The following is a 110,884-nucleotide window of genomic DNA, read 5'->3' as shown; positions in this document are numbered from 1 at the left end:
CGCCGAGGGCGTCGAGGGCGGCGCGGATGGTGCGGCCGGAGAAGAGGACGTCGTCGACGAGGACGACGAGGCGGCCGTCGATGTCGTCACCGGGGATCTCGGTGCGGCCGATGGCGCGGGCCGGCTTCATCCGCAGGTCGTCGCGGTACATGGTGATGTCGAGGGAGCCGACCGGGATCTTCGTGCCGGTGATCTCTGCGAGCTTGGCGGCCAGCCGGCGGGCGAGGAACACGCCGCGGGTGGGGATGCCGAGGAGCACCACGTCGTCGGCGCCCTTGGCGCGTTCGACGATCTCGTGGGCGATGCGGGTCAGGACCCGCGCGATGTCCTGTGCTTCGAGGACGGGGCGCATGGGCCCGCTCTCGACCGCACCGGCGTTCAAAGCCTGAGCGTCCATGGGAAAAGGACCTCCTTCTCCGCCTCACGGGACGGACCTTAAAGGACGTCTGCAACGGTCCCCACGGTACCAGCGGTCCGGGCGGGCGCCGAACCGGGGGCAGGCGGGCCCCCGTCCGCGGGCCGGGGTGGGCATTCGGCTTGACGCACCCAAGTCACGCTGCGTAACCTCACAGTGAGTTACCAGCCGCGCGGCGAGCCGCTCGGAGTCAAGTAGCCACAGCGTCACAGCGTCCGGGAGCGTTATGTCCAGCGAATACGCCAAACAGCTCGGGGCCAAGCTCCGCGCCATCCGCACCCAGCAGGGCCTCTCCCTCCACGGTGTCGAGGAGAAGTCCCAGGGCCGGTGGAAGGCCGTGGTGGTCGGTTCGTACGAGCGCGGGGACCGCGCCGTGACCGTCCAGCGCCTCGCCGAGCTGGCGGACTTCTACGGGGTGCCGGTGCAGGAGCTGCTGCCGGGCACGACGCCCGGCGGGGCAGCCGAGCCGCCGCCGAAGCTGCGCCTGGACCTGGAGCGCCTTGCGGGCGTGCCCGCGGAGAAGGCCGGACCGCTCCAGCGCTACGCGGCGACGATCCAGAGCCAGCGCGGCGACTACAACGGCAAGGTGCTGTCGATCCGCCAGGACGACCTGCGCACCCTGGCCGTCATCTACGACCAGTCGCCCTCGGTCCTGACCGAGCAGCTGATCAGCTGGGGCGTGCTCGACGCGGACGCGCGCCGCGCCGTGGCGCACGAGGACGCGTAGCCCTCCGGTCCCCCGGGACCAGCAGAAACGTTACCGGTGCGGGCCGGGAGCCGGATTCCGGCTCCCGGCCCGCACCGGTTTCCCATGCGCCGGCGAAGGTCCGGAGAGCCGGAAGGGGCCCGCGGCGCCGGTGCGCTGCGGGCCCCTTCCGGCGTGCCGGGCGGCTGCCGGGGGCTACTCGCCCCGGCGCAGGCTCGGCTTCAGGTCCTTGAAGCGGGCGAGGAGCCCGTTGACGAAGGACGGCGACTCGTCCGTGGAGAACTCCTTGGCCAGCTGCACGGCCTCGTCGATGGCCACGGCGTCCGGGGTGTCGTCCACCCAGATCAGCTCGTACGCCCCGAGCCGCACGATGTTCCGGTCGACGACCGGCATGCGGTCGAGCTCCCAGTCCACGGCGTACGTGACGATGAGGTCGTCGATGCGCTTCACCTTGTCGGCGTAGCCCTCGACGAGGTCCATCGTGAAGGCGTTGACCGGAGGCTGCCGGTCGTCCGACCGCGCGTGGCGGACCCAGTCCGCGAGGACCTCCCGCACGGGCACCCCGCGCTGGTCGGCCTCGAACAGGATCTGGAAGGCGCGCTTGCGCGCGTTGCTGCGGGCAGCCACGGTTAGCCGTTCACCCGGCCGAGGTAGTCGCTGGTGCGGGTGTCGACCTTGACCTTCTCGCCCGTGGTGACGAACAGCGGGACCTGGATCTCGTGGCCGGTCTCCAGGCGGGCGGGCTTGGTGCCGCCGGTGGAGCGGTCGCCCTGGACGCCCGGGTCGGTGTGCTCGATGACCAGCTCGACGGCGGCCGGCAGCTCGACGTAGAGCACCTCGCCCTCGTGCTGGGCGACGGAGGCGGTGAAGCCCTCGACGAGGAAGTTGGCGGCGTCGCCGACGGCCTTGCGGTCGACGTGCAGCTGGTCGTAGGTCTGCATGTCCATGAAGACGAAGTAGTCGCCGTCCATGTACGAGAACTGCATGTCGCGGCGGTCGATGGTGGCCGTCTCGACCTTCACGCCCGCGTTGAAGGTCTTGTCGACGACCTTGCCGGACAGCACGTTCTTGAGCTTGGTGCGCACGAAGGCCGGGCCCTTGCCGGGCTTGACGTGCTGGAACTCGACGACGGACCAGAGCTGGTCACCGTCGAGCTTGAGCACCATGCCGTTCTTGAGGTCGTTCGTGGAAGCCACGGTTGCGGAATCTCCTGCACTGGAAGACCACGGGTGCGCACACGGCCCGCCGGACGGACCTACAGTGCGAGCAGCTCCTTGGTCGTAATGGTGAGTAGCTCGGGACCGCCGTCCGCCTCGGGGCGTACGACGAGCGTGTCATCGATCCGGACTCCGCCCCGGCCCGGGAGGTGGACCCCCGGTTCGACGGTGACCGGCACGCAAGCGTCCAGTTTACCCATTGCCGTAGGTGCAAGCTGCGGGTCCTCGTCGATTTCGAGGCCGACGCCGTGTCCGGTCGACGGAGCGACCGCTTCCGAATGGCCCGCGGAGTCCAGCAGGGAACGCGCCGCACGGTCCACGTCCCGGTACGCGGCCCCCGGAAGGAGCGCCTCGCGGCCGGCCCGCTGGGCGGCGAAGACGAGGTCGTACAGCTGGATCTGCCAGTCGGCGGGGCTGGTGCCGATGACGAAGGTCCGGCCGATCTCGCACCGGTAGCCGCGGTAGTTGGCGCCCAGGCAGACGGTCAGGAAGTCGCCCTCCTCCACCCGCCGGTCGGAGGGCCGGTGCCGGGCGCGGCCCGAGTGCGGCCCGGTGCCGACGGAGGTCGGGAAGGCCGGGCCGTCGGCCCCGTGGTCGACGAGGCGTCGCTCCAGCTCCAGGGCGAGGTGGCGCTCGGTACGCCCGACGAGGATCGACTCCAGCAGTTCGCCGAGGGCCTGGTCGGCGATCTCGGCGGCGATCCGCAGGCAGGCGATCTCCTCCTCGTCCTTGACCAGGCGCTGCTGTTCGACGGCGGTCCCGAGGTCGGTGAGCCGCAGCCGCGGCGCGACGGAGTGCAGCGCGCGGTGGCGGGCGACGGTGAGGTGGTGCTCCTCGACGGCGAGGCAGTCGGCACGGGCGGAGCCGGCCAGGTCCGCGGCGGCGACGGCCGCGTCCGCACCGGGCCCGGCCAGGACGGAGAGCCGCAGCCGCTCGTCGAGGCGGCCCTCGTCGAGCTCGCCGCTGGGCGGGCCCACCGTGAAGAGGCTGTCCTCGCCGCCGGGCCCCAGCAGCAGGACGGCACCGCGCGGGGCGCCCCCGGCGAGGTAGCGGACGTTCGCCGGACGCGTGATCAGTGCGGCGTCGTTCCCGGCGGCGGCACAGCGGTCGCGAAGCAGGCCCCGGCGGGCCGCGTACACGTCTGACATGTCTTCGAGCCTACGAGCGCCCGGCGCATCCGGCCCGGCGAGCGCCCCCGTCCGGTGCGGGGGCCCCGTGCGGTGCGGGGGACGTCAGGGGGAGGCGGCGGAGAGGGAGCGGGCCAGGGCCTCGTCCAGGGCGCGGGCGGTGGCTTCGACGTCGAGGTCGGAGTTGTCGATGATCGGCAGCCCGGATCCGTACCAGCCTGCCATCCGGCCGTGGATGCGGGCGACCTCCTCGTCGGAGAGCCTGCGGTTGCCGGAGCGCTGTGCGTTGCGCTCCAGGACGATCTCCAGGCCCGGCAGCAGCACCACAGGCAGCAGGTGGGGGCCGACGTGGCGCTTCCAGCCGCCGAGGCCGACGACGGGCCGGTCGGGGAAGACGGCGTCGTCGAGGATGCAGGAGATCCCGTTGGCCAGGAAGTTGCGGGCGGCGAAGCCGCAGGTGCGGCGGGCGAGGCGGTACTGGGCCTCGGAGTGGTCGTTCCAGCCGGCCTGGGGGTCGGCGAAGCCGGAGCAGACCCATTCGCGGACGTCGTCGAGGCTGATGTGCGCGGTGGGCACGGGGCGCCTGCCCGCCCAGTGCCGGGCCACGGTGGTCTTGCCGGCGCCGGCCGGGCCGATGAGGAGCACGGCGATCGTCGCCGTGCCGGTGCCGTTGCCGGCTCCGCTGCCGGCGGCCGGCGCGGCGGCGGCGGGCGGCAGCAGGATGTGCCCGGTGGCGTCGGGCCCGGCGGGCGGGCCGGGCTGCGGGCCTGGCGGGGGCATGTGCGGGGGCGGCGGGGAGCCCGGCCAGCCCTGGGCGGGCGCTATCGGCGGCTGCGGCGGCAGCGGCGGCTGGTGTCCCTGCGGACCCCAGCCGCCGCTGCCGCCCCCGACTCCCTGGTGCATTCCGCTGCCACTCCGTCTCGTTCCACCGACTGATGCGAGAACGTTATATGACTGCGGGCGCGGCGCCGCCCACCGGAGCCCGCCTCAGCGGTCGGCTTCCTCCGCGAGGGCGCGCAGGGCGAGCCGGTAGGAGCCGATGCCGAAGCCCGCCACGGTGCCGGTCGCGACCGCCGCGATCACCGAGGTGTGCCGGAACTCCTCGCGGGCGTACGGGTTCGAGATGTGCACCTCGATCAGCGGGGCGGTGCGCTGCGCAGCCGCGTCCCGCATGCCGTACGAGTAGTGCGTGAACGCCCCGGGGTTGATGACCACGGGGATCTTCCCGTCGGCGGCCTCGTGGAGCCAGCGGATCAGCTCCCCCTCGTCGTTGGTCTCGCGGACCTCGACGTCGAAGCCGAGCTCCGCGCCCAGCTCCCGGCACGTCTCGACGAGCCCGGCGTACGAGGTGGCCCCGTACACGTCGGGCTCGCGGGAGCCGAGCCGGCCGAGGTTGGGGCCGTTGAGCACCAGCACCCGGCGGCTCATGCCGAGACCTCGCCGTAGGCGGCGATCAGGTGGGCCGGGTCGGGGCCCTCCAGGACGGTCGGCTTGCCCAGCCCGTCGAGGACGATGAACCGCAGCAGGCTGCCGCGGGACTTCTTGTCGACCTGCATGGTCTGGAGCAGCTTGGGCCACTGGTCGCCGCGGTAGGTGAGCGGCAGGCCGACGGAGGCGAGGATCTCCTTGTGCCGGTCGGCGGTGGCGTCGTCGAGGCGTCCGGCGAGCCGGCCGAGCTCGGCGGCGAAGACCATGCCGACGGAGACGGCAGCGCCGTGGCGCCACTTGTAGCGCTCGTTCTTCTCGATGGCGTGGGCCAGGGTGTGGCCGTAGTTGAGAATCTCCCGCAGGCCCGACTCCTTGAGGTCGCTGGAGACGACGTCCGCCTTGACCTGGATGGAGCGGACGATGAGCTCCGCGGTGTGCGGGCCGTCCGGGGTGCGGGCGGCGGCCGGGTCGGCCTCGATCAGGTCGAGGATGGCGGGATCGGCGATGAACCCGGCCTTGATGACCTCGGCGAGGCCGCTGACGTAGTCGTTGACCGGCAGCGAGTCGAGGGCGGCCAGGTCGCACAGGACGCCCGCGGGCGGGTGGAAGGCGCCGACGAGGTTCTTGCCCTCGGCCGTGTTGATGCCGGTCTTGCCGCCGACGGCCGCGTCGACCATCGCGAGGACGGTGGTCGGCACGGCGATCCAGCGCACCCCGCGCAGCCAGGTGGCCGCGACGAAGCCCGCCAGGTCGGTGGTGGCGCCGCCGCCGACGCCGACGATGGCGTCGGTGCGGGTGAACCCGGACTGGCCGAGCGCCTTCCAGCAGTAGGCGGCGACCTCGGCGGTCTTGGCCTCCTCCGCGTTCGGCACCTGGATGGCGATGGCCTCGTAGCCCTGCTCGGCCAGGTCGTCGCGCAGCGCCTCGCCGGTGGAGGCGAGCGCCTCGGGGTGGATCACGGCGACCCGCTGGGCCCTGGTGCCGATCAGCCCGCCGAGCTCGCCGAGCAGCTGCCGGCCGACCAGCACGTCGTACGGGTCGTGGCCGGCGCTGCCGCCGACGTGGATCCGCGTCACCTGGTCTGTCATACGTCCTTCAACTCCAGTGCGTCGAGGACCGCCTGGGCGACCTCTTCGGGGGTGCGCGCGTCGGTGGCGACCTCGACGCGTGCGACTTCGGTGTACAGGGGGCGGCGGGCCTCCATCAGCTCGCGCCACTGCCGGCGCGGGTTGACGGCGAGCAGCGGGCGGGCGGCGCCGAGGCCGACCCGCCGGACGGCCTCCTCGACGTCCATCGACAGGTAGGCGACGGGCAGTCCGGCCAGCAGGGCGCGGGTGCCCGCGTCGAGGACGGCGCCGCCGCCGAGGGCGAGCACTCCGGTGTGCTCGGCGACGGCCGCGGCGACCGCCTGCCGTTCCAGCTCGCGGAAGTGCGGCTCGCCCTCGTCGACGAAGATGTCGGCGATCGCCCGGCCCTCGGCGGCGACGATGTCGGCGTCGGTGTCCCGGTAGGGGACGCCGAGCCGGTCGGCGAGGAGCCCGCCGACGGTGGACTTGCCGGAGCCCATGGGGCCGACGAGGACGACCAGGGGTCCGCCGGTCACCGGATGTGCAGGTTGTCGAGGTAGGACTGCACGTTGCGGCGGGTCTCGGCGACCGAGTCGCCGCCGAACTTCTCCACGACGGCGTCGGCGAGGACCAGGGCGACCATGGCCTCGGCCACGATGCCGGCCGCGGGGACGGCGCACACGTCGGAGCGCTGGTGGTGCGCGGCGGCCGCCTCGCCGGTGGCGACGTCGATGGTGGCCAGGGCGCGCGGGACGGTCGCGATGGGCTTCATCGCGGCGCGGACGCGGAGCAGCTCGCCGGTGGTCAGGCCGCCTTCGGTGCCGCCGGAGCGGCCGGAGGTCCGCTTGATGCCCTCGGGGGTGGCGACGATCTCGTCGTGCGCCTTGGAGCCGGGGACGCGGGCCAGGTCGAAGCCGTCGCCGACCTCGACGCCCTTGATGGCCTGAATGCCCATCAGCGCGGCCGCGAGGCGGGCGTCCAGGCGGCGGTCCCAGTGGACGTGCGAGCCGAGGCCGACGGGGACTCCGTAGGCGAGGACCTCGACGACGCCGCCGAGGGTGTCGCCGTCCTTGTGGGCCTGGTCGATCTCGGCGACCATCGCCTTCGAGGCGTCCGCGTCGAGGCAGCGCACCGGGTCGGCGTCCAGCTTCTCGACGTCGGCCGGGGTGGGGTAGACGCCGTACGGGGCCTTGGCGGCGGCGAGTTCGACGACGTGGCTGACGATCTCGATGCCGGCGGCCTCCTTCAGGAAGGAGCGGGCGACGGCGCCGAGGGCGACGCGGGCGGCGGTCTCACGGGCGCTGGCGCGCTCCAGGATCGGCCGGGCCTCGTCGAAGCCGTACTTCTGCATGCCGGCCAGGTCGGCGTGGCCCGGGCGGGGCCGGGTGAGCGGCGCGTTGCGGCCGGTCTCCTTCAGCTCCGAGGGGTCGACGGGGTCGGCCGACATGACCTTCTCCCACTTGGGCCACTCGGTGTTGCCCACCATGACGGCGACCGGGGAGCCCAGCGACAGGCCGTGGCGCACGCCGCCGAGGAAGGTGACCTCGTCCTGCTCGAACTTCATCCGCGCGCCGCGCCCGTACCCGAGCCGGCGCCGCGCCAGGTGGTCGGCGACCAGCTCCGTGGTCACCGGGACGCCGGCGGGAAGCCCCTCCAGCGTCGCCACCAGCGCCGGACCGTGCGATTCCCCGGCGGTCAGCCAACGCAACCTGCTCAACGATGCTCCTCATGCTCGCGCCTGGTACAGCGGCGGCGCGGCCGGGTGCGCGGCCCGGACCCGCCTTTACCCGATCCTCCCACGTCCGGGCCGGTGCACCGCCCCCCGGTCCAGCTGGCGGGACGGGCGGTCCACCCGGCCCACCCTGGCCGCAGCGCCCGGCGGGGGCAACACCGGGCGGCACAGTGCATCAGGTAGGGCGGGGTGCGGCGGCGCGGGACGTCAGTGGCGGGCCCGCAGGGCGGCCTCGCCGGCGGCCCGCATCGCGGCGAGCGGGCCGGGGGTGCGGCCGGTCATCTGCTCCACCTGGATGACGGCCTGGTGGACGAGGAGGTCGAGGCCGCCCAGGAGGCGGCCGCCGCGGGCCGACCAGGCGGCGGCGAGGGCGGTCGGCCAGGGGTCGTACAGGACGTCGAAGAGGGTGCCGGGCGCGTCGGGGACGTCGGCGGCGAGCCGGTCGGTGGCCCCGGCGGGCGTGGTGGCGATGACCAGGGGGGCGGTGAGGGCGCGGGAGGCGTCCGCCCAGTCGGCCGTGCGGACGGCGACGCCGAGCCGCTCGCCCCAGCGGAGCATCTCGTCGGCGCGGGCGCGGGAGCGGACGTAGGCGGTGACCTCGCCGGTGCATATCCGCCCGAGGGCGGCGAGCGCGGAGGAGGCGGTTGCTCCGGCGCCGAGGATCGCGGCGGTGTCGACCTTGTCGACACCGCGCTCGTGGAGGGCGGCGATGATCCCCGGGATGTCGGTGTTGTCGCCGAGGCGGCGGCCGTCCGCGGTCAGGACGACGGTGTTGACGGCCTCGACGGAGGCTGCGGTGTCGCTGATCGCGTCGAGCAGCGGGATGACCGCGCGCTTGAGCGGCATGGTCAGGGACAGCCCGGCCCACTCGGGGCCGAGGCCCGCCAGGAAGTCCGCGAGTGCGGCCTCGCCGAGGTCGAAGCGGTCGTACGACCAGTCGGCGAGGCCGAGCTCCCGGTAGGCGGCGCGGTGCAGCACCGGTGAGAGGGAGTGCTCGATGGGGGAACCCAGCACCGCGGCCCGTATGCGTGACATCTGCTACCTACCTACCCGCCCGACTTCTTCTTCTGGCGTTCGTTGAACTCCGCCACCAGTTTGTCGTGTTCCGCGAACGTCTTGGTGAAGGTGGTGGTGTTGCCGTCGATGGACACGAAGAACATCCAGCCGCCCTTGTCCGGGTCGAGCGCGGCGTTGACGGCCTCGTCGCCCGGGTTGCTGATGGGGCCGGGCGGGAGCCCGGCGTAGCGGTAGGTGTTGTACGGGTCGTCGATCCTCCGCGTCTCCTCGCGGCTGACGTTGATGTTGCTGGTGCCCTTGATGTAGTTGATCGTCGAGTCGAACTCGATCTTCTGGTTCGTTGCGGTGTTCGACGGCTTCAGGCGGTTGTAGATGACCTCGGACATCTTGCGGAAGTCGTCGTGCTTGTTGCCCTCGACCTGCACCAGGCTCGCGACGATGACGAGCTCGTACGGGTTCGCCAGGCCCAGCTCCTTGGCCTTGCCCTCCAGGCCGAGCGCCGCGTACTTGTCGTTCGCGTTCTTGACCATCTGCTTGAGCAGGGACTCGGGCGTGCTCTCCTTCGACAGGTCGTAGCGCGTCGGGTAGAGGAAGCCCTCCAGCGGGTCGCGCACCTTCCTGGTGCTCACGGCCCACGCGGGCAGGCCGAGGTTCTTCGCCTGCTGCTGCGCGATCTGGGCGGTGGTGCCCTCCGGCTTGCCGAGCTTCTTGTCGATCATCTTGTAGACGTCGACGGCGCGCTTGCCCTCGGGGATCGTGAGGACGTTGAGCTTGGAGGGGTCGACGAGGACCGCGATGGCGGACGCGCTCGACATCTTCTTCTGCAGCGTGTACGTCCCCGGCTGGATGCCGGTGCTCCGCTTGTCCGCGGTGGCGGCGTCGACGAAGGCCTGCGTGCTGGCGACGACGCCGGCCTCCTTGAGGATCGACCCCATCTGGGCGACGGTCGCGCCGTTCGGGATCTCGACCTCGACGCTCTCGCCGTTGCCGGAGCCCGCGTAGTCCTCTGCGCTGCCGAAGCGGGCCTTGAGGTAGCTGTAGCCGTAGTACCCGCCGCCGCCGACGACACCGGCGATGACGAGGGCCGCGACGAGGCAGGCGGCGCCGCTCCGCTTCGGCTTCCCCTTGCCCTTCCCCTTGGAACGGCCGGCGCGGCGTCCGCCGCCGGATCCGGCGTCGCGGTCGTTGTCGTCGCCGTCGCGGCCGCTGTCGGACAGGGCCGAGTCCTCGTCCGGCTCGTCGTCCTCCGGTTCCGCACCGGGTTCCGGATCGCGGCGGCCGGGGGGCTTCGGGGGCGGGTAGGCCTCCGGGGTGCCGTAGAGGTCCGGGGCCTCCCCCGGGTAGCCGCCGACCGGCTGCTGCGCGTAGGGGTCAGCGCCCGCGTACGGGTCCGGCGCCGGGTACGGGTCGGCCTGCGGGTAGCCGTCGGCCGCCGGGTAGCCCTCGGCGGCCCCCGGGTACTGCCCGGTGCCCGGGTAGGCCTGGGCGGCCTGCGGGGCTCCTGCGTAGCCGCCGGGGGCCGTGTCCCAGGCCTGCCCGCCGCCGTCGTAGGCGGGCTGCTGCACCGGCATCTGCTGGTGGGGCTGGGGCTGCTGCGGGTAGCCCTGCGTCTGCCCCGGGTACTGCTCCTGCTGGAGGTACTGCTGGTGCTGCGGCTCCTGTGGGTACTGGTGCTGCGGGACCCCGCCGAACGGCATCCGGCCCTGCTGGGCCTCGTGCCCGCTCCACCCGGAGTCCCCGTGGAGGGGGTCCTCCGGGTGCCACGGTTCGGGGCCAGAGCCCCGGCCATACTCAGTCATGGATCCCCTAGAGCCGCGAGACGGAGTACCCGGCAACGGCCGCCAGGCACCCGGTTCCGCCTCTGAAGTGGTGGGCGACGGCTGTTCGAATGCCGCCGCGTCTCGCGGAACGTTACCGTACCGCGATCAGACAACCACTTCGACGCACTCGCCGGGCGGATTACCCGATACCCGTTCGGTCTCAAGAGCGTTCTGAAGGATCACCACGGCGGCGGCCTGGTCGATCACCGACCGCCCCTTCCTGGCGTTCCGCCCGGAGGCCCGCAGCCCCTGGGCGGCGGTGACCGTCGTCATCCGCTCGTCCACGAGGCGGACGGGAACGGGCTTGACGCCCTTGGCCAGTTCGGCGGCGAAGGCGCGCACCTTGGCCGCGGCCGGCCCCTCCCGCCCGCTGAGCGAGCGGGGCAGGCCGACCACGACCTCCAGGGGTTCGTACTCCTCCACGAGCTGCCGCAGCCGCCGGTGGGCGAAGGGGATGTCCCGGCCGGGCACGGTTTCCACCGGTGTGGCCAGCACCCCGTCGGGGTCGCAGGTCGCGACCCCGATCCGGGCGTCCCCGACGTCGACGGCGAGACGGCGTCCGCGGCGCAGTGCCATCGTCAGACCGTCTCGACGACGAGGCGCTCGACCGCGGCGATGGCCTCCGGCACGGCGTCCGGGTTCTGGCCGCCGCCCTGGGCGACGTCGGGCTTGCCGCCACCGCCGCCGCCGAGGGTCTTGGCGGCCGTGCGGACCAGGTCGCCGGCCTTCAGGCCGCGCTCGCGGGCGGCCTCGTTGGTGGCGACCACGGTCAGCGGGCGGCCGCCCGCGACGGTGAACAGCGCGACGACGGCCGGGCGGTCGCCCTGGATGCGGCCGCGGACGTCGAGGACCAGCTTGCGCAGGTCGTCGGCGCCGGTGCCGTCCTGGACCTGCCCCACCACGAGCGCGACGCCGCGGATGTCCTGGGCGTTCTCCGCGAGGCCGGCGGCGGCCTGGAGGACCTTCTCCGCGCGGAACTTCTCGATCTCCTTCTCGGCGTCCTTCAGCTTGCCGAGCATGGAGGCGATCTTCTCCGGCAGCTCCTCGGGGCGGCCCTTGACCAGCTCCTGGAGCTGGGCGACGACCGTGTGCTCCTTGGCGAGGAAGTTGTACGCGTCCACGCCCACCAGCGCCTCGACGCGCCGCACGCCGGAGCCGATGGAGGACTCGCCGAGCAGCTTCACCAGGCCGAGCTGGGCGGTGTTGCCGACGTGCGTGCCGCCGCACAGCTCCTTGGAGAAGTCGCCGATGGTCACGACGCGGACCCGCTCGCCGTACTTCTCGCCGAACTCGGCGATGGCGCCCTGCTTCTTCGCCTCGTCGATGCTCATGATCTCGGCGGTGACGTCCAGCTCGCGCGAGAGCACGTCGTTGATCTTCTGCTCGACATCGGTGAGGACCGAGCCGGGAACGGCGTTCGGGGAGCCGAAGTCGAAGCGGAAGCGGCCCGGGCTGTTCTCCGAGCCGGCCTGCGCGGCCGTCGGGCCGAGGGCGTCGCGGAGCGCCTGGTGGGTCAGGTGGGTCGCCGAGTGGGCGCGGGCGATGGCCCGGCGGCGCCGGACGTCGATCGCCGCGTAGGCGGAGGCGCCGACGGTCACCTCGCCGACCTGGACGGAGCCCTTGTGGACGGAGACGCCGGGGACCGGCTGCTGGACGTCGCGGACCTCGATGACGGCGCCCGAGTCGAGCTTGATGCGGCCCTGGTCGGCGAGCTGGCCGCCGCCCTCGGCGTAGAAGGGGGTGCGGTCCAGGACGACCTCGACCTCGTCGCCCTCGGAGGCCGCCGGGGAGGACACGCCGTTGACGAGCAGGCCGACGATGGTGGCCTCGCCCTGGTTGGTGGCGTAGCCGGTGAACTCCGTGCCGCCCGCCGAGTCGGCGATCTCGCGGTAGGCGGCGACGTCCGCGTGGCCGGTCTTCTTGGCCTTCGCGTCGGCCTTGGCCTTGTCCTTCTGCTCCTGCATCAGGCGGCGGAAGCCGGGCTCGTCGACGGTCAGGCCCTGCTCGGCGGCGATCTCCAGGGTCAGGTCGATCGGGAAGCCCCACGTGTCGTGCAGCAGGAACGCCTTGTCGCCGGCCAGGACCGTGCCGCCGCCGGCCTTGGTCTCGGTGATGGCGCCTTCGAGGACGTTGGTGCCGGCGTTGAGGGTCTTCAGGAAGCGGGCCTCCTCGGCGAGCGCGACGGTCTCGATGCGCTGCCGGTCGGTGATCAGCTCCGGGTACTGCTGCCCCATCGTGTCGATGACGGTGTCCAGCAGCTCCTTGACGACCGGGCCCGTCGCACCCATGAGGCGCATGTTGCGGATGGCGCGGCGCATGATGCGGCGCAGCACGTAGCCGCGGCCCTCGTTGCCGGGGGTGACGCCGTCGCCGATGAGCATGACGGAGGTGCGCATGTGGTCGGCGACCACGCGCATCGAGACGTCGGTCTCCTGGGCGGCGCCGTAGCGGACCCCGGTCAGCTCCGTGGCCTTGTCCATGACGACGCGCAGGGTGTCGGTCTCGTACATGTTCCGCACGCCCTGGAGGATCATCGCCAGGCGTTCGAGGCCGAGACCGGTGTCGATGTTCTTCGACGGCAGGTCGCCGAGGATCGGGAAGTCCTCCTTGCCGTCGCCGGCGCCCCGCTCGTACTGCATGAAGACGAGGTTCCAGATCTCCACGTACCGCTCGTCGTTGACGGCGGGGCCGCCCTCGACGCCGAACTCGGGGCCGCGGTCGTAGTTGATCTCGGAGCAGGGGCCGCAGGGGCCGGGGACGCCCATGGACCAGAAGTTGTCCTTCTTGCCCAGGCGCTGGATGCGCTCGGCGGGGACGCCGACCACGTCGCGCCAGATCTGCTCGGCCTCGTCGTCGTCCTGGTAGACGGTGATCCAGAGCTTCTCCGGCTCCAGCCCGTAGCCGCCGTCCGCCACCGGGGTGGTCAGCAGCTCCCAGGCGAGCTTGATGGCGCCTTCCTTGAAGTAGTCGCCGAAGGAGAAGTTGCCGCACATCTGGAAGAACGTGCCGTGGCGGGTCGTCTTGCCGACCTCTTCGATGTCCGGGGTGCGGACGCACTTCTGCACGCTGGTGGCCCGCGGGGCCGGGGGCTTGGTCTCACCGAGGAAGTACGGCTTGAACGGGACCATGCCCGCGTTGACCAGCAGCAGAGTCGGGTCGTCCGCGATGAGCGACGCCGAAGGGACAACGGCGTGACCGCGCTCCTCGAAGAAGCTCAGCCAGCGGCGGCGGATTTCAGCCGACTCCATCAGTGGTCCTCATTCCGGTTGATGTGGGAGAAGTTCGGTCGGTGGATGGTGCGTTGCGGGTTCTCGATGGCCTGCAGCCGCCGCGGCCCGGGGAGGGCGGTGACGTTGTCGGGCCGGGCTGTGCCTTCTTCGGACCGGCACAACCCCAGTGCGTCGTTCAGCTCGTCCTCGCGCTGCGACATTCCCGCTTTGACGTCGAGGGCGAAGTGCTTGAGCCGGTGGCCGGCCTCGACGGCCTTGTCGGCGGCCTGCGCGGCGAGGCTCTCCGGCGTCAGCTGCTTCAGCCGGCGGTTGACCTTGGTGGTGGCCCACACGCCGGCGGCTGCGCCTGCGGTGAACCAGAAGGCTCGGCGGAACATCGGCTCTCTCAGCCCTTCTGCTTGCGGCGCCGCGCGGCCGGCACCGTGCGGCCAACGATCACGGTACGCCGTTCGGCGGTGCCAGGCGCCCCGTCCTGGGTCCTGCCCAGGGCCTTGCGGACGCCGTAGCCGAAGGCCGCGACCTTCACGAGCGGGCCGCCGAAGGTGGAGGCCACGGTGGAGGACAGGGCGGAGGCGTTCGACGTGACCTCCTGGACGTCGCTCGCGATGGCGTCGACCCGGTCGAGCTGGGTGCGCGCGGAGCGGACGGTGGTGGAGGCGTCGGCGAGCAGGGGGACGGCCTGCTCGGTCACGTCGGCCACCAGTTTGGTGGTCGCCTTGAGCACCTGCGCCAGCCTCGCCAGCGCCACGGCGAGGAAGGAGACGAGGATGGCCCAGAAGACGGCCACGAGGATCCCGGCCACCTCTCCACCGGACACGTTGCACCGCTCTCTGCATGTTGGTCGCTACGTCGGAAAGTCGTCCTCCGACCCTATCGCGCCGGAGATCCGCCGCCGCACCGGAATACCGGGCGGGGGCAGCGCCGCGGGGGGCCTGAGGCCGTCAAGCAGGAAGCCCGCCGGCTCCCCCGAGGGGGAGCCGGCGGGCTGACCGGCTGTGAGCCTTCCGTCCGCTGGATCAGCGGGCGTAGTACTCGACGACGAGCTGCTCGTCGCAGATGACCGGGATCTCCTTGCGGTTCGGGTCGCGGTCCAGGCGGAAGGCCAGGGCCTTCAGGTTGACCTGCAGGTAGCGCGGGGTCTCGCCCTCACCTGCGTAGCCGCCCTCGCGGGCGATCTGGAACGGGACCTTCTCGCGGCTGCGCTCGCGCACGGTGATGACGTCGTCCGGGCGGACACGGAACGACGGCTTGTCGACCTTGGCGCCGTTGACCTCGATGTGGCCGTGGACGACCATCTGGCGGGCCTGGTAGATGGTGCGGGCGATGCCCGAACGCAGGACCAGGGCGTCGAGGCGACGCTCGAGCTCGACGACCAGCGCCTCGCCCGTCTTGCCCTCGGCCTTCTTGGCGCGGTCGTAGGCGCGGGCCATCTGGCGCTCGGAGATGTCGTACTGGGCGCGCAGACGCTGCTTCTCGAGCAGACGGACCTTGTAGTCCGAGTTCTGCTTGCGGCCACGGCCGTGCTCGCCCGGCGGGTAGGGGCGGGCCTCGAAGTACTTGACGGCCTTCGGCGTCAGGGCGATGCCGAGTGCACGCGACTTCTTGACCTTGGGTCGCTTCTGGTTCACGGGGAACCTACCTCCATGTAAGTTAGGTGAGGCTTACCTTATCGAGGAGGACGTAATGTCTCGACCGCATGGGATCCCCCTGCCCAGAGCGCATCGGAGTTCGGATTCCCATCAACCGGAATCCGCTTTCGACGACGATGAACAAGGTCAGCCGCGTCCCAGGGAAGGCGTTCGGCAGCTCACCGGAGCCGAACGCGTACGAACCCTCGTAGAGTCCAACGCCTCAGTATCCCTCACGCTGCCGGGTGCTCACGACCAGGGAGAGTGGTGGACAGGAGTGCCGGCCGCGCGGACCGCCACCCCGGACGGGGACGTGCTTCTCCTGGTACCAGGGGAATCCGCGGCTGCCAGGGCAGCCGCTCACGCCCAGGACGACGACCTCACCGCCGTGATCGAGATCACGGATGTGGCGCCGGTGTCCGTCCCCCATCGTATCCGAGGCCGCGCGTGGCTCGCCGGGTGGCTGACGCAGGTCCCCGCGGCCGAGCGCGCCGCCTGCGCCGCCCTCCTCGCCGAGCGCCGCCCCGTCGGCGGACTCCTCGGCCTGGACTCCCGCCCCGGATGGGCGCTGCTGCGCCTGGAGGTCGGCGAGATCTCCGTCGACGACCTGTGGGGCGCCGAGCACGTCGACCCCGACGAGCTCGCCGCAGCCGAGCCCGACCCCCTCCTGGACCACGAGACCGAACTCCTCCAGCACCTCGCCGCCGCCCACCGCGACCGCGTCGCCGACCTCGGCTCCCTGCTGGGCCCCCGCCAGGACGGCACCCTCACCGCCGTCCCGCTGGCCCTGGACCGCCTCGGCCTGCGCGTCCGCTTCAGCCGCCCCGGCGCCGCGGCGTCCTCCTCCTTCGACGCCCGCTTCGACTTCCTCGCCCCGGTCCGCGACGTGTGCGGCCTGCGCCGCGCGATGCACCACCTCTTCGCCGCGGCCGGCCGATAGTGCCGTGACCGGCGGGGCCCACCGGGAAGCGACGCCCGGCACGGGGCGAGGCACTCCCCCGCCGGGGCTGCGGCGCCCGGTCAGGCGCCGCCCGCGCCGCGGAGCCGCTCGCGGACCTTCTCCACCACGTCCGCGTAGCGCGCCTCGGCGCCGTACCGCGTCGGCTCGTAGTACCGCCTGCCGTGCACCGCGTCCGGCGCGTACTGCTGCGCCGCGATCGCCCCCGGCACGTCGTGCGGGTACACGTACCCCACTGCGTGCCCGAGCTTCGCCGCGCCCTTGTAGTGCCCGTCCCGCAGGTGTGCGGGCACCGTTCCGGCCAGGCCGGCCCGCACGTCCGCGAGGGCAGCGCCGATCGCCGTCGTCGCCGTGTTCGACTTCGGGGCCAGCGCCAGCGCGATCGTCGCGTGCGACAGGGTCAGCGCCGCCTCCGGGAAGCCGATCATCGCGACCGCCTGCGCCGCGGCCACCGCCAGCGGCAGCGCGTTCGGATCCGCCAGCCCGATGTCCTCGCTCGCCGAGATCATCAGGCGCCGCGCGATGAACCGCGGGTCCTCCCCCGCCTCGATCATCCGCGCCAGGTAGTGCAGGGCCGCGTCCACGTCGGAGCCGCGGATCGACTTGATCAGGGCGCTCGCCACGTCGTAGTGCTGGTCGCCGTCCCGGTCGTACTTCACGGCCGCCCGGTCGACGGTCTCCTCCACCGTCCCCAGCGTGATCTCGTCCTCGCCCTTGGCGAGGGCCGCCCCCGCGGCCGCCTCCAGCGCCGTCAGCGCCCGCCGGGCGTCCCCGCCCGCGATCCGCAGCAGGTGCGCCTCGGCGTCCTCCGGCAGCGACACCGCGCCGCCGAGCCCCCGCTCCTCGGCCAGAGCCCGGTGCAGGAGCCCGCTCAGGTCCCCGTCGGAGAGCGGCTCCAGCGTCAGCAGCAGCGAGCGCGACAGCAGGGGGGAGATCACCGAGAAGTACGGGTTCTCGGTCGTCGCCGCGATCAGGGTCACCCAGCGGTTCTCGACGGCCGGGAGCAGCGAGTCCTGCTGCGCCTTGCTGAAGCGGTGGATCTCGTCGAGGAAGAGGACGGTCTCCTTGCCGTAGCCGCCGGCGGCGCGCCGGGCGCCCTCGATGACGGCCCGGACCTCCTTGACTCCGGCGGTGATCGCGGACAGCTCCACGAAGCGCTTCTTCGTCGCCTGGCTCACCACGTACGCCAGGGTCGTCTTGCCGGTGCCGGGCGGGCCCCACAGGATCACCGACGAGGAACCGGCCGGGCCGCCCGCACCCTCGCCGACGAGCCGCCGCAGCGGCGAGCCCGGCTTCAGCAGGTGCTGCTGCCCGACGACCTCGTCCAGGTTGCGCGGGCGCATCCGGACGGCGAGCGGGGAGGCCGCCGGGTCCTTCTCCGCGCGGTCTTCGGCTGCGGCGGTGAACAGGTCTGGTTCCACACGGGAAGCCTATGCGCTCGCGCCGACAGCCCGGGCGGGCTCAGGAGGTCCAGAACTCCCACCAGCGGGTCAGGATCAGCATGCCGATGATCCCGATGTGCAGCACCGGCAGCACCCAGGTGAACTCGTCGAGGAAGTTCCGCAGCCAGGCCGGCGCCGGCAGCAGTCCCTCGCGGACGTTGTGCGCGGTGACGTACCAGAACATCAGGATGGTGGCGACCCAGGCCAGGCAGCACCACAGGCAGAGGGCGCTGATGCTGTACAGCGACTGGTACGTCAGCCAGGCGCAGAAGACGACGCCGAAGAGGGTGCCGGCGTTGAAGGTGAGCCAGTACCAGCGGCGGAAGCGGGCGCCGGCCAGGACGCTCATGCCGACGCAGATCACGATGCCGTAGGCGACGAGCCCGAGCATCGGGTTCGGGAAGCCGAACACCGACGCCTGCTCGCTCTTCATGATGTTGCCGCAGGAGACGATGGGGTTCAGGCTGCACCCGGGAGTGAAGTTCGGGTCCTCCAGCAGCTTGAACTTGTCGATCGTGATCACCCAGGCCGCCAGCAGCCCGGCCGCTCCGGTGATCACCAGCAGCCAGGCCAGGGCCCTGCTCGCGCCGACGGTCCGCACGGTCTTGTCGCCTGTAGTCGTCGTCATGCGCTGCATTCTGCCGCACGGTCCTGTGCGGCCCTCCGGGCGGTAACCGCGTGCGGCCCCGGTCGTTGTCCGGTCAGCTGCTCCCCGCCGACGGTGCGGGGATGACCCGGAGATGTACGCCTTCGAGACAAACGGCGGCGCATGCTCCCCGCCCTCGCGGGGTTCGAGGCCGGACGGCAGTCGCCGTCCGGCCTCGACACATCATGCGAGCTTCGTGCGCACGCTCTCGACCAGGGCGTCCAGCGGGACGGCCGTCTGCTCGCCGGACTCCATGTCCTTGAGCTGGACGACGCCCTCGGCGAGGTCGCGGTCCCCCGCGACGACGGCGAGGCGGGCGCCCGAGCGGTTGGCGTCCTTCATGGCGCCCTTGAGGCCCTTGCCGCCGTACGACATGTCCGCGGACACTCCGGCCCGTCGCAACTCGGTGACCAGGCCGAACACGGTCGGCTTCGCGTCGCCCAGCGCGACGGCGAAGACATCGGTGGTCCGGGCGATGTCCAGCTCGACGCCCTCGGCCTCCAGGGCCAGGACGGTGCGGTCCACGCCGAGCGCCCAGCCCACTGACGGCAGTGCCGGGCCGCCGATCATCTCGGACAGGCCGTCGTAGCGGCCTCCGCCGCCGACCGCGGACTGCGAGCCCAGGCCACCGTGGACGAACTCGAAGGTGGTGCGGGTGTAGTAGTCCAGCCCGCGGACCAGCTTCGGGTCGTCCTCGAAGACGACGCCGGCCGCGGTGACGAGCGCGCGCACCTCCTCGTGGTACGCCTTGCACGCGTCGCAGAGGTAGTCGCGCAGCAGCGGGGCGTCGGCGAGCTGCTTCTGGACTTCGGGCCGCTTGTCGTCGAGGACCCGCAGCGGGTTGATCTCGGCGCGGCGGAGGGTCTCCTCGTCCAGGTCGAGCCCGCGCAGGAAGGCCTGGAGGGTCTCGCGGTACGCGGGACGGCACTTCTTGTCGCCCAGGGAGTTCAGCAGGATCCGGAAGTTCTTCAGCCCCAGCGAGCGGTAGGCCTGGTCGGCCAGGATGATGAGCTCGGCGTCCAGGGCGGGGTCCTCGGCTCCGATCGCCTCGGCGCCGACCTGCGAGAAGTGGCGGTAGCGGCCGGCCTGGGCGCGCTCGTAGCGGTAGTACGAACCGGAGTAGTAGAGCTTGACCGGCAGGTTGCCCTGCTTGTGGAGGTTGGCCTCCAGGGCCGCGCGCAGCACGGACGCAGTGCCCTCGGGGCGCAGCGCGAGCTTGTCGCCCCCGCGGGTCGTGAGGGTGTACATCTCCTTGGACACGATGTCCGTGGACTCGCCGACGCCGCGGGAGAACAGCTCGACGTTCTCGAAGCCCGGGGTCTCCACGTATCCGTAGCCGGAGTTGCGCAGGGGCGCGGCGATGGCCTCGCGGACCGCCAGGAACTTGGCCGAGCGGGGCGGGATCAGGTCGTACGTGCCCTTGGGGGCCTTGAAGGTGCTCACGAAAGTCTCGTCACATTCCTCGTCGTGGAGCGGCCGTGGGGTCCGCTGCCAGGCCGGCGGCAACCTCCCGCAGGTACGGGTTGGTCGCGCGCTCGCGGCCGATGGTGGTCTGGGGACCGTGGCCGGACAGCACCACGGTCGAGTCGTCGAGCGGCAGGCACACGCGGGCCAGCGACTCGAGCATCTCGGCGTGGGAGCCGCCGGGCAGGTCGGTGCGTCCGATGGAGCCGGCGAAGAGGAGGTCGCCCGAGAAGAACACCGGCGGGATGTCCGCCTGCTCGGGCATCCGGAAGGTCACCGACCCCTTGGTATGGCCGGGCGCGTGCGCCACCGTGAAGTCGAGGCCGGCGAGCTTCAGCCCGGCGCCGTCGGTGAGCTCGCGGACGTCGTCCGGCTCGCCGATGGCCAGCTCGCCCATGAGCGGCATCCCGATGGAGCGGCCGAGGGCCTTCTCCGGGTCGCTCATCATGTAGCGGTCCTCGGGGTGGATCCAGGCCGGCACGTCGTGCGCTCCGCACACCGGGACGACGGAGGCCACGTGGTCGATGTGGCCGTGGGTGAGGACGACGGCCACGGGCTTGAGGCGGTGCTTGCGGAGGGTCTCCTCGACGCCCTGGGCGGCCTGGTGGCCCGGGTCGATGATCACGCACTCCTCGCCTGCGGCGGGGGCGACCACGTAGCAGTTGGTCCCCCAGGCCCCGGCGGGGAACCCGGCAATCAGCACGTTCGTCCTCATTCTTCGTCCGGCGGGAGCTGCAGCTGCGGTGGTTGTCCGCCAATGCTGCTGCTCAGAGCCTACCGGCGCGGCTCGTTCCACAGCGAACCCATATACGGTACGGCCATACCGTGCCCGGACAGCGGTACCAGACACGCACAAGGAGACGACCCGGTGGTCACGAGCGATCAGCGGCGGCGACAGCTCGCCAGGGAGAAGTTCGAGCGTCAGCAGAAGCGGCGCGCCGAGGCCCGGCGCAAGGCGCGGCAGCGGGCGGTCATCACGGGCGCGGCGGCGGCCGTGGTGGCCGCGACGCTGGTCGGCCTGGTGGTGGGCGGGGTGTTCGACTCCGGCAAGAAGGACGGGGCGGCGGACCCGGCGGCGGACCCGACGGCGTCGGCGAGCCCGAAGGCATCCCCGGCGCCCGCGATGGCGATCGACCAGAAGGCCAAGTACACCTTCGCGCTGAAGACGAGCGCGGGTGAGGTCAAGGTCGAGATGGACGCGGCCAAGACTCCGGAGACCGTCAACTCGTTCAAGGCGCTGGCGGACAAGGGCTTCTTCGACAACACGAAGTGCCACCGCCTGACCACCTCGGGGATCTACGTGCTCCAGTGCGGCGACCCGGAGGGGACCGGCATGGGCGGCCCGGGCTACACGATCGCGGACGAGAACCTGGACGCGCTGGGCAAGCCGAACGAGCAGGGCCAGGTGGTCTACCCGGCGGGCACGGTGGCGATGGCGAACACGGGCCGGCCGAACAGCGGCGGCAGCCAGTTCTTCCTGGTCTACAAGGACAGCCCGCTGGCGCCCTCGTACACGCCGTTCGGCAGGATCGACGCGGGGGGCATGAAGGCGCTGGAGGAGGTCGCCAAGGCGGGCACCGCAGACGGCGGCCAGGACGGGGCCCCGAAGACCCCGGTGACCATCGAGAAGGGCACCGTCACCCGGAACTGACGGGGGCGGCGGCGCCGCGTCCGGCCGGCCCCGCGCCCGTGCGGCGATATTCGTCGTGCGGGATGCGGACAGCCGGCCCGGCGGTCGCCTATGTTGGCGTTGTGCAGGGCGGGTGCTGCCCGCCCGAGGAAACTGTGGACGATGCCCAGGGGGTGACCCCCTTTGCAGGCATCAGGTGGAGGAGGCGCTGTGAGCAGCGACCCGTGGGGCCGCGTCGACGAGACGGGCACCGTGTACGTGCGTACTGCCGAGGGGGAGAAGGTCGTCGGCTCGTGGCAGGCGGGCACCCCCGAGGAGGCCCTGGCCTACTTCGAGCGCAAGTACGAGGGCCTGGTGGTCGAGATCGGCCTCCTCGAGCGGCGGGTGCGGACCACCGATCTGTCCGCCAAGGACGCGCAGACGGCGATCGACCACCTGCGCACGCAGGTGGACGAGCACCACGCCGTCGGCGACCTGGACGCGCTGCGCGTCCGGCTGGACAAGCTGGTCGCGACGGTCGAGGCGAGGCGCGAGGAGCGCCGGGCGCAGAAGGCCCGCCAGGCCGACGAGGCCCGCACGGCCAAGGAGGCCCTGGTGGCCGAGGCCGAGGAGCTGGCGCAGAGCGACCAGTGGCGCTCGGCGGGCGAGCGGCTCCGCGCCCTGGTGGACACCTGGAAGGGCCTGCCGCGGCTGGACCGCAAGTCGGACGACGAGCTGTGGCACCGCTTCTCGCACGCCCGCTCCGCCTTCTCCAAGCGCCGCAAGGCGCACTTCGCCGCACTGGACGCGCAGCGCGAGGACGCCCGCAAGGTGAAGGAGAAGCTGGTCGCCGAGGCGGAGGCGCTGTCGGGGTCGACGGACTGGGGTCCGACGGCCGCGCGGTACCGCGAGCTGATGGCCGACTGGAAGGCGGCGGGCCGGGCGCAGCGCGAGGCCGAGGACGACCTGTGGAACCGTTTCCGCGGTGCGCAGGACGTGTTCTTCGCGGCGCGCAGCGAGGTGTTCGCCGAGCGCGACGCCGAGCAGGTGGAGAACCTCAGGCTGAAGGAGGAGCTGGCCGAGGAGGCCGAGAAGCTCGTCCCCGTGACGGACCTGAAGGCGGCCCGGGCCGCGTTCCGGTCGGTCAACGAGCGCTGGGAGGCCGTCGGCCACGTGCCGCGGGACGCCCGGGCCAAGGTCGAGGGCCGCATGCACGCCGTCGAGCGGGCGATCCAGGAGGCCGAGGAGGGCGAGTGGCGCCGGACGAACCCGGAGGCGCGGGCCCGTGCGGCCGGCCTGACGGGCCAGCTCCAGGCGGCGGTCGACAAGCTGCGTGCGCAGATCGACGCGGCGCGCGCGGCGGGCAACAACGCGAAGGCCGACAAGCTGGCGCGTGAGCTGGAGGGCCGGCAGGCGCTGCTGGACCAGGCGCTGAAGGGCCTGGAGGAGTTCGGCGGCTGAGGCGCGAAGCCCCGGAACAGCGGCGAGCCCCGGTACGCACCGCGTACCGGGGCTCGCCCGTGTCCGGCGGTGCTACGGCCTGCGGGCCGAGGTGACGCGGTAGACGTCGTAGACGCCCTCGACGCCGCGCACGGCCTTCAGGACGTGTCCCAGGTGCTTCGGGTCGCCCATCTCGAAGGTGAACCGGGAGGTGGCCACCCGGTCGCGGGAGGTCTGGACGGCCGCGGAGAGGATGTTCACGTGCTGGTCCGACAGGACCCGGGTGACGTCCGAGAGCAGGCGGGAGCGGTCCAGGGCCTCGACCTGGATGGCGACGAGGAAGACCGAGGACTGGGTGGGCGCCCACTCGACTTCGAGGATCCGCTCGGGCTGCTGGGAGAGCGAGTCGACGTTGACGCAGTCCGCGCGGTGAACCGATACGCCACTGCCGCGGGTGACGAACCCGATGATCGGGTCGCCGGGCACGGGGGTGCAGCAGCGGGCGAGCTTGACCCACACGTCGTCGACGCCCTTGACGACCACGCCCGGGTCGGCGCTGCCGCGCCGCTTGGTGCGGGCGCGGGACGGCGGGACGCTCTCCTCGATGTCCTCGTTGGCCGCCTCCTCGCCGCCGAGGGCCTGGACGAGCTTATGGACGACGCCCTGCGCGGCCACGTGGCCCTCGCCGATCGCGGCGTAGAGGGACGAGATGTCGGGGTAGCGCATCTCGTGCGCGAGGGTGACGAGGGAGTCGCCGGTCAGGATGCGCTGGATCGGCAGGTTCTGCTTGCGCATGGCCCGTGCGATGGCGTCCTTGCCGTGCTCGATGGCCTCGTCGCGGCGCTCCTTGGAGAACCAGGCGCGGATCTTGTTGCGGGCGCGCGGCGACTTGACGAAGCCGAGCCAGTCGCGGGACGGTCCGGCGCCTTCGGCCTTGGAGGTGAAGACCTCGACGAGGTCGCCGTTGTCGAGGGTGGACTCCAGGGGGACGAGGCGGCCGTTGACGCGGGCGCCTATGGTCCGGTGGCCGACCTCGGTGTGGACGGCGTACGCGAAGTCGACGGGGGTGGCCCCGGCGGGCAGGGCGATGACGTCGCCCTTCGGGGTGAAGACGAAGACCTCGTTGCGGGAGAGGTCGAAGCGCAGCGAGTCGAGGAACTCGCCGGGGTCCTCGGTCTCCTTCTGCCAGTCGAGGAGCTGGCGCAGCCAGGCCATGTCGTTGACGGTGTCCTGTCCGGCGGTGCCCTTGGCGGCCTGCGGGACGTCCGTGCGGATCTTGGAGGCTCCGGCGACGGTCTGCTGCTTGTACTTCCAGTGCGCGGCGATGCCGTACTCGGCGCGGCGGTGCATGTCGAAGGTGCGGATCTGCAGTTCGACGGGCTTGCCGCCCGGGCCGATGACCGTGGTGTGGAGCGACTGGTACATGTTGAACTTGGGCATCGCGATGTAGTCCTTGAACCGCCCCGGAACCGGGTTCCAGCGGGCGTGGACGGTGCCCAGTGCCGCGTAGCAGTCGCGGACGGTGTCGACGAGGACGCGGATGCCGACCAGGTCGTAGATCTCCGCGAAGTCGCGGCCGCGGACGATCATCTTCTGGTAGACGCTGTAGTAGTGCTTGGGGCGGCCGGTGACGGTGGCCTTGATGCGCGCCGCCCGGAGGTCGGTCTGGACCTCGTCGATGACGACGGCGAGGTACTCGTCCCGCTTGGGGGCGCGCTCGGCGACCAGCCGGACGATCTCGTCGTACATCTTGGGGTAGAGGATCGCGAAGGAGAGGTCCTCCAGCTCCCACTTGATCGTGTTCATGCCCAGGCGGTGGGCGAGCGGGGCGTAGATCTCCAGGGTCTCGCGGGCCTTCTTCTCCTGCTTCTCCCGCTTGAGGTAGCGCATGGTGCGCATGTTGTGCAGGCGGTCGGCGAGCTTGATGACGAGGACGCGCGGGTCCTTCGCCATGGCGACGACCATCTTGCGGACGGTCTCGGCCTGTGCCGCCTCGCCGAACTTGACCCGGTCCAGCTTGGTGACGCCGTCGACGAGGAGGGTGACCGCGTCGCCGAAGTCGCGCCGCAGGTCCTCCAGCCCGTAGTCGGTGTCCTCGACGGTGTCGTGGAGCAGGCCGGCCATCAGGGTGGCCGGGTCCATGCCGAGCTCGGCGAGGATCGTGGTCACCGCGAGCGGGTGGGTGATGTACGGGTCGCCGCTCTTGCGCTTCTGGCCTCGGTGCCAGCGCTCGGCGACCTGGTACGCCTGCTCGATCTGCCGCAGCGTGGCCGTCTCGATCTTGGGGTCGTTGCTGCGGACGATGCGCAGGAGGGGTTCCAGCACCGGGTTGTACGGGTTGGAACGCTGGACGCCGAGGCGGGCGAGCCGGGCCCGGACGCGGTTGGACGACCCTGCGGACTTCGCCGGCGCGGGCCGGGTGTGCGCGGGCTTCGCGGGCTTGGCGGGCGGCGCCGGCGGGGGCGTGGCGGGGGGCGCCGCGGCACGGTCGGCCTGCGGGTCGGGCTGCGCGGCGGAGAGTGGCTGGACCTCGTCTGGCAAGAGCGCTCCTCTGGGCGTCCCCCCGGGCGGAGTCCGGGGGAGGATCCGGTGCCCCGGTCAGGTCCGGATAACCAATGGTAGCGAGGGTTCCGCCGGCCCGTTCCCCGGCCCGGGCGGCGTACGCCCGGCCCGGGTCGGAGCGGCCCGGAAACGGCGGAGCGGCGGGTTCCCCGGCAAGGCCCGGGGAAACCCGCCGCTCGGCGGACGGGGGGGCGTCGTGCGCGCCCGTCAGATGGTGAGCAGAGCTTCCAGCGGTGCGCCGGCCAGACCCTCCACCAGCCGCGCGCGGCCGGTCAGGAAGGACAGCTCCATGAGCACCGCCACACCGGCGACGTCGGCGCCGGCCCGGCGGATCAGCGACAGCGAGGCCTCGGCGGTGCCGCCGGTGGCCAGGACGTCGTCGATGACCATGACCCGGTCGCCGGGCCTCAGGTCCTCGGCGTGCACCTCGATCTCCGCGGTGCCGTACTCCAGCTCGTAGGCCTGCGCGAGGGTCGCGCCCGGCAGCTTGCCGGCCTTGCGGACGGGGACGAAGCCGACGCCCGCCTGCACGGCGACGGGGGCCGCGAGGATGAAGCCGCGCGCCTCCAGGCCGACGATCTTCGTGGCTCCGTAGCGGGCGGCCAGGCCCGCGAGGGTGTCCGTCAGCGCGGCGAACGCCAGCGGGTCGGCCAGCAGCGGCGTGATGTCCTTGAACACCACGCCCGGCTTCGGGTAGTCCGGGATGTCCTTGATCCGGGCGAGCAGCAGCTCGCGGACCTCGGCGGCCGCCGGGCTCACCGGCGCCGCTCCGCCCGGCCCTGCGCCACGATCTGCGGGGCCTCGCCCGAGCCGTACGACTCCTCGTCCTCGGCGGAGCCGCCCTTGGCCGCGCCCGCGGCCCGCTTGGCGAGGACCCGCTTGCGCAGGGCCTTGATCGCCGGCTCGCGCTCCTTGAGGTCGACGACCAGCGGGGTCGCGATGAAGATCGAGGAGTACGCGCCGGCCGCGAGGCCGACGAACAGCGACAGCGAGATGTCGTTCAGCATGCCCGCGCCCAGGAAGCCGCCGCCGATGAACAGCAGGCCGGCGACCGGCAGCAGTGCGACGACCGTGGTGTTGATGGAGCGCACCAGGGTGCCGTTGATGCTGCGGTTGGCGACCTCGCCATAGGTGTAGCGGGTCTGCTTCGTGATGTCCTTCGAGCTCTCCTTCAGACCGTCGAAGACGACGACGGTGTCGTAGAGGGAGTAGCCGAGGATGGTCAGCAGACCGATCACGGTGCCCGGGGTGACCTCGAAGCCGACGAGGGCGTAGATGCCGACGGTGATCGTGAGGTCGTGGATCAGGGCGATCAGCGCGGCGACCGCCATCCGCCACTCGAAGGCGATGGCGAGGTAGATCACCACGAGGATCATGAAGACGCCGAGGCCGGTCCAGGCCTTGTTCGCGATCTGCTCGCCCCAGCTCGGGCCGACCAGGTCCGCGTTGATGTCCTGCTCCGGCATCTTCAGGCCGGTCGCCAGCTCCCTCTTGACGTCGGCGGCGGAGTCGGTGTCCAGGCTCGCGATCTGGATGCGCAGCGTGCCGTTGCCGAGCTTCTGCACGATCGCCTCGTGGCCGGAGGCCTCCTTGGCGAGTTCACGGGCCTTGGTGTCGGAGACGGTGGTCTTGCCGGTCGTGAAGACGGCACCGCCCTTGAACTCGATGCCCATGTTGAGGCCCTGGACGGCCAGGGCCACGATCGCCGTGATGGTAATCAGGATGGAAACGCCGTACCAGACGAAGCGCTTGCCGACGAAGTCGTACCCGACCTCGCCGCGGTACAGCTTGGCGCCGAGATCTCCCAGCTTCGACATCTCTCACGCCTCCTTTGCGTCGACGGGAGCGGTGACGGGGCCGGTGCGGCGGGACCGGCGCAGCGGCGGCTTGGCGCCGAGCCGCTTCGGGTCGAGTCCGGACCAGGGGTGACCGCTGGAGAAGAACTTCGTACGGGCCAGCAGCGTCATGATCGGCTTGGTGAAGAGGAACACCACGACCACGTCGAGCAGGGTGGTCAGGCCGAGCGTGAAGGCGAAGCCCTGCACCTTGCCGACGGTGACGACGAACAGCACCGCGGCGGCGAGGAACGACACGAAGTCGGACACCAGGATGGTGCGCCGGGCGCGCGGCCAGGCCCGCTCGACGGCGGGGCGCAGGGTGCGGCCCTCGCGGATCTCGTCGCGGATGCGCTCGAAGTACACGATGAACGAGTCCGCGGTGATGCCGATCGCGACGATGGCACCGCAGACGGCGGGCAGGTTCAGCGCGAACCCGATCGCCTTCCCGAGCAGCGCCATGAGCGTGTACGTGAGGATCGCGGAGACCATCAGGCTGACGATGGCGATCAGGGACAGGCCCCGGTAGTACACGAGCAGGTAGACGACCACGAGGAACAGGCCGATGGCGCCGGCGATGAGGCCGGCCTTCAGCTGCTCGCCGCCGAGCGCGGCGGTGACGGTGGTGACGCTGTCCTCCTGGAAGGACAGCGGCAGGGCGCCGTAGGAGAGCATGTTGCCCAGGTCCTGCGCGGACTGCTGGGTGAAGCCGCCGGAGATCTCGGCGTTGCCGCCGGTCAGCGCCTGGCTGACGGACGGGTCGGAGATGACCTGGCCGTCGAGCACGATCGCGAACTGGTTCTGCGGGGGCTGCTTGGTGGCGAGCTCACCGGTGATCTTGGCGAACTTGTCGGCGCCCTTGTCGGTGAACTCCATCGTGACGATCCACATGCCGCGCTGCGGGTCGACGACGCCCTTGGCGTCCTTGACGTCCGTACCGGCGACACCGGCCGGTCCGAGGATCCACTTGCCCCACGCGTCGCCGCGCTGGCCGCAGGCCACCGTCGGCTCCTCGGGCTTGGCCTCCTTGCCGGCGGCGGCGCGCTGCGCCTCGTCGGTGCAGTCCAGTGCGGCGAACTTGGCCTGGAGGTCCGCCACGGCCGCATCCGCGGCCGACGGGGTCGGGGCGGGGGACGGGGCGGCCTTGTTGTCGTCTGCCTTCTTCGACTCGCTCGCCGACGGCGAGGGAGAGGCCGTGGCGGCGGGGGCCTTGAGGGCCTCGCTGAGCGCACGGCCCTGGGAAGTGGCGCTGGACGACGGGGTTGCCGACGCGCTGGGCTTGGAGCTGCCCTCGGCCTTGGGGGCGCCGGAGGGGCTGGCGGACGGGCTCGGCGCGGTCTCGGGCGCCGCAGGGGCGCCGTCGGCGAACGCCAGGACCGGTCGGAAGTAGAGCTGGGCGGTGGTGCCGACCTGCTCGCGGGCCTGCTTCTCGTTCGTCCCCTTGGGGATGTTCACGATGATGTGGTCGCGGCCCTGGGTCTGGACCTCGGCCTCCGAGACGCCGAGACCGTTGACGCGGCGCTCGATGATGCCGACCGCCGTGTTCATGTTGGTCTCGTTGATCGCGTCCGGCTTGCCCGGCTCGCTCTTGGCCTTGAGCGTGATGCTCGTGCCGCCCGCGAGGTCGATGCCGAGCCGGGGCGTCGTCTGCTTCGTGAGGAACATCCCCGCGGTGAGCGCCACCATCGCGATCAGGATGACCGCCAGGGCGCGCCCCGGCCTCCCCTGCGCCCCCGTGGGCCGCCGGCCCTTCTTCGGTGCTGCCACCTTGTCGTTTCTCCCTGTCCAACCGTCCCGCGCCGGGTCAGCGCGCGGACGGCCACGAAATGTGTGGTGGGGACCCCTGCCCCCCGCAGAAGTGTCACAAGCGGGACCGCGCGGCCGCCGGTCGGGCGGTCCCGCGGTCCCGGCCGCGCGTTACTTCGCGCCGCCCTCGCCGTCTGCCTTGCCGTCGGCGTCCTTCTTGCCCAGGTCGAGCTTGGGCTCCTCGGCCGCGTCCTGCTTCGCCGGGCCGGTCTCCGGGGCCTCGGCCCCGTCCCGGGTCAGGGACGAGATGTCGTCGGGGACGACGGGCGAGTCCGCGTCGGCCGGGGCCACGGTGCCGTGGACGATGCGGTTGTACTCGTCGTCCTCCAGAACCGCCGCGATGGACATCTTCGCGTAGATCGCGTGGACGCCGGGGGCCACCTCGAGGGTGACGGTGTCCTCGCCGAGCTCCTTGACCGTGGCGTACATGCCGCCGATGGTGCGGACGCCGGTACCGGGCGTCATGGTGTCGCGCATCTGCGCGGCCTGCTGCTGCTTCTTCTTCGCGGAGCGCGTCATCAGGAACATCGCCCCGATGAGCACAATGAACGGGAGGAGGGTCACGAGATTCACGGGACGGAGATCCTTCGCACGACCGCTCGGGAGACGGCCTATTTCTACGGGGGTGGGCACGCCGACCCGAAGGGTCGGCATCGGCGGAGTCTAGGCGAGTCCGCACCGATGGAACAACGCCCAGCATGGCACCGCAGTTCCCGGCCGGGCCAACCTCCGCGCCGTCACACTCCGAACAGGCCCTGCTGCCCGCCCGATCCGGTCCCGCCGTGCTGCGGCGGGACAAGTCCCAGGTGAGCCCATGCGGCGGGGGTCGCGACCCGGCCGCGGGGAGTGCGGGCGAGGAGGCCCTCGCGGACGAGGAACGGCTCGGCGACCTCCTCGACGGTCTCGCGCTCCTCGCCGACGGCGACGGCGAGGGTGGACAGGCCGACGGGCCCGCCGCCGAACAGCTTCAGCAGGGCCTCCAGCACGGCCCGGTCCAGCCGGTCCAGGCCCCGCCCGTCGACCTCGTACACCTGCAGGGCGGTGGCGGCCACCTCGCGGGTGATCACCCCGTCCGCCCTGACCTGGGCGTAGTCGCGGACGCGGCGCAGCAGGCGGTTCGCGATGCGGGGGGTGCCGCGGGAGCGGCCGGCGATCTCGGCGGCACCGGCCGGGTCGATCTCCACGTCGAGGAGTCCGGCGGACCGGTGGATGACCCTTTCGAGTTCCTCGGGGGCGTAGAACTCCATGTGCCCGGTGAAGCCGAAGCGGTCGCGCAGCGGCGGCGGGAGGAGGCCGGCCCGGGTGGTCGCCCCGACGAGGGTGAAGGGGGGCAGTTCCAGGGGGATCGCGGTGGCGCCGGGGCCCTTGCCGACGATGACGTCGACGCGGAAGTCCTCCATGGCCATGTAGAGCATCTCCTCGGCGGGCCGGGACATGCGGTGGATCTCGTCGAGGAAGAGGACCTCGCCCTCCTGGAGGGAGGAGAGGATCGCGGCGAGGTCGCCTGCGTGCTGGATGGCCGGGCCCGAGGTGATGCGGATCGGGGCGCCCATCTCCGCCGCGATGATCATCGAGAGGGTGGTCTTGCCGAGGCCGGGGGCGCCCGAGAGCAGGACGTGGTCGGCGGTGGCCCCGCGCTGCCTGGCAGCCTTCAGGACGAGGTCCAGCTGCTGGCGGACCTTCTCCTGGCCGACGAACTCGCCGAGGTCCTTCGGCCGCAGGGCCGCCTCGACGGCGGTGTCCTCGCCGTCCGCCGCCGGCGCGACAATGCGGTCGGTGTCGTCGTCCCAGTTCACGGTGTCAGTCTGCCTTCTCGGTGCGTACGGGGGGCTGCGGCCGGTCAGCGGGCGCGGTTGAGGGACTGCAGGGCGGCGCGCAGCAGCTGCGGGACGGGCGCGGAGCCGTTCTCGGCGATGGCGGCCTCGGCCTGCGGGGTGACGGCGGCGACCGCCTCCTCGGCCTCGCGCGAGGCGTAGCCGAGCCCCATGAGCGCGGCGGAGAGCTGCTCGGTCCAGGCGGCGGGGCCGGCGGCGGCGCGCTGCGCGCCGACGAGGGCGCCAGTGCCGGCGGGGGCACCGAGCTTGCCCTTGAGTTCGAGGAGGAGCTTCTGGGCGCCCTTCTTGCCGATGCCGGGGACGGCGGTGAGGGCCTTCTCGTCGCCGGTCTCGACGGCGCGGCGCAGCGCGTCGGGGCTGTGGACGCCGAGCATGGCCTGGGCGAGGCGCGGTCCGACCCCGCTGGCGGTCTGGAGGAGTTCGAAGACCTGGCGCTCGTCGTCGTCGGCGAAGCCGTACAGGGTGAGGGAGTCCTCGCGGACCACGAGGGAGGTGGCCAGCCGGGCGGGTTCCCCGATGCGCAGGCCGGCGATGGTGCCCGGGGTGCACTGCACGGCCATGCCCACTCCCCCGACCTCGACGACGGCGAGGGAGGGGGTGAGGGCGGCGACCGGGCCGCTGACGAAGGCGATCATCGGGTTCGGCCTTTCGGGGTGTGCAGGGCGACCGCCTGCTGGAGGCGGTTCTGGGCGGGTGCCCGCCAGATGTGGCAGATGGCGAGCGCGAGGGCGTCCGCCGCGTCGGCCGGCTTCGGCGGGGCGGCGAGCCGCAGCAGCCGGGTGACCATGGCGCCGACCTGGGCCTTGTCGGCCCGGCCGGAGCCGGTGACGGCGGCCTTGACCTCGCTGGGGGTGTGCAGGGCGACCGGTATGCCGCGGCGGGCCGCACACAGCATGGCAACGGCGCTGGCCTGCGCGGTGCCCATGACGGTGCTGACGTTGTGCTGGCTGAAGACCCGCTCCACGGCGACGACTTCGGGCCGGTGCTCGTCGAGCCACTGCTCGATGCCGCGCTCGACGGCGACGAGGCGGTCGCCGAGCTCGGCGTCGACCGGGGTGCGGACGACGCCCACTCCGCGCATGGTCAGGGCCCGGCCCGCGACGCCTTCCACCACGCCGACGCCGCAGCGGGTCAGTCCCGGGTCCACACCGAGTACGCGCACCGCACCCCCTCCTCGGATCCACCTGTCGGTGCAGGCTACCCGGTGGCGCCGACAACGCAGCGGGCCGACGGGGTGTGTTCCCGTCGGCCCGGCTGACCTGCGGTGGGCGGTGGACGCCGGTCAGGCGTCGACCTTCTCCATGACCTCGTCCGAGACGTCGAAGTTGGCGAAGACGTTCTGGACGTCGTCGCTGTCCTCCAGCGCGTCGATCAGCTTGAAGATCTTGCGCGCGCCCTCTTCGTCGAGCTCGACCTGCATGGTCGGGACGAAGCTGGAGTCGGCCGAGTCGTAGTCGATGCCCGCCTCCTGGAGCGCGGTGCGGACCGCGACCAGGTCGGTGGCCTCGCTGATGATCTCGAACGTGTCGCCGTTGTCGTTGACCTCTTCGGCGCCGGCGTCGAGGACGGCGCCGAGGACGTCGTCCTCGCTCAGCCCGCCCTTGGGCAGGATGATGACGCCCTTGCGGTTGAACAGGTACGAGACCGAGCCCGGGTCGGCCATGGAGCCGCCGTTGCGGGTCATGGCGACGCGGACGTCGGAGGCGGCGCGGTTGCGGTTGTCGGTGAGGCACTCGATGAGGACCGCGACGCCGTTGGGGCCGTAGCCCTCGTACATGATCGTCTCGTAGTCCACGCCGCCGGCCTCGAGGCCGCCGCCGCGCTTGACCGCGGAGTCGATGTTCTTGTTCGGGACGGACTGCTTCTTGGCCTTCTGGATGGCGTCGAAGAGCGTCGGGTTGCCCTCGGGGTCGGCGCCGCCCATGCGGGCCGCGACCTCGATGTTCTTGATCAGCTTCGCGAAGAGCTTGCCGCGCTTGGCATCGATCACGGCCTTCTTGTGCTTCGTCGTAGCCCATTTAGAGTGGCCGGACATCCGCCTGTCTCCTTCGCGTAACCAATGGTGTTCGCTCCTGATCCTACCGGGAGCCGCTCACAGCCCCGCGCGCACCATGTCGACGAAGTAGGCGTGCACGCGGTCGTCTCCGGTCAGCTCCGGGTGGAACGACGTGGCCAGCACGCTGCCCTGGCGCACGGCCACCGTGTGGCCGTCGTACGTGGCCAGGACCTGCACCTCGGCGCCGACGGACTCCACCCAGGGGGCGCGGATGAAGACGCCCTCGACGGGTCCGCCGCCGATGCCGGCGAAGTCGATCGACGCCTCGAAGGACTCGTTCTGCCGGCCGAAGGCGTTGCGGCGGACGATCATGTCGATGCCGCCGAGCGTCTCCTGGTCCTCGCGGCCGTCGAGCAGCTTGTCGGCGAGCATGATCATGCCGGCGCAGGTGCCGTACACGGGCATGCCGCCGCGGACGCGCTCGCGCAGCGGCTCCAGCATGCCGAAGAGGACGGCGAGCTTCGACATGGTCGTCGACTCGCCGCCGGGGATCACCAGGGCGTCGACCTCGGCGAGCTCCTCGGGGCGCCGGACCGGCCTGGCCACGGCGTCCGCCGCGGCCAGGGCGATCAGGTGCTCCCGTACGTCGCCCTGGAGGGCCAGGACACCGATGACGGGGGGGTTGCTCATGGTCGTGGTGCCTTACCAGCCGCGGTTGGCGTAGCGCTCGGCCTCGGGCAGCGTGTCGCAGTTGATGCCGACCATGGCCTCGCCCAGGTTGCGGGAGGCGTCCGCGATGACCTTCGGGTCGTCGAAGAAGGTGGTGGCCTTCACGATGGCGGCGGCGCGCTTGGCCGGGTCGCCCGACTTGAAGATGCCGGAGCCGACGAACACGCCCTCGGCGCCGAGCTGGCGCATCAGGGCCGCGTCGGCCGGGGTGGCGACGCCGCCGGCGCTGAACAGCACCACGGGCAGCTTGCCGAGCTCGGCGACCTCCTTGACGAGCTCGTACGGGGCGCGCAGCTCCTTGGCGGCGGCGAACAGCTCGTTGTTGTCGAAGCCGCGCAGCTTGGCGATCTCGTTCTTGATCTGGCGCAGGTGGCGGACGGCCTCGACGACGTTGCCGGTGCCGGCCTCGCCCTTGGAGCGGATCATGGCCGCGCCCTCGGCGATGCGGCGCAGGGCCTCGCCCAGGTTGGTCGCACCGCAGACGAAGGGGGTGGTGAAGGCCCACTTGTCGGAGTGGTTGACCTCGTCGGCCGGGGTGAGGACCTCGGACTCGTCGATGTAGTCGACGCCGAGGGACTGCAGGACCTGGGCCTCGACGAAGTGGCCGATGCGGGACTTGGCCATGACCGGGATCGAGACCGCGCCGATGATCTCCTCGATCATGTTCGGGTCCGACATGCGGGCGACGCCGCCGTCCTTGCGGATGTCGGCGGGGACCCGCTCCAGCGCCATGACGGCGACGGCGCCGGCGTCCTCGGCGATCTTCGCCTGCTCGGCGTTGACCACGTCCATGATCACGCCGCCCTTGAGCTGCTCGGCCATGCCGCGCTTGACGCGGGCGGTGCCGGTCTCGGGGGACTGCGGGGTGGAGGGAAGCGTGCTCACGGATGACCTCACTGGAAGGGGAAGACGGGTGCTGCGGTGGTGCTCGACCGAGCAAACCGCCCCCGGCCAGTCCACCGCAAGGGCCAATGAGGAGCCGGTGGCCCCTTTCGACTTGGCCATTGGGTACAAGTGTCCCGGTCGCAGCAGCGCTACGGCCGGTCGGCAAGATCCACCGGGGGTTCGTCGTCCATCTCGAACGCCAGCGGGAACGGCGCGTGCCCGGCCAGCCGGAACCAGCGCACCTTGCGGTGCCGGCGCAGGGCCCGGGCCGCCCGTACGGCGTCGTTGTGGAACCGGCGGGCCATCGGCACCCGGCGCACCGCCGCGGCCAGCTCCTCCGCGGCCGCCTCCCCGCCGGGCGCCTCCCGGACCGCCTCGACCTGGGCCGCGTCCGCGAACACCGCGCGCAGCGCCTGGCTGAGCTCGCTCTCGGCGACCTCGCGGTGCTCCTCGTCGGCCTGGCGGGCGGCGTGCGCCGCCTCGTACAGCACGATCGAGGAGGCCGGGTCGAGGGCGCCGGACGCCGCCACCTCGATGACGACGGAGGAGCGCCGCAGCAGCTGGGCGTCCAGGGCGGCGCGCGCGGCGTCCATCCGCGAGTGGAGCCTGTCCAGGCGTCCGGCGGTCCAGCTCAGGTAGACCCCGACGACGGCGAGGGCCAGGGCGGTCCAGACAAGGGTTTCGATCACGGCCCGCGACTCTACCGCCCGCGGCGGGCCCCGCCGGCGGCCCGGTCGGCCCGCGCGGCCCGGGGGCCCGCGGGCGTCAGGCGGAGGGGTCCCGGGTCAGCCCGAGACGGGTGCGCAGCGGCACCCGCTCGTCGGCGGCCACCGCGGACGCGCCGTCCGTGACCGTCTCGTACACGGCGAGGATGTCCGCGCCGACCGTCGACCAGTCGAAGCGCCGCACGTGCGCGGAGCCGCGCGCGCTGAGCTCCGCCCGGCGCGCCGGGTCGCGCAGCAGGGCCACGGCGGCCGCGGCGAGCGCGCCCGCGTCCTCGTTCGCGAACAGCTCGCCGGCCGCGCCCTGGTCGAGGACCTGGGCGAAGGCGTCCAGGTCGGAGGCGAGGACGGCGGCGCCCGCCGACAGGGCCTCGACGAGGATGATGCCGAAGCTCTCGCCGCCGGTGTTGGGCGCGACGTACACGTCGACGCTGCGCAGCAGGCGGGCCTTGTCCTCGTCCGAGACCATGCCGAGGAACTCGACGCGGGAGCGGAGGTCCGGCGGCAGCGAGGCGACGGCCTCCTCCTCGTCCCCGCGGCCGGCCACGAGCAGCCGGACGCCGGGGCACTGCCGGGCGATCTCCGGGAAGGCCGCCATCAGGACGGGCAGCCCCTTGCGGGGCTCGTCGATGCGGCCGATGAACCCGAGGGTCTGCCCGCCCCACTCGGCCTTGGGCTCGGCGGAGGCGAAGAAGTCGACGTCCACGCCGTTCGGGATGACCACGGCGTCGCCGCCGAGGTGCTCCACGAGCGTGCGCCGGGCGTACTCGCTGACCGCGATCCGCGCGCTGATCTTCTCCAGCGCGGGCTGGAGGATCGGGTAGGCGGCGATCATCGCCCGGGACCGGGGGTTGGAGGTGTGGAAGGTGGCCACGATCGGCCCCTGGGCGGCCCAGCAGGCCAGCAGGCCCAGGGAGGGCGAGGCCGGCTCGTGGATGTGGATGACGTCGAAGACGCCCTCGTGCAGCCAGCGCCGCACCCGTGCGGCGGACAGGAACCCGAAGTTCAGCCGGGCCACCGACCCGTTGTAGGGCACCGGCACGGCCCGCCCGGCCGAGACGGCGTACGGCGGCAGCGGCGTGTCGTCGTCCGCGGGGGCCAGGACGGACACCTCGTGGCCGAGGCGGATCAGGTGCTCCGCGAGGTCCCGGATGTGGAACTGGACGCCGCCGGGCACGTCCCACGCGTACGGGCAGACGATGCCGATCTTCACGCGGAGCGCTCCTCCAGGTCGTCCAGCCACAGCCGCTGGAGCATGTGCCAGTCCTCCGGGTGGTCGGCGATGCCCTCCGCGAAGGCGTCGGCCACCGCCTGCGTCATCGCGGCCGTCCTCTGCGCGCGGTCGCCGGAGGCGGGCACCTCGACCTCGGGGTGGATCCGGATGTGCATCTGCGGGCTCTCGCCGTAGTGCAGGGTCGCGGGCAGCAGGGCGGCGCCCGTCTGCTGGGCGAGCAGGGCCGGCCCGGCCGGCATCCGCGCCGTCGCGCCGAAGAACTCCACCTCGACGCCGGACGCGGACAGGTCGCGGTCGGCGACGAGGCAGACCAGCCCGCCGGAGCGCAGCCGGCGCGCCAGCACCCCGAACGCGGCCCCGCCGCTGTGCGGCAGGACCTCCATGCCGAGCCCCTCGCGGTAGGCGACGAACCGGTCGTAGAGCGACTCGGGCCGCAGCCGCTCGGCGACGGTGGTGAACGGGATGCCCAGGTGCCCGGTGACCCAGGCCCCGGCCAGGTCCCAGTTGGCCAGGTGCGGCAGGGCGACGACGACCCCGCGGCCGGAGGCCAGGGCCTCGCGCAGGATGTGCTCGTCCTTCGTCACCACGTCGGTGCCGAAGCGCTGCCGGTCCATCGCCGGCAGCCGGAACGACTCCATCCAGTACCGCATGTACGAGCGCATCCCGGCCCGCGACAGCTCGCGCAGCCGCTCCGGCCCGGCCTCCGGCACCACGCGGGCCAGGTTCGACTCCAGGCGCAGCACGCTCTTGCCGCGGCGGCGCCAGACCGTGTCCGCGATCCGCCGGCCGAGGGCGGCGGCGGCCGGCTCGGGCAGCTTCTTCACGCCGGCCCAGCCGAGCCCGTACAGGCCGTCGACGAGCCGCTCCCGGTAGCCCCCCATCAGGCGGCGCCCGGCTCGGAGGCGGCGGCCGCGTCGGCCTCGGCCGCCTCGCGGCGCACGGTGACGACCCGCTGCACCAGGGTGACCAGCGAGCCCGCGGCGACCGCCCACAGCGCGACGGGCAGCAGGACGCCCAGCCACGAGGGCGCCCCGAACACCTGGAGCCCCGACAGGCCGGCGGCCACCAGCGTCAGCACCAGGCGCTCGGCCCGCTCGACGAGGCCGTTGACGGCCACGGGCAGCCCGATGGACTCGCCGCGGGCCTTGGTGTACGAGACGACCTGGCCGCTGGCCAGGCAGAAGATCGCCACCGCGCACAGCACGTTGTCGCCGCCGGAGCCGGCGTACCAGAGCGCGAGGCCGCCGAAGATCGCCGCGTCGGCCACCCGGTCCAGGGTGGAGTCCAGGAAGGCCCCCCACCGGCTGGACACCCCGGCCTGGCGGGCCATGTTCCCGTCGACGAGGTCGGAGAACACGAACAGCGTGATGGTGATCGTTCCCCAGAAGAACTCGCCGCGGGGGAAGAAGACCAGTGCGCCGGCCACGACTCCGGCGGTGCCGATCAGCGTGACCGCGTCCGGGCTCACCCCCCGCCGGAGCAGAAAAGCGGCGAATGGCGTGAGAACACGCGTGAAGAACGCACGCGCGTACTTGTTCAGCATGGCCTTCCCGGAGGGTCGCTGGGCCGCACGGCCCCTACGGCCACCGGCTGGCCCATCGTAGCCAGCGCCCCGGGGCCGCACGCCCGCGCACCCGCGGTTCACCCCGGGCAATCGGCCCGCAACCGGCCGTCTGCGCCGGAGCCGCCCCCCGGACCCGTGCGGGGTACTCCGTATGGACGCGGTGTGGCACCGGTGCAAAGCTCGGAGGAGCCCCGATCACCCTCGTCACCGTCCCACCGGGAGGCACGAGCACCATGGGAGCCACATCACACCAAGCCGGAGCCGCCGGCAGGGCACCGACGGCCGACCACCCCTCCTCCGTACGGAACGTGGTGCTGGTCGGCCACACCGGAGCCGGGAAGACCACGCTGGTCGAAGCACTCGCCCTGACCGCCGGAGCCGTCACCAGGGCCGGCCGCGTCGAGGACGGCTCCACCGTCTCCGACCACGACGAGATCGAGCACCGCCAGCAGCGGTCCGTCCAGCTCTCCCTCGTCCCCGTCGAATGGGCCGGGACCAAGGTCAACCTCCTGGACACCCCCGGGTACGCCGACTTCGTCGGGGAGCTTCGGGCGGGCCTGCGCGCCGCCGACGCGGCCCTCTTCGTCGTCTCCTCCTCCGACGGCATCGACGGCGCCACCCGCATGGTCTGGGAGGAGTGCCAGGCCGTCGGCATGCCCCGCGCCATCGTCGTCACCCATCTGGAGGCGGCCCGCGCCGACCACGCGCAGATGGCCGCCATGTGCGCGGACGCCTTCGGCGGCGACGACCCCGACGCCGTCGTCCCCCTCCACCTGCCCCTGTACGGCCCCGCCGGCCCGGACGGCCACGCCCCCGTCACCGGACTCCTCGACCTGCTCACCCAGCGCGTCCACGACTACTCCTCCGGCGGGCGCGCCGAGCGCGACCCCGAGCCGGAGGAGCTCGCGCAGATCGCCGGGGCCCGCTCCCGCCTCATCGAGGCCGTCATCGCCGAGAGCGAGGACGAGACCCTCATGGACCGCTACCTCGGCGGCGAGGACATCGACCTGAAATCGCTCGTCGCCGACCTGGAGCGGGCCGTCGCCCGCGGCACCTTCCACCCCGTCCTCATGGCGGCGCCCGCCGCCGACGGCGCCCGCCAGGGGCTCGGCACCGTCGAACTGCTGGAGCTGGTCACCCGCGGCTTCCCCACCCCCCTCGAACGGGACCCGGTACCCGTCACCGCCCCCGACGGCGCCGACCGCCCCGCCGTCGCCTGCGACCCCGACGGCCCCCTCGTCGCCGAGGTCGTCAAGACCTCCTCCGACCCCTACGTCGGCCGCATCTCCCTCGTCCGCGTCTTCTCCGGCACCCTGCTGCCCGAGCAGACCGTCCACGTCAGCGGCCACGGCCTCACCGACCGCGGCCACGAGGACCACGACGTCGACGAGCGCACCGGCGCCCTCTCCTGCCCCTTCGGCAAACAGCAGCGCCCCGTCACCCGCGCCGTCGCCGGCGACCTCGCCTGCGTGGCCAAGCTCACCCGCGCCGAGACCGGGGACACCCTCTCCGCCAAGGACCGGCCGCTGCTGATGGAGCCCTGGCAGATGCCCGACCCGCTGCTCCCCCTCGCCGTCCAGGCCCACAGCAAGGCCGACGAGGACAAGCTCTCCCAGGGCCTGGCGCGCCTCGCCGCCGAGGACCCCACCATGCGGCTGGAGCAGAACCCCGACACCCACCAGGTGGTCCTGTGGTGCCTCGGCGAGGCCCACCAGGACGTCGCCCTCGAACGCCTGCGCACCCGGTACGGCGTCCAGGTCGACCCCGTCCCCCACAGGGTCAGCCTCCGCGAGACCTTCGGCGCCCCCGCCTCCGGCCGGGGCCGGCACGTCAAGCAGTCCGGCGGCCACGGCCAGTTCGCGATCTGCGAGATCGAGGTGGAGCCCCTCCCGCCCGGCAGCGGCATCGAGTTCGTCGACAAGGTCGTCGGCGGCGCCGTCCCCCGCCAGTTCATCCCGTCCGTCGAGAAGGGCGTGCGCGCCCAGGCCGCGCGCGGCCTCGCGGCCGGCTACCCGCTGGTCGACGTCCGCGTCACCCTCCTCGACGGCAAGGCCCACTCGGTGGACTCCTCCGACGCCGCCTTCCAGACCGCGGGCGCGCTGGCGCTCCGCGAGGCCGCCGCCTCGTCGGCCATCCACCTCCTGGAGCCGGTCGCGGAACTCGCGGTCCTCGTCCCCGACGACTACGTCGGCCCCGTCATGAGCGACCTCGCGGGCCGCCGCGGCCGCGTCGTGGGCACCGAGCAGTCCGGATCGGGGCGCACCCTGGTCCGCGCGGAGATCCCCGAGATCGAGATCAGCCGGTACGCCGTCGAGCTCCGCTCCGTCTCCCACGGCACCGGCCGCTTCTCCCGCTCCTACGCCCGCCACGAGCCGATGCCCCCGAACATCGCCGAGAAGGTGCGCGAACGCCTCGAGAAGGGAAGTCCTCTGACGTAGCGCCAGGAAGCCGCCCGTACGGCCCGGTTGCGTCGGGCGGCTTTCCCCGTCCCGCGACCGCGGGAGCGGATACGCCGATAGGCTCGTCCGGGCGGTACGCGAGCACGACGCACAGCGATGGGGGTTGGGGGCAGCGGTGGCGGACGACGGATTCGACTTCAGGCCGGGGGCGCAGGTACCCCTCCAGGGCGGCGGGGGCCAGACCGCGGCGACGCACGCGCTGGCCTCGGCGGCCTACCGCGACGGCGGGAAGGACACCAAGCTCTCCTCCATACTCGGCGCCGACAACGAGTACCACTCCTCCACCGTCAAGCCGCCGAAGATCTCCCTGTTCGAGCCCAACCTCGGCGAGGCCTTCTGCCGCGCCGTCGAGGCCCGCACCATCCCCGCCGGCCGCAAGCCGCTCATCCAGTCCTTCGGCGCCGACCCGCAGACCGTCGTCGAGCACTGCCTGGCCGCCTCGCACATCCGCAAGCAGCGCGACCGCAAGCTCCGGCTGATCATGCTGGTCGCCGGGGTGCTGTTCCTGCCGGGCCTGCTGCTGTGGCTCGCCCTGTTCCAGCTGCGCAGGACCCTGACCGGCAACGAGAAGTACGCCTCCTGGATGAGCACGCTCCTGCTCGTCGGCGTCGCCGTCGTCGTCGCCGTGATGATGTTCCGGCTCCCGTTCGACGGCTTCCTCGGCCTCTACCTGCGCGGCATGGTCATCGCCCCGGCGGTCGGCTGGTTCCTCGCCCGCCGCATCTGCGAGTCCACCGCCGCCGACCTGCGCTCCCGGTGGGACGGCCTCCTGTCGGGCGGCGGCGTCGGCGCGAAGATCCCCGAGGCGGTCCCCGGGAACCCGGACGAGAAGGCCCGCGAGGACCTGCGCCTCTCCCTGGCCAGGCTGACCGCCGAGAACCGCAGCAACTCCGTCTTCTACGCCGGCCCCAAGGGCATCCTCGGCATGGGCACCCGCTGGGGCAGCTGGCAGCTCGCCGAGGAGCTCGCCCCCAAGCCCGGCACCGCGGAGATCCACCCCTTCCGCAGCTGGGACGTCATACGCGCGATCGACAGCGAGCTGCGCAAGCTGGAGCGCGGCCCCCTGCACACCGGCGGCCTCCCGCCGGCGAGCATCCAGCACTGGATCGTCACCCCCGTCGGCGAGGGCGCCGGCGAGGTGGCCCGGCCGTCCGGCGCGGACGTCGACACGTTCCTCGTCAAACCGCACGAGGTCACCCGCATCTGCAACGAGCAGCAGTTCAGCGGCGGCAACCGGCACTACCTCGGCATCCAGTACCCGCTGTGGGACGGCCAACTCGTGATCACGATGCTGGTCACGGTGACGGTCCTCTACAAGACCCTCCGCGTCGAGGTCACCGGGCACGCCCTCGGCCCCGTCCACGGCCTGTTCACGACCAAGTCGGCGGCCCCCAAGGTCGAGGTCCCCAAGTCCGTCCGCTTCTGGGAGACGGTCGAGCGCCCGCTGCCGCTGGTCGACGCGGCGGAGGTGGTGCGGCTCGCGGTCCGCGCCCCGCTCACCTGGTACCCGCCGCTGCTGGAGTTCTTCGGCGGCAAGCTCGTCCTGCCCGAGCCGTTCGGCGTCCGGCACGTCTGGGCGGGGCAGCCCTGGCGCCACCGCTTCATGGCCGACGACGCCCTGCGCGCGGCGACCCCCGTCCTGCGGGCGGTGCACGCCGCCGCGATGCGCGTCCTCGACGAGAACGGCGTCGACATCGACCGCTTCACCAACCGCTCGCTCATCGTCAGCGGCCTCGTCCAGGACGCCGCACCGCGCAAGGCGGACGTGTACGACGCGTGAGGAGCGCGCAAACGGGGCGGGAGGCGGCTGCCGCCTCCCGCCCCGCGGCGTGTCCTACTCGCCCGGCCAGGAGTCCGCGAGCATCTGCCGGGTGTCGGCCAGGAGCTGCGGCAGCACCTTCGTGTGCCCGACGACCGGCATGAAGTTGGTGTCCCCGCCCCACCGCGGCACGATGTGCTGGTGCAGGTGGGCGGCGATCCCGGCGCCCGCCGCCGCGCCCTGGTTCATGCCGATGTTGAAACCGTGCGCCCCGGACGCCTTGCGCAGCGCCACCATGGCCCGCTTGGTCAGGTCGGCCAGCTCGGCCGTCTCGTCGGCGTCCAGCTCGGTGTAGTCGGCGACGTGCCGGTAGGGCACCACCATCAGGTGGCCGCCGTTGTACGGGTACAGGTTCAGCACCGCGTAGACGTGCTTGCCGCGGGCCACGACCAGCCCGTCCGCGTCCGACATCGCCGGGATCCCGCAGAAGGGGCAGCCGTCCCCGGCCGCGGGGCCGGTGGGCTTGTTCTCACCCTGGATGTACGCCATCCGGTGCGGGGTCCACAGACGCTGGAAGGCGTCCTGCGTACCCACGCCGTTCTGCTGCTCCGGCTCAGTCGTCATGCCATGCAGCATATGACCTTGCCGCCGGGCGGCGTGTCGCCGGGGCGGAGATCCCCCGGCGTGCGGCCATCCTGACCGGATGAGACACCGCACGCCGAAAGCCACGGTGCCCCCGGACCCCCGGCTGGAACGCTGGGAGGCCGGGGCGGAGCTGCCGCTGCTCGCAGCCTCCCTGGTCTTCCTCGCGGGCTACGCGCTGCACGTCCTGGTGCCGGAGGGCAACCGGTTCGTCCGCGAGACGGGTCTGGTCGCCGTGGGCGTCACCTGGCTGATGTTCCTCGTGGACTATGCCGTGCGCTACCGGCTCAGCCGGCAGCGGCCGATCCGCTTCGTCCGCACCCACTGGCTGGACACCGTCGTGCTCGTGCTGCCGCTGCTGCGCCCCCTGCGGGTGGTGAAGGTGTACACCGCGATCCGGCGCCGCGGCAGCCGCGCCCGCCTCGGCCTCCATGCGCGCGTGATCACGTACGCCGGGCTGTCCGCGCTGCTGCTCGGCTTCGCCGGGGCGCTGAACGTGTACCAGGCGGAGCGCCACGCACCGGACGCGACGATCAGGACCTTCGGGGACTCGGTGTGGTGGGTGGCCGCCACCCTCACCACGGTCGGGTACGGGGACGTCGTCCCGGTGACGGTCCGGGGCCGCACCGTGGCGGTGGGGATGATGATCGGCGGTCTGGCCCTGCTGGGCGCGGTGACCGGCTCGTTCTCCTCATGGCTGCTGTCGGTCTTCGCCCAGGAGGGCGACGACGAAGCCCCCGGGGAGTGATCACTTCCCGGGGGGCTCCCTCCCCGCTCGCGGCGGGGAGCAGGTCACACCTGGACGCGGCGCTCCACCACGTCGACGAGCTTGGCAAGGGCAGCGTCGCGCGGGACACCGTTCTCCTGCGAGCCGTCGCGGTAGCGGAAGGAGACCGTGCCCGCGGCCATGTCCTCGTCACCGACGATGATCATGAACGGGACCTTCTGCTTCTGCCAGGTCCGGATCTTCTTCTGCATGCGGTCGGAGGAGGCGTCCACCTCGACCCGCAGGCCCTTCTTCCTCGCCTCGGCGGCGAAGTCCTTCAGGTAGTCCACGTGCGCGTCGCCGATCGGGATGCCGACGGCCTGGACCGGGGCGAGCCACGGCGGCATGGCGCCGGCGTAGTGCTCCAGCAGGACGGCGAAGAACCGCTCGATGCTGCCGAACAGCGCACGGTGGATCATGACCGGCCGCTGGCGTGAGCCGTCCCCGGCGGTGTACTCCAGGTCGAAGCGCTCGGGCAGGTTGAAGTCGAGCTGGACGGTCGACATCTGCCAGGTGCGGCCGATGGCGTCACGGCACTGGACGGAGATCTTCGGGCCGTAGAAGGCGGCGCCGCCCGGGTCCGGGACCAGCGGCAGGCCCTGCTTCTCGGCGACCTGCTGAAGGGTGGCCGTGGCCTCCTCCCAGACCTCGTCCGAGCCGACGAACTTCTCCGGGTCCTTGGTGGACAGCTCCAGGTAGAAGTCGGTCAGGCCGTAGTCGCGGAGCAGGTTCAGGACGAAGGTGAGGGTGCGGTCCAGCTCCTCCGCCATCTGCTCGCGGGTGCAGTAGATGTGCGCGTCGTCCTGGGTGAAGCCGCGGGCGCGGGTCAGGCCGTGGACCACGCCGGACTTCTCGTACCGGTAGACGGTGCCGAACTCGAAGAGCCGCAGGGGCAGTTCCCTGTACGAGCGCCCGCGCGCGTCGAAGATCAGGTTGTGCATGGGGCAGTTCATCGGCTTGAGGTAGTAGTCGGTACCGCCGTCGAGCTGCATGGGGGGGTACATGCCCTCCGCGTACCAGTCCAGGTGGCCGCTCTTCTCGAAGAGGGCTCCCTTGGTGGCGTGCGGCGAGTAGACGAACTCGTAGCCCTCCTCCTCGTGCCGCTTGCGGCTGTAGTCCTCCATGACCCGGCGGATGATGCCGCCCTTGGGGTGGAAGACGGCGAGGCCGGAGCCGATCTCGTCCGGGATGGAGAACAGGTCCAGTTCGGTGCCGAGGCGGCGGTGGTCGCGCTTCTCGGCCTCGGCGAGGAAGTCGAGGTGGGCCTTCAGCTCGTCCTTCGACGGCCAGGCGGTGCCGTAGATGCGCTGGAGCATCGGGTTCTTCTCGCTGCCGCGCCAGTAGGCGGCCGCGTTCCGCATCAGCTTGAACGCCGGGATGCTGCGGGTGCTCGGCAGGTGGGGGCCTCGGCAGAGGTCCCGCCAGCACAGCTCGCCGGTCTTGGCGTCGAGGTTGTCGTAGATGGTCAGCTCGCCGGCGCCCACCTCGACGTTCGCGCCGTCGTCGGTGGAGGCCGCGCCCTTGATGCCGATGAGCTCCAGCTTGTACGGCTCGTCGGCGAGCTCCTCGCGGGCGGCCTCGTCGGTGACGACGCGGCGGGAGAACTTCTGCCCCCGCTTCTGGATCTCCTGCATCTTCTTCTCGATGGCCTTGAGGTCCTCGGGGGTGAAGGGCCTCGCGACGTCGAAGTCGTAGTAGAAGCCGTCCCGGACCGGCGGGCCGATGCCCAGCTTCGCCTCGGGGAAGAGCTCCTGCACGGCCTGGGCCATGACGTGCGCGGTGGAGTGGCGCAGGATGTCGAGGCCGTCCGGGGAAGAGATCTCCACGGGCTCGACGGTCTCGCCGTCCTGGACGGCGTAGGAGAGGTCCTTCAGCTCGCCCGCGACGCGTGCGGCGATGACGGTGCGGTCGTCAGCGAAGAGGTCGGCGGCCGTAGTGCCCGTGGCCACCACGCGCTCGTCCCGCTCGGAATCGCGTTGGATGATCACACGGACGTCTGACACGGTCTCTCCTGACTCTGGTGGCGCCTCCCGGCGGTCGGCCCGGGGAGGCGTGCGGCGGTGGACGCCGCGCGTGTGAATCGTACCGAGCGGAGCGGGTCCGCCGCGAAGCGGTTGCCGCCGGCCCGCTGCTCCGGCGGCCCGCGCCGCGGATAGCGTGGGCCCATGACGACGACATGGCCGGTGCGGCCGCTGGACCTGGCCGATGAGGAGGTCGCCGCCGCCGTCCACCGGATCGGGCGGGCGGCGTACGCGGTGGAGGCGGAGCTGATCGGCTTCGACGGCATCCCCGCTCTGCACGAGAGCCTCGCCAAGATGCGCACCAGACCTCTCCGGTGGCGGGGCGCCGTCGGTGCGGACGGGGAGATCGCCGGCTTCGTCGCCTGGGAGCGGGAGGCGGACGGCTCGGTGTGCGTGGACCGGCTGTGCGTGGACCCGGCCCGCTTCCGCCTCGGCATCGCCTCGCTGCTGCTGCGGCACCTGCTGGGGGAGCTCCCGCCCGGGGTGCCGGTCACGGTCACCACGGGCGCGGCGAACGCGCCGGCGGTCGCCCTGTACGAGCGGCTGGGCTTCGTCCGGGGTGCGGACTTCTCCCCCGCGCCGGGCCTGGCGATGGCGTCGTTCGCGCTGGCCCCGCGCCGGTCCTAGGGCCTGTATGGAGTTGCCCCGCGGCGTCGCGACGCCCGGCACGCACCCTCGGCGCACGGGCCGAATGCCCTAGTAGCTCCGCTACGAGGACATTCGTCCCGCACACCGAGGGTACGCACCGAACGCCGCTCCTTGCTCCACGGGGCAACTCCATACAGGCCCTAGAGGGGCTGGTCGTCGGCGGGCAGGAAGTCCGACGGGTCGTCCAGGGTCTTCATCAGGCGGTCGCGCTGCACCTCGTCCAGGGGGACGGGCGCCACGTCCTCGGCGTCGGTCAGCCGGCGGAAGCCGCCGCGCCGCTGGAGGCGGCCGGTGAGCCGGATCGGGACGCCGGCGAGGTGGGCGCGGCCTGCGACCCGGTAGGCGTCCTCGCCGAGGGAGACGCGGGCGTACGCGATCTCCGCGCCGGACAGCACCCGCAGCCGTACGGTGCCCCCGCCGCTGGGGGCGGACCGGCGCATCCGGACGACCGTTCCGGAGAGCCGCACGGGGACGGCCGGCTCGGCCCGGGTGTAGCGGGCGGCGGCCTCGCGGAGCGCGGGCAGGTCCCCGGGGGAGAACTCGACCGGCTCCGGGCGGGCCGCGCACCCGGGGGGCGGCCCGGCGGCCGGCGCCCAGGCCAGCGCGATCCGGGCGCCCTCGGAGCCGCGGACGAGGGCGATGAGCGCGTCGGCGAGCTCCCGGCTGACGCCGGCGGGGACCGCGGCGTCGAAGGCCTCCATGCGGCCGGTGGCGCGCCGGTAGTCGACGGCCTCCCGGGCGGCGTGCAGGGCGTGGTGCAGCCGGGCCACCGGGCCGCGGCCGCCGGCGACGGGCACGTACGCGCTCAGCGCCCGCCCGTCGGCGGCCGGGCCGACGAGGACCCCGTCGAGGGCGCGTTCGGCGCGGGCGCGGTGCCGGGCCCCGTGGTAGCCGACGCGGGCCCGGTCGGCGAGGGCCCCGGCGAGGAGGAGCCGGCGTGCGGCCGAGCGGAGCTGTTCCTGCACGCTCCAGGCGGCCTCGCCGGGAAGCCCGTACGCCCCCGAGGGCCCCTGGGGGACCCGGCGTTCCCAGCGGACCTCGTCGCTGGGGACGCCGAGGCCGTACAGCACCTCGCGGGCGGCGGGCAGGGCGCTGCGGGCGAGCGCGGCGAGGGCCTCTTCGAGGAGGTCGGTGCAGTCGGGGAAGGCGCGGCTCTCCGGGACGAGGATGCTGGCCGGGGCGGTGCCCGGGCCGGCCGCGGGCGGGGTCCAGCGGCCGAAGCGCCCGGCGGCTCCGCCGCGGCGCTGCCAGCCGTGCCGGCGCAGCAGCGCGCCGAGGACGGCGGGGTCGACGCGGGCGGGGTCGGGCGCCGGGTCCGCGGGGTCGCCGGGGCCGGGGACGCCGGGGCGGGCCGGGCGGGCGGCGTACGCGGGCGGCGCAGGCGGCAGCGGCGGGGGCGGTTGGCGGCGGTCGCGGTCCGGCGGATTGCGGTGCATCAGGGTGTCCCTCCCGACCCGACCCGGGTCATGATCTCGCACAGGGCCCGGTCGTCGAAGATCCGCGCGGTGGGGATCCGGACGGTGGTGCGCCGGCGGCCGGTCACGGGGTGCCCGGCGAGGTTGGTCCAGTAGCAGCAGTGGCGCAGGTCGAGCCGGTCGTGCCCGGCGGCGAGCCACTGGTCGCGCTCCCGCGGGACGAGCATCACGACGAGGATCTTGTGGACGGCGACGGGGGTGCGGGCGAGCTTGACGAGGTGTTCGTTGTCGAGGGTGAAGCCGAAGGTGGGCCCGGCCGGGGCGGGCGCGACCTGGTAGGTGGCCTTCAGCTGGACTTTGATGGTGACCTCGTCGTCGACGGTGTGCTCGGGCGCGCCGTGGTTGACCTGCCAGTCGATGCCGTTGTCGGGGAACGGCTGGGAGAGCGAGCAGCCGGCGGCCGCCGCGACGGCGTGCAGGTATCCCACCTGGAGGGTCTCCATGCAGGCGGTGGTGGCGAGCGTGCCGCGCAGCGGGGCCGGGCGCGCGCTGTCCTGCGCGCCGGTCTGCCCCGGCAGCACCCCGCCCGGTTCGGGTCGGGTGAGTGCCATGGCCGGCTCCCCCTGCCTCGCGGGCAATGCCGGGTGGTTGTCGACGGGGTGACGGCCGTTCATGTGTGCGGCCCCCCGGGGAAGTTGTCTCCGTACCGGACCGGCCGCAAACGGCGTACGGCGCAAACGGGCCGGGTATCACGGAATCGGGCGAGGGGGGCGGCGGCGCGGTGCGCCCCATCCGCCGATCGGGAACGAGGAGTTCGCCATGACGCGCTGGTACGAGGGGCCGCTGGCCGCATTCGACACGGAGACGACCGGAGTGGACGTGGAGCGGGACCGGATCGTGTCCGCCGCTCTCGTCGTGCAGGAGTGTGCGGGCGGCCGGGTCCGCCAGACCCGCTGGCTGGTCAATCCCGGCATCCCGGTGCCGCGGGAGGCGACGGAGGTGCACGGTCTGACGGACGACCACCTCCAGCACCACGGGCGGTGGCCGGCGCCGGTGATGGAGGAGATAGCCCGGGCGCTGGCGGAGCAGCAGGTGGCGGGCCGGCCGGTGGTGGTGATGAACGCGCCGTTCGACCTGACCCTGCTGGACCGGGAGTTGCGGCGGCACCGGGCGTCGTCGCTGGCGCGGTACCTGGACAACCGGCCGCTGACGGTGCTCGACCCGCGGGTGCTGGACAAGCACCTGGACCGGTACCGCAAGGGCCGGCGGACGCTGGCGGACCTGTGTGCGCACTACGGGATAGAGCTGGAGGGGGCGCACGACGCGGCGGCGGACGCGCTGGCGTCGCTGGAGGTGGTGCGGGCGGTCGGCCGCCGGTTCGCGGGCCGGCTGGAGCGGCTGAGTCCGGCGGAGCTGCACACGCTGCAGGCGGTCTGGTACGCGGCGCAGGCGCGCGGGCTGCAGGCGTGGTTCCAGCGGCAGGGGACGCCGGAGGTGGTGGACCCGCACTGGCCGCTGCGGCCGGAGGTGTCGACGGCGGCGTGAAGCCCGCTGCGCGGCAGGGACGTTGCCGCCGGCAGAGTCCGGAATGCGGAAGGCCGGTCCGTCGTCTGACGGACCGGCCTGTCCCGGCGGTGGGCGATACTGGGATCGAACCAGTGACCCCTTCGGTGTGAACGAAGTGCTCTCCCGCTGAGCTAATCGCCCGGGAACGCACTGAACAATACAAGAGGCACGGGCCCGGGTTCAAACCGCTTCCGGCGGGCCGGCCAGGAGGCGGGCGAGACCCCGCCGTCCGGCGCGCATCATCAGGGCGTGGTTGAGGTGCAGCAGGGGCCGGGCGGGCCCGGAGAGCCGGCGCAGCAGCGGGCGGCGGACCTCGACCTCCTGCTCGTACAGGGCCCGCGTCCCGGTGGTGCCGCGGGGGCGGACGGTCCAGCGGGCCCAGCCCTCCATGTCGCCGCCGAGGGCCGCTTCGAGGATGCCGCCGCGGGGGTCGCTCACGAGTTCGGCGGTGGTGACGCGGAGCGTGTACGGCAGCGCGGAGCGGATGTACGCGGTGCCGGTGTGCCCGCCGGTGCGCTCGGCCCGGCGGACCTGGGGCCACCAGCGGGGGTAGTCCTCCGCGCGGGCGAGGACGGCGTAGACGCGGTCGGGCGGGGCGTCGAGATCCCAGGCGGTGCGGAAGCGGAACCGGTGTACCGACGGCAGGCGGCGGGGGTCGGGGGTGCGGTCTGCGCGGGCGGTGCGGCGGGGGCCCATGCGACCAGTGTCGGTACTCAGGGCGGATCTGAGTAGGGGGCCCCATGTTCCCGGCCGGTGGCGGGCGCCACACTGCGGGGCATGGACACACCCCTCCCGCCGGCCCAGGAGCTGGCGCTCATCGACCGCGAGCTGGCGCACCTGGATGCGCGCCGCGGCTATCTGCTGGCCCGCCGGGAGTGGCTGCTGCGGTCGGCGGCGCCCGCCGGGTGGGCGGCTCCGGCCGGATGGGGTGCCGCGGCGGCCCCGGTGCCGGGGGCGGGGCGCGGCCCCGAGGCGTCGGCCCCGGGCGCGCAGAACGTGCTCCTGACGCTGGGTGCGGTGCTGCTGGCGGTGGCGGCGCTGGCGTTCACGCTGGTGAGCTGGGGCTCGCTGGGCATCGGCGGGCGGGCCGCCGTCCTGGCTGCGGTGACGGCGGGGGCGCTGGCCGCGCCGGCGCTGCTGGTGCGGCGCGGGCTGCGGTCGACGGCCGAGTCGGTGGCGGCGGTGGGTCTGCTGCTGACGGTGCTGGACGCGTACGCGCTGTACGCGGTCGCGTTCACGGGGGCGGACGGGACGGCGTACGCGGCGGGGGCCGCGGCGGTGCTGGCCGCGCTGTGGGCGGCGTACGGGGCGGTGCTCCCCCGGCTCGCGGTGCCCGCTCCGGCCGCGGTGCTCGCGGTGCAGCTGCCGCTGCCGCTGGCGGCGCTCGCGGCGGAGGCGGGCCCGGTGGCGTTCGGGTGGGCGCTGCTGGCGACGGCGGCCCTGGACGGCGCCCTCGCGGCGGTCCCGGCGTGCGCGGGGTGGCTGCGGGCGCGGGCCGCGTGGACGGCCGCGGCGGTGTGGGTGCCGGCGGGCCTGCTCGGTGCGGGTGCCCTGCTGGCGGCGGCGGTGCGGCTGGCCGCGGCCGGGAGCGCGGGGGCCGCCGCGGGTCCGGCGCTGCTGGCGGCGGGGTGCGCGGTGCTGGGTGTGGCGGTGGCCTGGCGGTTCCCGTCGGCCGCGGTGGCGGCGTCGGCGGGCGGGCTGGCCGCGGTGGCGGCGCTGGCCGGACCGGTGCTGCCGGAGGTGTCCGGGGGCTGGGCGGCGGTCGCAGTGCTGGCGGCTGCGCTGCCGCTGCTGGGGGCGGCCGCGGCCGGCGGGGTGCCGGGGTCGGTGCGGCGCGGCCTGGGTGCGGCGGGTGCCGCGGTGGCCTCCCTCGTTGCGCTGTGGGGGCTGGCGGCGGCCGGCCGGGCCGTGGCGGGGCGGCTCTCGGTGGTGCGCGAGGCGTGGGAGGCGACGGCCCCGGCCGATGCGCACGGTCCCGGCGCCGCGGCCGTGGTGGCACTGCTGCTGGCGGGCGGCGCGGCCTGGTGGGCGCGGCGGATGCCGTCCCTCCGGCCGGCGGCGCGCCCGCAGCGGCCGGCCGGTCCGGCTCCGCGGCCGCCCCGGCGGCCACCCCGGCGGCGGGGCCCGCGGCGGCGGGCGCGGCCGCGGTGGTGTGCGGCTGGGCCGCGCTGTTCGCGGCGCCGCTGGGGTACGGGCTGCCGGTCGCGGCGGTGCTCGGCGCCCAGCTGGCGGTGACGGCGGCGTCCGCGCTCCTCGCGGTGCGCCCGGCCGCGGCCGCGGCGGACGGCCCGGCGCGGGCTGCTGCGGCGCTCTGCGCGGCGGCCGGTGCGGTGGCGGTGTCCCTGGCGGCCCTGGACGGGCGGGCGGCGACCTTCGCGGTCCTGGGCGCCGTCGGCGCGGGCAGCGCGGCCGTGGCGGCCCGGCGTACCGCTCCGGCGGCCGTGCGGGCGGGCGGGGCGGTGCTCGCCGTGGCGGCGGCCGCCGGCCTGGTGGCGGCCGCCGGCCTGGTGGCGGCCGCCGGCGCGCTGGCCGGGCTGTCGGCGCCCCGCTGGTCGCTGCCGCTGCTCGCGGTGCCGGCCGCGGTGGCGGCCGCGGGCCCGCGCCTGGGGCGCGTACGGGTGCCCGCCGAGGCGGCGGCCGCGGCGGCCGGTGTGGTGGCGGTGCTGCTCCCGGCCGGCCGGCCCGCGCTGTGGTCGGCGGCGTGCGCGCTCGCCGGGGTGGTGTGCGCGGGAGCCGCGGTACGGTCCGAGCGGCGCCGGCTCGGGTGGGCCGCGGCGGTGCTCGGCGTGGCCGCGGCCTGGCTGCGGCTGTGGGAGTCGGGGGTGGCGGCGGTGGAGGCGTACACGCTGCCGGTGACGGCGGCCGCGCTCGCGGTGGGCTTCGTACGCCGCCGCCGGGACCCGCTGGCCTCCTCCTGGACGGCGTACGGGCCGGGCCTGGCCGCGACGCTGCTGCCGAGCCTGGCCGCGGTGTGGGGGGACGGGCACTGGCTGCGGCCGCTGCTGCTCGGCGCGGGGGCGCTGGCGGTGACCCTGGCGGGCGCCCGCCGGCGGCTCCAGGCGCCGCTGCTGCTGGGCGGGGCCTGCCTGGCGGCCGTCGCGGTGCACGAGCTGGCCCCGTACGTGGTGCAGGTGGCCGGGCTGCTGCCGCGCTGGGTGCTCCCGGCGCTGGCGGGGCTGCTGCTCCTGGCGGTCGGGGCGACGTACGAGAAGCGGCTGCGCGACGCGCGGCGCCTGCGGGAGGCGCTGGGCCGGCTGGTCTGAGGGCGGGCCCCGGCGGAAACGCCGAGGGCCCGGAGACGGTTTCACGTCTCCGGGCCCTCGGTCCGGGTGGGCGATACTGGGTTCGAACCAGTGACCCCTTCGGTGTGAACGAAGTGCTCTCCCACTGAGCTAATCGCCCGGGCACACCGCAAACATTACCGCATGTCAGCGGCGCCCCGGACCATCACTGGTCCTTGAGGTCCCAGGGCAGTGTGAGCCCGTACTCCCACAGGTAGAAGCCGATCAGCGCGCCCGCGATCACGAGACCGGTGCCGGTCAGGATCAGGTTGCGGCGGCGGACCTTCGGGTCGAGCGCCTTCTGGGCGGCCTCGGTGACCTTGCGCTTCGTCCAGCGCAGGACGAGCTGCGCCCAGGCGAACTCGGTCGCCCAGATCGCCAGGCCGGCGAAGATCGCGACCCACCCGGGGCCGGGCAGGACGAGCATCGCCGCGCCTGCGCCGATCACGGCGAGGCCGACGATGAAGACGCCGACCTGCCAGCTCAGGTGCAGGGTGCGGCGCCTCTTGATGAATTCCGGCGCCCTCGAAACGTGCGGCGCTTCCTGTTCGGTCTCTCCGGCGCTGCTGCCGGCGGCCCCGCCGACGACGTGCCCGGCGGTCTCCTGGGCGTTGGACGCCCCGGCCTCGCGGTGACTCCCCGTGTTCATGGGCTCGAATCTACCGGAGCCGGAAGCACACGTGAACGGAGGTTTGGATCCGCCGTCCGAGGGACCCAGAGGGCCGCAAAACGGTCAGAGGGGTTTACAACGGCACCGTAGGTGGCATGTCGATTTCGCCGACGTGCGAATCCCCGAGCGCACACTGAGCGAAAGGCCCTGGCGCTTATGAACACCACGGTCAGCTGCGAGCTGCACCTGCGCCTCGTTGTGTCGAGCGAGTCCTCACTGCCTGTTCCCGCGGGCCTGCGGTATGACACGGCCGACCCCTACGCCGTGCACGCCACCTTCCACACCGGCGCCGAGGAGACGGTCGAGTGGGTGTTCGCCCGCGACCTGCTCGCGGAGGGCCTGCACCGGCCCACCGGAACCGGGGACGTCCGTGTCTGGCCGTCCCGCAGCCACGGTCAGGGCGTCGTCTGCATCGCCCTGAGCTCACCGGAGGGAGAAGCTTTGCTCGAGGCGCCCGCCCGGGCACTCGAGTCATTCCTCAAGCGGACGGACGCCGCGGTCCCGCCCGGGACCGAGCACCGGCACTTCGACCTCGACAAGGAGCTCTCACACATCCTGGCCGAGAGCTGAGCCGGCCCCACGGGGAAGAAACTCCCGGCTGAGGCCGGGGGCCGCTCGGCACCGTCCGACTCGGGGCGACGGTGCGGGCCGGCTGGAGAACCACATACGGCAGTGCCGGCGCTGTTCCCGCGGAAGCCGTCCGCGGGAGCGGCGCCGGTGTGCTTGTTCGCGCCGGAGGCACCTCCCGGCCGGGGCGCCGGGCGGCTAGAGTCGGCCCCCGGCGGCGACACCGGCCCGTCGCAGCAGGCCCGGCCACAGGGAGCGAGTTCCGTGCAGATCCCCCACGACACCCGTCGAGCGCTCGACGTCGTCGTCGCTCTGGTGAACACGGCCGCCGAGGCGGACCAGCCCGACGGCCTCGCGGACCTGGGCTCGCTGCGCGCCTTCGTCCGGGAGTACGACATCAGCGACGTCGGCGAGCTCGGCGTGCGGGACCTGGCGGGCGTGCGGACGGTCCGGGGCAAGTTCGCGCAGGTCTTCGCCGCGCCGACCGCCCGCGCCGCGGCCTCGCTGATCAACGAGCTGGTGGCGACGGCGGGAACCACGCCGCAGCTCACCGACCACGACGGCTACGACTGGCACGTGCACTACTTCGCCCCCGGCGCCTCCCTGGGAGACCACCTGGCCGCCGACGGCGGGATGGCGCTCGCGTTCATCGTCGTCGCGGGCGAGGAGGAGCGGCTGCGCCGCTGCGAGGCGCCGGACTGCCGGCGGGCCTTCGTGGACCTCTCCCGCAACCGCTCCCGGCGCTACTGCGACAGCCGGACCTGCGGGAACCGGCTGCACGTGGCGGCGTACCGGGCGCGGCGCAAGGAGGCCGACGCGGGGCCGGCGGGCCGCTCAGAGCAGGAACAGGTCGTGCACGCCGGCCAGCAGCAGCAGGGTGCCGACCACCGCTAGGAAGATCATCAGCGGGGGCTGCGAGAGCGCGAAGAGGCAGCCGCGCTGCTCCTCGGCGGCGTGAGCGGGGGCCGTGGCGGGCGTCCGGGCCGGTGCGGCCGGCGCCCCGTGCGGTGTGTCCGGCATGTCGGGGCGATGATGGCCCACACACGGTGCGGGGCCGGCCCCAACACGCCTGTGCGGCGGCCGCGTTCACCCCTTCCGGTCACCGGCGCGGCAATGCGGGGGCGGGCGGCGGGGCGCCGGCTCAGATGCCGTGCTTCTTCAGGATGGCCTCGATGTCGGAGAAGTCCTCCTCGGGAGCGGCCGCCCGGCCCGGTGCGGCCGGCGGGCGGCTCCCCCGGCCGACCTGGGGCGCCGCCGCGGCGGGGGCGACGGCCTGCGGGCCGGAGGCCTCGGCGGCCTTGCGCGCCTTGCCCGCGCCGCGCCGCTCGACGGCCCTGGTGGCCGCCAGCAGCAGCCAGGACAGGCCCAGCAGGCCGAAGCCGACCCAGACGGCGGGCTGGAAGACGATCCCCGCCGCCCACTCGACGACGCCGGTCAGCACCAGGCCCGCGGGGACCAGGGCGTACGCGGCGATCCTGGTGGCCGTGAGGTAGCGCCTGCGGAACGCGGTCACCGCGGCGATGCCCAGGCCCGCCGCGGCCAGCGCGGAACATACGGTCTCGGCGAGCATGCGGTCCTCCAGGGCGGCTGTCGGGGCCCTCTTCGTTCCCCGCTCCCTCCATCCTGCACCGCCGGCCGCCGGAGCGGCCACGATCCCCGGGGCTCCGGCGCCGATCTCCGGGACATCTCCGGGTCGGTCTCCTCCGCCGGGGGTGCGCGGGCCGGGCGCGGCCGGGCGGCTGGGAGACTGTCGGCATGACCGATTCCGTGATCCTCGACGTCTGGTGCGAACTCCAGTGCCCGGACTGCCACAGCGCCCTGGACGACGTACGGGCCCTGCGCGCCCGCTACGGCGACCGGCTGGACATCCGGCTGCGCCACTTCCCCCTGGAGAAGCACAAGCACGCCTTCGCCGCCGCGCAGGCCGCCGAGGAGGCGGCCGTGCAGGGGCAGGGCTGGCCGTACGCGGAGGCGGTACTGGCCCGGACCGCCGAGCTCGCCGACCGCGGCGAGGCGGTCCTGCTGGACGTGGCGCGCGAACTCGGCCTGGATGCCGAGGAGTTCGACACGGCTCTGATCGACGGCCGGCACATCCTGATCGTGGACGCCGACCAGGCCGAGGGCAAGGCGATCGGGGTGTCCGGCACCCCGACGTACGTGATCGGCGGCGAGCGCCTCGACGGCGGCAAGAGCCAGGAGGGGCTGCGGGCCCGCATTGAGGAGATCGCGGACCGGCTGCTGGCCGAAGGCGCGTAGCCGGGGCCGGTTCGGCGGCTCAGAGCAGGTCCTTGCCGTAGGTGAACCGGACCGGGCGGTAGCCCAGCGACTCGTAGAGCCGCAGGGCGGGCGTGTTCCCTGCGAAGACCTGGAGGCCGAGCGTGCGGTGGCCGCGGGCGAGCGCGGCCCGTTCGGCCAGGAGCATCAGGGAGCGGCCGTGCCCGCGCCCGCGGTGCGCCTCTGCGACCGCGACGTCGTAGACGTACGCGCCGGATGCGGAGGGCCCGGTCCAGACGTGTCCGACCGGTTCCCCGGCCGCCTCCAGCACGAGGAGGTCGTTGCCGGGCGTGTCGCCTCCCTGCGGCAGCTGTCGGTCGTGGTCGTCCTCGGCCTTCCGCCGCGCCGCCGCGGCGGGCATGCCCCGGCTAGCCATGTCCTCGGCGTAGCCGTCGACGGCGGCGGGCAGCCACCGCGCGTACTCCTGCGCGGTCATCGGCCGGCCCGCGGTCCCGGCGGGCAGGGCGGGCGGGGCGTCGGGGAGCTCCTTGGCCATGGCGCGGCTGTACTCGGTGTAGCCGAGGGAGGCGGCCATGCGCAGGCCGCCCGGGGAGTCGGCGGGCACGGACGCCTGGACGCGCCGGCAGCCCCAGCCGCGCAGGACCTCCTCGGCGGCGAGCGCGCCGACGGTGGCGCGCCCGCGCCTCCGGTCGGGCTCGTCGACGGCGAGGTCGCGGATCTCGCCGACGGCCGGCCCGAAGGCGCTGTCGCAGGCGAGGAGCAGGGCGCCGACGCGCCGGCTGTTGACCCGGATCTCGTACGGGCGCGAGCGGGCGCCGGCGGCGCCCTCCTGGAGCGGCCCGCTCGGCCGCAGCGTGGTGGTCATCAGGGATGTGTACCCGCCGCGGGGCCCCGTACGACAGCGAATTCGGAGGCCGGCGCCCTCGGGCGCGGCCGGCCTACGGGTCGAGGTCGTCCGCGGCGCGCTCCTCGAAGATCCGCGCGGCGCGGGCCGTGACCGGTCCGGGGGCGGCGGGGGCGGTGCGGCCGTCGATGCGGTGGACGGCCTGGACGTCGCGCAGGGTGGAGGTGAGGAAGACCTCCTCGGCCTGCTCCAGGGCGGCGAAGGGGAGGTCGGCCTCCTTGGCGCCCACCCACTCGGCGACGAGGGCGCGGGTGATGCCGGCGAGGCAGCCGGAGGAGACGGGCGGGGTGTAGAGCTCGCCGTCGAGGACGACGAACACGTTGGATCCGGTGCCCTCGCACAGCTGGCCGACGGTGTTGGCGAAGAGGGCCTCGGAGGCGCCGGCCTTGTTCGCGGCGGCGAGGGCGACGACGTTCTCGGCGTACGAGGTGGTCTTGAGGCCGGCCACTGCGGAGCGCTCGTTGCGCACCCAGGGGACGGTGATCACGGCGGTGGTGTCGGGCCGCCGGGTGGCGGCGCCGAGGGCGACGAGGAGCGTGGGGCCGCTGTCTCCGCGGTCGGAGCCGAGGGGGGAGATGCCGCCGGTGTAGGTGATGCGCAGGCGGCCCAGGGGGACGGGGCTGTCGTCGAGGACGGCCGCGCAGGCGCGGCGCACCTCGTCCAGGTCAGGCTCGGGCAGTCCGAGGCCGCGGGCGGAGCGGGCGAGCCGCTCCAGGTGGCGGGTGAGTGCGAAGGCCTTCCCGCGCTCCGCCTTCACCGTCTCGAACACGCCGTCGCCGACCGTCAGCCCGTGGTCGAACACGGACACGTGCGCGTGGTCGGCGTCCCGCAGTGCGCCGTCGAGCCAGATCCTCACCGTACGATCCCTCCGCTCACCCGGGGGCACCTGTCACCGCCCGGGAGCCCGACGCTACCTCCAGCAGGCGGGCGGCCTTCAGCTCGGTCTCGGCCCATTCGCGCTCGGGGTCGGATCCCCAGGTGATGCCGGCGCCGGTGCCGAAGAGGAGGCGGGCGCCGCCGGGGGCCCGGCGGTCGATCCAGAAGGTCCGGATGCCGACGGCGAGCTCGGCGAGGCCGCGATCGGCGTCCACCCAGCCGATGCCGCCGCAGTAGGGGCCGCGCGGGGCCGTCTCCAGCGCCTCGATGATCCGCAGCGCCGAGGACTTGGGGGCGCCCGTGACCGAGCCGGGCGGGAAGGTCGCGGCGAGCAGTTCGGGCCAGCCGGCGCCTTCGGCGAGTTCCCCGCTGACGGTGGAGACGAGGTGGACGAGGCCGGGGTGCTCCTCGACGGCGCACAGTTCGGGGACGGCGACGGAGCCGGTGGCGCAGACGCGGCCGAGGTCGTTGCGGACCAGGTCCACGATCATCACGTTCTCGGCGTGGTCCTTGGGGAGGAGGTCGGCGGCGGTGCGGCCGGTGCCCTTGATGGGCCCGGACTCGACGTGGCGGCCGGAGCGGCGCAGGTAGAGCTCCGGGGAGGCGGTGGCGATCTCCACTCCGTGCGCCGGCAGGCGGATCGTTCCTGCATAGGGGGCCGGGTTGCCGCGGGCCAGCAGTGCGGTCAGGGCGTCGACGTCGGCGCGGTCGGGGTCGGGCAGCGGTGCGGACATGACGCGGCACAGGTTGGCCTGGTAGACCTCGCCGGCGGCGATGTGCTCGCGGATGCGGCGGACGCCCGCCGTGTAGGCCGCGCGGTCCAGGGAGGAGGACCACCGGTCGGCGGCGGGGCCGCGCCAGGCTCCGGGGACGGGCTCCGGGACGGGGTCGGGGCGTATGTCCCCGAAGCGCGCGCAGACCAGGCGCCCCTCGAAGTCGGCGGCCACCGCCCAGAAGCCGGAGGAGTCCAGGGCCGCGGGGTCGCTGGTGACGTCGCGGAGGTCGGTCGCGAGGAGGCCGCCGAAGCGGGCCAGGGGAAGCAGGTCGTGCACGGCTGCGAGTCTAGGCCCGGTGGCCGAAAGGCGCCGGGGAGGTGACCGGCGGGTGACCGGTGGTGATCGGGCGGCAGCACGCTGCGGAAACGCGTTTTTGAGCTGGCCCGGGAATCCGCTAGAGTTCAACACGTCGCCAGGGAGCGAAGGGGGAAACCCCGGAGCGAACAGGGTGACGGTGCGGACGTAGCTCAGTTGGTAGAGCACCACCTTGCCAAGGTGGATGTCGCGAGTTCGAGTCTCGTCGTCCGCTCTGAGTGGGGGATCTTCCCGAGATACCCTGCAACTCCGAGGTGGAGTGGCCGAGAGGCGAGGCAACGGCCTGCAAAGCCGTCTACACGGGTTCAAATCCCGTCTCCACCTCCAAGGACGATTAGCTCAGCGGGAGAGCGCTTCCCTGACACGGAAGAGGTCACTGGTTCAATCCCAGTATCGTCCACAGGATCTTCGGATCCCCCGCGCGATTAGCTCAGCGGGAGAGCGCTTCCCTGACACGGAAGAGGTCACTGGTTCAATCCCAGTATCGCGCACGCAGTACCTGCAACACCGTTTCACCTGCGGCTGCACAGCCGTGGCCCGCGCGATTAGCTCAGCGGGAGAGCGCTTCCCTGACACGGAAGAGGTCACTGGTTCAATCCCAGTATCGCGCACCGACCGGAAGCCCCGGCCGTCTCGACGGCCGGGGCTTCCGCGTGTGCGGCCGGGGGATCAGGACGAGAACAGCATGCGCCCGAAGCCCTTGCGGTGGTGCCCGGGGTGGCCGTGGTGCCCGTGGTGCGGGGCGCCCCAGGCCGGAGCGGCGTGCGGCGCCGCATGCGGGGCCGGGTACGGCGCCGGGGGCGCGGCCGGCGGCGGGACCTGCCCGTACTGGCCGGCGGTGTACTGCGACTCCAGCCGGGTCAGCGCCTCCAGCTCCCCGTAGTCGAGGAAGATGCCGCGGCAGCCGCTGCACTGCTCGATCTGGACGCCGTTGCGGTTGTAGGTGTGCATCATCGCGTGGCACTTCGGGCACTGCATGGCCGGACCAACTCCTCGCCGTCGTGCGTCGGCACCGGGCGCCCGCCCGGTGCAGGGACGCCCTCACCCTACGCCGGACGGGTGCCTGCCAAGTCGGGCGGGAGCGTGCCGATTCGGGCACAGGATTCGACCATGAGCCGCTCCACGTCGTCGAGCCTGCGCCGGTTCTCCGCGGCCTTGGCGAGGGCCAGCGCGGCCGTCTGCACGGTCAGGGCGCGGGCCGCCGTGTCCAGGGCCGGCCACGGGTCGCAGCCGGGGGGCCCCGCGGCCGGGCCGCCCGCGGCCCGGTAGGCCTCCAGGAACCGGCCCCAGGCGCTGCTGCCGAGGACCCCCGCGGCGAACCAGGCGGCGGGCCGGGCCAGGTCCCAGGCGGGCGCCCCCACCCCCAGGTCGTCGACGTCGATCAGCCGCCAGCCTCCGCCCGCGGCGCTCCCCCGCACCAACTGGCCCAGGTGGAGGTCGCCGTGGCACAGGACCCCGCCGCCCGGCGCCGGGGCCTCCCCGCGCGCCCACGCGGGCAGGGTCCGCGCCGCGTCCCAGACGGCCTGGGGGCCCAGGCCGGAGCCGCCCCGGCTGCCGCCCGGGGCGGGCGCGGAGTCCGCGTCCGGGCGGGGGCCGCGGTCCGGGCCGCCCGCGCGGGCCAGCCGGCCCAGGGCCCGCGCCAGCTTCGCCGGGCCCCGCATGGCGGGCAGCGGCCCGGGCAGGGCCGCCAGCGGGACCCGGTGCAGCGCCGCCAGCAGCTCCGCCGCCGCCTCCCACGGAGCGTCCTCCGGGCGCTCGGCGTCGACCGGGTCCCCGTACGGCCACAGCGACACCGGCCGGCCCCGCAGCAGACCCGCCACCGGCCGCAGCGGCGGGAGCAGCACCCCCGCGAGGGCCCGGTCGGCGGCGATCCGCATCCGTACGGCCAGTTCCTCGGGATCGCTGTCGGCGGCGTGAGCCTTGGCCACGACCTGCCCGCAGCGCACGACCGTGCCGTCCTCGCGCTCGGCGAGGAGCCGGTACGCCGGCTCCGGCTCGCCGGTGGCGTACGCGGCCAGTGCGGCGGGCAGCGGTGCGGCCGGCGCGGGCACCGCGCCCTTCCCGAGGCGCCGGGCGGCATGCTCCTGGTTCATCGCTGCTCCCCGCCTGTGCGTGACTGGGCCACCGGCCCTCGCACAGCAGGTTACGGAACGCCGCGGCGGCAACCGCGGCACGGCGGGAGGGCAAAAGAGCGTGCTGCCCGTCCGACTCCCCAGTCGCACGGGCAGCACCCTTCACCTGCCGTCCGCCGCTCCCCCGTCCCCACGGGGTTCGGCGGGCCGATGCCGCTGCCCGGGCCGCTCTCCCGGGCGGGGCGCCGCTCAGCGCCCCAGCATCGCGCCCACGGACGACGCCTGCGCCGCCACCTGCTCGAACCCCCCGAAGAGGAAGAGCAGGAGGGCGGCCAGGGGGAGGACCATGGCCGCGGCCACCAGCGGGTGGCGCGTTCCGGACTCGTGGGCGTGGAACGCGAATGACTTGCGCCCGTGCCGTGCCGTGTCCGCCATGGTCCTTCTCCCTGTCGTCTGGATACGGCGGGCGCGTGACCTCGGGGGACGAGAGTGCGCCCGCCGCATGACCACCACACTAGGCACGGCGGGGGCACGCGGCGTCGTGCCCGCGTACCCATTGGCAGGCCTCCGGGAGGATGACGGGGCCGCCTGCGTGTACTCCCCTGGTTGGAGGCCGCCTCCCCTTCGTGGGGGTCTTCCCGGAGGGGGATGACCACAGCGTGGTGAGTTCGCTCACTTCCGTCACTCCCCGCACATGCGGGTCCCCGGACCGGGTGCACTGTGATCGCCCCGGCGGTGCGCCCGGCGCACGCACCCGCCCTCCGGACCGCCCCGGGCGCCGCTGTATCCGATGACCCCTCAACCACCTGTCCAGAAAAGGGCGTTGTTGCCTCCGCACGGTGCCGGGCGGGGGCGGTTACGGCGGGGTTCCGCACCCCCGCGGGGGTCCCCGCGCACTGACGAGCGATTGCCCCGGTGAGGGCGCGGCCTCTGAGCGCTCGTGGCGGATGGTCCGTAAGCTGTGCCACGTCAACAGGACGACGGGTCAGCGGGGTGGACATGGCGATGATGCGGCTCCGGCGCGAGGACCCGCGTGTCGTCGGCTCGTTCAGGCTGCACCGGCGGCTCGGCGCCGGCGGCATGGGCGTGGTCTACCTGGGCTCCGACCGGCGGGGGCAGCGCGTCGCGCTCAAGGTGATCCGCCCCGACCTGGCCGAGGACCAGGAGTTCCGCTCCCGTTTCGCCCGCGAGGTGTCCGCCGCCCGGCGGATCCGCGGCGGGTGCACGGCGCGCCTGGTGGCGGCGGACCTGGAGGCGGAGCGCCCGTGGTTCGCGACCCAGTACGTGCCCGGCCCGTCGCTGCACGACAAGGTCGCCGAGGAAGGCCCGCTGACGGCGGCGCAGATCGCCGCGATCGGGGCCGCCCTGTCCGAGGGGCTGGTCGCGGTGCACGAGGCGGGCGTCGTCCACCGGGACCTCAAGCCGTCGAACATCCTGCTGTCGCCCAAGGGGCCTCGGATCATCGACTTCGGGATCGCCTGGGCGACCGGCGCCAGCACGCTGACCCACGTGGGGACGGCCGTGGGCTCCCCGGGGTTCCTCGCGCCCGAACAGGTCCGCGGGGCGGCGGTCACGCCCGCCACCGACGTGTTCGCGCTGGGCGCCACCCTCGCCTACTCGGCGACCGCCGACTCGCCGTTCGGGCACGGCAGTTCCGAGGTGATGCTGTACCGGGTCGTGCACGAGGAGCCGGACCTGGTGGGCGTGCCGGACGCGCTGGCGCCGCTGGTGCGGGCCTGCCTGGCGAAGGACCCCGAGGACCGGCCCAGCACGCTCCAGCTGTCGATGCGGCTGAAGGAGATCGCGGCCCGGGAGGCGCAGGGCCTGTCGGACGGCCGCCCCCCGGCGCAGCGGGTGCGGACCGACCGGCCCACCGGACGGCTGACCCAGCCGTTCCCGGAGGAGCGGGCGGAGCGGCGCACCGGCCGCACGCCCGCGCCGCAGGGGGCGGGCAGCAGGGCCGTGAAGGGTGCGCAGGGCGGTCCGCCGTCGCGGCCGTCGTCGCCGCGGAACAGGGGCGGCGGGCCGTCGTCGCGGCCGACCGGCGGCCGGTCGGGCGGCCGTCCGGTGCCGCGGACGACGGGGGCGGGGCGGCGGCCGTCGCGGCCGGACCCGCGGCTGATGCGGCAGCGGCTGATCGTGTTCGTGGTGGTGACGCTGGTCGTGGCGCTCGGGATCGCGGCCGCGCAGAAGCTCTGAGCGCCGGGGCCGCGGGCCCCGGCGCCGTCCGCGTCACGCCTGCCGGTGCGGGCGGGTGGCGTAGAAGGCGACCGCGGAGGCCGCGGCGACGTTCAGGGAGTCGATGCCCTCGGCCATCGGGATGCGCACCCACTCGTCGGCGGCGCGCAGGGCGTGCGTCGACAGGCCGTGCCCCTCCGAGCCCAGCATGATCGCGCAGCGTTCGAAGCGCTCCGGCGGGACCTGGTCCAGGGAGGCGGCCTGCGGGCTGGGCGTCATGGCGAGGATCCGGTAGCCGGCCGCGCGCACCTTCTCCAGGTCGGCCGGCCAGTCCGCGAGGCGGGCGTACGGCACCGAGAAGACCGATCCCATGGACACCTTGATGGCGCGCCGGTAGAGCGGGTCGGCGCAGTCCGGGGACAGGAGTATCGCGCTGATGCCGAGGGCGGCGGCGCTGCGGAAGGCGGCGCCGAGGTTGGCGTGGTCGACGAAGCCCTCGAAGACGGCGATGCGGCGCCCGGAGCCGCCCTCCGCGAGGAGTTCGGCGGGCTCGGGCAGCGGCTTGCGCTGCATGGAGGCGAGCGCCCCGCGGTGCACGTGGTAGCCGGTGACGCGCTCGGCGACCTCGGGGGTGACCGCGTACACGGGGGCGGGGAGCTCGTCGATGACGTCTCGCATGACGTCGACCCACTTCGCGGACAGCAGCATCGACCGCATCTCGAACCCGGCGTCCTTGGCCCGCCGGATGACCTTCTCGCCCTCGGCGATGAAGAGGCCCTCCTCGGGTTCGCGGCGGCGGCGCAGCTCGACGTCGGTCAGGCCGGTGTAGTCGCGCAGGCGCGGGTCGTCGGGGTCGTCGACGGTGATGAGATCAGCCACAGGGTGATACTGCCTTGTCCGGGGTGGGGTGCCAACGCCCCTTGCGGGGCGCCGGGTCGGGCTCAGGTCGCGGGGGCCGCCGCGACGCGGACGACCTCGCCGATGACGATGACGGCCGGCGGGCGGACGTCCTCGGTGCGGACCCGCTCGCCGACGGTGGCCAGGGTGGCGTCGACGCGGCGCTGGTTCGCGGTGGTGCCCTCCTGGACGACGGCGACCGGGGTGTCGGCGGGGCGGCCGTGGCGGACGAGGGCCTCGGCGATCAGGCCGATCTTGTCGACGCCCATCAGGACGACGAGGGTGCCGGTGAGCCGGGCGAGCGCGGCCCAGTCCACCAGGGAGCGCGGGTCGTCGGGGCCGACGTGTCCGCTGACGACGGTGAACTCGTGGGCGACGCCTCGGTGGGTGACCGGGATGCCGGCGGCGGCGGGCACCGAGACGGAGCTGGAGATGCCGGGGACGACGGTGCAGGCGATGCCGGCCTCGGCGAGGGCCTGGAGCTCCTCCATGCCGCGGCCGAAGACGTACGGGTCGCCGCCCTTGAGCCGGACGACGGCCTTGCCGGCCTTGGCGTGCTCGACGAGGGCGTTGTTGATGGCCTCCTGGGCCATGTAGCGGCCGTACGGGATCTTCGCGGCGTCGATGACCTCCACATGCGGGGGGAGCTCGTCGAGGAGGTCGCGGGGGCCGAGCCGGTCGGCGATGACGACGTCGGCCTCGGCGAGGAGCCTCCTGCCGCGGACGGTGATCAGGTCGGGGTCGCCGGGGCCGCCGCCGACGAGGGCGACGCGGGGCCCGCCCTCGGCGCGGCGGCGGTGGCCGGGCGCGGCGAGGGTGCCGTCGCGCAGCCCCTCGACGACGGCGTCGCGGACGGCCGCGGAGCGGCGCGGGTCGTTGCCGGTGAGCACGGCCACGGTGACGCCCTCGACGCGGCCGGTGGCCGGCGTCCACGCGGTGGCGGCGGAGGCGTCGTCGGCGCGGACGCACCAGACCCGCTCGCGCTCGGCCTCGGCGGACGCCTGCTCGTTGACCTCGCGGTGCTGGGTGGCGATCAGGGCGTACCAGGCGCCGGCGAGGTCGCCCTCGCGGTAGCGGCGGCGCTCCCAGCGGATCTCGCCGGTCTCCGCCATGGCGTCGACGGACGGCGTGGCGGACGGCGAGACGAGCAGGATGTCGGCACCCGCGGCGACGAGCGCGGGAAGGCGGCGCTGGGCGACCTGCCCGCCGCCGATGACGACGACGCGGCGGCCGGCGAGGCGGAGGCCTACGGGGTACGCGGGGTGTGCCGGATGTGCCATGGCGGTGCGGCTCCTGGGACGGCGGTGGTCTGCTGCCGCTGCTGCGCTGGAGCGGCCTGTCCGGTGTGACGTGCGGTTTCGGGTGTGCGAGTCCACGATACGACCCGGCCCGCCGACCGCTGCGCGGGGCCTTTCGGACCACGCGCCTCACACGCCGGCGGGGCTGATCCCAGCCCGCCCGGCGTTTGAGGGTACGGGCGCGGAGCCCACGTACGGGGTCCGGGGCGGAGCCCCGGTTCCGGGAAGGGGCGGGGAGGGGATCGGCCCCGCGCAGCGGGACGGTCCTACTTCTCGGTGACTCCCGCGGAGTCGAACGTGGCGACCTCGTGCATCGCGCGGGCAGCGCTCTGCACCAGCGGGAGGGCGAGGAGCGCCCCGGTGCCCTCGCCGAGCCGCAGGTCCAGGTCGACGAGCGGCCGCAGGCCGAGCTTGTTGAGCGCGGCGACGTGCCCGGGCTCGGCGCTGCGGTGCCCGGCGATGCACGCGGAGAGCGCCTCGGGGGCGATGGCCCGGGCCACCAGCGCGGCCGCTCCGGCGCTGACGCCGTCCAGGATGACGGGCGTGCGCAGGGAGGCGCCGCCGAGGAGGAGGCCGACGATCGCCGCGTGCTCCAGACCGCCGATGGCCGCGAGGACGCCGATGGGGTCCGCGGGGTCGGGCTGGTGCAGTTCCAGGGCGCGGCGGACGACGTCCACCTTGCGGGCGTGGGTCTCGTCGTTGATGCCGGTGCCGCGGCCGGTGACCTCCGAGGGGTCGGCGCCGGTGAACACCGAGATGAGGGCGGCGGAGACCGTGGTGTTCGCGATGCCCATCTCACCGGTGAGCAGGGCCTTGTTGCCGGCGGCGACGAGGTCGCGGGCGGTCTCGATGCCGACCTCGATGGCCGCGACGGCCTCTTCCCGGGTCATCGCGGGGCCTGCGGTGAGGTCGGCGGTGCCGGGGCGGACCTTGCGGGGCAGCAGGCCGGGGGTGGCCGGGAGGTCGCCGGCGACGCCCACGTCGATGACGCAGACCTCGGCGCCGACCTGGTTGGCGAAGGCGTTGCAGACGGCGCCGCCGCCGAGGAAGTTCGCCACCATCTGCGTGGTGACCTCCTGCGGCCAGGGGGTGACGCCCTGGGCGTGCACGCCGTGGTCGCCGGCGAAGATCGCGACCGCGGCGGGCTCGGGGATCGGCGGCGGGCAGACCCGGGACAGCCCGGCGAGCTGCGCGGAGATGATCTCCAGCATGCCGAGGGCGCCGGCGGGCTTGGTCATGCGCTTCTGCCGCTCCCAGGCCTCGCCGAGCGCCTTGGCGTCGAGCGGGCGGATGCTGGCGACGGTCTCGGAGAGCAGGTCGTGCGGCGCCTCGCCGGGCAGGGCGCGGCGGCCGTACGTCTCCTCGTGGACGACCCAGGCGAGCGGCCGGCGCTGCGACCAGCCGGCCTGTGCGAGCTCGGGCTCCTCGGGGAACTCGTCGACATATCCGACGCACAGGTAGGCGACGACTTCGAGGTGTTCGGGCAGGCCGAGCTCGCGGACCATCTCGCGCTCGTCGAAGAAGCTGACCCAGCCGACGCCGAGGCCCTCGGCGCGCGCGGCGAGCCAGAGGTTCTCCACGGCGAGCGCGGAGGAGTACGGGGCCATCTGCGGCTGGGTGTGCCGGCCGAGGGTGTGGCGGCCGCCGCGGGTGGGGTCGGCGGTGACGACGATGTTGACGGGGGTGTCGAGGATGGCCTCGATCTTCAGTTCCTTGAACTGCTTGGCCCGGCCCTTGGGCAGCGACTTGGCGTAGGCCTCGCGCTGGCGCTGGGCGAGCTCGTGCATCGTGCGGCGGGTCTCGGCCGAGCGGATGACGACGAAGTCCCAGGGCTGGGAGTGGCCGACGCTGGGCGCGTGGTGCGCGGCCTCCAGGACGCGCAGCAGCACCTCGTGCGGGATGGGGTCGGTGCGGAAGCCGTTGCGGATGTCGCGGCGCTCGCGCATGACCCGCAGGACGGCCTCGCGCTCGGCGTCGGCGTAGCCGGGGGCGGCCTCGCCGGCGGGGGCGGCGGGCTCCTGCGGCTCGGCTCCCTCGGCGGGCGCCGGGGCGGCGGCTTCGGCGGCGGCCGGGTCCGCGGGGGCCTCGGCCGGGGCCGGGGCCTCGGCGGGGGCGTCCGCCTGGGCGGCGGGCTCGGCGGCCGGGACGGGCTCGTCGACAGGCTGCGCGGCTGCGGGCGCGGCTGCGGCCGGCTGGACGACGGCTTCGGCGGGCTGCTCGGGGGTCTGGGGCGCCCCGGGCGCCTGTTCCTGCTCGGCGGGAGCCTGCGCGGCGAGCAGCTGCCCGGCGGCGGGGGCGCCCTCGGCGGCGGCCTCCGGCGCCGCGGGGGCGTCGGCCTGGACGGCCTCGGCGGGCTGCGCGGGGGCGGCGGCTTCGGCTGCCTCACCGGGAGCGGTCTGCTCGGCGGGCGCCTCGGCGGCCTGCGGGTCCGCGGGAACGGCCTGCGGGACGGCGACCGGCTCGGCGGGGGCCTCAGCCGCCGGCGCCTCCGCGGCGGGCGCCTCTGCGGGGGCCTCCGCGGCAGGAGCCTCGGCGGCCTCCGGCTGGGCCACGGCCTCCGGCTGTACGACCTCGGGCTGTACGGCCTCGGGCTGTACGGCTTCCGGCTGCGGGGCCTCGGGGACCTCCGCACCGGCCTCGGGCGCAGGGACGGCCTCAGGGGCGGGAACGGCCTCGGCAGCCGGTGCGGCTTCGGGGGCGGCGGCCTCCACCACCGGGGTGGCCTCCGGCGCGGGAGCGGCTGCGGCCTCGGCCTCGGGGGCCGTCTCGGGCGTCTCGGCCGTCACTGCCGCCTCAGGCGCCGGGACGGGCTGCGCCTGCTGCTCCGGGTGCGGCTGCGCCTGCTCCGGGGCGGGCTGCGGCTGCGCCTGCTCCGGGGCGGGCTGCGGCTGCGCCTGCTCCGCGGCGGGGAACGCCTGCGCGGCGGCGGGCTGTGCCGCGGGCACCGGTTCGGCGCCCCAGGGCACGCCGGCCTGCGGCGGGACCTCGCCGAGCTGCGGGGCCGCCTGTGCAGGGACGTCCTGCCGGGGCACGTCCAGGTATTCGGGGCCGGTGGTCGGCGGGCCTGCCTGGCGCATGGGCATGGGCGGGACGGGGGCGCCCAGCGGCGCGGTCGGGGCGGGCGGCACGGGGGCGGCCGGGCCGCGGTCGGCGAGGGAGCGGACCACTCCGGTGGCCTCGGGCACGGCGGGGCCCATGTGCAGCGGCCGGCGGGGCGGGGCGGCGGGTGCGGCGGGCGCGGCGGCGTGCGGCGGCACCATCCCGCCGAGGTCCAGGGAGCCGGAGTCGCGGCCCCCGGCCTCGTGCACGCCGGCGCCGTACGAGGCGTCGGCGGGGTCGGGGAAGGCGGCCGGCGCGGGGTGGGCGGGTCCGGCGTAGGCGGCGTGCGGGTCGGCGTAGTCGGCGTAGGGGGCGTCGCCGTAGGAGGTCTCGACGGGGTAGGCCGGCGCCGGCGGGACCACCTGCGGGTCGCTCCACGAGCCGTGGCCGTGGCCGCTCGGCATCAGCAGGAGTTCCTCGTCCTCGGCCTCGGCAGGGTTGTCCACGAGGTCCTGGAAGGCGTAGGCGCCCGGCTGCGGGACCTGAGCCGGAATGCCCTGCTGGTCCACCATGCCCGCGTTGTCCGGGAGTCCCTCGCCCGGTACCTGGCCGGTGTCGGTCATGCGTACCCCTCGCCCATCGTGTTGCCTCTTCGATCGCCCGGCGCCCACAAGACCAACGAGCGGGGTTGCCGTGCGACGCGTCGTCCGCGTACGCACCCTGCGACAACCAGTAAGCATTGTCGCGCCCGTTCGCCGCCGCGGCGGCCGAAACCGCCGCGGTCTGCTGTGGACTGCGCCACGTCGCGCGTCTTGTTGTGCCGCCGTCCCTGGGCGTACCAGGGCAGTACGACGATCGGCCAGCCTACCCCGGGCTCAGGCCCGGTGGTTCACCGGGCGCCGGGCTGCCAGGAGGAACACGACGGTACGGTCCTGTTCGCTCCAGGTGAGGGGGTCGAGCCCGACGGACTGCAGGAGGGCGCATTCGACGGCGTATCCGCCCTCGGCGAGGGCCCGGCCGATCGCCTCGGCCTCGTCGCGGGTGGAGGCGTGGCTGACGATCCGTTCGGGGCGGCGTTCGGCGACTGCCGCGACGACGTCGGCGCCGCCACCGCCGACGCGGACGACGTCGGGTTCGGGGAGGTCCTCCAGGACGTGCGGGGCGCGGCCTGCGAGGACCTGGAGCTGTACTCCGCGGGCGCGGGCGGCGGCGGCCGTGCGCTCGCAGGCCTGCGGGTCGGCGTCGACGGCGATGACGGCGGCCCCGAAGGCGGCGGCCTCGACGGCGAAGGCGCCGGAGCCGGCGCCGATGTCCCAGACGAGGTCGCCGGTGCGCGGGCCGAGCCGGGCGAGCTGTGCGGCGCGCAGGGTGGCCGACTCGCCTTCGCCGGTGCCGTCCTGGGGGCGGGCCCAGCCGCGTTCGGCGGTGCGGGCGGGGTTCTGGCCGAGGATCCAGGCGGGGTCGGCGGAGACCGTCTGGCCGCCGATGACGATGACGACGTTGGGGTTGCGCCAGGTGTGGTCGGCGGCCTTGTCGGAGGTGACGACGGTGACCTGCTCGCGGGCGGTGCCGAGTTCCTCGCAGATGACGAAGGTGCGGTGCACGGGCCCCAGCAGCAGGGCGAGTTCGGCAGGTCCGGCGCCGGGCGAGGTGAGGACGGCGACCTTGCCGTGGGCGCGGCAGACGTTGACGGCACGGCGCAGGGTGCGGGGGTGGGCGACGACGACCTGGGCGTCGTCCCAGGGCATGCCGGCGCGGGCGAAGGCGGCGGCGACGGAGGAGACGGCGGGGACGACCTCGACCTCCAGTCCGTGCTCGGGGGCGCGCAGGGTGCGGACGACGCCGAAGAAGCCGGGGTCGCCGTCGGCGAGGACGACGGCGCTGCCGCGGTGTCCGGCGATGCGGCGGGCGGCGAGGCCGAGGCTGCCGAGGCGGATGCGTTCGGCGGCGGGCGGCACCTCGGGGAGGGCGAGGTGGTGGGCGGCGCCGGCGACGAGGGTGGCGGCGGAGAGCGCGGAGCGGGCGGCCGCGGTCAGGGGGGAGCCGTCCCAGCCGATCACCGTGACCCGGTCGGCCATCGTCGTCTGTCTCCTGGGGTGGTGGGGGGAAGGGCGGTCGGGGGCCGGTCGTGCCGCCGGGGCGGCCCGGCGGGGCGGGGCGTCAGTTCCAGTCTGCGCCGACGCGCAGGCCGCCGGTCTCGACGGGGCGGGCGAGGGCGTTGCCGTAGCCGTAGCCGTCGGAGGCACCGTACGCGTCGGCGTCTTCGAGGTCCTCGGGCAGCAGGCTCCAGACGATGAGGTCGGTGCGGGCGTGGCTCCAGCTGCCGTCGCCGTTCTGGATGCGGGCTATCCAGGCGTTGCGCAGGACGCCTTCGCTGATGCAGCCGATCTTCTGGGCGACCTGCTGGGAGGCGGTGTTGTCGGCGGCGGTGCGCATTTCGAGGCGTTCGAAGCCCAGGTCGCGGAAGAGCCACTGGGCGACGGCGAGGACGGACTCGCCGGCGTAGCCCTCGCCGCGGGCCCAGGGGGCGGTGATGTAGGCGGCCTCGGTGCTGCGGGTGCGCCAGTCGGTGTTCTTCAGGTGGACGGTGCCGACGAGGCGCTGGGTGAGGAACTCGGCGACGGCGAAGACGATGCCGCGGCCGCTGGTGCGTTCGGCGTGGGAGTGCCGGGTGGCCCAGCCGTGGGCGTCGGCGTGGGTGTAGGGGTGCGGTGCGGGGGTCCAGGCGGTGACGTGCTCGTCGTTCATCATCTCGGCGAGCGCGGTGACGTCCTCCACGTCGAAGGGGCGCAGCACCAGCCGGTCCGTGCTGATGGTGACGTCCGGGAAGGTGGTAGTCATGCGCAGCTCCATGCCTGGGAGGTGGGGCGACCGTGGTGCGGGACCGGGTGGGCGGGGGCGCCGTCGTGCGGGCCGTCCAGCCACAGCATGCAGCATCGAACGGCCTGTGTGCATGGCCGCCCCTGCCCGCTCGCGGGCAGCGTGCGGCCCCGCACGCCCGGTCGGGTGTGCGGGGCCGTGTGCCCGGGGCGGCCGCGCCCGGTGCGGGCGCGGGAGCGGGGTCAGGAGGCGGGGGTGCCGAAGGCCGGGGTGACGGAGCCCTGGTACTTCTCCTCGATGAACGCGCGGACCTCGTCGGAGTTGAGGAGCTTGGCGAGCTTCTGGACGCGCGGGTCCTTCTCGTTGCCTGCCTTGACCGCGAGGAAGTTGGCGTACGGGTTGCCCTCGGACTTCTCCAGGACGAGGGCGTCCTTGGCCGGGGAGAGCTTCGCCTCCAGGGCGTAGTTGCCGTTGATGACGGCGGCGTCGACGTCGTTCAGGGCGCGCGGGACGGTGGCGGCCTCCAGCTCCTTGAACTCCAGGCCCTTCTTGTCGGTGATGTCGGACAGCTTGGCGCTGGTGCCGACGCCCTCCTTGAGGGTGATCAGGTTGTTGGCGGCGAGGAGCTGGAGGGCGCGGCCCCCGTTGGTGGTGTCGTTGGGCACGGCGACGGTGTGGCCGGGCCGGAGGTCCGTGACCGCCTTGACCTTCTTGGAGTAGAGGCCGAGGGGCTCCAGGTGCACGTTGGCGACGGGCACGATGTGGGTGCCGTTCTTCTTGTTGAAGTCGTCGAGGTACGGCTTGTGCTGGAAGTAGTTGGCTCCGACCTGGCCCTGCTCGGTGGCGGTGTTGGGCAGGACGTAGTCGGTGAACTCCTTGACCTCCAGCTTGAGGCCCTCCTTGGCGGCCAGCTTGTCCTTGACGAAGTTCAGGACGTCGGCGTGCGGGCTCGGGGAGGCCGCGACGACGAGGGGCTTGCTGTCGTCGGCTGCGCCGCCGGACGCGGCGGAGGAGGAGGGGTCGGAGGCGCTGCCGCATGCGGTGAGGCCGAGGGCGAGGGCTGCGGTCGCTGCGGCGAGGAGGGTGGGCTTGGTGTTCTTACGCACGAAGAGTGCCTTTCATTGCGGTGCAAGTGCGCGGGTCGTGCGCAGGTCTTGCAGGTGGTGGCCCAAGCACGACAAGTGCGGGCTTTCGGGGGGTGGGTGGTTCGGGGGCCGCCGGGCGGGCCGGCGTCAGGCCGTGCGGCCGCGGCGGGCGAGGAGGCGTACGGCGCCGTCGCCGATGAGCTGGATCACGGTGACGAGGGCGATGAGGACGGCGACGGTGGCGAGCATGAAGCCGGTCTCGAAGCGCTGGAAGCCGTAGGTGACGGCCTTGGAGCCGAGGCCTTCGCCGCCGACGGCGCCGGCCATGGCCGAGTAGCCGACGAGGGTGATCAGGGTGGTGGTCACGGCGGCGACGAGCGAGGGCAGGGCCTGGGGCAGGAGCACCTTGGCGACGATGGTCGGGACTCCCCCGCCCATGGACTCGACGGCTTCGACGAGGCCGTGGTCCACCTCGCGGACGGCGGTCTCGACGAGGCGGGCGAAGAAGGGGATGGCGCCGATGGCCAGCGGGACGATCATGGCGGTGGGGCCGATGAAGGTGCCGACGACGGCGGTCGTGACCGGGATCAGGGCGATCAGCAGGATGATGAACGGCAGCGAGCGGCCGATGTTCACGACCACGCCGAGGACCTTGTTGAGCGGCCGGTTCTGCAGGAGGCCGCCCTTGTCGGTCAGGACAAGGAGGATGCCGACGGGCAGGCCGCCCAGCACGGTGACGAGGGTGGACCACAGCACCATGTAGAGCGTGTCGTACGTGCCCTGGGTGAGCAGGGGCTGCATCTCGGACCAGGTCACTTGGCACCTTCCTTGACGAGTTCGGCGATCTCGGTGTCGAGGTCGGGGCCGGCGGTGTCGACGGGCTCGACCTGGAGGCCCTGTTCGCGCAGGAAGCCGACGGGCACGACGTTGTCCTCGTAGCGGCCGGGCAGCTCGATGCGCATGCGGCCGACCTGGCGTCCGCCGACGGTGTCCATCGCGGCGCCGAGGATCGAGATGTCGATGTTGTAGGTCCGGGACAGCTGGGAGATGACCGGCTGGGTGGCGGCGTCCCCGTGGAAGGTGACGTCGACGACCGTGCGGTCGGGGCCGCCGGCGGCGCCGGTGAGGGGGAACAGCTCCTCGGCGAGCTCGGAGCCGGGGGTGGCGAGGAGTTCGGCGACGGTGCCGGACTCGGTGATCCGGCCGCGCTTCATGAGGGCGGCGGAGTCGCAGACGGTCTTGACGACGTCCATCTCGTGCGTGATGAGCAGGACGGTCAGGCCGAGGCGCTGGTTGAGGTCGCGCAGCAGCTGGAGGATGGAGCGGGTGGTCTCCGGGTCCAGGGCGCTGGTGGCCTCGTCGGAGAGGAGCACCTTGGGGTCGCCGGCGAGGGCGCGGGCGATGCCGACGCGCTGCTTCTGACCGCCGGAGAGCTGGCCCGGGTAGGCCTTGGCCTTGTCGGCGAGGCCGACGAGGTCGAGGAGTTCGAGGGCCTTGCGGGAGCGCTCGCGGGAGGGGGTGCCGAGGATCTCCAGGGGGAGTTCGACGTTGGCCTGGACGGTCCGCGAGGACAGCAGGTTGAAGTGCTGGAAGACCATCCCGATGCGGCTGCGGGCCTCGCGGAGCTCCCGGCCGGCGCGGCGGCCGCGGCCGGCGAGGGCGGTGAGGTCGACGCCGTCGACGGTCACGGTGCCGGAGGTGGGGCGCTCCAGCAGGTTGACGCAGCGGATGAGGGAGGACTTGCCGGCGCCGCTCTGGCCGATGACGCCGAAGACCTCGCCTTCGCGGACATGGAGGTCGACGCCGTCCAGGGCGGTGACCTCGCGGCCACGGGACTGGTAGACCTTCGTGAGGCCCGATGTGGTGATCACAGGATTTCCGTCGCTGTCGAGTGCGCGGCGCAGCAGTGTGCGCTGGGCGCCGTGCACGGGCAAACATCTGGGGCGCGATACGGGTCAAACCGGATTCATGCGGCGGTTTCCACGTAGGCGCGGGGCAGGAGCGGTCCGTTCCGTCCTGCGGGGCAGGTGCGGGGCGGACGGGCTCGGCCGGTCTCGCTTCGGGGCGCGGGACGGGTGGAGAGGGGCCCTCAGAAAGCGCACATTCGACACATACAACGAGCACCGGGCGTCATCGTCGCCTCGGTCGCAAGGGTGCGGCTGCTCGTCGTGGTCATGGGCCCCAGTAAACCAGACATATCCCTTGACCGATCAATTATGTCCGAATAGCGGACGATCATGAGTCGGATACCGGACACGACCGGTCGTCTCCGGACACCCCGCCTTCACGGTCCGGCGGGTCGTGCGCGGCGGCCCGCGCAGGGGCGCGCGCAGCCGGTCCCCCGGCCCGTAATACGCTCGCTGCATGCTCGACGCCCTGACGGTCGCCATCGGCGCGGCCGCCCTCGCCCTCGCCGCCTGGTGCGGTTTCGCCGCCCTGCGGAACCAGCCCACCAAGGACTGGCACTTCATCGGCATGGGTGTGGTGACCCTGCTGGTCCTGGCCCAGCTGGTGGTCGGCATCGTGATGCTGGCCCGCGGCGAGCGGCCCGACGAGAGCTCTGTGATCTTCCTGGCGTACCTGGTCGGCGCGTTCGCCGCGGTCCCGGCCGCCGGGCTGCTCTCGCTGAGCGAGCGCACCAAGTGGGGATCGGTGACGGTGGCCGCCGGCGCGGTGGTCCTCGCCGTCCTCGAAGTACGGCTCTACGACATCTGGGGGACCCCCGGTGCCTGACACGGACCACACCCCGGCAGCGGCGAAAGGCGCCGAGGCCGCCCCGGACGCCCCCGCGGCCCCCGTCCCGCGGCGGCTCGTCTCCGGCCCCGGGCTGCTGCTCGTCTGGCTGTACGGCGTGATCACGGTCGGCGCGGTCTCGCGCTCCGTCTACCAGATCTCGACCGAGTTCGACCGGGCACCGCTGCCGTACACGCTGACCGGCGCGGCCGCACTCGTGTACTGCTTCATCACGTACTCGCTGGTGCGCGGCGGCGAGCGGGCCCGCAGGGCGGCGCTGCTGTGCTGCGCCGCCGAGCTGGCGGGCGTCCTCGTCGTCGGCACCTGGACGCTGCTGCGCCCCGAGGCCTTCCCGGACGCCACCGTGTGGTCGCAGTTCGGGATGGGCTACCTGTTCATCCCGGTGATCCTGCCGGTCACCGGGATGCTCTGGCTGCGCGTCAGGCGCTGACCGCGAAGTCGGCGGCGCCCGCCGCCCTCTCCTTCTCCAGGACCACCAGGCGCACGCCGTCGGACGCGGTGCGCCCGCCGACCTGCACGTAGCCCGCCTTGCGGTACAGCCGCAGGTTCGACTCGCTCTTGTGGCCGGTGTGCAGGCGGAAGCGGGTGGGTGCTGACTCGCGGCCGCCGAGGGCCTCCTCGACGGCGTGCAGGAGGCGGGCGCCGAGGCCGTGGCCCTGGAGGCGGGGGTGCACGCACAGCTTGGCGATGCTGCCGGCGCCGTCCTCGTCGATGCGGCCGCGCACGGTGCCCACCACTTCCTCGCCGAGCCGGGCGACGAGCACGGTGTCGGACGCGAGTTCCGCCTTCAGGGAGTCCAGGGTCTGGGTGAGCGGCTGGATGCGGTAGTTGCCGTACAGCTCGGCCTCGCGCTGGAACGCCAGGTACTGCAGTTTGAGGATCTGCTCGGTGTCCTCGGCAACCGCCGCCGAAATGGTCACGCTCATGCCCATGTGCGCACGCCTCCTGCTCACCTGGTGGCCCGTTGGTTCTACCGCTCCCTTCCCCGAAGGCCAGGAGCCCCAACCTCTGACGCGAGCATTCTGCGCAGACATCCCAGGCAACGGGAACGGACGGGCCCCAAACTTCCTTGTGAGATACCCAACTCTCCTGCGATTTCACGGTAAGTCAGGTCTCTGGGCGACAGAAGTGCCCGCATCAGCTCGGGACAGCGTCCGGGCAGTCGGGCGACCGCCGAACGGAGTGCCCGGTGCTCCTCCCCGTGCAGGGCGGCCTCCTCGGGCGCGGCGCCCGCGTTCCCGGGCCGGCTCCCGTACGGGACCTCCCGCCGGGCCCGGCGCCGGGCGCGGCGGGCCTCGGCCCGTACGGCCCGGCGCAGCCAGCGGGCGGGCTCGGCGGGGGCGGGGCGGGCCTCCAGCAGCCTGACCCAGACGGCCTGTTCCAGGTCGGCGGCCTCCATGCCCGCGCCGGCGGCCTCCGCGGCCGCCTCGGCGGACAGCAGGGGGCCCAGTCGGTCGACTACCTCGGAGTCCTTCAGCAGGTCCATGCCGGGCGGGACGCGCGGGCGGTGCCCGGCGGTTTCCCCTCCCGGCACGGCCCACCCGAAGGCGGTGCTCCGCTTCCTGGTTGACGTACGTCCGGGCGGCGGACGGGAGGCTCGGGGGCGGCCGCGGCCGTCAGGGGCGGCCGCGGCCGGGCCGGAAGTCCTCGGCCGCGAGCAGCGCGGTGTCGGGCTGGTCGGTGAAGATGCCGTCGATGCCCTGCGCGAAGTAGGCCCGCAGCGCGCCGAAGGCGTCGCCGTAGGCGGCGGGGTCGGTGCCCTTGCGGAACTCGGCCGGCAGGAAGGCGTTCTCGTTGCGGGCGGTGTAGGGGTGCAGGACCAGCCGCCGGGCGTGGGCGTCGCGGACGAGGGTGGTGGGGGTGCCCAGCCGGCCGTCCGCGGTGCGCGGGATGACCAGGTCGAGGGTGGGGCCGATCCCCTGCGCGAATCCGGCGATCCACTTCAGCCCTTCGGGCGTGACGAGGTCCGCGACGGTGCGCGGGTCGCCGGCCAGGACGAAGTCCCAGGGGCGGCTGCGGGCGTCGGAGAGCAGCACGACGCGCGGCGTGTCGACCAGCCGGGCGAGCCGCTGGATGCTGGACGGCTCGAAGGACTGGAGGAAGACGGGGGCGTCCCGGCCGTCGCGGCCGTGGCGGCGCAGCAGCCGGGCGAGGGGCTCCTCCAGCCCGAGGCCGAGCGAGCGGAAGTAGCTGGGGTGCTTGGTCTCGACGTGCAGCCAGACCCGGCGCCCGCGCCGCCGGCCCTCGCGGTCGGCCCAGCGCAGCACCTCCTCGAAGGTGGGGACGTCCCAGCGCCCGTCGTAGAGGGTGTTGCGCTGCCGCAGGGCGGGGATGCGCTCCTTGGCGCGCAGCCTCTTCAGTTCGGCGAGGGTGAAGTCCTCGGTGAACCAGCCGGTCACGGCGGTCCCGTCGACGGTCCTGGTGGTGCGGCGGGAGGCGAACTCCGGGTGGTCGGCGACGTCGGTGGTGCCGCCGATCTCGTTCTCGTGCCGGCACACCAGGTGCCCGTCGCGGGTCGGCACCAGGTCCTGCTCGACGACGTCGGCGCCGAGATCGAGGGCGAGCGCGTACGAGCCGAGGGTGTGCTCGGGCCGGTGCCCTGAGGCGCCCCGGTGGCCGATGACCAACGGCACGGGCAGCCCCCGGTACCCGCCGCCGCGCCGGTCCTCCCCGGCCCGCCGCTCCTGCCCGGGCTCCGCGGCGGCCGCGGAGCCCGCGGAGAGTCCGGCCGTGCCTGCGGCGCCCGCCGCCAGGACGGCTGCCCCGAGGACCGTGCGCCGTGCTGCCCCACCCTGCGTCATGAATGGCACTCCCTGCTGGTCGGGGGCCGCGGCGGGACCGGTGCGCCGGCGTCCGCGGCGGCCCGGATCGGCGAGCCGATGGTAGGCACCGGCGGATGGCCCGGAGGGGGTTGCCGGCCGAACATGGCGCAAACGCGCGTCAACAGTGCGTTGCAAACCGGTGAACCCGATGTGCGATCAGACCTGACCCGCGAGTATCGTCCTCACCTGCACGGCCTCTGCGCCGTGCACAGCCGCTTTTGGATGCCGGAGGGCTCACGTTGTTCCGTACCGCGCTCATCAAGGCCACCGTCGGACCGGTCATGCGCATGATGTTCCGCACCCGTGTGGAGGGCGTCGAGAACATCCCCGGCTCCGGGCCGGTGATCCTGGCGGGCAACCACCTCACGTTCATCGACTCGATGATCCTGCCGCTGGTCTGCGACCGCACCGTCCACTTCATCGGCAAGGACGAGTACGTCACGGGCAAGGGTCTCAAGGGCCGCGCCATGGCCTGGTTCTTCACCGGCTCCGGCATGATCCCCGTCGACCGGGACGGCGCCAACGGCGGCGTCGCCGCGCTGATGACCGGCCGCCGCATCCTGGAGGAGGGCAAGATCTTCGGGATCTACCCGGAGGGCACCCGCTCCCCCGACGGCCGCCTCTACCGCGGCCGCACCGGCATCGCCCGGCTCACCCTGATGACCGGCGCCCCCGTCGTGCCGTTCGCGGTGATCGGCACCGACAAGCTCCAGCCGGGCGGCAAGGGCATGCCCCGCCCCGGCCGGGTCACCGTCCGCTTCGGCGAGCCGATGGAGTTCTCCCGCTACGACGGCATGGACCGCGACCGCTACGTGCTGCGCGCCGTCACCGACTCCGTGATGGCCGAGGTCATGCGCCTGTCGGGCCAGGAGTACGTGGACATGTACGCCACCAAGGCGAAGGCCGCCTGACCCGGGCCCGCGCCGTGCCCCTACTGCCGGCGCAGTGACCGGCTGATGCCCGCTGCCGTCGTCGTGGCGAGGACCCAGCCGGTCACGATCAGCAGGTACGACAGCCACTGCGCCCAGCCGCGCGGCGCGAAGGCCTGCTCCTGCCCGAACCCGATGATCGGCAGCATCAGGTCCAGGGTGTAGAAGACCGGGTTGAACTCGGGAGCCTCGTCCGGCTTCAGCGGCGGCGGGGGCCTCATCCCGTACGCGACGGAGCCGGTCAGCAGCAGCGCCAGCAGCCAGAGCGCCGCGCGCAGCGGCCGGAAGCCGTAGCCGACGGTGGCGTCCTGGAGGAGCCCCCACAGCCGGCCGTGCCGGGGCAGCGTCCCCCGGTGGCGGCGGAGCTTGGCGAGCTGCACCGTGCGGGCGGCGGCCTCGTCGCCCACGGTGAGGTAGGCGGCGGCGAGCTGCTCGTAGGCGTACGGGAGGTAGCCGGACTCCTCGCGCTCCAGCGCGGGCAGCCGCTCCTCGGCCGGCAGGTGCGGGGCGAGGGTGCGGTAGGTCAGGCCGTCGACGCGGATGCGGTCGGGCCAGGCGGTCGGCGGGACGTGCAGCAGGTCGAAGGTGGAGCGCCGCAGGTTCACCGACCCCTGGAGGGTGGGGCACTCCCGCAGCCAGAGCTCCCCGGCCGTGCAGCTGGAGGCGCGCAGGGCGACTCCGCCCGGGTTGGCGAAGGAGGCGTAGGCGAGGTTCAGCTGGCCCGGTATCCGGGATCCGGTGAGGTTGACGCGGCCGCGGGCCTGCATGCGCATGGCGCGCAGGTCGGTGCCGACGGTGAGGGTCTCGGCGTGCAGGGCGGTGCCGCCGGGGGCGAGGAGGCGGGCGTCGTCGAGGTTGATCCGGCCGCCGACGGTGGCGCCGTTGATCCGCGTCTGGCCGTGGACGGTCAGGCCCGCCGCGATGACGTCGGTGCCGATGTGGGCGTGGTTGAACTGCAGCGGCGGCTCCTCCCCCTCCCGTCCGGCGGTGTCCGGGTCGCCTATGACGGCCTTCTTCAGGAAGAAGCCGCCGCCTATCCGGGCCCCGGCGAGCCGGACGGGGCCGGTGATCCGGCAGCAGGCGAGGCGGAGGGCGAGGTCGACGGTGAGCGTCGAGGCGGTCAGGCCGGGCAGCACCGAGTCGGTGAGCGACAGCGCCCGCAGCCGGGCCCCGAACAGGACCGGCTTGCGCTCGAAGAGGCAGGCGCGCAGCCGGATCGCGTGGTCGACGTCCGCGTACTTGAGGACGAGCTTGCCGGTGATGCGGGCGCCGCGCACGTTCAGGCCCGCGACCTGCCCGTCCCGCGTGGGGCCGGTGAGCAGGAGCGCGGCCAGCGCCTCGGCGCGCAGGGTGCGCTCGGGCCCCCACGAGGACCCGGCCGCCGGGTCCTCGTCGGGGTGCTCCCGGAAGTCGACGCCCTCGCCGCGCGGGAAGGCGTCCCAGACGCGGCGCTCCGCGGGGGTCAGCTCGATGATCTCCACCGGCGGGATGGTGTCCCGCCGGCCGACGGACTGTCAACCACCCTCCGCGCGGCGCCTCTTGGCCGCGGTCAGGGGTGCGCCGGGGCGCCGTCCTGGAGCTTCTGGCCCTTGAGCAGGAACCACGCGGCGACCGCGGTGGCCAGCAGGACGAGCGCGCTGACCCCGGAGGCCAGCCGCAGCCCCTCCACGAAGGTGTCCTGGGCGGCGGTGACCAGGGCGTGCGCGGTCTGCGGGTCCAGCGAGGACGCCGCCTCCACTGCGCCGCCGAGCGAGTCGTGCGCCGCCTCCGCGACGGCCGGAGGCACCTGCGCCGGGGCGGTGAACCCCTGGTAGACGCCGGTGACGATGGAGCCGAGGAGGGCGATGCCGAGAGCTGCCCCGAGCTCGTACGCGGTCTCGGAGACGGCCGAGGCGGCGCCGGCCTGCTCCTTGGGCACGCTGGAGAGGATCACGTCGGCGGTGACGGTGAAGGAGAAGCCCGCACCGACGCCGACGGCCAGCAGGGATGCGCCGAGCAGCGGGTAGCCGCTGGTCCGCTCGACCGCGGTGAGCGCGGCGAGCGCCAGGCCGATGGCGCCGAGCCCGCCCGCGACGACGGCCCGCACCGAGAAGCGGCGGGCCCAGGCGCCGGCCACCAGGCCGGTGGCGACGGCGCCGACGGCGGCGGGCAGTTCGGCCAGGCCGGCCTCCAGCGGCTCGCGGCCCTGGACCAGCTGGAGGAACTGGGAGAGGAAGAACAGCAGTCCGGACAGGCCGAACACGGTCAGCAGGTCGGCGATGACGGCGCCGGAGAAGCCCCGGTCCTTGAAGAGCCGCACGTCGAGGAGCGGCGCGTCCAGGGTGAACTGGCGGCGGACGAAGGTGTACAGGGCGGCCGCACCGCCCAGCGCGGCCGCGGCGACCTCGGGGGTCAGGCCGTGCGTGGCGGCTTCCTTGACGGCGTAGACGACGCCGATGACACCGACGAGGGACAGCGCGACGCTGAGGAGGTCCCACGGGCCGGCGACCGGGTTCTTCGACTCGGGCAGCAGCTTCACGCCGACGATGACGAGGACGGCCATGACGGGCAGGTTGATGAGGAAGACCGAGCCCCAGTAGAAGTGCTGGAGCAGCGCCCCGCCGACGACGGGCCCGACGGCCGCGCCCGCGGAGGCGGCGGCCCCCCAGATGCCGATGGCGAGGCTGCGCTCGCGCGGGTCGGTGAAGATGTTGCGGATCAGCGCCAGCGTGGACGGCATGAGGGTCGCGCCGGCGACGCCGAGGAGGGCCCGGGCGACGATCATCATCTCGGGGCTGGTGGCGCAGGCGGTGAGCACGGACACGGCGCCGAACGCGGTCGCGCCGGTCAGGAGCAGCTTCTTGCGTCCTATCCGGTCGCCGAGGGAGCCCATGGAGACGAGCAGGCCGGCGATGACGAAGGAGTAGATGTCGCCGATCCACAGCAGCTGTGTGCCGGACGGCTTCAGGTCTTCGGAGAGGGATGGCGTGGCGAGGCCGAGGACGGTGGCGTCGACGGCGACGAGGAGGACGGCGAGGACCAGGACGGCGAGCGCGAGCCAGCGCCCGCGGCTGCCGCCGCCACTGGTGCCCTCCGCCCCGTTCAGGGGCTTCAGCTGCTCGGTGCGGGTCATGTCCTATCGCTTTCGTTGTGCTCCGCCGAGCAACAGCTCGGTGATCATGTGCTGGTAGTCCTTGGCGGCGACCCGGCCGTCCATGACGGCCCAGGCGCAGGTGCCGATGAGGCCGTAGAGCGCCTCGGTGAGCCAGGCGGGGCTGAGGTCGATGCGGATGTCGCCCTCGGACTGGCCGCGCCGGAAGAGGGCGCTGACGCGGGCGTCGAGCCGGGCCCAGCCCTCGTTGACCTGGTCCCCCTCGAAGAGCTGGTTCTCGGTGACGAGGAAGGCCAGCAGCTGGGCGTTCGCCTCGCTCTCGGCGACGAGCCGGCGCAGCGCCTCGACGGCGGTGCCCTCGCCGAGCCGGGCCCGGTCCAGGGCCTGCTCGAACTCGCGGATGCCGAGGTCTTCCAGGGCCCGTACGAGGGCGTCGCGACCGGCGAAGTGCCGGTGGAGGGTCGCGCGGCCGATGCCTGCGGCGCGGGCGACCTCGTCCATCGTGGCGGTCGACTTGCGGGAGAGCAGGGCTGCGGCGGCGCGGAGCACCTGGTCACGATCCATGGCCATGAGACGACGATACACCAAATGAGACACCGTTGTCTCATTCTATTCCGATGCCCTTGCCCATCCCCGACCGGAAGACTGCCGACATGACGAGTAAACCCCTGCTCCTGATCGACGTGGACGGCCCCCTGAACCCGTACGCCGCCCAGCCCGAGCGCCGCCCCGTCGGCTACACCACCCACCGGATGCGCCCGAGCGGCTGGACCGGGGCCGAGAGCTCGAAGCCGCTGCGCGTGTGGTTGAACCCCTCCCACGGTGCGGAGCTGCGCGCACTGTCGGACGCGTACGAGCTGGTCTGGGCGACCACCTGGAAGGACGAGGCGAACGACTGGATAGGCCCGCACCTCGGGCTGCCGCGGCTGCCGTACATCGACTGGCCGCAGATGCACGGGCGGGCACCGGGCGGCACCTTCTGGAAGACGCAGTACGTCCTGGAATATGCGCGCGGGCGGGAGTTCGCCTGGGTCGACGACGACATCACCGACGCGGACCGCGAGTACGCCGACCACCACCACCTGCACCGGGCGCTGCTGATGCGGATAGACGAGCGGATCGGGCTGCTCCCGGCGGACTTCGACGCGCTGGCGCACTGGGCGGCGTGACCGCCCCGGATTTTGATCATGCGTGGACCGCACGCCTAGCATGCCCATGCCACCCCCGCTCCCCTCCGTCCCACGCCGACGAAAGCGACCCATGCGCATCCAGCGGATCCTCGCCACGACCGCCGCCCTCACCTGCCTGACCGCCCTCGCCGGGTGCAAGGAGGGCGGCGACCCCGGCTCGCCTCCGGCCGGCGCCTCCGCCGCCGCTGCGGAGGGCGCCCTCGCCGTGGCGCAGGAGCAGCTGCGGAAGTTCGCCTCCTGCGAGGACCTCAGCTCCAAGCCCGGCGACCCGCGGCTGCCGGCCCGCGACTTCCCCAAGGCCGGCCAGTGGTCGGTGGAGGAGGTCGGCGTCTGCAGCGACACCTCCGAGACGGGCGCGATCGTGATCGCCGTCCCGAAGGACATGAAGGCCTTCCAGGAGGGCTACAAGACGTACGTCATGGACAGGATCGCCGCGGGCGACGGCGCCTACGGGCTGTTCGACCAGGTCCTGGTCGGCAAGGGCTTCGTCGTCTTCCCGACCCGCACGCCGACGTCCGTGAAGCTCGTCCGCTCCGACCTGCGCGTCCTCGTCTGCAACCCCGGCGGCCGGGTGCCCGAGGGGTACAAGCGGGAGAGGCCCCTCGTCGAGGGCTGCTCCCTCACCGACTTCGTCGCCTCCGAGGACGGCTCGGGCAGCCCGAACTTCGAGATGCCGCAGAACCCGGACGGCGGCGGCGAGGCCAAGCCCGGCCAGCCGAAGAGCGGCAGCCTCGGCCTCCCCCGCGCGGGCAGCCTCACCGAACTGCGCAAGCTCGTCGGCAGCAGCCTCGCCTGCGGGAAGAACTACTCGACCGACCCCGAGACCGTCGCCGTCTCCTCGATCGACTACGAGCCGGTGGTCACGGGCAACGCGCTGGACTGGGGCGTGACGGGCCGCGCCCTGTGCGGGCAGCCGGCCGGCGAACGCCGCGCCCACGACCTGAGCTGGCTGAGCACCGTCGGAGACATGAAGAAGCTCCAGGCGAAGGCCAAGGCCGCCCAGCAGGCCGACCTGAAGGACGACGGCCGGCTCAAGGCCACCACGAGCCTGCTGCTCGTCGGCGAGAACATCGCGGTCGAAACCAACAGTCCCTCGTCCCGGTTCGGGCTCTACCAGCTGCAGTTCCTCTACCTGAACTGCACGCCCGGGTTCAAGGCCCCGGCCGGGTACCGGCTGGAGAAGGCCCAGGTCGAAGGCTGCGTCCTGACCAACTACGAGCCGGACAACCCGGCGGCCTGAGCCGCGGGCGGGCGGCGCGCAGGCCGCGGGGCGCGGCTGGGGGCCGCACGCGAACGCGGCGGAGGGGCGGCCGGAGCACGGGGCTCCGGCCGCCCCTCCGGGCGTGCCGCGGCGTGCGGACCGGCATGCCCCGCGCCCGGGGGCGTACGGGGGTGCCGGGCCGCAGGGCCGCGGGGTTCGTGGGCGGCCGCAGCCGCTACTGCCTGTGCTGCGCCCAGGCGTGCTGGATGACCAGGTCCGCCTTCAGCTCGGTCAGCTGGAGCGCCACCGCCGACGGCGCGGTACCCCCGCGGCCGTTGCGGGAGGCCAGCGCGCCGGGCACGTTCAGGACGGTCCGCACCTCCGGCGTGAGGTGCTCGGAGATCTTCGCGAACTGCTCGTCGGTGAGCCCGTCGAGCTCGATGCCGAGCGCCTCGCACTCCTTGACGCACTCGCCCGCCACCTCGTGCGCCACCCGGAACGGCACGCCCTGCTTCACCAGCCACTCGGCGATGTCCGTGGCGAGGGAGAACCCGGCCGGGGCCAGCTCCTCCATGCGCTCCCGGTTCACGGTGAGCGTGGCCATCATCCCGGTGAAGGCGGGCAGCAGCACCTCCAGCGTGTCGCAGGAGTCGAAGACGGGCTCCTTGTCCTCCTGGAGGTCGCGGTTGTACGCGAGCGGCAGCGCCTTGAGGGTGGCGAGCAGGCCCGTCAGGTTGCCGATGAGCCGGCCGGACTTGCCGCGCGCCAGCTCCGCGATGTCCGGGTTCTTCTTCTGCGGCATGATCGACGAGCCGGTGGAGAAGGCGTCGTGCAGGGTCACGAAGGAGAACTCCTTCGTGTTCCAGATGATGACCTCCTCCGCGATCCGCGACAGGTTCACGCCGATCATCGCCGTGATGAACGCGAACTCGGCGACGAAGTCCCGCGAGGCCGTCCCGTCGATCGAGTTGCCGACCGAGCCCCGTTCGAAGCCGAGGTCGGCGGCGACCGCCTCCGGATCGAGGCCGAGGGAGGACCCGGCCAGGGCTCCGGAGCCGTACGGGGAGACCGCGGTCCGCGTGTCCCACTGGCGCAGCCGCTCGGCGTCCCGGGACAGGGACTGCACGTGCGCGAGGACGTGGTGGGCGAAGAGCACCGGCTGCGCGTGCTGGAGGTGGGTCCGGCCCGGCATGGCCACGTCCGGGTGCGCCTCGGCGAGGCCGATCAGCGCGTCCTGGAGGTCGGCGATCAGCCCGCCGATGGTCCGGGCGTGGTCGCGCAGGTACATCCGGAAGAGCGTGGCCACCTGGTCGTTGCGGGACCGGCCGGCCCGCAGCTTGCCGCCGAGCTCCGGGCCGAGCCGCTCCAGCAGGCCCCGCTCCAGGGCGGTGTGGACGTCCTCGTCGGCGATGGTCCCGGTGAAGGAGCCGTCGGCGACGTCCGCCTCCAGCCGGTCCAGGCCCTCCAGCATGCGGTCGAGCTCGTCCGCCGTGAGCAGGCCGGCCTTGGCGAGGACCCGGGCGTGGGCGCGGGAGCCGGCGATGTCGTACGGGGCGAGGCGCCAGTCGAAGTGGACGGACGCGGACAGCTTGGCGAGGGCCTCGGCGGGGCCGTCGGCGAACCGGCCGCCCCAGAGCCGGACGTCGCCACCGTTGTTGCTGCTCACTGCTGCTGCTCCTCAAGGCTGCTGCGACTGCCGCGTCTGCTTGTGATCGCTGCGTCTGCTGCGTGTGGGTGTGGGGCGGCCTCCCCGCCGCGGAGATACGGGGAGGCCGCCCGGGTACTGCGTGGTGCGCCTGGCCGCCGGGCCTCGCCTCAGGCGAGGTCCCGCTTCGCGGCGATCTTCGCGGAGAGGGCGAAGATGTCGATGAAGCCCTGCGCCTTGGACTGGTCGAAGGTGTCGCCGGTGTCGTAGGTGGCGAGGTTGAAGTCGTAGAGGGACTCCTCGGACTTCCGGCCCGTGACGACGGCCCGGCCGCCGTGCAGGGTCATCCGGATGTCGCCGGTGACGTGCTGGTTCGCCTCGTTGATGAAGCCGTCCAGGGCCCGCTTGAGCGGGGAGAACCACAGGCCGTCGTAGACGAGCTCGCCCCAGCGCTGCTCGACCTGCCGCTTGTAGCGGGCGAGTTCGCGCTCGACGGTGACGTTCTCCAGCTCCTGGTGGGCGGTGATCAGCGCGATGGCGCCGGGCGCCTCGTACACCTCACGGGACTTGATGCCGACGAGGCGGTCCTCGACCATGTCGATCCGGCCGATGCCCTGGGCGCCTGCGCGCTCGTTGAGCTGCTGGATGGCCTGGAGGACGGTGACGGGCCTTCCGTCGATGGCCACGGGCACGCCCTCCTTGAAGGAGATGACGACCTCGTCGGGCTCGCGCGGGGTGGCCGGGTTCGAGGTGTACTCGTAGATGTCCTCGATCGGCGCGTTCCAGATGTCCTCCAGGAAGCCCGTCTCGACGGCCCGCCCGAAGACGTTCTGGTCGATGGAGTACGGGGACTTCTTGGTGGTGGCGATCGGCAGGTTCTTAGCCTCGCAGAAGGCGATGGCCTTGTCCCGGGTCATGGCGTAGTCCCGGACCGGGGCGATGCACTTGAGGTCGGGGCCGAGGGCCTGGATGCCGGCCTCGAAGCGGACCTGGTCGTTGCCCTTGCCGGTGCAGCCGTGGGCGACGATGCCGGCGCCGTGCTTCTTCGCGGCCGCGACCAGGTGCTTGACGATGGTGGGGCGGGAGAGCGCCGAGACCAGCGGGTAGCGGTCCATGTAGAGGGCGTTCGCCTTGATCGCCGGGAGGCAGTACTCGTCGGCGAACTCGTCCTTGGCGTCCGCGACCTCGGCCTCGACGGCACCGCAGGCGAGCGCGCGCTTGCGGATGACGTCCAGGTCCTCGCCGCCCTGGCCGACGTCCACGGCGACGGCGATGACCTCGGCGCCCGTCTCCTCGGCGATCCAGCCGATGGCGACGGAGGTGTCCAGGCCGCCCGAGTAGGCGAGTACGACGCGCTCGGTCACGGGTTTCTCCTTACGGTGCATTCAACGACAGGCATAACTATGCACTACTCCGTATGTTTCGTCAATCGTGGCATGCGTCGGGGCGCTGAGCTGGGGTTTCGCGGGAATACTCGGATGTGGGGCGGCAGGGGGCGGGGGTAGGGTCGGCGTTCCGCGGTAGGGCGCCGGGGCCCGGCGGGAGGCCGGGCGGGATGCGGAGGGGATGGACCACGTGGACGCACGGAGCCGGGAGGCCCGGCAGGGGAGCGCAGCCGCCTGCGCACTGCTGCGGGGCACGCCCCCGCCCGCCGGAGGGGTGCTGCGGTCGGCCGGACCCGACGCCTGGATCGCCTTCGACGAGGAGATCCGCAGCCACGGCCCCCTCCCCCAAGCAGCCGCACCCGCCTTCCGCGCGCGCGTCCTCGGGCTTACGGGCCGCGGCCGGCTGCCGGAACGCCCCGTCGAGGTGCTCCTGTGCCACCCCGACGGCAGGGTCCGCGAAGCCGCCCTCGGCACGCCGCAGCCCCCGCCGGAGCTTGTGGTGATCCGCTGCGCCGACTGGGCCGCCGCCGTACGCGAACCGGCCCGCCGCCTCCTCGCCCGCACGCTCGCCGACGCCCCCGCCGCCACCCTGGTCGCCCTCACCCCGCTCGTCCTGCGACTCGCCGAGCGCGACCAGGGGGCCTGGGCACTCGCCCTCTTCGAAGCCGCCCTCCGCACCGACCCCCCGCTGCCTGGCGCCCCCGACCGGCCCGGCCCGGACACCGGGCCCGCCCCGCCCGCCGACCGCCCGAGCACGGTGCTTGCCCGCCTGCGCGGCAGCGCCGACCTGCCCACGCGCCGCTACGCCACCCGCCTCACCCTCGACACCCCGCCCCTGCGCGACCGGCTGGCCGTACGGGACCTCGCCCGCCTCGCCGCCGCGGAACGCGACCCGGCGAACGCCGCCGTGTGGGCGGACGCCACCCTGGGGGCGCTGGCCGCGGCGCGGCCCGACAGCAGGGGCCGCGATGGGGGCGGGCAGGACGAGTCGGCCGAGCGGGACGAGGCGGTGGACCTCCTCCTCGGCAGCCCGCTCCCGACCGTCCGCGCCGCCGGCGTCACCGCCCTGCGCCGGGCCGGCCGCACCGCGGAGGGCGTGTCCCACCTCGCCGACCGATCCCCGCTCGTACGGGCCTGCGCGCGCTGGCTCGTCGCCCAGGACGGCGGCGACCCGCACGACCGCTACCGCCGCCTGGCCGCGGACCCGTCCGGCTGCTCCCCGCACGCGGTGGCCGGTCTCGCCGAGTGCGGCCGCACCGAGGACGTCCCCCTCCTGCGGAGCCTCCTCGACCACCCCTCAGGTGCCGTGCGCGCCGCTGCCGTGGCCGGGCTCCGCCGCCTGGGCGCCGACGTCGACCACACTGCGCTGCTCGCCCTCCTGGACGACCCCTCCCCCGCGGCGGCCCGCGAGGCAGCCCTCAGCCTCCGCCCGGTGGCGGAGGTCCTGGACACCGCGCACCTGCTGTCCCGCTGCACGCTGAAACAGCCCCTCCACACCCGCCGCGCGGCGTTCCGGCTACTCCAGGCCCAGGGCGGCACGGCCGCGAGGCAGGCCGCGGAGTCCCTGTCGTCGGACTGGGAGCCGGCCCTGCGCCGCGCGGCCCGCGCTGCGTCCCGGTACTACGCGGTGTCGGAACGCACCGGGCGGCGGGGGTGGTTGCGGGGGTAGGTGCACGGCCGTGGCGCTGTGCGCGGGGGTGGTGGCCGGTGGCGGGCCGCCAGTCCGGTGTCGCTCCAACCAGAAGTGACGCGGGGTCACGCCGGTCGCGGCGCCGCCGGAACGCGGAAGGCGCATCCGGGTGACCTTCCACCCCGCCTGCGCCGCCGGTGCCCGCTCCCCCGCGTACCGTCTGTTCCGTGCTGCTGCGTACCGCCCTCGTCACCGGCTCACTGATCGTCACCGGCCTGCTCGCGCACGGATCCCCCGCGCATCCGTGGCCCCTGCCGCCGCCGCTGCCCGCGCGGCTCGCCGATACCGGGGGCGGCAGTCAGCTGATCACCGCCGTGGCGCCTGCGCCCGGGTCGACCACCGGGCGCGTGACGTGGTGGGACCGGTGGGGCGGGCGCTGGTACGAACGGGGCAGTGCCGAGGCGCGGTTCGGCGCGAACGGCCTGACGGAGGGCGCGAGCCGCGCCCAGGGCACGAACACCACGCCGACGGGCCTGTACGAGCTGCCGTACGCCTTCGGCATCCGCCGGGCCCCCGCGGGAACGGAGTTCGCGTACCGGCCGGTCACCGATGCGTCGTGGTGGTGCCAGGACAACGCGTCAGGCAGTTACAACCGCTGGGTGGAGCCACTGCCCGCGGACTGCGCGCCGGGCGAGGCGGAGCACCTGGTCGCGTACGGGCAGCAGTACGCGCATGCGATGGTGATCGGCTTCAACTACGGGGAGCCGGTGCGCGGGCGGGGTGCGGGCATCTTCCTGCACGTCAACGGCAAGGGCGCGACGGCCGGTTGCGTGTCGGTGCCGGAGGGTGCGATGCGGGCGATCCTGCGCTGGGCGGACCCGGAGCGCGACCCCCACATCGCGATCGGTACGGAGTCCGGGGCGCTGGCCGTCACCCGCTACTGACCGGCTCGCCCGACCGTCCCGCCCGAGGATCGGGCGGGACCGGCCGGCCCGACCGTCACCCCTCCTTCTGCGCCAGCCTCAGCATGTGGTCGGCCAGCGCCTGGCCCCCGGCCGGGTCGCGGCTGATCAGCATGAGGGTGTCGTCGCCGGCGATGGTGCCGAGGACGGCGTGGAGTTCGGCCTGGTCGATCGCCGAGGCGAGGAACTGGGCCGCACCGGGCGGGGTGCGCAGGACGACGAGGTTCGCGGAGGCCTCCGCGGAGATCAGCAGTTCGCCGGAGAGGCGGCGCATGCGCTCCTCCTTGGCCGACTCGCCGAGCGGGGCCTGCGGGGTGCGGAAGCCGCCCTCGCTGGGCACCGCGTAGATCAGCTCGCCGCCGGTGTTGCGGATCTTCACGGCGCCGAGCTCGTCGAGGTCGCGGGAGAGCGTCGCCTGGGTGACGCTCAGCCCGTCGTCGGCGAGCAGCTTGGCCAGTTGGCTCTGCGACCGGACCGGCTGCCGGTTGAGGATGTCCACGATCCGGCGGTGGCGGGCGGTGCGGGTCTGCGGGACGGCGGGGCCTCCCGCGGGTTCCGGCCGGGGGGAGGCCCACTGGTCGTTGTCCTGCGCCTGGCTCATCGTCGTCTCATTCCCCGGTTCGTCCGTCCCCATTGGCTGCGTCGAGGATGCCGGGCAGGGCCCGGACGAACGCGTCCGCCTCGTCCTCGGTGAGCACGTACGGCGGCATGAGCCGAACGACGTCGGGGGCGGGCGCGTTGACCAGGAAGCCGGCGTCCTGGGCCGCCTGCTGCACCTGCGGTGCGTACGGCCCGGTCAGCACGATACCCAGCAGGAGGCCCTCGCCACGGACGTGGGAGACCAGCGGGTGGCCGGTGCCCTCGATTCCGGAGCGCAGCTGTTCGCCGCGGGCCTTGACCCGGTCGAGGAGGCCGTCGGCGGCGATGGTGTCGAGGACGGCGAGTCCGGCGGCGCAGGCGACGGGGTTTCCGCCGAAGGTGGTGCCGTGGTGGCCGGGTTGGAGGAGGTCGGCGGCGGGGCCGAAGGCGGCGACGGCGCCGATGGGGAGGCCGCCGCCGAGGCCCTTCGCGAGTGTGACGAGGTCGGGGTCGACACCTTCGTGGGCCTGGTGGGCGAACCAGTGGCCGCAGCGGCCGGTGCCGGTCTGGACCTCGTCGAGGACGAGGAGGGTGCCGGTGGCGCGGGTGATCTCGCGGGCGGCCTTGAGGTAGCCGGCGGGCGGGACGACGACGCCGTTCTCGCCCTGGACGGGTTCGATGACGACGAGGGCGGTCTCCTCGGTGACGGCGGCGCGGAGGGCTGCGGTGTCGCCGTAGGGGACGTGGGTGACGTCGCCGGGCAGGGGCCGGAAGGGGTCCTGCTTCTTGGGCTGGCCGGTGAGGGCGAGGGCGCCCATGGTCCGGCCGTGGAAGCCGCCGTCGGTGGCGACCATGCGGGTCCGCCCGGTCAGCCGGCCGATCTTGAAGGCGGCTTCGACGGCTTCGGCACCGGAGTTGCAGAAGAAAATCCGGCCGGGGCGGCCGAAGAGCTGGAGGAGCCGTTCGCCGAGGGCGAGCACGGGCTCGGAGGCGTACAGGTTGGAGACGTGCCCGAGGGTGGAGATCTGGCGGGTGACGGCGCCGACGACGGCGGGGTGGGCGTGGCCGAGGGCGTTGACGGCGATGCCGCCGACGAAGTCGGTGTACTGCCTGCCGTCGGCGTCCCAGACCTGGGCGCCGGCGCCGCGGACGAGGGCGACGGCGGGGGTGCCGTAGTTGTCGGTGAGCGAGGCCCGCCAGCGGGCCGCGTACTCCTGGTTGCTGCTGCCGGTCACTGCCGCTGCCCTCCCTGTGCGTGCGCTGCCCTGTCGTCGGGCACGACCATGGTGCCGATGCCCTCGTCGGTGAAGATCTCCAGCAGGATCGAGTGCGGGACCCGTCCGTCGATGACGCGTGCGGTGCCGACGCCGCCGCGGACGGCGTGCAGGCAGCCCTCCATCTTGGGGACCATGCCGCTGGACAGCTCGGGCAGGAGCTTCTCCAGCTCGCCGACGGTGAGCCGGCTGATGACCTCGTCGCTGTTCGGCCAGTCGGCGTACAGGCCCTCGACGTCGGTGAGGACCATCAGCGTCTCCGCGCCGAGGGCGGCTGCGAGGGCGGCCGCGGCGGTGTCGGCGTTGACGTTGTAGACGTGTCCGTCGTCGGCGCTGCGCGCGATGGAGGAGATGACGGGGATCCGGCCGTCTGCGAGGAGCGCTTCTATGGCGCCGGTGTCGATGGCGGTGATCTCGCCGACGCGCCCGATGTCGACGGCCTCGCCGTCGATCTGCGGGGTGTGCTTGGTGGCGGTGATGGTGTGGGCGTCCTCGCCGGTCAGGCCGACGGCGAGCGGGCCGTGCTGGTTGAGCAGGCCGACGAGTTCGCGCTGGACCTGCCCGGCGAGGACCATGCGGACGACGTCCATGGCCTCGGGGGTGGTGACGCGCAGGCCGGCCTTGAACTCGCTGACGAGGCCCTGCTTGTCGAGCTGGGCGTTGATCTGGGGGCCGCCGCCGTGCACGACGACGGGCTTCAGGCCGGCGTGGCGCAGGAAGACGACGTCCTGGGCGAAGGCCGCCTTGAGGTCGTCGTCGACCATGGCGTTGCCGCCGAACTTGATGACGACGACCTTGCCGTTGTGGCGGGTGAGCCAGGGCAGGGCCTCGATGAGGATCTGCGCCTTGGGCAGGGCGGTGTGCTTGCGGGCGGTGGTGCCGGGCCGGCCGGCCTTGTCGTGGTCGGTCATGACGAGTACGCGCTGTTCTCGTGGACGTAGTCGGCGGTGAGGTCGTTGGTCCAGATGACGGCGGAGGCGCTGCCGGTGGCGAGGTCGGCGGTGATGCGGACTTCGCGGTCCTTCATGGAGACGAGGTCGCGGTCCTCGCCGACGGAGCCGTTCTTGCAGACCCAGACGCCGTTGATGGCGACGTTCAGCCGGTCGGGGTCGAAGGCGGCGGAGGTGGTGCCGATCGCGGAGAGCACCCGGCCCCAGTTGGGGTCCTCGCCGTGGATGGCGCACTTGAGGAGGTTGTTGCGGGCGATGGACCGGCCGACCTCGACGGCGTCGTCCTCGTCGGCCGCGCCGACGACCTCGATGCGGATGTCCTTGGAGGCGCCTTCGGCGTCGCCGATGAGCTGGCGGGCGAGGTCGTCGCAGACGGTGCGCACGGCTTCGGCGAACGACTCGTAGGCGGGGGTCTTGCCGGAGGCGCCGGAGGCCAGCAGCAGCACCGTGTCGTTGGTGGACATGCAGCCGTCGGAGTCGACGCGGTCGAAGGTGGTGCGGGTGGCGGCGCGCAGCGCCCGGTCGAGGGTGGCGCTGTCGAGGTCGGCGTCGGTGGTGAGGACGACGAGCATGGTGGCGAGGCCGGGGGCGAGCATGCCGGCGCCCTTGGCCATGCCGCCGACGGTCCAGCCGTCCTGGGTGGCGGAGGCGGTCTTGTGGACGGTGTCGGTGGTCTTGATGGCGACGGCGGCGGCCTCGCCGCCGTCGGCGGAGAGGGCGGCGACCGCGGTGTCGATGCCGGGCAGGAGCTTGTCCATCGGGAGGAGGACGCCGATGAGGCCGGTGGAGGCGACGGCGACCTCGCCGGCGTTGTGCTCGCCGCCGAGGGCCTCGGCGGCCTTCTCGGCGGTGGCGTGGGTGTCCTGGAAGCCCTTGGGGCCGGTGCAGGCGTTGGCGCCGCCGGAGTTGAGGACGACGGCGCTGACCGCGCCGCCGCGCAGGACCTGCTCGGACCACTGCACGGGGGCGGCCTTGACGCGGTTGGAGGTGAAGACGCCGGCCGCGGCCAGTCGGGGCCCGTTGTTGACCACGAGGGCCAGGTCCGGGTTTCCGTTGTCCTTGATTCCCGCGGCGATGCCCGCCGCGGTGAATCCCTGTGCTGCCGTGACGCTCACTGCGCCTTCTCCTTCGGTTCGTCGTCCGCGCGCGGCGGGCCGGCGCGGTCTTCGGGGCGTACGGGGGTCGGGGGATCGGCGCTACGGGGCTGTCCCGGTGAGGGGCAGGCCCAGCGTCTCGGGGAGGCCGAGGGCGATGTTCATGCTCTGGACGGCGGCGCCTGCGGTGCCCTTGGCGAGGTTGTCGACGGCGCTGATCGCGACGATCCGCTGGGCGGCGGTGTCGAGGGCGACCTGCACCTGGACGGTGTTGGAACCGAGTACGGAGGCGGTAGCCGGCCACTGGCCCTCGGGGAGCAGCCGAACGAACGGCTCGTCCGCGTACGCCTTCTCGTACGCGGCGCGCAGCGCCTCGGCGGTGGTGCCGGGGAGGGCCTTGGCGGAGCAGGTGGCGAGGATGCCCCGGGACATGGGGGCGAGGACGGGCGTGAAGGAGACGGAGACGCGCTGCCCGGCGACGGGGCTGAGGTTCTGCACCATCTCGGGGGTGTGGCGGTGGACGCCGCCGACACCGTAGGGGCTGGCGGAGCCCATGACCTCGGAGCCCAGCAGGTGTGTCTTGAGGGCCTTGCCGGCTCCGGAGGTGCCGGTGGCGGCGACGATGACGGCCTCGGGTTCGGCGAGCCGGGCGGCGTAGGCGGGGAAGAGCGCGAGGGAGACGGCGGTGGGGAAGCACCCGGGGACCGCGACGCGCTTGGACCCCTCCAGCGCGGCGCGGCCGCCGGGCAGCTCGGGCAGGCCGTAGGGCCAGGTGCCGGCGTGGGGGGCGCCGTAGAAGGCGTCCCAGTCGGCGGGGTCCTTCAGCCGGTGGTCGGCGCCCATGTCGACGACGAGGACGTCGGGCCCGAGCTCGGCGGCGACGGCGGCGGACTGCCCGTGGGGCAGCGCGAGGAAGACGACGTCGTGGCCGGCGAGCACCTCGGCCGTGGTGGGCTCCAGGGTCCGCCCGGCGAGGGGCCCGAGATGCGGCTGGAGGCTGCCGAAGGCCTGGCCGGCGTTGGAGTTCCCGGTGAGCGCCCCGATCTCGACCTGCGGGTGCGCGAGGAGCAGCCGCAGGAGCTCTCCGCCCGCGTACCCACTCGCCCCGGCCACTGCTGCACGTACCACCATCGGTCCTCCTCCTTGATGGCATGACTATACGTAGCCCCGCACTTTTATGCAAAGAGTCGGCCCTTACCTGCCGGGCGGGCATGTGACTGAGTCTTTCAGTTGGCCCGTGAGCGGTCGAGCCGGCCCGTGCGCGCCTGTGCGGCTCGGACCGAGGTGATCTGCGCTCGGTCGCAGCAGGTCGGCGACGCCCGCATCCACCTGCGGTCTCTGCGCTGTGGTGGGGTGAGGCGGGACCTCCGGCAAAGGGTGACGTGTTCTGTCAGTTTTGGCATGAACGATGGATGCCATGGCGAATGAGAACAGCACCATCCGGAACACTCGAAACACCGTGCAGGCCGGCCCGGCGGGTCCGCTGGCGGGGCGGGTAGCCCTCGTGGCGGGTGCTACCCGCGGGGCGGGACGGGCTCAGGCCGTGGAGCTGGGCAGGGCCGGTGCGACGGTGTATGTCACCGGCCGCACCACCCGGGCCCGGGCCAGCGAGGTCGGCCGGACCACCGAGACCATCGAGGAGACCGCCGAACTCGTCACCGCAGCGGGCGGCACCGGGATCGCGGTGCCCACCGACCATCTCGACGAAGCCCAGGTACGCGCCCTCGTCGAGCGCATCGACCGGGAGTGCGGGCGGCTCGACATCCTCGTCAACGACCTGTGGGGCGGCGAGCACCTTCTGGTCACCTCGGTGTTCGGGAAGAAGAGCTGGGAGACACCGCTTGCTGACGGCCTGCGGATCCTGGAGCTTGGCGTGCGCTCGCACGTGATCACGGCGGCGCTGCTGCTTCCGTTGCTGATCCGCTCCGACGCGCCGCTGCATGTGGAGGTAACCGACGGCACCGCGCACTTCAACCGCCGTTACCGGGAGAACATCTACTACGACCTGGCGAAGAACGCCCCGATCCGCCTCGCGTTCGGGCTGGGACAGGAGCTCGCCCCGTACGGGGGCACGGCGGTCGCGGTCTCGCCCGGCTTCCTGCGCTCGGAGCAGATGCTCTCCCACTTCGGTGTGAGTGAGGAGAACTGGCGTGACGCGATCGCCCAGGAGCCGGCGTTCGCGATCGCGGAGTCCCCGCGCTACTTGGCCCGTACGGTCGCGGCACTTGCCGCCGACCGGGACCGCGCGAAGCGGTGGAACGGCAAGTCCACCTCCAGCGGGGAACTCGCCAGGGCGTACGGGGTGACGGACGTGGACGGCAGCCGCCCGGACGCCTGGGCGTACTTCGAGGACGTGGTGTACGGCGGCAAGGAAGCCTCCGCCGAGGACTACCGCTGATCCTCGTCTTCCTCGGGCGACGCCGTCCCGGGGGCGGCCTGGTAGAGCGCGGCCAGCGCCGCCGCGTGCACACGGAAGCGGGCGCGCAGCCGGGCAGGGGCCAGCACCTCGGCGTCCGCGCCGAGCCGGGCCAACTGGTCGAAGGCGACGTCCTCGGACTCCGCCGGCAGGTCGACGGTGACCAGGCCGGCGGAGTCCGGGGCGCTCGCCGAGGCGAGTGCGTCCGCAACGGCGGCCCCGTCCACCACGGCGGGCAACCGGTCCAGCCCCCGGCCGGTGAGCCGGACCGTGACGGTGGTGCGCAGCAGGGTGCGGGCGAAGGCAGCTGAGTGAGCCTCCCAGTGCGCGGCCAGGTCGAAGGACGGGTCGCGCACGAACGGTTCCTGTACGTCGGGCGCGGGGCCCAGCGCAGTGATCCGGTCGACCCGGTAGGTGCGCCAGCCGTCGTCCCGGTCCTCGCCCGGGACGCGGGCCACGACGTACCAGGTGCCGGCCTTCAGTACGAGCCCGTACGGCTCCACCACCCGGGCCACGGCGGCGGGCGGCGCCCCGTCCCGGCCGGGCCGCGCGTACGACAGTCGGACGGCCCGGTCCGCCCACACCGCGCGGGCCAGCTCCGGCAGTAGTTGCGGGGTGGCGGGTTCGCGAAACCAGGCGGGGGCGTCGAGGTGGAAGCGGCGCACCGATGACTCGGCGGCCTGGCGTACCGACGGGAGCAGGGTCGCGGTCAGCTTCAGCCGGGCGGTTTCCGCCGCGTCCGACAGCCCCAGGTCCCGCAACGCCGAGGGCAGACCGGACAGGAACAGGGTCTCCGCCTCGCTCGCATGGAGCGTGGTGAGCCGGGTCCGGTATCCGGCGGCAAGGAAATACCCGCCCACCCGGCCCCGCTCCGATCGGACGGGGACGCCGGCTTCCTGCAATGCCTGGGCGTCGCGGATCACGGTCCGCTCGGAGATCTCCAGCTCACGAGCCAGGGCGGCCGCGGTCAGGCCGGGGTTGGACTGAATCAGGAGAGCCATACGAATCAGACGGGCAGCACGCATTCTCAAAGGATCACCGACCCGACGAACAAGCGGGATCTCCTGCTGCCACTGGCCCACCCGGGACAGTGCGAGAACCGAGCTCCGGACTCGGCCGCACGGGCCGGCTACGACGCTCGGTCACAGGGCACCGCCGGCGGCCCCGTCATGTGTGCATCAGGCCGCGCCCGCACCATTCGAGGAGCCGGTCGCCCGGGTGGAGCGGGGTTGGGCGCGCAGCGCGGGCAGCCGGGCCTGGTGGGCTGCCCCGGAGAGGCTCTCGCCGAGGGCCAGCAGGGAGAGGAGCCGCACGGTCCGGCCGGCCGCGGCGGCGGCCTCCAGCTTGTGGTGGCCGTCGAGGAGGAAGTGGGTCAGGCCCCAGTGCACGGAAAGGTCATCCTGCAAGTCGAGCGCGGGCTGGCACACGTCGAGCGTGGAGACCGCCACTGCCGTGGGGACCGATCCCTCTGCCGTGAGCGTGAGGTAGTCCTCGACGCGTTGCCGGTCGTTCCAGGCCGGGGGAACCATGGGGACGACGAATTCGTAGAGGTGGGCGTCCGAGTCCACCGCGGTCTCGAAGGTCCGGTAGTACGGGGTGTGCGGATACTGGGGAAGGCCCCAGAACTGGTCGATCCCCCACGTCGCGACCTGCTCCTCGCTGAAGTAGTCGCCTTCCCTGCCGGGGGTGATCAGCTTGGGTTCCACGCTCAGGAGCAGCGGAAGGTACTCGCCCTCCGGCAGCAGCGCACCGAACGCATCGATCACACCGGCGTCGTCCGGATCGTCCAGTGCTCCGGTGAGACGTTCCTGCATGCTCTCCAGTGACAGCTTCTCCCGTCCGGATTCCAGCCTGCGGAACAGGAGCGGGCAGGTCCCGCAGGGGAAGCTGAGCTCGAAGGCGGGTTCGTCGTCGACGAAGAGCAGGCGGCGCCGCGGCCCGCCGCCGGCCTTCTGCAGTTCCGCGTCGAAGCGCAGCCGCGCCTCGGAGGGAGCGACGCCGAGGGTGCGGGGGGCGGCCGTTTTGATCATCACGGTACGACCGTACGCGACGCACGGCCGCGGCTATCGCGGTGCCAGGCGCTGCCGCACGGCCGAGGCGGCCCCCGTGAGGAGAGCGAGCAGGAACAGGACGAGACCGGTGACGACCACGGGATTCACCCACGTCGGCACGAGCTCCGTGCCCACGCCGCCCCGGGTGACGCACTGCGCGCTGACCGGCAGCGTCCACCGCGTCACGATGCGGTCGCCGCGCACGCCCTGCGCCGCGCACATCTGGTCGGGGTCCAGGATGTAGAACCCCGACATCACGCCCCGGCTGTAGGCGCCGAACGACACCGCGGCGGCGATGGCGGCGACCAGCGCGCAGGTGGCGGCGCCCGGCGTACGCCCGGCGGTGGGCCGCTGGTCGCGGGCCCGTCGGACCAGCAGGGCGACAGCGCCCAGGATGACGCAGGGCACCAGGACCGGGGCACAGAGGACGGCCGGGAACAGGAAGTTCTTCACCCTCGGCCAGACACCGCCCGGGCGGGTCCGGTTCCGCCCCGCGCTGCTCCTGCGGGCGTCAGGGGGAGGTGGCGGCGCGGTGGATTGCGGCCAGGGTGCGGGTGACGTCCTCCGGGGTGGTCGCCCAGTTGCTCACCGAGATGCGCATGACGCGGCGGCCGCGCCAGGTGGAGCCGCTGATCCACGCCGTGCCCTCGTCCAGGAGGCGGGCGAGGACGCGGTCGGTGCGGGCGTCGCTGCCGAAGGCGGCGCAGACCTGGGTGAAGACGACGTCGTTCAGGACGGTCGCCCCGTCGATCTCGGCGATGCCCTCGGCGAACGTGCGGGCGTGCCGGCACAGGCGGTCGACGAGGTCGGCGACGCCGGTCCGGCCCAGGGAGCGCAGGGCGGCCCACACGGTGAACGCGCGGCCGCGCCGGGAGAGTTCCGGGACCTTGTCGACGGGATCGCCCTGTCTGTCGTCCTGGATGAGGTACGCACCGTGCAGGCCCATGGCGGCGCGCAGGGCGGACGGGTCGCGGACGACGGCGAGGCCGCAGTCGTAGGGGACGTTCAGGGTCTTGTGGGCGTCGGTCGCCCAGGAGTCCGCTCCGGCGCAGCCGGCCGTCAGGTGGGCGAGGGACGGGCAGGCTGCGGCCCACAGGCCGAACGCGCCGTCGACATGCACCCAGGCGCCGGCCCGGTGCGCGGCACGGACGGCCTCCTCGAACGGGTCGAAGGCGCCGGTGTGGATGTCGCCGGCCTGGAGGACGACGACGGTCGGGTCCGTCCCGGCGGCGTCCAGGGCGTGGCGCAGCGCCTCGGGCCGGATGCGGCCCTGCCCGTCGGCCTCGACGAGGGCGGGAGTGCCGAGGCCGAGGTAGCGCAGGGCGAGGTCGACGGCCATGTGGCGGTCCTCCCCGGCGAGGACGTGCACCGGGGGGCCGCCGGCCAGGCCGTCGCGGGCGGGGTTGCGGCCGGCCCGGGCGAGGACGGCGTCGCGGGCGGCGGCGAGGCAGGTGAAGTTCGCCATGGTGGCGCCGGTGGTGAAGCCGACGGCGCTGCCGGCGGGCAGGCCCAGCAGGTCCAGGAGCCAGGCGGCGGCGATGTCCTCGACGGCCGTGTGCGCGGGCGAGACGGTGCGCATCACGCAGTTCTGGTCCCAGGCGCTGACGAGCCAGTCGGCGGCGAGCGCGGCCGGTTCGGTGCCGCCGACGACGAACCCGAAGAAGCGGCCGCCGGGGAAGGCGGTCAGGCCGGGCTCGCAGGCGCCGGCGAGCAGGTCGACGACGTCGGCGGGCGGGGTGGGGCCGTCGGGCAGTTCGGGGCCGAGCGCGCGCACCACCTCGTCGACCGTGGCGCGGGCGGGCACCCGGCGGTCGGGCAGGCTCGCGAGCCATCGGACGGCATGGTCGTGGGCCCGCCGGAGCGCGGCCTCGCGCGCGTCCATACCTCGGACTATGGGACGGCGGCGCCGGGCGCGCAAGCGGCGCCCCCGTGCGCGGGCGCGCAGCCACGGCACCCGTCCCGCGCCGCCCGGCGTACGGAGCCGCGTGCGCCCGGGGTACGGAACCGCGTGCGCCCGGCGCAGGCCCCGCAGACCGGACCGCGGAGGTCCGGCGCGGCGGGCGCGCGGCCGGTGGCCGCCCGCTGGGCGGTGTCTCAGGTCAGGGAGTGGCGGACCCACACGTTGGCCTCGACGAGGACCGCGTAGCCCTCCTGCGGGTGGCAGTGGACGGGGGCCAGGGCTCCGGGGACGCGGACCGGGCCGGGCGTGTCGAAGGGGAGGCCGGTCCACTCGCGCCAGTCGGCGGTCGGCGCGCTGATCGTCTGCGAGAGCGGCGCCACGGAGTCGATGGCGGCTCCGGCGCGGACGTGCACGCGCAGCCAGGGGTCGTACGGGAGGCCGTCGTCGCGGGTGCGGTACGCGTACTCCTGCATCGGCGTGTCGGGCTCGGCGGCCTTGGCGCTGGGCCGGACCGGTGCCACGACCTCGGCGAAGCCGCGGGCGCGCGCGTTGTCCCGCATCGCGGCCAGGACGGCCCCGGACAGGCCGCGGCCCTGCCGGGCGGTGTCGACGCTGATCTCGACGGCTCCGACGGTGTCCGCGGCCGTGCCGCGGCGCCGGTCGGAGAAGGCCCACATGAGGAGCTGGTCCCAGCCCCGGGCGGGCAGGGTGCCGTCGCGGCCGGGGGCGTGCTGGGCGAAGGGGAGGCTGAAGGCGCGTGCCGCGATGGCGTCGCCTTCGGTGGCGACCAGGATGTACTCGGGGAACTCCGCGACCATGCGCGGGTAGAGCAGCCAGGCGAGCGGGTCGTGCTCGGCGAAGGCGGGCCACGAGTCCTGCATGTCCCAGAGCCGCCCGGCGAGTTCGGGGCGCTCCGCAAGGGTGGTGATCTTGATCCCGGTCATGTGCGCAGGCTAGGGGCGGTTCCGGGCCGGGTTCCACCCGGTTTCCGTACGGGGTTCAGGCGCGGGCCTGGAGCGAGAGGTGCCAGTGCCCGGCGCTGCCGGTGAGGGTGACGGTGGACAGCGGCCGGACGTCCACGCTCCAGTACGTCTGCGGGGCGGCCCGCAGGGCGTAGACGAGGGCGGCGCGGACGGCGGACGGCTCGGCGACGGCGACGATGGCGCCGCCGTCCTCGGCGGGCCGGGAGTCGAGCCAGCCGCCGATGCGCGCGATGAAGGCGAGCAGGGTTTCGCCGCCGTGCGGGGCGGCGTGCGGGTCGGCGAGCCAGCGCTCGACCGCTCCCGGCTCGCGGGCGGCGACCTCGGCGAGGGTCAGGCCGCGCCACCGCCCCATGTCCCATTCGCGCAGGGCGACCTGGGCGAGCGGGGCGTAGCCGAGGGCCTGGCCGGTGGCGCGGCTGCGCGGGCCGGGCGAGCAGTACCGCAGTTCGGCGGCGGCGAGCGGGACGAGTTCGTGGGCGGCGGATTCGAGGGCCCGCCAGCCCTCGCCGTCCGGTGGGCGGTCGTCGTCGAAGCGCTCGGCGAGCAGCGTGGAGGCGCGGGCTGCGGCGACGAGCGTGACCCGAACGTTCATGCGGTGATGGTGGGGCGCCTGCCGCCGCGGGTCAAGCGTCGTGCGGACCGGGGTCCGGGTCCGCGCCGCCGCCGAGGGCGGTGCGCAGCCGGTGGACGGCCTCGCCGAGCTCGGCCGCGCCGGAGACCCCGGCGAAGCCGAGGCGGACGTACGGGCCGGGGGGCTCCGCGCAGAAGTACGGGCGCCCGGGCGCGACGGCGACGCCCGCGCGCAGGGCGGCGGCGGCGAACCCGGCGTCGTCCCCGGTGTCGGGCCGGACCCACAGCTGGTAGCCGCCGGCGGGCAGGTGGGCCAGGTGCAGTCCGGGCAGGGAGCGCCGCAGCGCGCCGGCGAGGACGTCGCGCCGGTGGCGCAGTTCGGCGGCGACGGTGCGCAGGTGGCGGGGCCAGGAGGGGGCGCCGACGAGTTCGAGGGCGGCCTCCTGGAGCGGGCGGGGGACGAAGAAGCTGTCGACGACCTGGATGGCGCGCAGCCGGTCCATGACGGGGCCGCGGGCGGCGAGGGCGCCGACGCGCAGGCTGGGCGAGGTGGCCTTGGTCAGCGACCGGACGTGGACGACGACGCCGTCGTGGTCCTCGGCGGCCAGCGGGACGGGCAGCGGGCCGGCGTCCTCGTGGGCGAGGTGGCGGGCGTAGTCGTCCTCGACGACGAACGCCCCGGCGGCGCGGGCGGTCCGCAGCACCTCGGCGCGCCGCTCGGCGGACAGGACGGCGCCGGTGGGGTTCTGGAACAGCGGCTGGCATACGAAGACCCGCGCGCCGGTCGCCTCGAACGCAGCGGCCAGCAGCTCCGGCCGGACGCCCTCGGCGTCGACGGGGACGGGCACGGGCCGGCACCCGGAGGCGCGGGCGATGGACAGCAGGCCGGGGTAGGTCGGGGACTCGACGAGGACGGGTGCGCCGGGCGGGGCGAGGGCGCGCAGGGCGGTGGTGAGGGCGCTCTGCCCGCCGGCGGTGACGAGGACGTCGGCGGCGGTGGCGGACCCGCCGATCTCCCGGGCGAACCAGTCCCGCAGTTCGGGCAGTCCCTCGACGGGCGGGCGGCTCCAGGCGCCGGGGCGCCGCCCGGCCCGGGCGAGGGCGGCGGCCATGGCGCGCTCGGGCTGGAGGGAGGGGTGCAGGTAGCCGCCGCTCAGCTCGATGACCCCGGCAGGCGGGGCGGACAGCGAGTGGAGCACGCCGGAGGCGTCGACGGAGCGGGGCACGATGTCGCCGGCGCCCTCGGCGCTCAGCGCGACCTCCTGCCAGGAGGTGTCGCCGGGCGCGGGTTCGGCCGTACGGGGGCGGGCGCGGTAGGCGCCGGCGCCGGGGCGGGTGACGACGAGGCCTTCGGCGGCGAGGAGGGCGAGGGCGCGGGAGACGGTGACGGGGCTGACGCGGTACCGCTCGACCAGGGCGCGGCTCGACGGCAGCTTTCCACCGACCGAGTAGCGGTCCAGCTCGGAACGCAGGGAAGACGCCAACTCCGCCACACTGCTACGCTCGTACATGAGAGCACAGAATAGCGCTACCCGGTCCACGCCGATAGCGGTCGCCGGCCCCGCTCCCGCGGCCCGCTCCCGCACGGCGGCGACCCCTGCGGCCTCGGCCTCCGCCTCCGCCGCCCCTACCGCCCCTACCGCCCCCGCCGCCTCTCCCGCCCGCCGCAGCGCCCGCGGCGGCACCGTGCTCGCCTGCCTCGGCGTCGTCGCCTTCTCGCTGACGTTCCCCGCCACCGCCTGGGGTCTGGAGAGCTTCGGCCCCTGGTCCTTCGTCGCCGTCCGCAGCGTGCTCGCCGCCGCCGTCGCGGGCGCGTTCCTGCTCGCCGCCCGCGCCCCGCTGCCCGCGCGGCGGCACTGGCCGGGCCTCGCCGTCGTCGCCGGCGGGGTCGTCGTCGGGTACCCGCTGCTGACCACTCTGGCGCTGACCACCGCGACCACCTCGCACGCAGCCGTCGTGGTCGGGCTGCTGCCCCTGACCACGGCGGCCCTGTCCGCGCTGCGGACCGGCGTCCGGCCCTCGCGCCGCTTCTGGGCCGCGGCCGTCGCCGGTGCCGCCGTCGTCCTCGCCTTCACCCTGGCGCAGAGCGGCGGCTCCCTGTCCGCCGGCGACGGCTACCTCTTCGCCGCGCTGCTCGCCTGCGCGGCCGGCTACACCGAGGGCGGGCGGCTGGCCCGCGACCTGCCCGGCTGGCAGGTCATCGGCTGGGCACTGGTGGCGTGCCTGCCCCTCAACCTGGCGGGAGCCGCGGCCGGGCTCGCGTACGAGCCGGTACACCTCGGCGTCCACGGCGTGGCGGGCCTGCTGTGGGCGGCCGTCGGCTCGACCTTCCTCGGCCTGTACGTGTGGTACCGCGGGATGGCGGAGATCGGCGCCCCGCGCGCGAGCCAGCTCCAGCTCGCCCAGCCGCTGCTGACGCTGCTGTGGTCGGTGGCGCTGCTGGGCGAGCAGCTGTCCCCGGCCGCCCCCGCCGCGGCCTGCGCGGTGCTGGTCTGCATCGCCGCCACCCAGCGGGCTCAATCGTGATGAATCGCCGTAAACTGCTGTCACCGGATCCAGACCGCCTCGGAGGAGGTCAGCATGCGCGCGACCGAGGGCGACCAGCTCGTGCAACACGGCAGGATCGTGGGGCAGCACGACAAGGTCGGCGAGATCACTCAGGTGCTGGGCGAGAACGGCAACCCCCCTTACCGGGTCCGTTTCGCGGACGGCCACGAGGCCGTCATGTCCCCGGGCCCCGACTGCGTGGTGAAGCACCCAGCGGAACCCGGGCACTGACCGGGGCGGCTCAGCGCGGCGGCACCGCCGTCGGGTGGTGGTCCGCGACGACCCGCGCCAACGCCCCCGTGGGGTCCGTGACCACCTGCTGCGCGGAGAAGTAGCAGTGGCCGCGGACCTCGGCGTAACCCTTGGCGAGCGCCACGTGCCGGGTCAGCTCCTCCGGGTCGCGCCACGCCGCCGTCGCGCTCTGCGGGTCGCAGCGGTAGAGCCCCTCGCCGATGTAGAGGTCGACGCCGGTGCCGGCGACGGTCTGCGCCCACCAGGGGACGATCTTCGCGTAGTCGGCGGTCGGGTGCCCGATGTGCCAGTACACCTGCGGGACGACGTAGTCGACCCAGCCCTCGCGCACCCACCTGCGGGTGTCCGCGTACAGGTCGTCGTACGTGCCCAGCGTCTGCGTGTCCGAGCCGAGCGGGTCCTTGTCCCGGTTGCGCCACACCGCGAACGGGCTGATGCCGAAGCGTGCCGAGGGGCGCACGGTGCGGACGCGCTCCGCCATCTCGCGGACCAGCGCGTCGGTGTTGTGCCTGCGCCAGTCGGCCCGCGAGGGGAAGCCGCCGCCGTGGCGGGCGTACGCGTCGTCGTCGTCGAAGGCCTCGCCGGCGACCGGGTAGGGGTAGAAGTAGTCGTCCCAGTGGACGCCGTCCACCGCGTAGCGGGACACCGCGTCGAGCATGGCCTCCTGTACGAAGGCCCGCACCTCCGGCAGCCCCGGGTTGTAGTACAGCTTGCCGCCGTACGCCACCGTCCAGCCGGGGTTGCGGCGCGCCGGGTGCGAGGCCGCGAGGCGGGCCGGGTCGGCGTGGGTGTTGGCCACCCGGTACGGGTTGAACCAGGCGTGGAACTCCAGCCCGCGGGCGTGGGCTTCGGCGACGGCCGTGCCCAGCGGGTCCCAGCCCGGGTCGCCGCCCTGCACCCCGGTCAGCCACTGCGACCAGGGCTCCCGGGCTCCGGGCCACATGGCGTCGGCGGTGGGCCGGACCTGGAGCACCACCGCGTTCAGGCGGCGCTCGACCGCGGTGTCGTAGAGGGCGGTCAGCTCCGCGCGCTGCCGCGCCGCCGACAGGCCGGTCCGCGAGGGCCAGTCGACGTTCTGGACCGAGGCGATCCACATCCCGCGGAACTCCGCCCCGCCCCTCCGCCCCCCGCCGGCCCGCTCCCGCTGCCGCTCCCCCGCCGGGCCGGGCGCCCTGCCCTGCGCCCCGGCCGCCCGGGCCCCGTCCTCGCGCGGCGCGGCCTGCGCCTGCCCTGCCGCGGCGGACGCCAGCGCCCCCGCGGCTCCGGCCAGCAGCCCCCGTCGACCCATGTGCGTCATGTGCTCGCTCCGCTCCTCTGCGTGACATCTCCTGCGTGGGGTCAGCATGCCCGCCCCGGCCCTCTGCCACGGGCAGGGTCGGGGGTAACGTCGGGGGGCGTGGCGGGCGCCGGAAGCAGTCACCACTGCACGAACGGGGGACCCGCCCACCGATGACCAGCGAAAGGCACGAAGTGACTGACCTCCCTTCCGACATCACCCGAGTCGGCGTAGTGGGCTGCGGCCAGATGGGCGCTGGCATCGCCGAGGTCTGCGCCCGCAGCGGACTGGACGTCAAGGTCGCCGAGACCACCGGCGAGGCCCTGGAGATCGGCCGGACCCGGCTGCAGAGCTCCCTGTCGAAGGCCGCCGCCCGCGGCAAGATCAGCGAGGAGGAGCGGGACTCCACCCTGGCCCGCCTCTCCTTCACCACCGACCTCGGCGAGTTCGCCGACCGCGACCTGGTCATCGAGGCGGTCGTCGAGAACGAGCAGGTCAAGACGGAGATCTTCCAGGTCCTCGACCAGGTCGTCACCCGCCGGGACGCCATCCTCGCCTCGAACACCTCGTCGATCCCGCTGGTCAAGCTGGCCGTCGCGACCTCCCGCCCCGACCAGGTCATCGGCATCCACTTCTTCAACCCGGCGCCCGTGCAGAAGCTCGTCGAGCTGATCCCCGCCCTCACCACGGGCGAGGAGACCATCAAGCGGGCCGAGGCCCTGGTGCACAACGTGCTCGACAAGCACGCCATCCGCGCCCAGGACCGGTCGGGCTTCGTCGTCAACGCCCTCCTCGTCCCGTACCTGCTCTCCGCGATCCGGATGTTCGAGTCGGGCATCGCCAGCCGCGAGGACATCGACAACGGCATGGAGTTCGGCTGCGCCCACCCGATGGGCCCGCTGAAGCTGTCCGACCTGATCGGCCTGGACACCGTGGCCTCGATCGCCGACTCGATGTACGCCGAGTTCAAGGAGCCGCTGTACGCCGCTCCCCCGCTGCTCCAGCGGATGGTCGACGCCGGCCGCCTCGGCCGCAAGACCGGTTCGGGCTTCTACCCGTACAACTGACCCCGGCGCCCCGGGAGCAGCCCGGCCGCTCCGGCGGCGGCCGGGGCCCCGCCCGCGCGACCGGCGGCGGCCCGAGCGGTCACAGCGGGACGCTCAGCGCACCGTCGATGAGGCGGGCCGTCTCCTCCGCGCCCGAACACCCGCTGGACAGCAGCTGTTCGCGGACCGCGCGCATCCGGTCGCGGAGCCGCTGCGACTCCATCCCCTTGGCCCGTTCGGCCATTTCGGCGGCTGCTGCGGCCGCCCGGTCCGCCTCGCCCTGGCGCAGCTGGATCTCGCAGAGCATCGCGAGCCGGTGGACCCGGCCGCGGTCGTGCGCCGGGGTGCCGACGGCGGCCGCGGCCTGCTCGTGGGCGGCGTCGAGTTCCCCGAGGCTGAGAAGGGCCTCCGCCACCTGGACGTTGACGAGGCCGGGCTGGACGTAGCCGGTCTCGTCGGGTTCGCAGCCGGGGCGGATCCGCTCGGCGGCGGCCTCCGCGTGCCGGATGCACCCCAGTGCGGCGGCGGTGTCCCCGAGTTGGGCGTACGCCTTGGCCTGCATCGCGTACAGGTCGGCGGCCAGTGCCGCGGTGGTGTGGCGGCCCGCGGCGCGCAGCGCGGTCTCGGCGAACGCGACGGCCTGGCGGTGGTCGCGCAGGTGGAGGGACTGGTTGACCAGCAGGGCGATGACGTAGGCGCCGAGTCCGCGGTCGCCGCTGGCCTTGGCCAGCCGCAGCGCCTGGTGGAAGTAGCGCTGGGCCAGGCCGTGCGCGTCGGAGTCGTACGCGCAGATCCCGGCGACGGCGACGAGGGAGCCGGCGGCCCGGTGCAGGCGGCGGCCGAGATCGTCGGGGTAGCTGCCTCGGAGCAGGGGCGCGGTCTCGCTGCCGAGGAAGCGGACGATGCGGGCGCGGGTGGCGATGCCGCCGGCCCGCCGGTACATCAGCTCGTAGTGGGCGCGGGCGGCGCGGAGGACCTCGATGTGCCCGGGGCCGACGCGCAGGGGCCCGTCGCGGGAGACGTCGGCGTCCTCGGGCGGGTTCTCCCACTCCCAGACGGGGATGACGGCCGGCGTGCCGGTGAGGGCGGGCGCCGCGTGCAGGGGGAAGCGGCCCTGCTCGTCGGAGCGCCACAGGGCCGCGGCCCGGTCGACGAAGCCGCTGAGCGGGGAGGCGTGCGGGCCGGCCGGTTGGCCCGGTACGCCGAAGCCGACGTCGTCGAGGGAGACCGGGCGGCGCAGCCGGCCCCCGAGCACCTCGCAGATCAGGTCGGGGACCTGCCCGCGGGGGCGCTGACCCTTCAACCACCGGTTGACGGCGGTGTGTTCGTAGCGCAGGGCGAGCCCGCGGGAGCGGCCCGCCTGGTTCACGTGCGCGGCGAGTCCTGCATGGGACATGCCCGCCTCGGCGAGGAGGGCGTCGAGCAGGGCGTTGGGCTGCATGGGCCCCTCCAAGGGCTCGTCCGGACCAGGCTAGTGGGTGCGGCCTTCACACGGGGTGCGAACCGAGTACGCGCATAAATGCGATGCGTACCCTGCCGCGGGGAGCCCCGGGGGCGGTTCACTGAAGAGCCTCGCCAAGAGGCCGCACGGGTCGTCGGCTCCCCCTCGTACAGTGCGACGACCCGCCACCCGCGCCGCCCGTCCGCTGTCTGCCCGACACTCCACGGCCGGCGGGCGGCGCACCCCGGCTCCGCCGGCGCCCGGTTGGTCACCGGGCCCGGGCGCGAGCCGGCGGGAACGCGCGCCGGGCCCTCCCACCGGGGCCCGGTGTGCGGTTCCCGGCCGAAGGGTCAGGCGCAGCGGTCGCTGCGGACCGCCAGCAGGGCGGCGTCGTCCGCGGGGTGCCCGCCGGTGTGGCGCAGCAGCGCCGCGTGCACGCCCGCGACCAGCCGCGCGGGCGTGGCCGCCGGCTGCCGGGCGGCGATGCCGGCGAGGATGCGGGGCAGGGGGAAGAACCGGCCGGCCGCGTCGCGGGCGTCCTCGGCGCCGTCCGTGTGCAGGAACAGCACGTCCCCGGGCCCGAGTCGGCCGCAGCCCCCCGCCTCGAGCCCGTCCGGTACGGGCGCCACCCCGAGCGGGGGCAGCGGATCGCCGCCGTCCAGGGCCCGTACGTCCGGCCAGGGGCAGGCGGGCGCGGGCACCGGGAGCGGGGCCGCCGGGACGGCGTCTGCGGCGGTGCGGGCGGCCGCGGCGGGCGGCAGTGCCCCGCGGGGCCGGGGGGCCGCCCGCGCACGCAGCACATAGGGCCAGGGGTGGCCGCAGTTGAGGGCGGTCAGCGTGCCGTCCTCGGCGACCTGGAGGAGGAGCACGGTCACGAACTCCTCGGCGGCGGACCCGGCCGCCGCGGCCCCGGCGGCGTGCCCGGCCGCCGCGCGGTCGCGGACGTGCCGGCCCAGGGCGCGTTCCATCCGGCGCAGCACCCCGGCCAGCGAGGGCTCGTCGTACGCGGCTTCCCGGAAGGCCCCGAGCACGGCGGCGGCCGCGGCCGCCGAGGGCAGCCCGTGGCCCCGTACGTCGCCGATGACGACGCGGACGCCGTGCGCGGTGGGCACGGCGCCGTAGAGGTCGCCGCCGATCGCGGCGCCGCGGGTCGCGGAGAGCTGGGCGCCGGCCAGGGCGAGGCCGTCGAGCCGCGCAGGCAGGGGCCGCAGCAGTGCCCGCTGGGCGGCTTCGGCGACCTCCTGGGAGCGGCGCAGGCGGGCGAGGAGGTCACGGCGGACCCGGAGCGCGCAGCCGGCGGCCAGGAGCAGGAAGGCCGCGGTGCCGGCGAGGCTGTGCGCCCACCGGCCGGGGCCGGGCAGCTCCCGGTACGCCGTGGCGCCGCCCCCTGCGGGGACGCACGCCCGGCGCGGCTGGGGCATCTCCCCGCGCGTGATCATCCCTTGGGACTCCTGTGTCTGCCCGCTGTGGGCACCCGGCGCAACGATTGTCCCGGCCCGTCACGCGAGAGGACACGGGTCACCGGGGTTTGCACCCGAACGAGTGAGGGGCGCCTCCGTGGTGGAGGCGCCCCTCACCGGGCGCACCGGTCGGCGGCGCAGGCCGCGGCCGCTTACGCGCCGCGCAGCACCGCGCCGGTCCGCTCGGCCGCCAGCGCGACCGCCGCGTCGCGGGCCGCCGTGGACTCCTCGGCGGTCAGCGTGCGGTCGGCCGCCCGGAAGCGGAGCGCGTACGCCAGGGACTTCTTGCCCCCGCCGACCTGCTCGCCGGTGAAGACGTCGAACAGCCGCAGCGATTCGAGGAGTTCGCCCGCGCCCTTGCGCAGCGCCGCCTCGACGTCGGCTGCCGGGACGGACGCGTCGACGATCAGGGCGACGTCCTGGGTGGCCACGGGGAAGGAGGAGATCCGCGGCGACTCCACGGGCGTGCCGCCGGCCGCCGCGAGGCGGTCGAGGTCGAGCTCCATGGCGCTGGTGCGGGCGGGCAGGCCGAGGGCCTTGACGACCCGCGGGTGCAGCTCGCCGGCGTGCCCGATGACCTGCTCCACCCCGTCGATGGTGACGACGAGCTCGGCGCAGCGGCCCGGGTGCCACGGGCCGTACTGGCCCTGCCGCACGACGAGGTCCGTACCGGCCTCGGCGGCCAGCAGGCGCGCGGCCTGGACGGCGTCCGCCCACTCGGCCGGGCGGCCCTTGCCCCACCAGCCGGCCTGCTCGCGCGCCCCGGCCAGCACGACCGCGGCGTACCGCGGCTGCGCGGGCAGCGCCGCGTCGAGCGTGGCGATCTCCTCGTCCGAGGGGCGGCGGTCGACGGGCAGCCGCACGGCGACGCCCGGCTTCTCGCCGGCCCGGAAGACCAGGCCGGTCTCGAAGAGGGCCAGGTCGTGCGAGCCGCGGCTGTCGTTGCGGCGCAGCGCGCCCAGCAGGCCGGGCAGCAGCGTGGTGCGCAGCGCCGGCTCCTCGTCGGAGAGCGGGTTGACGAGGCGGACGACGT

The 110,884-nt window shown here is 73.9% G+C and carries 107 protein-coding genes and 7 tRNA genes (2 of these 114 cut by a window edge); 31 read left to right on the top strand and 83 right to left on the bottom strand.

Annotated elements, in window-relative coordinates:
• On the bottom strand, positions 1-397 hold the 5' portion of the coding sequence (pyrR, locus tag MUK52_RS25825; protein ID WP_281277951.1) for a bifunctional pyr operon transcriptional regulator/uracil phosphoribosyltransferase PyrR. Its footprint begins 197 nt before the window's first position; the window shows 397 of its 594 coding nt (coding positions 1-397); it begins with the start codon at positions 395-397; the stop codon falls past the left edge of the window.
• Positions 398-641: 244 nt separating this feature from the next.
• On the opposite strand from pyrR, the gene bldD reads away from it, so the two are divergent.
• On the top strand, positions 642-1,142 hold the full coding sequence (bldD, locus tag MUK52_RS25820) for a transcriptional regulator BldD (protein ID WP_030841550.1): 501 nt from the start codon (positions 642-644) through the stop codon (positions 1,140-1,142).
• 174 nt (positions 1,143-1,316) lie between these two features.
• Here bldD and nusB read toward each other — a convergent pair whose 3' ends face one another.
• The 15 genes from nusB to rpsD form a co-directional block, all read right to left on the bottom strand.
• Entirely contained in the window at positions 1,317-1,748 is a 432-nt protein-coding gene (nusB, locus tag MUK52_RS25815) for a transcription antitermination factor NusB (RefSeq protein ID WP_114056747.1), read from the bottom strand.
• Positions 1,749-1,750: 2 nt separating this feature from the next.
• On the bottom strand, positions 1,751-2,317 hold the full coding sequence (gene efp / locus MUK52_RS25810) for an elongation factor P (RefSeq protein ID WP_114056748.1): 567 nt from the start codon (positions 2,315-2,317) through the stop codon (positions 1,751-1,753).
• 59 nt (positions 2,318-2,376) lie between these two features.
• On the bottom strand, positions 2,377-3,486 hold the full coding sequence (locus tag MUK52_RS25805) for an aminopeptidase P family protein (RefSeq protein ID WP_114056749.1): 1,110 nt from the start codon (positions 3,484-3,486) through the stop codon (positions 2,377-2,379).
• Between the two features lie 84 nt (positions 3,487-3,570).
• Positions 3,571-4,368 carry an AAA family ATPase gene (locus tag MUK52_RS25800; RefSeq protein ID WP_284580392.1) on the bottom strand — a complete coding sequence of 266 codons (798 nt, stop codon included), beginning with the start codon at positions 4,366-4,368 and terminating at the stop codon, positions 3,571-3,573.
• An 84-nt stretch (positions 4,369-4,452) separates the two neighbouring features.
• Positions 4,453-4,893 carry a type II 3-dehydroquinate dehydratase gene (aroQ, locus tag MUK52_RS25795; RefSeq protein WP_114056751.1) on the bottom strand — a complete coding sequence of 147 codons (441 nt, stop codon included), beginning with the start codon at positions 4,891-4,893 and terminating at the stop codon, positions 4,453-4,455.
• On the bottom strand, positions 4,890-5,981 hold the full coding sequence (gene aroB / locus MUK52_RS25790; protein ID WP_114056752.1) for a 3-dehydroquinate synthase: 1,092 nt from the start codon (positions 5,979-5,981) through the stop codon (positions 4,890-4,892). The genes aroQ and aroB overlap by 4 nt, the downstream gene beginning before the upstream one ends.
• Entirely contained in the window at positions 5,978-6,496 is a 519-nt protein-coding gene (locus MUK52_RS25785; protein ID WP_114056753.1) for a shikimate kinase, read from the bottom strand. Before MUK52_RS25785 ends, aroB begins: the two co-directional genes overlap by 4 nt.
• Positions 6,493-7,677 (bottom strand): chorismate synthase, encoded by a 1,185-nt coding sequence (gene aroC / locus MUK52_RS25780; protein ID WP_114056754.1) that lies wholly within the window; start codon positions 7,675-7,677, stop codon positions 6,493-6,495. The genes MUK52_RS25785 and aroC overlap by 4 nt, the downstream gene beginning before the upstream one ends.
• A 222-nt stretch (positions 7,678-7,899) precedes the next feature.
• Positions 7,900-8,727, bottom strand: a complete 828-nt coding sequence (locus MUK52_RS25775) for a shikimate dehydrogenase (RefSeq protein WP_284580388.1) — start codon at positions 8,725-8,727, stop codon at positions 7,900-7,902.
• A gap of 11 nt (positions 8,728-8,738) precedes the next feature.
• Complete coding sequence (gene mltG, locus MUK52_RS25770; RefSeq protein WP_284580386.1) at positions 8,739-10,508, bottom strand: endolytic transglycosylase MltG; 1,770 nt, start codon at positions 10,506-10,508, stop codon at positions 8,739-8,741.
• Between the two features lie 126 nt (positions 10,509-10,634).
• Positions 10,635-11,105, bottom strand: coding sequence for a Holliday junction resolvase RuvX (gene ruvX / locus MUK52_RS25765; protein WP_114056757.1), 471 nt, complete (start codon positions 11,103-11,105; stop codon positions 10,635-10,637).
• A 2-nt stretch (positions 11,106-11,107) separates the two neighbouring features.
• The gene (gene alaS, locus MUK52_RS25760) at positions 11,108-13,777 is read right to left on the bottom strand and encodes an alanine--tRNA ligase (RefSeq protein ID WP_114056758.1); all 2,670 of its coding nucleotides are present in this window, start codon (positions 13,775-13,777) and stop codon (positions 11,108-11,110) included.
• Positions 13,777-14,136 (bottom strand): DUF6167 family protein, encoded by a 360-nt coding sequence (locus MUK52_RS25755; protein WP_114056759.1) that lies wholly within the window; start codon positions 14,134-14,136, stop codon positions 13,777-13,779. The genes alaS and MUK52_RS25755 overlap by 1 nt, the downstream gene beginning before the upstream one ends.
• An 8-nt stretch (positions 14,137-14,144) precedes the next feature.
• Positions 14,145-14,576, bottom strand: coding sequence for a DUF948 domain-containing protein (locus MUK52_RS25750; protein ID WP_114056760.1), 432 nt, complete (start codon positions 14,574-14,576; stop codon positions 14,145-14,147).
• 199 nt (positions 14,577-14,775) lie between these two features.
• Entirely contained in the window at positions 14,776-15,387 is a 612-nt protein-coding gene (gene rpsD, locus MUK52_RS25745) for a 30S ribosomal protein S4 (protein WP_114056761.1), read from the bottom strand.
• Between the two features lie 313 nt (positions 15,388-15,700).
• Between rpsD and MUK52_RS25740 the strand changes: the two genes are divergently transcribed.
• Positions 15,701-16,327 (top strand): DUF2470 domain-containing protein, encoded by a 627-nt coding sequence (locus MUK52_RS25740; protein ID WP_502963597.1) that lies wholly within the window; start codon positions 15,701-15,703, stop codon positions 16,325-16,327.
• Between the two features lie 80 nt (positions 16,328-16,407).
• Here MUK52_RS25740 and MUK52_RS25735 read toward each other — a convergent pair whose 3' ends face one another.
• The 4 genes from MUK52_RS25735 to MUK52_RS25720 all read right to left on the bottom strand — a co-directional run bounded on the left by MUK52_RS25735 (position 16,408) and on the right by MUK52_RS25720 (position 20,600).
• A complete protein-coding gene (locus MUK52_RS25735) occupies positions 16,408-17,766 on the bottom strand; it encodes a replication-associated recombination protein A (RefSeq protein ID WP_114056763.1) in 1,359 nt (452 codons plus the stop codon).
• A gap of 40 nt (positions 17,767-17,806) precedes the next feature.
• On the bottom strand, positions 17,807-18,415 hold the full coding sequence (locus MUK52_RS25730; RefSeq protein WP_114058818.1) for a vitamin K epoxide reductase family protein: 609 nt from the start codon (positions 18,413-18,415) through the stop codon (positions 17,807-17,809).
• A gap of 201 nt (positions 18,416-18,616) precedes the next feature.
• On the bottom strand, positions 18,617-19,876 hold the full coding sequence (hisS, locus tag MUK52_RS25725) for a histidine--tRNA ligase (RefSeq protein ID WP_284580376.1): 1,260 nt from the start codon (positions 19,874-19,876) through the stop codon (positions 18,617-18,619).
• Positions 19,877-19,886: 10 nt separating this feature from the next.
• Positions 19,887-20,600, bottom strand: a complete 714-nt coding sequence (locus MUK52_RS25720; protein ID WP_114056765.1) for an MBL fold metallo-hydrolase — start codon at positions 20,598-20,600, stop codon at positions 19,887-19,889.
• 165 nt (positions 20,601-20,765) lie between these two features.
• On the opposite strand from MUK52_RS25720, the gene MUK52_RS25715 reads away from it, so the two are divergent.
• A complete protein-coding gene (locus MUK52_RS25715; RefSeq protein ID WP_114056766.1) occupies positions 20,766-21,548 on the top strand; it encodes a peptidylprolyl isomerase in 783 nt (260 codons plus the stop codon).
• A 189-nt stretch (positions 21,549-21,737) separates the two neighbouring features.
• Entirely contained in the window at positions 21,738-22,967 is a 1,230-nt protein-coding gene (locus MUK52_RS25710; protein WP_114056767.1) for a DUF349 domain-containing protein, read from the top strand.
• A 72-nt stretch (positions 22,968-23,039) separates the two neighbouring features.
• On the opposite strand, the gene MUK52_RS25705 is transcribed toward MUK52_RS25710, so the two are convergent.
• From MUK52_RS25705 to pgsA, 15 genes are all read right to left on the bottom strand, one after another.
• Positions 23,040-25,487 carry a RelA/SpoT family protein gene (locus tag MUK52_RS25705; protein WP_284580372.1) on the bottom strand — a complete coding sequence of 816 codons (2,448 nt, stop codon included), beginning with the start codon at positions 25,485-25,487 and terminating at the stop codon, positions 23,040-23,042.
• A gap of 228 nt (positions 25,488-25,715) precedes the next feature.
• Positions 25,716-26,267 (bottom strand): adenine phosphoribosyltransferase, encoded by a 552-nt coding sequence (locus MUK52_RS25700; protein WP_114056769.1) that lies wholly within the window; start codon positions 26,265-26,267, stop codon positions 25,716-25,718.
• Entirely contained in the window at positions 26,264-27,325 is a 1,062-nt protein-coding gene (gene secF, locus MUK52_RS25695; protein WP_114056770.1) for a protein translocase subunit SecF, read from the bottom strand. The genes MUK52_RS25700 and secF overlap by 4 nt, the downstream gene beginning before the upstream one ends.
• Before the next feature lie 3 nt (positions 27,326-27,328).
• Positions 27,329-29,110 carry a protein translocase subunit SecD gene (secD, locus tag MUK52_RS25690; RefSeq protein WP_114056771.1) on the bottom strand — a complete coding sequence of 594 codons (1,782 nt, stop codon included), beginning with the start codon at positions 29,108-29,110 and terminating at the stop codon, positions 27,329-27,331.
• A gap of 150 nt (positions 29,111-29,260) precedes the next feature.
• Positions 29,261-29,722, bottom strand: coding sequence for a preprotein translocase subunit YajC (gene yajC, locus MUK52_RS25685; protein ID WP_284580367.1), 462 nt, complete (start codon positions 29,720-29,722; stop codon positions 29,261-29,263).
• Positions 29,723-29,886: 164 nt separating this feature from the next.
• The gene (gene ruvB / locus MUK52_RS25680; RefSeq protein ID WP_114056773.1) at positions 29,887-30,945 is read right to left on the bottom strand and encodes a Holliday junction branch migration DNA helicase RuvB; all 1,059 of its coding nucleotides are present in this window, start codon (positions 30,943-30,945) and stop codon (positions 29,887-29,889) included.
• Between the two features lie 44 nt (positions 30,946-30,989).
• Complete coding sequence (ruvA, locus tag MUK52_RS25675) at positions 30,990-31,619, bottom strand: Holliday junction branch migration protein RuvA (RefSeq protein WP_114056774.1); 630 nt, start codon at positions 31,617-31,619, stop codon at positions 30,990-30,992.
• Positions 31,616-32,146: a crossover junction endodeoxyribonuclease RuvC gene (ruvC, locus tag MUK52_RS25670; protein WP_114056775.1), complete on the bottom strand. Its 531-nt coding sequence runs from the start codon at positions 32,144-32,146 to the stop codon at positions 31,616-31,618. The genes ruvA and ruvC overlap by 4 nt, the downstream gene beginning before the upstream one ends.
• Positions 32,147-32,266: 120 nt before the next feature.
• Entirely contained in the window at positions 32,267-33,019 is a 753-nt protein-coding gene (locus tag MUK52_RS25665; RefSeq protein ID WP_114056776.1) for a YebC/PmpR family DNA-binding transcriptional regulator, read from the bottom strand.
• Positions 33,020-33,076: 57 nt separating this feature from the next.
• A complete protein-coding gene (gene pdxT / locus MUK52_RS25660) occupies positions 33,077-33,670 on the bottom strand; it encodes a pyridoxal 5'-phosphate synthase glutaminase subunit PdxT (RefSeq protein ID WP_114056777.1) in 594 nt (197 codons plus the stop codon).
• A gap of 12 nt (positions 33,671-33,682) precedes the next feature.
• Complete coding sequence (pdxS, locus tag MUK52_RS25655) at positions 33,683-34,594, bottom strand: pyridoxal 5'-phosphate synthase lyase subunit PdxS (RefSeq protein ID WP_114056778.1); 912 nt, start codon at positions 34,592-34,594, stop codon at positions 33,683-33,685.
• Positions 34,595-34,743: 149 nt separating this feature from the next.
• Entirely contained in the window at positions 34,744-35,283 is a 540-nt protein-coding gene (locus MUK52_RS25650) for a LemA family protein (protein WP_114056779.1), read from the bottom strand.
• Between the two features lie 76 nt (positions 35,284-35,359).
• Positions 35,360-36,529: a glycosyltransferase family 4 protein gene (locus MUK52_RS25645; protein WP_284580360.1), complete on the bottom strand. Its 1,170-nt coding sequence runs from the start codon at positions 36,527-36,529 to the stop codon at positions 35,360-35,362.
• Positions 36,526-37,431, bottom strand: a complete 906-nt coding sequence (locus MUK52_RS25640; protein WP_284580357.1) for a phosphatidylinositol mannoside acyltransferase — start codon at positions 37,429-37,431, stop codon at positions 36,526-36,528. The genes MUK52_RS25645 and MUK52_RS25640 overlap by 4 nt, the downstream gene beginning before the upstream one ends.
• Positions 37,431-38,093 (bottom strand): phosphatidylinositol phosphate synthase, encoded by a 663-nt coding sequence (pgsA, locus tag MUK52_RS25635; RefSeq protein WP_114056782.1) that lies wholly within the window; start codon positions 38,091-38,093, stop codon positions 37,431-37,433. Before pgsA ends, MUK52_RS25640 begins: the two co-directional genes overlap by 1 nt.
• Positions 38,094-38,347: 254 nt before the next feature.
• Between pgsA and MUK52_RS25630 the strand changes: the two genes are divergently transcribed.
• Positions 38,348-40,552, top strand: a complete 2,205-nt coding sequence (locus MUK52_RS25630; RefSeq protein ID WP_284580354.1) for an elongation factor G-like protein EF-G2 — start codon at positions 38,348-38,350, stop codon at positions 40,550-40,552.
• 136 nt (positions 40,553-40,688) lie between these two features.
• Positions 40,689-42,353, top strand: a complete 1,665-nt coding sequence (locus tag MUK52_RS25625) for an AbeC-like domain-containing protein (protein ID WP_284580352.1) — start codon at positions 40,689-40,691, stop codon at positions 42,351-42,353.
• A gap of 54 nt (positions 42,354-42,407) precedes the next feature.
• Here the strand turns inward: MUK52_RS25625 and MUK52_RS25620 are convergent, their stop codons facing one another.
• Positions 42,408-42,968: an HIT family protein gene (locus MUK52_RS25620; protein ID WP_114056785.1), complete on the bottom strand. Its 561-nt coding sequence runs from the start codon at positions 42,966-42,968 to the stop codon at positions 42,408-42,410.
• Between the two features lie 67 nt (positions 42,969-43,035).
• On the opposite strand from MUK52_RS25620, the gene MUK52_RS25615 reads away from it, so the two are divergent.
• Positions 43,036-43,722, top strand: coding sequence for a potassium channel family protein (locus MUK52_RS25615; RefSeq protein WP_114056786.1), 687 nt, complete (start codon positions 43,036-43,038; stop codon positions 43,720-43,722).
• A 44-nt stretch (positions 43,723-43,766) separates the two neighbouring features.
• Here the strand turns inward: MUK52_RS25615 and thrS are convergent, their stop codons facing one another.
• Positions 43,767-45,743, bottom strand: coding sequence for a threonine--tRNA ligase (gene thrS / locus MUK52_RS25610; protein WP_114056787.1), 1,977 nt, complete (start codon positions 45,741-45,743; stop codon positions 43,767-43,769).
• 162 nt (positions 45,744-45,905) lie between these two features.
• Here thrS and MUK52_RS25605 point away from each other — a divergent pair, with 162 nt between their 5' ends.
• Positions 45,906-46,388, top strand: coding sequence for a GNAT family N-acetyltransferase (locus MUK52_RS25605; RefSeq protein ID WP_284580349.1), 483 nt, complete (start codon positions 45,906-45,908; stop codon positions 46,386-46,388).
• A gap of 161 nt (positions 46,389-46,549) precedes the next feature.
• Here the strand turns inward: MUK52_RS25605 and MUK52_RS25600 are convergent, their stop codons facing one another.
• Positions 46,550-47,845 (bottom strand): hypothetical protein, encoded by a 1,296-nt coding sequence (locus MUK52_RS25600; RefSeq protein ID WP_246042645.1) that lies wholly within the window; start codon positions 47,843-47,845, stop codon positions 46,550-46,552.
• Positions 47,845-48,435, bottom strand: coding sequence for a DUF4365 domain-containing protein (locus tag MUK52_RS25595; RefSeq protein WP_114056789.1), 591 nt, complete (start codon positions 48,433-48,435; stop codon positions 47,845-47,847). Before MUK52_RS25595 ends, MUK52_RS25600 begins: the two co-directional genes overlap by 1 nt.
• 208 nt (positions 48,436-48,643) lie before the next feature.
• Here MUK52_RS25595 and MUK52_RS25590 point away from each other — a divergent pair, with 208 nt between their 5' ends.
• Positions 48,644-49,369, top strand: coding sequence for a 3'-5' exonuclease (locus MUK52_RS25590; protein ID WP_114056790.1), 726 nt, complete (start codon positions 48,644-48,646; stop codon positions 49,367-49,369).
• 90 nt (positions 49,370-49,459) lie between these two features.
• Here MUK52_RS25590 and MUK52_RS25585 read toward each other — a convergent pair.
• Positions 49,460-49,531: transfer RNA gene (locus MUK52_RS25585), tRNA-Val, on the bottom strand.
• 39 nt (positions 49,532-49,570) lie between these two features.
• Complete coding sequence (locus tag MUK52_RS25580; protein ID WP_114056791.1) at positions 49,571-50,086, bottom strand: SRPBCC family protein; 516 nt, start codon at positions 50,084-50,086, stop codon at positions 49,571-49,573.
• An 81-nt stretch (positions 50,087-50,167) separates the two neighbouring features.
• On the opposite strand from MUK52_RS25580, the gene MUK52_RS33205 reads away from it, so the two are divergent.
• Together MUK52_RS33205 and MUK52_RS33200 are read left to right on the top strand one after the other, a co-directional pair.
• Positions 50,168-51,625 (top strand): hypothetical protein, encoded by a 1,458-nt coding sequence (locus MUK52_RS33205; protein ID WP_350206022.1) that lies wholly within the window; start codon positions 50,168-50,170, stop codon positions 51,623-51,625.
• Complete coding sequence (locus tag MUK52_RS33200) at positions 51,538-52,653, top strand: SCO7613 C-terminal domain-containing membrane protein (protein ID WP_350206020.1); 1,116 nt, start codon at positions 51,538-51,540, stop codon at positions 52,651-52,653. The genes MUK52_RS33205 and MUK52_RS33200 overlap by 88 nt, the downstream gene beginning before the upstream one ends.
• 67 nt (positions 52,654-52,720) lie before the next feature.
• Here the strand turns inward: MUK52_RS33200 and MUK52_RS25570 are convergent.
• Both MUK52_RS25570 and MUK52_RS25565 read right to left on the bottom strand, forming a co-directional pair.
• A tRNA-Val gene (locus MUK52_RS25570) sits at positions 52,721-52,792 on the bottom strand.
• Between the two features lie 45 nt (positions 52,793-52,837).
• Positions 52,838-53,320: a TIGR02611 family protein gene (locus tag MUK52_RS25565; protein ID WP_284580343.1), complete on the bottom strand. Its 483-nt coding sequence runs from the start codon at positions 53,318-53,320 to the stop codon at positions 52,838-52,840.
• Between the two features lie 177 nt (positions 53,321-53,497).
• Here MUK52_RS25565 and MUK52_RS25560 point away from each other — a divergent pair, with 177 nt between their 5' ends.
• Entirely contained in the window at positions 53,498-53,911 is a 414-nt protein-coding gene (locus MUK52_RS25560; protein WP_030011909.1) for an SsgA family sporulation/cell division regulator, read from the top strand.
• A 261-nt stretch (positions 53,912-54,172) separates the two neighbouring features.
• A complete protein-coding gene (locus MUK52_RS25555; protein ID WP_114056794.1) occupies positions 54,173-54,802 on the top strand; it encodes a CGNR zinc finger domain-containing protein in 630 nt (209 codons plus the stop codon).
• Here MUK52_RS25555 and MUK52_RS25550 read toward each other — a convergent pair.
• On the bottom strand, positions 54,743-54,928 hold the full coding sequence (locus tag MUK52_RS25550; protein WP_114056795.1) for a hypothetical protein: 186 nt from the start codon (positions 54,926-54,928) through the stop codon (positions 54,743-54,745). The two genes, MUK52_RS25555 and MUK52_RS25550, sit on opposite strands and share 60 nt — an antisense overlap.
• A 121-nt stretch (positions 54,929-55,049) precedes the next feature.
• Positions 55,050-55,478 carry a hypothetical protein gene (locus MUK52_RS25545; RefSeq protein ID WP_114056796.1) on the bottom strand — a complete coding sequence of 143 codons (429 nt, stop codon included), beginning with the start codon at positions 55,476-55,478 and terminating at the stop codon, positions 55,050-55,052.
• A gap of 185 nt (positions 55,479-55,663) precedes the next feature.
• Between MUK52_RS25545 and MUK52_RS25540 the strand changes: the two genes are divergently transcribed.
• On the top strand, positions 55,664-56,164 hold the full coding sequence (locus MUK52_RS25540; protein ID WP_284580290.1) for a DsbA family protein: 501 nt from the start codon (positions 55,664-55,666) through the stop codon (positions 56,162-56,164).
• 19 nt (positions 56,165-56,183) lie between these two features.
• Here the strand turns inward: MUK52_RS25540 and MUK52_RS25535 are convergent, their stop codons facing one another.
• From MUK52_RS25535 to MUK52_RS25525, 3 genes are all read right to left on the bottom strand, one after another.
• Positions 56,184-57,008, bottom strand: a complete 825-nt coding sequence (locus MUK52_RS25535) for a GNAT family N-acetyltransferase (protein ID WP_114056798.1) — start codon at positions 57,006-57,008, stop codon at positions 56,184-56,186.
• 73 nt (positions 57,009-57,081) lie between these two features.
• Entirely contained in the window at positions 57,082-57,903 is an 822-nt protein-coding gene (locus tag MUK52_RS25530) for an aminotransferase class IV (RefSeq protein WP_114056799.1), read from the bottom strand.
• Positions 57,904-57,919: 16 nt separating this feature from the next.
• Positions 57,920-58,975: a chorismate-binding protein gene (locus MUK52_RS25525; protein ID WP_162793272.1), complete on the bottom strand. Its 1,056-nt coding sequence runs from the start codon at positions 58,973-58,975 to the stop codon at positions 57,920-57,922.
• Positions 58,976-59,155: 180 nt separating this feature from the next.
• Between MUK52_RS25525 and MUK52_RS25520 the strand changes: the two genes are divergently transcribed.
• The 5 genes from MUK52_RS25520 to MUK52_RS25500 all read left to right on the top strand — a co-directional run bounded on the left by MUK52_RS25520 (position 59,156) and on the right by MUK52_RS25500 (position 59,625).
• Positions 59,156-59,228, top strand: a tRNA-Gly gene (locus tag MUK52_RS25520).
• Between the two features lie 39 nt (positions 59,229-59,267).
• Positions 59,268-59,341, top strand: a tRNA-Cys gene (locus tag MUK52_RS25515).
• 1 nt (position 59,342) lies between these two features.
• Positions 59,343-59,414: transfer RNA gene (locus MUK52_RS25510), tRNA-Val, on the top strand.
• Between the two features lie 19 nt (positions 59,415-59,433).
• A tRNA-Val gene (locus MUK52_RS25505) sits at positions 59,434-59,505 on the top strand.
• Between the two features lie 48 nt (positions 59,506-59,553).
• Positions 59,554-59,625, top strand: a tRNA-Val gene (locus tag MUK52_RS25500).
• Between the two features lie 58 nt (positions 59,626-59,683).
• On the opposite strand, the gene MUK52_RS25495 is transcribed toward MUK52_RS25500, so the two are convergent.
• From MUK52_RS25495 to MUK52_RS25485, 3 genes are all read right to left on the bottom strand, one after another.
• Positions 59,684-59,992, bottom strand: a complete 309-nt coding sequence (locus tag MUK52_RS25495; RefSeq protein WP_114056801.1) for a TFIIB-type zinc ribbon-containing protein — start codon at positions 59,990-59,992, stop codon at positions 59,684-59,686.
• Positions 59,993-60,060: 68 nt separating this feature from the next.
• On the bottom strand, positions 60,061-61,107 hold the full coding sequence (locus MUK52_RS25490) for a phosphotransferase family protein (protein ID WP_114056802.1): 1,047 nt from the start codon (positions 61,105-61,107) through the stop codon (positions 60,061-60,063).
• A gap of 228 nt (positions 61,108-61,335) precedes the next feature.
• On the bottom strand, positions 61,336-61,521 hold the full coding sequence (locus tag MUK52_RS25485; protein WP_114056803.1) for a hypothetical protein: 186 nt from the start codon (positions 61,519-61,521) through the stop codon (positions 61,336-61,338).
• A 564-nt stretch (positions 61,522-62,085) separates the two neighbouring features.
• On the opposite strand from MUK52_RS25485, the gene MUK52_RS25480 reads away from it, so the two are divergent.
• Positions 62,086-63,285, top strand: coding sequence for a serine/threonine-protein kinase (locus MUK52_RS25480; RefSeq protein ID WP_114058820.1), 1,200 nt, complete (start codon positions 62,086-62,088; stop codon positions 63,283-63,285).
• Positions 63,286-63,318: 33 nt separating this feature from the next.
• Here MUK52_RS25480 and MUK52_RS25475 read toward each other — a convergent pair whose 3' ends face one another.
• From MUK52_RS25475 to MUK52_RS25440, 8 genes are all read right to left on the bottom strand, one after another.
• On the bottom strand, positions 63,319-64,143 hold the full coding sequence (locus MUK52_RS25475; RefSeq protein WP_114056804.1) for a TrmH family RNA methyltransferase: 825 nt from the start codon (positions 64,141-64,143) through the stop codon (positions 63,319-63,321).
• A 62-nt stretch (positions 64,144-64,205) separates the two neighbouring features.
• Positions 64,206-65,441 carry a uroporphyrinogen-III C-methyltransferase gene (gene cobA / locus MUK52_RS25470; protein WP_114056805.1) on the bottom strand — a complete coding sequence of 412 codons (1,236 nt, stop codon included), beginning with the start codon at positions 65,439-65,441 and terminating at the stop codon, positions 64,206-64,208.
• 284 nt (positions 65,442-65,725) lie between these two features.
• Positions 65,726-69,121, bottom strand: coding sequence for a nicotinate-nucleotide--dimethylbenzimidazole phosphoribosyltransferase (gene cobT, locus MUK52_RS25465; protein WP_284580279.1), 3,396 nt, complete (start codon positions 69,119-69,121; stop codon positions 65,726-65,728).
• A 252-nt stretch (positions 69,122-69,373) separates the two neighbouring features.
• Positions 69,374-70,576, bottom strand: a complete 1,203-nt coding sequence (cbiE, locus tag MUK52_RS25460) for a precorrin-6y C5,15-methyltransferase (decarboxylating) subunit CbiE (protein ID WP_114056807.1) — start codon at positions 70,574-70,576, stop codon at positions 69,374-69,376.
• 82 nt (positions 70,577-70,658) lie between these two features.
• Positions 70,659-71,339, bottom strand: coding sequence for a GNAT family N-acetyltransferase (locus tag MUK52_RS25455; RefSeq protein WP_114056808.1), 681 nt, complete (start codon positions 71,337-71,339; stop codon positions 70,659-70,661).
• A 221-nt stretch (positions 71,340-71,560) separates the two neighbouring features.
• Positions 71,561-72,424 carry a MetQ/NlpA family ABC transporter substrate-binding protein gene (locus MUK52_RS25450; protein WP_284580276.1) on the bottom strand — a complete coding sequence of 288 codons (864 nt, stop codon included), beginning with the start codon at positions 72,422-72,424 and terminating at the stop codon, positions 71,561-71,563.
• Between the two features lie 126 nt (positions 72,425-72,550).
• A complete protein-coding gene (locus tag MUK52_RS25445; protein ID WP_114056810.1) occupies positions 72,551-73,219 on the bottom strand; it encodes a methionine ABC transporter permease in 669 nt (222 codons plus the stop codon).
• Positions 73,216-74,274 (bottom strand): methionine ABC transporter ATP-binding protein, encoded by a 1,059-nt coding sequence (locus MUK52_RS25440; RefSeq protein ID WP_114056811.1) that lies wholly within the window; start codon positions 74,272-74,274, stop codon positions 73,216-73,218. The genes MUK52_RS25445 and MUK52_RS25440 overlap by 4 nt, the downstream gene beginning before the upstream one ends.
• A 493-nt stretch (positions 74,275-74,767) precedes the next feature.
• Here MUK52_RS25440 and MUK52_RS25435 point away from each other — a divergent pair, with 493 nt between their 5' ends.
• Positions 74,768-75,136, top strand: coding sequence for a hypothetical protein (locus MUK52_RS25435; RefSeq protein ID WP_114056812.1), 369 nt, complete (start codon positions 74,768-74,770; stop codon positions 75,134-75,136).
• Positions 75,129-75,587: a hypothetical protein gene (locus tag MUK52_RS25430; RefSeq protein WP_502963596.1), complete on the top strand. Its 459-nt coding sequence runs from the start codon at positions 75,129-75,131 to the stop codon at positions 75,585-75,587. The genes MUK52_RS25435 and MUK52_RS25430 overlap by 8 nt, the downstream gene beginning before the upstream one ends.
• Here MUK52_RS25430 and MUK52_RS25425 read toward each other — a convergent pair.
• From MUK52_RS25425 to MUK52_RS25415, 3 genes are all read right to left on the bottom strand, one after another.
• Positions 75,577-76,089 carry a GNAT family N-acetyltransferase gene (locus MUK52_RS25425; protein ID WP_114056813.1) on the bottom strand — a complete coding sequence of 171 codons (513 nt, stop codon included), beginning with the start codon at positions 76,087-76,089 and terminating at the stop codon, positions 75,577-75,579. The genes MUK52_RS25430 and MUK52_RS25425 overlap by 11 nt on opposite strands.
• Before the next feature lie 38 nt (positions 76,090-76,127).
• A complete protein-coding gene (locus MUK52_RS25420) occupies positions 76,128-76,643 on the bottom strand; it encodes an RNA polymerase sigma factor (protein WP_284580274.1) in 516 nt (171 codons plus the stop codon).
• Positions 76,644-76,773: 130 nt separating this feature from the next.
• Positions 76,774-77,958, bottom strand: coding sequence for a glycerophosphodiester phosphodiesterase (locus tag MUK52_RS25415; protein WP_284580271.1), 1,185 nt, complete (start codon positions 77,956-77,958; stop codon positions 76,774-76,776).
• A gap of 302 nt (positions 77,959-78,260) precedes the next feature.
• Here MUK52_RS25415 and MUK52_RS25410 point away from each other — a divergent pair, with 302 nt between their 5' ends.
• Positions 78,261-78,890, top strand: coding sequence for a lysophospholipid acyltransferase family protein (locus tag MUK52_RS25410; RefSeq protein ID WP_114058822.1), 630 nt, complete (start codon positions 78,261-78,263; stop codon positions 78,888-78,890).
• Positions 78,891-78,910: 20 nt separating this feature from the next.
• Here MUK52_RS25410 and MUK52_RS25405 read toward each other — a convergent pair whose 3' ends face one another.
• The 3 genes from MUK52_RS25405 to MUK52_RS25395 all read right to left on the bottom strand — a co-directional run bounded on the left by MUK52_RS25405 (position 78,911) and on the right by MUK52_RS25395 (position 82,569).
• Complete coding sequence (locus tag MUK52_RS25405) at positions 78,911-80,389, bottom strand: membrane-associated oxidoreductase (RefSeq protein ID WP_114056816.1); 1,479 nt, start codon at positions 80,387-80,389, stop codon at positions 78,911-78,913.
• Between the two features lie 68 nt (positions 80,390-80,457).
• The gene (locus tag MUK52_RS25400; RefSeq protein WP_114056817.1) at positions 80,458-82,020 is read right to left on the bottom strand and encodes an MFS transporter; all 1,563 of its coding nucleotides are present in this window, start codon (positions 82,018-82,020) and stop codon (positions 80,458-80,460) included.
• Between the two features lie 3 nt (positions 82,021-82,023).
• Positions 82,024-82,569, bottom strand: coding sequence for a TetR/AcrR family transcriptional regulator (locus MUK52_RS25395; RefSeq protein WP_114056818.1), 546 nt, complete (start codon positions 82,567-82,569; stop codon positions 82,024-82,026).
• An 83-nt stretch (positions 82,570-82,652) separates the two neighbouring features.
• On the opposite strand from MUK52_RS25395, the gene MUK52_RS25390 reads away from it, so the two are divergent.
• Both MUK52_RS25390 and MUK52_RS25385 read left to right on the top strand, forming a co-directional pair.
• Complete coding sequence (locus tag MUK52_RS25390; protein ID WP_284580266.1) at positions 82,653-83,168, top strand: HAD domain-containing protein; 516 nt, start codon at positions 82,653-82,655, stop codon at positions 83,166-83,168.
• A 91-nt stretch (positions 83,169-83,259) separates the two neighbouring features.
• A complete protein-coding gene (locus MUK52_RS25385) occupies positions 83,260-84,429 on the top strand; it encodes a hypothetical protein (protein WP_284580263.1) in 1,170 nt (389 codons plus the stop codon).
• A gap of 196 nt (positions 84,430-84,625) precedes the next feature.
• Here the strand turns inward: MUK52_RS25385 and argH are convergent, their stop codons facing one another.
• Entirely contained in the window at positions 84,626-86,056 is a 1,431-nt protein-coding gene (argH, locus tag MUK52_RS25380) for an argininosuccinate lyase (protein WP_284580261.1), read from the bottom strand.
• A 149-nt stretch (positions 86,057-86,205) separates the two neighbouring features.
• Positions 86,206-87,399, bottom strand: coding sequence for an argininosuccinate synthase (locus MUK52_RS25375; protein ID WP_114056822.1), 1,194 nt, complete (start codon positions 87,397-87,399; stop codon positions 86,206-86,208).
• 211 nt (positions 87,400-87,610) lie between these two features.
• On the opposite strand from MUK52_RS25375, the gene MUK52_RS25370 reads away from it, so the two are divergent.
• Together MUK52_RS25370 and MUK52_RS25365 are read left to right on the top strand one after the other, a co-directional pair.
• Positions 87,611-89,089 (top strand): HEAT repeat domain-containing protein, encoded by a 1,479-nt coding sequence (locus MUK52_RS25370; RefSeq protein ID WP_284580258.1) that lies wholly within the window; start codon positions 87,611-87,613, stop codon positions 89,087-89,089.
• A gap of 194 nt (positions 89,090-89,283) precedes the next feature.
• A complete protein-coding gene (locus MUK52_RS25365) occupies positions 89,284-89,994 on the top strand; it encodes a L,D-transpeptidase family protein (protein ID WP_428985497.1) in 711 nt (236 codons plus the stop codon).
• Between the two features lie 55 nt (positions 89,995-90,049).
• On the opposite strand, the gene MUK52_RS25360 is transcribed toward MUK52_RS25365, so the two are convergent.
• The 5 genes from MUK52_RS25360 to argC all read right to left on the bottom strand — a co-directional run bounded on the left by MUK52_RS25360 (position 90,050) and on the right by argC (position 95,040).
• Entirely contained in the window at positions 90,050-90,613 is a 564-nt protein-coding gene (locus MUK52_RS25360) for an arginine repressor (RefSeq protein WP_114056825.1), read from the bottom strand.
• Positions 90,614-90,620: 7 nt separating this feature from the next.
• Positions 90,621-91,826: an acetylornithine transaminase gene (locus MUK52_RS25355; RefSeq protein ID WP_114056826.1), complete on the bottom strand. Its 1,206-nt coding sequence runs from the start codon at positions 91,824-91,826 to the stop codon at positions 90,621-90,623.
• Positions 91,823-92,776: an acetylglutamate kinase gene (gene argB / locus MUK52_RS25350; protein WP_114056827.1), complete on the bottom strand. Its 954-nt coding sequence runs from the start codon at positions 92,774-92,776 to the stop codon at positions 91,823-91,825. Before argB ends, MUK52_RS25355 begins: the two co-directional genes overlap by 4 nt.
• On the bottom strand, positions 92,773-93,930 hold the full coding sequence (argJ, locus tag MUK52_RS25345; RefSeq protein ID WP_114056828.1) for a bifunctional glutamate N-acetyltransferase/amino-acid acetyltransferase ArgJ: 1,158 nt from the start codon (positions 93,928-93,930) through the stop codon (positions 92,773-92,775). Before argJ ends, argB begins: the two co-directional genes overlap by 4 nt.
• An 81-nt stretch (positions 93,931-94,011) precedes the next feature.
• Positions 94,012-95,040: an N-acetyl-gamma-glutamyl-phosphate reductase gene (gene argC / locus MUK52_RS25340; RefSeq protein WP_284580251.1), complete on the bottom strand. Its 1,029-nt coding sequence runs from the start codon at positions 95,038-95,040 to the stop codon at positions 94,012-94,014.
• A 286-nt stretch (positions 95,041-95,326) separates the two neighbouring features.
• Here argC and MUK52_RS25335 point away from each other — a divergent pair, with 286 nt between their 5' ends.
• A complete protein-coding gene (locus tag MUK52_RS25335; RefSeq protein ID WP_284580249.1) occupies positions 95,327-96,307 on the top strand; it encodes an SDR family oxidoreductase in 981 nt (326 codons plus the stop codon).
• Here MUK52_RS25335 and MUK52_RS25330 read toward each other — a convergent pair.
• The 7 genes from MUK52_RS25330 to MUK52_RS25300 all read right to left on the bottom strand — a co-directional run bounded on the left by MUK52_RS25330 (position 96,298) and on the right by MUK52_RS25300 (position 103,340).
• Positions 96,298-97,350, bottom strand: coding sequence for a helix-turn-helix transcriptional regulator (locus tag MUK52_RS25330; protein ID WP_284580246.1), 1,053 nt, complete (start codon positions 97,348-97,350; stop codon positions 96,298-96,300). The two genes, MUK52_RS25335 and MUK52_RS25330, sit on opposite strands and share 10 nt — an antisense overlap.
• Positions 97,351-97,503: 153 nt before the next feature.
• Complete coding sequence (locus MUK52_RS25325; RefSeq protein ID WP_284581774.1) at positions 97,504-98,355, bottom strand: hypothetical protein; 852 nt, start codon at positions 98,353-98,355, stop codon at positions 97,504-97,506.
• A 33-nt stretch (positions 98,356-98,388) separates the two neighbouring features.
• The gene (locus MUK52_RS25320) at positions 98,389-98,829 is read right to left on the bottom strand and encodes a hypothetical protein (RefSeq protein WP_284580244.1); all 441 of its coding nucleotides are present in this window, start codon (positions 98,827-98,829) and stop codon (positions 98,389-98,391) included.
• Positions 98,830-98,887: 58 nt separating this feature from the next.
• Entirely contained in the window at positions 98,888-100,258 is a 1,371-nt protein-coding gene (locus MUK52_RS25315; protein WP_284580242.1) for a pyridoxal phosphate-dependent decarboxylase family protein, read from the bottom strand.
• A gap of 212 nt (positions 100,259-100,470) precedes the next feature.
• Positions 100,471-101,220, bottom strand: coding sequence for an N-acetyltransferase (locus MUK52_RS25310; RefSeq protein ID WP_114056835.1), 750 nt, complete (start codon positions 101,218-101,220; stop codon positions 100,471-100,473).
• A 55-nt stretch (positions 101,221-101,275) separates the two neighbouring features.
• Complete coding sequence (locus MUK52_RS25305) at positions 101,276-101,851, bottom strand: histidine phosphatase family protein (protein WP_114056836.1); 576 nt, start codon at positions 101,849-101,851, stop codon at positions 101,276-101,278.
• Between the two features lie 31 nt (positions 101,852-101,882).
• Entirely contained in the window at positions 101,883-103,340 is a 1,458-nt protein-coding gene (locus tag MUK52_RS25300; protein WP_114056837.1) for an aminotransferase-like domain-containing protein, read from the bottom strand.
• Between MUK52_RS25300 and MUK52_RS25295 the strand changes: the two genes are divergently transcribed.
• The gene (locus MUK52_RS25295) at positions 103,339-104,355 is read left to right on the top strand and encodes a DMT family transporter (RefSeq protein WP_114056838.1); all 1,017 of its coding nucleotides are present in this window, start codon (positions 103,339-103,341) and stop codon (positions 104,353-104,355) included. The genes MUK52_RS25300 and MUK52_RS25295 overlap by 2 nt on opposite strands.
• A 54-nt stretch (positions 104,356-104,409) precedes the next feature.
• Complete coding sequence (locus MUK52_RS25290; RefSeq protein ID WP_114056839.1) at positions 104,410-104,607, top strand: DUF1918 domain-containing protein; 198 nt, start codon at positions 104,410-104,412, stop codon at positions 104,605-104,607.
• Between the two features lie 10 nt (positions 104,608-104,617).
• Here MUK52_RS25290 and MUK52_RS25285 read toward each other — a convergent pair whose 3' ends face one another.
• Entirely contained in the window at positions 104,618-105,925 is a 1,308-nt protein-coding gene (locus tag MUK52_RS25285; RefSeq protein WP_114056840.1) for a glycoside hydrolase family 10-like protein, read from the bottom strand.
• Between the two features lie 152 nt (positions 105,926-106,077).
• On the opposite strand from MUK52_RS25285, the gene MUK52_RS25280 reads away from it, so the two are divergent.
• Positions 106,078-106,971 carry a 3-hydroxybutyryl-CoA dehydrogenase gene (locus MUK52_RS25280; protein ID WP_284580235.1) on the top strand — a complete coding sequence of 298 codons (894 nt, stop codon included), beginning with the start codon at positions 106,078-106,080 and terminating at the stop codon, positions 106,969-106,971.
• Between the two features lie 79 nt (positions 106,972-107,050).
• Here MUK52_RS25280 and MUK52_RS25275 read toward each other — a convergent pair whose 3' ends face one another.
• The 3 genes from MUK52_RS25275 to pheT form a co-directional block, all read right to left on the bottom strand.
• Entirely contained in the window at positions 107,051-108,391 is a 1,341-nt protein-coding gene (locus MUK52_RS25275; protein WP_284580233.1) for an NsdA family TPR-like regulatory protein, read from the bottom strand.
• 350 nt (positions 108,392-108,741) lie between these two features.
• The gene (locus tag MUK52_RS25270) at positions 108,742-109,830 is read right to left on the bottom strand and encodes a PP2C family protein-serine/threonine phosphatase (RefSeq protein ID WP_284580230.1); all 1,089 of its coding nucleotides are present in this window, start codon (positions 109,828-109,830) and stop codon (positions 108,742-108,744) included.
• 173 nt (positions 109,831-110,003) lie between these two features.
• Positions 110,004-110,884: the end of a phenylalanine--tRNA ligase subunit beta gene (pheT, locus tag MUK52_RS25265; protein WP_284580228.1), read on the bottom strand. It continues 1,648 nt past the right edge of the window; the window shows 881 of its 2,529 coding nt (coding positions 1,649-2,529); its start codon lies beyond the right edge, outside the window; the stop codon is at positions 110,004-110,006.

Source organism: Streptomyces sp. 2P-4 (genome assembly GCF_030167965.1).
In the GTDB taxonomy this organism is placed as follows: Bacteria; Actinomycetota; Actinomycetes; order Streptomycetales; family Streptomycetaceae; genus Streptomyces; species Streptomyces globosus_A.
The sequence above is the reverse complement of the archived record's forward strand: the minus strand, read 5'-3'. Positions and strand labels throughout refer to the sequence as shown.

Excerpts from the sequence above, each read along its gene's own strand:
- bldD (WP_030841550.1), top strand. The coding sequence starts at position 642 with ATGTCCAGCGAATACGCCAAACAGCTCGGGGCCAAGCTCCGCGCCATC.
- MUK52_RS25805 (WP_114056749.1), bottom strand. The coding sequence starts at position 3,486 with ATGTCAGACGTGTACGCGGCCCGCCGGGGCCTGCTTCGCGACCGCTGT.
- MUK52_RS25800 (WP_284580392.1), bottom strand. The coding sequence starts at position 4,368 with ATGCACCAGGGAGTCGGGGGCGGCAGCGGCGGCTGGGGTCCGCAGGGA.
- aroQ (WP_114056751.1), bottom strand. The coding sequence starts at position 4,893 with ATGAGCCGCCGGGTGCTGGTGCTCAACGGCCCCAACCTCGGCCGGCTC.
- aroB (WP_114056752.1), bottom strand. The coding sequence starts at position 5,981 with ATGACAGACCAGGTGACGCGGATCCACGTCGGCGGCAGCGCCGGCCAC.
- MUK52_RS25775 (WP_284580388.1), bottom strand. The coding sequence starts at position 8,727 with ATGTCACGCATACGGGCCGCGGTGCTGGGTTCCCCCATCGAGCACTCC.
- mltG (WP_284580386.1), bottom strand. The coding sequence starts at position 10,508 with ATGACTGAGTATGGCCGGGGCTCTGGCCCCGAACCGTGGCACCCGGAG.
- ruvX (WP_114056757.1), bottom strand. The coding sequence starts at position 11,105 with ATGGCACTGCGCCGCGGACGCCGTCTCGCCGTCGACGTCGGGGACGCC.
- alaS (WP_114056758.1), bottom strand. The coding sequence starts at position 13,777 with ATGGAGTCGGCTGAAATCCGCCGCCGCTGGCTGAGCTTCTTCGAGGAG.
- MUK52_RS25755 (WP_114056759.1), bottom strand. The coding sequence starts at position 14,136 with ATGTTCCGCCGAGCCTTCTGGTTCACCGCAGGCGCAGCCGCCGGCGTG.
- MUK52_RS25730 (WP_114058818.1), bottom strand. The coding sequence starts at position 18,415 with ATGACGACGACTACAGGCGACAAGACCGTGCGGACCGTCGGCGCGAGC.
- secF (WP_114056770.1), bottom strand. The coding sequence starts at position 27,325 with ATGTCGAAGCTGGGAGATCTCGGCGCCAAGCTGTACCGCGGCGAGGTC.
- ruvA (WP_114056774.1), bottom strand. The coding sequence starts at position 31,619 with ATGATCGCCTTCGTCAGCGGCCCGGTCGCCGCCCTCACCCCCTCCCTC.
- MUK52_RS25665 (WP_114056776.1), bottom strand. The coding sequence starts at position 33,019 with ATGTCCGGCCACTCTAAATGGGCTACGACGAAGCACAAGAAGGCCGTG.
- pdxT (WP_114056777.1), bottom strand. The coding sequence starts at position 33,670 with ATGAGCAACCCCCCCGTCATCGGTGTCCTGGCCCTCCAGGGCGACGTA.
- MUK52_RS25640 (WP_284580357.1), bottom strand. The coding sequence starts at position 37,431 with ATGGGGGGCTACCGGGAGCGGCTCGTCGACGGCCTGTACGGGCTCGGC.
- pgsA (WP_114056782.1), bottom strand. The coding sequence starts at position 38,093 with ATGCTGAACAAGTACGCGCGTGCGTTCTTCACGCGTGTTCTCACGCCA.
- MUK52_RS25630 (WP_284580354.1), top strand. The coding sequence starts at position 38,348 with ATGGGAGCCACATCACACCAAGCCGGAGCCGCCGGCAGGGCACCGACG.
- MUK52_RS25620 (WP_114056785.1), bottom strand. The coding sequence starts at position 42,968 with ATGCTGCATGGCATGACGACTGAGCCGGAGCAGCAGAACGGCGTGGGT.
- MUK52_RS25615 (WP_114056786.1), top strand. The coding sequence starts at position 43,036 with ATGAGACACCGCACGCCGAAAGCCACGGTGCCCCCGGACCCCCGGCTG.
- MUK52_RS25605 (WP_284580349.1), top strand. The coding sequence starts at position 45,906 with ATGACGACGACATGGCCGGTGCGGCCGCTGGACCTGGCCGATGAGGAG.
- MUK52_RS25600 (WP_246042645.1), bottom strand. The coding sequence starts at position 47,845 with ATGCACCGCAATCCGCCGGACCGCGACCGCCGCCAACCGCCCCCGCCG.
- MUK52_RS25595 (WP_114056789.1), bottom strand. The coding sequence starts at position 48,435 with ATGGCACTCACCCGACCCGAACCGGGCGGGGTGCTGCCGGGGCAGACC.
- MUK52_RS25590 (WP_114056790.1), top strand. The coding sequence starts at position 48,644 with ATGACGCGCTGGTACGAGGGGCCGCTGGCCGCATTCGACACGGAGACG.
- MUK52_RS25580 (WP_114056791.1), bottom strand. The coding sequence starts at position 50,086 with ATGGGCCCCCGCCGCACCGCCCGCGCAGACCGCACCCCCGACCCCCGC.
- MUK52_RS33205 (WP_350206022.1), top strand. The coding sequence starts at position 50,168 with ATGGACACACCCCTCCCGCCGGCCCAGGAGCTGGCGCTCATCGACCGC.
- MUK52_RS25565 (WP_284580343.1), bottom strand. The coding sequence starts at position 53,320 with ATGAACACGGGGAGTCACCGCGAGGCCGGGGCGTCCAACGCCCAGGAG.
- MUK52_RS25560 (WP_030011909.1), top strand. The coding sequence starts at position 53,498 with ATGAACACCACGGTCAGCTGCGAGCTGCACCTGCGCCTCGTTGTGTCG.
- MUK52_RS25550 (WP_114056795.1), bottom strand. The coding sequence starts at position 54,928 with ATGCCGGACACACCGCACGGGGCGCCGGCCGCACCGGCCCGGACGCCC.
- MUK52_RS25545 (WP_114056796.1), bottom strand. The coding sequence starts at position 55,478 with ATGCTCGCCGAGACCGTATGTTCCGCGCTGGCCGCGGCGGGCCTGGGC.
- MUK52_RS25540 (WP_284580290.1), top strand. The coding sequence starts at position 55,664 with ATGACCGATTCCGTGATCCTCGACGTCTGGTGCGAACTCCAGTGCCCG.
- MUK52_RS25535 (WP_114056798.1), bottom strand. The coding sequence starts at position 57,008 with ATGACCACCACGCTGCGGCCGAGCGGGCCGCTCCAGGAGGGCGCCGCC.
- MUK52_RS25495 (WP_114056801.1), bottom strand. The coding sequence starts at position 59,992 with ATGCAGTGCCCGAAGTGCCACGCGATGATGCACACCTACAACCGCAAC.
- MUK52_RS25490 (WP_114056802.1), bottom strand. The coding sequence starts at position 61,107 with ATGAACCAGGAGCATGCCGCCCGGCGCCTCGGGAAGGGCGCGGTGCCC.
- MUK52_RS25485 (WP_114056803.1), bottom strand. The coding sequence starts at position 61,521 with ATGGCGGACACGGCACGGCACGGGCGCAAGTCATTCGCGTTCCACGCC.
- MUK52_RS25480 (WP_114058820.1), top strand. The coding sequence starts at position 62,086 with ATGGCGATGATGCGGCTCCGGCGCGAGGACCCGCGTGTCGTCGGCTCG.
- cobA (WP_114056805.1), bottom strand. The coding sequence starts at position 65,441 with ATGGCACATCCGGCACACCCCGCGTACCCCGTAGGCCTCCGCCTCGCC.
- cobT (WP_284580279.1), bottom strand. The coding sequence starts at position 69,121 with ATGACCGACACCGGCCAGGTACCGGGCGAGGGACTCCCGGACAACGCG.
- cbiE (WP_114056807.1), bottom strand. The coding sequence starts at position 70,576 with ATGGCCGACCGGGTCACGGTGATCGGCTGGGACGGCTCCCCCCTGACC.
- MUK52_RS25455 (WP_114056808.1), bottom strand. The coding sequence starts at position 71,339 with ATGACTACCACCTTCCCGGACGTCACCATCAGCACGGACCGGCTGGTG.
- MUK52_RS25435 (WP_114056812.1), top strand. The coding sequence starts at position 74,768 with ATGCTCGACGCCCTGACGGTCGCCATCGGCGCGGCCGCCCTCGCCCTC.
- MUK52_RS25425 (WP_114056813.1), bottom strand. The coding sequence starts at position 76,089 with ATGGGCATGAGCGTGACCATTTCGGCGGCGGTTGCCGAGGACACCGAG.
- MUK52_RS25420 (WP_284580274.1), bottom strand. The coding sequence starts at position 76,643 with ATGGACCTGCTGAAGGACTCCGAGGTAGTCGACCGACTGGGCCCCCTG.
- MUK52_RS25415 (WP_284580271.1), bottom strand. The coding sequence starts at position 77,958 with ATGACGCAGGGTGGGGCAGCACGGCGCACGGTCCTCGGGGCAGCCGTC.
- MUK52_RS25410 (WP_114058822.1), top strand. The coding sequence starts at position 78,261 with ATGCGCATGATGTTCCGCACCCGTGTGGAGGGCGTCGAGAACATCCCC.
- MUK52_RS25400 (WP_114056817.1), bottom strand. The coding sequence starts at position 82,020 with ATGACCCGCACCGAGCAGCTGAAGCCCCTGAACGGGGCGGAGGGCACC.
- MUK52_RS25395 (WP_114056818.1), bottom strand. The coding sequence starts at position 82,569 with ATGGCCATGGATCGTGACCAGGTGCTCCGCGCCGCCGCAGCCCTGCTC.
- MUK52_RS25390 (WP_284580266.1), top strand. The coding sequence starts at position 82,653 with ATGACGAGTAAACCCCTGCTCCTGATCGACGTGGACGGCCCCCTGAAC.
- MUK52_RS25385 (WP_284580263.1), top strand. The coding sequence starts at position 83,260 with ATGCGCATCCAGCGGATCCTCGCCACGACCGCCGCCCTCACCTGCCTG.
- MUK52_RS25360 (WP_114056825.1), bottom strand. The coding sequence starts at position 90,613 with ATGAGCCAGGCGCAGGACAACGACCAGTGGGCCTCCCCCCGGCCGGAA.
- argB (WP_114056827.1), bottom strand. The coding sequence starts at position 92,776 with ATGACCGACCACGACAAGGCCGGCCGGCCCGGCACCACCGCCCGCAAG.
- argC (WP_284580251.1), bottom strand. The coding sequence starts at position 95,040 with ATGGTGGTACGTGCAGCAGTGGCCGGGGCGAGTGGGTACGCGGGCGGA.
- MUK52_RS25335 (WP_284580249.1), top strand. The coding sequence starts at position 95,327 with ATGGCGAATGAGAACAGCACCATCCGGAACACTCGAAACACCGTGCAG.
- MUK52_RS25330 (WP_284580246.1), bottom strand. The coding sequence starts at position 97,350 with ATGCGTGCTGCCCGTCTGATTCGTATGGCTCTCCTGATTCAGTCCAAC.
- MUK52_RS25325 (WP_284581774.1), bottom strand. The coding sequence starts at position 98,355 with ATGATCAAAACGGCCGCCCCCCGCACCCTCGGCGTCGCTCCCTCCGAG.
- MUK52_RS25315 (WP_284580242.1), bottom strand. The coding sequence starts at position 100,258 with ATGGACGCGCGCGAGGCCGCGCTCCGGCGGGCCCACGACCATGCCGTC.
- MUK52_RS25310 (WP_114056835.1), bottom strand. The coding sequence starts at position 101,220 with ATGACCGGGATCAAGATCACCACCCTTGCGGAGCGCCCCGAACTCGCC.
- MUK52_RS25305 (WP_114056836.1), bottom strand. The coding sequence starts at position 101,851 with ATGAACGTTCGGGTCACGCTCGTCGCCGCAGCCCGCGCCTCCACGCTG.
- MUK52_RS25295 (WP_114056838.1), top strand. The coding sequence starts at position 103,339 with ATGAGAGCACAGAATAGCGCTACCCGGTCCACGCCGATAGCGGTCGCC.
- MUK52_RS25300 (WP_114056837.1), bottom strand. The coding sequence starts at position 103,340 with ATGTACGAGCGTAGCAGTGTGGCGGAGTTGGCGTCTTCCCTGCGTTCC.
- MUK52_RS25290 (WP_114056839.1), top strand. The coding sequence starts at position 104,410 with ATGCGCGCGACCGAGGGCGACCAGCTCGTGCAACACGGCAGGATCGTG.
- MUK52_RS25285 (WP_114056840.1), bottom strand. The coding sequence starts at position 105,925 with ATGACGCACATGGGTCGACGGGGGCTGCTGGCCGGAGCCGCGGGGGCG.
- MUK52_RS25280 (WP_284580235.1), top strand. The coding sequence starts at position 106,078 with ATGACCAGCGAAAGGCACGAAGTGACTGACCTCCCTTCCGACATCACC.
- MUK52_RS25275 (WP_284580233.1), bottom strand. The coding sequence starts at position 108,391 with ATGCAGCCCAACGCCCTGCTCGACGCCCTCCTCGCCGAGGCGGGCATG.
- MUK52_RS25270 (WP_284580230.1), bottom strand. The coding sequence starts at position 109,830 with ATGATCACGCGCGGGGAGATGCCCCAGCCGCGCCGGGCGTGCGTCCCC.